109 protein-coding genes and 1 pseudogene (2 of these 110 running past the window's edge) are annotated in these 112,443 nt (G+C 65.3%); 33 read left to right on the forward strand and 77 right to left on the reverse strand.

Going from position 1 to position 112,443, the window contains the following annotated elements; translation table 11 throughout:
- The 4 genes from HWY37_RS19860 to HWY37_RS19875 form a co-directional block, all read right to left on the reverse strand.
- A protein-coding gene (locus HWY37_RS19860; protein ID WP_008642602.1) for an acyl-CoA dehydrogenase crosses the window boundary here: on the reverse strand, positions 1-354 show its start. It extends 1,431 nt beyond the left edge of the window; the window shows 354 of its 1,785 coding nt (coding positions 1-354); the start codon lies at positions 352-354; its stop codon lies beyond the left edge, outside the window.
- A gap of 24 nt (positions 355-378) precedes the next feature.
- Entirely contained in the window at positions 379-1,746 is a 1,368-nt protein-coding gene (locus HWY37_RS19865; protein ID WP_176089705.1) for an MFS transporter, read from the reverse strand.
- 399 nt (positions 1,747-2,145) lie between these two features.
- Complete coding sequence (locus tag HWY37_RS19870; RefSeq protein WP_021025934.1) at positions 2,146-3,195, reverse strand: MBL fold metallo-hydrolase; 1,050 nt, start codon at positions 3,193-3,195, stop codon at positions 2,146-2,148.
- A gap of 305 nt (positions 3,196-3,500) precedes the next feature.
- Positions 3,501-4,541 carry an AraC family transcriptional regulator gene (locus HWY37_RS19875; protein WP_008642592.1) on the reverse strand — a complete coding sequence of 347 codons (1,041 nt, stop codon included), beginning with the start codon at positions 4,539-4,541 and terminating at the stop codon, positions 3,501-3,503.
- A 193-nt stretch (positions 4,542-4,734) separates the two neighbouring features.
- Here HWY37_RS19875 and HWY37_RS19880 point away from each other — a divergent pair, with 193 nt between their 5' ends.
- Genes HWY37_RS19880 through HWY37_RS19910 form a run of 7 tightly spaced genes read left to right on the forward strand, consistent with a single transcriptional unit; the run spans position 4,735 to position 12,268 of the window.
- A complete protein-coding gene (locus tag HWY37_RS19880; protein ID WP_008642589.1) occupies positions 4,735-5,880 on the forward strand; it encodes an acyl-CoA dehydrogenase family protein in 1,146 nt (381 codons plus the stop codon).
- 2 nt (positions 5,881-5,882) lie between these two features.
- Entirely contained in the window at positions 5,883-6,941 is a 1,059-nt protein-coding gene (locus tag HWY37_RS19885) for a CaiB/BaiF CoA transferase family protein (RefSeq protein WP_008642587.1), read from the forward strand.
- Positions 6,942-6,952: 11 nt separating this feature from the next.
- A complete protein-coding gene (locus HWY37_RS19890; protein ID WP_008642585.1) occupies positions 6,953-8,629 on the forward strand; it encodes a long-chain-fatty-acid--CoA ligase in 1,677 nt (558 codons plus the stop codon).
- A 27-nt stretch (positions 8,630-8,656) separates the two neighbouring features.
- Positions 8,657-9,838 (forward strand): thiolase family protein, encoded by a 1,182-nt coding sequence (locus HWY37_RS19895; RefSeq protein WP_008642583.1) that lies wholly within the window; start codon positions 8,657-8,659, stop codon positions 9,836-9,838.
- Positions 9,835-10,635 carry an enoyl-CoA hydratase/isomerase family protein gene (locus tag HWY37_RS19900; protein WP_008642581.1) on the forward strand — a complete coding sequence of 267 codons (801 nt, stop codon included), beginning with the start codon at positions 9,835-9,837 and terminating at the stop codon, positions 10,633-10,635. The genes HWY37_RS19895 and HWY37_RS19900 overlap by 4 nt, the downstream gene beginning before the upstream one ends.
- Before the next feature lie 30 nt (positions 10,636-10,665).
- The gene (locus tag HWY37_RS19905; RefSeq protein WP_008642580.1) at positions 10,666-11,448 is read left to right on the forward strand and encodes an SDR family oxidoreductase; all 783 of its coding nucleotides are present in this window, start codon (positions 10,666-10,668) and stop codon (positions 11,446-11,448) included.
- A 31-nt stretch (positions 11,449-11,479) separates the two neighbouring features.
- Complete coding sequence (locus HWY37_RS19910; RefSeq protein WP_008642579.1) at positions 11,480-12,268, forward strand: enoyl-CoA hydratase/isomerase family protein; 789 nt, start codon at positions 11,480-11,482, stop codon at positions 12,266-12,268.
- Between the two features lie 46 nt (positions 12,269-12,314).
- Here HWY37_RS19910 and HWY37_RS19915 read toward each other — a convergent pair whose 3' ends face one another.
- The 9 genes from HWY37_RS19915 to HWY37_RS19955 form a co-directional block, all read right to left on the reverse strand.
- On the reverse strand, positions 12,315-14,282 hold the full coding sequence (locus HWY37_RS19915) for a relaxase/mobilization nuclease domain-containing protein (protein ID WP_008642578.1): 1,968 nt from the start codon (positions 14,280-14,282) through the stop codon (positions 12,315-12,317).
- A 448-nt stretch (positions 14,283-14,730) separates the two neighbouring features.
- Positions 14,731-15,318, reverse strand: a complete 588-nt coding sequence (locus tag HWY37_RS19920) for a S26 family signal peptidase (protein WP_061072754.1) — start codon at positions 15,316-15,318, stop codon at positions 14,731-14,733.
- Complete coding sequence (locus tag HWY37_RS19925; protein ID WP_017234566.1) at positions 15,315-15,860, reverse strand: DUF2840 domain-containing protein; 546 nt, start codon at positions 15,858-15,860, stop codon at positions 15,315-15,317. The genes HWY37_RS19920 and HWY37_RS19925 overlap by 4 nt, the downstream gene beginning before the upstream one ends.
- Positions 15,857-16,141: a hypothetical protein gene (locus tag HWY37_RS19930; protein ID WP_039830464.1), complete on the reverse strand. Its 285-nt coding sequence runs from the start codon at positions 16,139-16,141 to the stop codon at positions 15,857-15,859. The genes HWY37_RS19925 and HWY37_RS19930 overlap by 4 nt, the downstream gene beginning before the upstream one ends.
- A complete protein-coding gene (gene parA, locus HWY37_RS19935) occupies positions 16,138-16,776 on the reverse strand; it encodes a ParA family partition ATPase (protein ID WP_061072753.1) in 639 nt (212 codons plus the stop codon). Before parA ends, HWY37_RS19930 begins: the two co-directional genes overlap by 4 nt.
- Positions 16,777-17,029: 253 nt before the next feature.
- Positions 17,030-17,887 (reverse strand): replication initiator protein A, encoded by an 858-nt coding sequence (locus HWY37_RS19940; RefSeq protein ID WP_017231425.1) that lies wholly within the window; start codon positions 17,885-17,887, stop codon positions 17,030-17,032.
- Between the two features lie 26 nt (positions 17,888-17,913).
- Positions 17,914-18,204: a helix-turn-helix transcriptional regulator gene (locus tag HWY37_RS19945; protein ID WP_021027215.1), complete on the reverse strand. Its 291-nt coding sequence runs from the start codon at positions 18,202-18,204 to the stop codon at positions 17,914-17,916.
- 83 nt (positions 18,205-18,287) lie between these two features.
- Complete coding sequence (locus HWY37_RS19950; RefSeq protein ID WP_017231427.1) at positions 18,288-19,043, reverse strand: DUF2285 domain-containing protein; 756 nt, start codon at positions 19,041-19,043, stop codon at positions 18,288-18,290.
- Between the two features lie 325 nt (positions 19,044-19,368).
- A complete protein-coding gene (locus tag HWY37_RS19955) occupies positions 19,369-19,719 on the reverse strand; it encodes a DUF2958 domain-containing protein (protein ID WP_017231428.1) in 351 nt (116 codons plus the stop codon).
- A 258-nt stretch (positions 19,720-19,977) separates the two neighbouring features.
- On the opposite strand from HWY37_RS19955, the gene HWY37_RS19960 reads away from it, so the two are divergent.
- Both HWY37_RS19960 and HWY37_RS19965 read left to right on the forward strand, forming a co-directional pair.
- Positions 19,978-20,268: a helix-turn-helix domain-containing protein gene (locus HWY37_RS19960; RefSeq protein ID WP_021027213.1), complete on the forward strand. Its 291-nt coding sequence runs from the start codon at positions 19,978-19,980 to the stop codon at positions 20,266-20,268.
- Between the two features lie 34 nt (positions 20,269-20,302).
- Complete coding sequence (locus HWY37_RS19965; RefSeq protein ID WP_021027212.1) at positions 20,303-21,439, forward strand: HNH endonuclease; 1,137 nt, start codon at positions 20,303-20,305, stop codon at positions 21,437-21,439.
- 280 nt (positions 21,440-21,719) lie between these two features.
- Here HWY37_RS19965 and HWY37_RS19970 read toward each other — a convergent pair whose 3' ends face one another.
- Positions 21,720-22,034 (reverse strand): DUF736 domain-containing protein, encoded by a 315-nt coding sequence (locus HWY37_RS19970; RefSeq protein ID WP_017231974.1) that lies wholly within the window; start codon positions 22,032-22,034, stop codon positions 21,720-21,722.
- A gap of 855 nt (positions 22,035-22,889) precedes the next feature.
- Between HWY37_RS19970 and HWY37_RS34555 the strand changes: the two genes are divergently transcribed.
- Positions 22,890-23,702 (forward strand): PD-(D/E)XK nuclease domain-containing protein, encoded by an 813-nt coding sequence (locus HWY37_RS34555; protein ID WP_021027211.1) that lies wholly within the window; start codon positions 22,890-22,892, stop codon positions 23,700-23,702.
- A 92-nt stretch (positions 23,703-23,794) separates the two neighbouring features.
- Here the strand turns inward: HWY37_RS34555 and HWY37_RS19980 are convergent, their stop codons facing one another.
- The 3 genes from HWY37_RS19980 to HWY37_RS19990 all read right to left on the reverse strand — a co-directional run bounded on the left by HWY37_RS19980 (position 23,795) and on the right by HWY37_RS19990 (position 27,041).
- Positions 23,795-24,004, reverse strand: a complete 210-nt coding sequence (locus HWY37_RS19980) for a hypothetical protein (protein ID WP_017232044.1) — start codon at positions 24,002-24,004, stop codon at positions 23,795-23,797.
- Positions 24,005-24,066: 62 nt separating this feature from the next.
- Complete coding sequence (locus HWY37_RS19985) at positions 24,067-26,151, reverse strand: ParB/RepB/Spo0J family partition protein (RefSeq protein ID WP_017232043.1); 2,085 nt, start codon at positions 26,149-26,151, stop codon at positions 24,067-24,069.
- 65 nt (positions 26,152-26,216) lie between these two features.
- Entirely contained in the window at positions 26,217-27,041 is an 825-nt protein-coding gene (locus HWY37_RS19990; protein ID WP_017232042.1) for a DUF932 domain-containing protein, read from the reverse strand.
- A gap of 658 nt (positions 27,042-27,699) precedes the next feature.
- Here HWY37_RS19990 and HWY37_RS19995 point away from each other — a divergent pair.
- Entirely contained in the window at positions 27,700-28,830 is a 1,131-nt protein-coding gene (locus HWY37_RS19995; RefSeq protein ID WP_076472149.1) for a nucleoid-associated protein, read from the forward strand.
- Positions 28,796-30,478: a hypothetical protein gene (locus HWY37_RS20000; RefSeq protein ID WP_076472153.1), complete on the forward strand. Its 1,683-nt coding sequence runs from the start codon at positions 28,796-28,798 to the stop codon at positions 30,476-30,478. Before HWY37_RS19995 ends, HWY37_RS20000 begins: the two co-directional genes overlap by 35 nt.
- A 90-nt stretch (positions 30,479-30,568) precedes the next feature.
- On the opposite strand, the pseudogene HWY37_RS34910 reads toward HWY37_RS20000, so the two are convergent.
- The 7 genes and pseudogenes from HWY37_RS34910 to HWY37_RS20035 form a co-directional block, all read right to left on the reverse strand.
- Positions 30,569-30,643: pseudogene (locus HWY37_RS34910) on the reverse strand (JAB domain-containing protein); the annotation flags it as partial.
- A gap of 228 nt (positions 30,644-30,871) precedes the next feature.
- The gene (locus HWY37_RS20010) at positions 30,872-32,155 is read right to left on the reverse strand and encodes a hypothetical protein (RefSeq protein ID WP_017232040.1); all 1,284 of its coding nucleotides are present in this window, start codon (positions 32,153-32,155) and stop codon (positions 30,872-30,874) included.
- A 25-nt stretch (positions 32,156-32,180) separates the two neighbouring features.
- The gene (locus HWY37_RS20015; protein WP_012479502.1) at positions 32,181-32,486 is read right to left on the reverse strand and encodes a helix-turn-helix domain-containing protein; all 306 of its coding nucleotides are present in this window, start codon (positions 32,484-32,486) and stop codon (positions 32,181-32,183) included.
- A complete protein-coding gene (locus tag HWY37_RS20020; protein WP_017232039.1) occupies positions 32,467-32,850 on the reverse strand; it encodes a type II toxin-antitoxin system RelE/ParE family toxin in 384 nt (127 codons plus the stop codon). Before HWY37_RS20020 ends, HWY37_RS20015 begins: the two co-directional genes overlap by 20 nt.
- A 139-nt stretch (positions 32,851-32,989) precedes the next feature.
- Entirely contained in the window at positions 32,990-34,195 is a 1,206-nt protein-coding gene (locus tag HWY37_RS20025) for a tyrosine-type recombinase/integrase (protein ID WP_017232038.1), read from the reverse strand.
- Between the two features lie 462 nt (positions 34,196-34,657).
- Positions 34,658-35,179: a single-stranded DNA-binding protein gene (ssb, locus tag HWY37_RS20030; protein ID WP_176089706.1), complete on the reverse strand. Its 522-nt coding sequence runs from the start codon at positions 35,177-35,179 to the stop codon at positions 34,658-34,660.
- Positions 35,180-35,457: 278 nt separating this feature from the next.
- Positions 35,458-36,675 (reverse strand): MFS transporter, encoded by a 1,218-nt coding sequence (locus HWY37_RS20035; RefSeq protein ID WP_175205478.1) that lies wholly within the window; start codon positions 36,673-36,675, stop codon positions 35,458-35,460.
- A 184-nt stretch (positions 36,676-36,859) separates the two neighbouring features.
- On the opposite strand from HWY37_RS20035, the gene uvrA reads away from it, so the two are divergent.
- A complete protein-coding gene (gene uvrA, locus HWY37_RS20040; RefSeq protein WP_420872207.1) occupies positions 36,860-39,703 on the forward strand; it encodes an excinuclease ABC subunit UvrA in 2,844 nt (947 codons plus the stop codon).
- Positions 39,704-39,751: 48 nt separating this feature from the next.
- Positions 39,752-40,414 carry a glutathione S-transferase family protein gene (locus HWY37_RS20045; RefSeq protein ID WP_175205477.1) on the forward strand — a complete coding sequence of 221 codons (663 nt, stop codon included), beginning with the start codon at positions 39,752-39,754 and terminating at the stop codon, positions 40,412-40,414.
- Positions 40,415-40,447: 33 nt separating this feature from the next.
- Here HWY37_RS20045 and HWY37_RS20050 read toward each other — a convergent pair whose 3' ends face one another.
- On the reverse strand, positions 40,448-41,350 hold the full coding sequence (locus tag HWY37_RS20050; protein WP_176089707.1) for a LysR family transcriptional regulator: 903 nt from the start codon (positions 41,348-41,350) through the stop codon (positions 40,448-40,450).
- Between the two features lie 129 nt (positions 41,351-41,479).
- Here HWY37_RS20050 and HWY37_RS20055 point away from each other — a divergent pair, with 129 nt between their 5' ends.
- The gene (locus tag HWY37_RS20055) at positions 41,480-42,481 is read left to right on the forward strand and encodes a tripartite tricarboxylate transporter substrate binding protein (protein ID WP_176089800.1); all 1,002 of its coding nucleotides are present in this window, start codon (positions 41,480-41,482) and stop codon (positions 42,479-42,481) included.
- A 23-nt stretch (positions 42,482-42,504) separates the two neighbouring features.
- Positions 42,505-43,698 (forward strand): M20 aminoacylase family protein, encoded by a 1,194-nt coding sequence (locus HWY37_RS20060; protein ID WP_175205475.1) that lies wholly within the window; start codon positions 42,505-42,507, stop codon positions 43,696-43,698.
- A 45-nt stretch (positions 43,699-43,743) separates the two neighbouring features.
- Here the strand turns inward: HWY37_RS20060 and HWY37_RS20065 are convergent, their stop codons facing one another.
- Genes HWY37_RS20065 through HWY37_RS20075 form a run of 3 tightly spaced genes read right to left on the reverse strand, consistent with a single transcriptional unit; the run spans position 43,744 to position 46,609 of the window.
- Positions 43,744-44,871, reverse strand: a complete 1,128-nt coding sequence (locus HWY37_RS20065; RefSeq protein ID WP_246302362.1) for a deoxyguanosinetriphosphate triphosphohydrolase — start codon at positions 44,869-44,871, stop codon at positions 43,744-43,746.
- 23 nt (positions 44,872-44,894) lie between these two features.
- Complete coding sequence (gene aroB / locus HWY37_RS20070) at positions 44,895-45,971, reverse strand: 3-dehydroquinate synthase (RefSeq protein ID WP_175205474.1); 1,077 nt, start codon at positions 45,969-45,971, stop codon at positions 44,895-44,897.
- The gene (locus tag HWY37_RS20075) at positions 45,968-46,609 is read right to left on the reverse strand and encodes a shikimate kinase (protein ID WP_175205473.1); all 642 of its coding nucleotides are present in this window, start codon (positions 46,607-46,609) and stop codon (positions 45,968-45,970) included. The genes aroB and HWY37_RS20075 overlap by 4 nt, the downstream gene beginning before the upstream one ends.
- A 114-nt stretch (positions 46,610-46,723) precedes the next feature.
- Here HWY37_RS20075 and HWY37_RS20080 point away from each other — a divergent pair, with 114 nt between their 5' ends.
- Positions 46,724-49,171, forward strand: coding sequence for a penicillin-binding protein 1A (locus HWY37_RS20080; RefSeq protein ID WP_175205472.1), 2,448 nt, complete (start codon positions 46,724-46,726; stop codon positions 49,169-49,171).
- 60 nt (positions 49,172-49,231) lie between these two features.
- Here the strand turns inward: HWY37_RS20080 and cyaY are convergent, their stop codons facing one another.
- Entirely contained in the window at positions 49,232-49,561 is a 330-nt protein-coding gene (gene cyaY / locus HWY37_RS20085) for an iron donor protein CyaY (RefSeq protein ID WP_175205471.1), read from the reverse strand.
- A gap of 93 nt (positions 49,562-49,654) precedes the next feature.
- On the opposite strand from cyaY, the gene lptM reads away from it, so the two are divergent.
- Both lptM and lysA read left to right on the forward strand, forming a co-directional pair.
- The gene (lptM, locus tag HWY37_RS20090) at positions 49,655-49,783 is read left to right on the forward strand and encodes an LPS translocon maturation chaperone LptM (protein ID WP_246302363.1); all 129 of its coding nucleotides are present in this window, start codon (positions 49,655-49,657) and stop codon (positions 49,781-49,783) included.
- Positions 49,780-51,072 (forward strand): diaminopimelate decarboxylase, encoded by a 1,293-nt coding sequence (gene lysA / locus HWY37_RS20095; protein WP_176089708.1) that lies wholly within the window; start codon positions 49,780-49,782, stop codon positions 51,070-51,072. The genes lptM and lysA overlap by 4 nt, the downstream gene beginning before the upstream one ends.
- Positions 51,073-51,123: 51 nt before the next feature.
- Here the strand turns inward: lysA and HWY37_RS20100 are convergent, their stop codons facing one another.
- Genes HWY37_RS20100 through tssJ form a run of 6 tightly spaced genes read right to left on the reverse strand, consistent with a single transcriptional unit; the run spans position 51,124 to position 60,210 of the window.
- Positions 51,124-52,602 (reverse strand): serine/threonine-protein kinase, encoded by a 1,479-nt coding sequence (locus tag HWY37_RS20100; protein ID WP_176089709.1) that lies wholly within the window; start codon positions 52,600-52,602, stop codon positions 51,124-51,126.
- A gap of 19 nt (positions 52,603-52,621) precedes the next feature.
- A complete protein-coding gene (gene tagF / locus HWY37_RS20105; protein ID WP_176089710.1) occupies positions 52,622-53,356 on the reverse strand; it encodes a type VI secretion system-associated protein TagF in 735 nt (244 codons plus the stop codon).
- A gap of 13 nt (positions 53,357-53,369) precedes the next feature.
- Entirely contained in the window at positions 53,370-56,993 is a 3,624-nt protein-coding gene (gene tssM / locus HWY37_RS20110) for a type VI secretion system membrane subunit TssM (RefSeq protein ID WP_176089711.1), read from the reverse strand.
- Positions 56,990-58,276, reverse strand: a complete 1,287-nt coding sequence (locus HWY37_RS20115; protein ID WP_175205465.1) for a DotU family type VI secretion system protein — start codon at positions 58,274-58,276, stop codon at positions 56,990-56,992. Before HWY37_RS20115 ends, tssM begins: the two co-directional genes overlap by 4 nt.
- A 27-nt stretch (positions 58,277-58,303) precedes the next feature.
- Positions 58,304-59,638, reverse strand: coding sequence for a type VI secretion system baseplate subunit TssK (gene tssK, locus HWY37_RS20120; RefSeq protein ID WP_176089712.1), 1,335 nt, complete (start codon positions 59,636-59,638; stop codon positions 58,304-58,306).
- Positions 59,639-59,655: 17 nt separating this feature from the next.
- Positions 59,656-60,210 carry a type VI secretion system lipoprotein TssJ gene (gene tssJ / locus HWY37_RS20125; RefSeq protein WP_176089713.1) on the reverse strand — a complete coding sequence of 185 codons (555 nt, stop codon included), beginning with the start codon at positions 60,208-60,210 and terminating at the stop codon, positions 59,656-59,658.
- Between the two features lie 139 nt (positions 60,211-60,349).
- On the opposite strand from tssJ, the gene HWY37_RS20130 reads away from it, so the two are divergent.
- Both HWY37_RS20130 and HWY37_RS20135 read left to right on the forward strand, forming a co-directional pair.
- On the forward strand, positions 60,350-60,721 hold the full coding sequence (locus HWY37_RS20130; RefSeq protein WP_175205463.1) for a TssQ family T6SS-associated lipoprotein: 372 nt from the start codon (positions 60,350-60,352) through the stop codon (positions 60,719-60,721).
- A 27-nt stretch (positions 60,722-60,748) separates the two neighbouring features.
- Positions 60,749-61,528 carry an FHA domain-containing protein gene (locus HWY37_RS20135; protein WP_176089714.1) on the forward strand — a complete coding sequence of 260 codons (780 nt, stop codon included), beginning with the start codon at positions 60,749-60,751 and terminating at the stop codon, positions 61,526-61,528.
- A 4-nt stretch (positions 61,529-61,532) separates the two neighbouring features.
- Here the strand turns inward: HWY37_RS20135 and tssH are convergent, their stop codons facing one another.
- The 10 genes from tssH to tssA all read right to left on the reverse strand — a co-directional run bounded on the left by tssH (position 61,533) and on the right by tssA (position 72,937).
- Entirely contained in the window at positions 61,533-64,145 is a 2,613-nt protein-coding gene (gene tssH, locus HWY37_RS20140) for a type VI secretion system ATPase TssH (RefSeq protein WP_176089715.1), read from the reverse strand.
- A 14-nt stretch (positions 64,146-64,159) separates the two neighbouring features.
- The gene (gene tssG, locus HWY37_RS20145; RefSeq protein WP_373418154.1) at positions 64,160-65,272 is read right to left on the reverse strand and encodes a type VI secretion system baseplate subunit TssG; all 1,113 of its coding nucleotides are present in this window, start codon (positions 65,270-65,272) and stop codon (positions 64,160-64,162) included.
- Between the two features lie 4 nt (positions 65,273-65,276).
- The gene (locus HWY37_RS20150) at positions 65,277-65,909 is read right to left on the reverse strand and encodes a DUF3540 domain-containing protein (protein ID WP_176089716.1); all 633 of its coding nucleotides are present in this window, start codon (positions 65,907-65,909) and stop codon (positions 65,277-65,279) included.
- 31 nt (positions 65,910-65,940) lie between these two features.
- Entirely contained in the window at positions 65,941-67,845 is a 1,905-nt protein-coding gene (tssF, locus tag HWY37_RS20155; RefSeq protein ID WP_176089717.1) for a type VI secretion system baseplate subunit TssF, read from the reverse strand.
- The gene (gene tssE / locus HWY37_RS20160; protein ID WP_175205459.1) at positions 67,845-68,396 is read right to left on the reverse strand and encodes a type VI secretion system baseplate subunit TssE; all 552 of its coding nucleotides are present in this window, start codon (positions 68,394-68,396) and stop codon (positions 67,845-67,847) included. The genes tssF and tssE overlap by 1 nt, the downstream gene beginning before the upstream one ends.
- Entirely contained in the window at positions 68,396-69,211 is an 816-nt protein-coding gene (locus tag HWY37_RS20165; RefSeq protein WP_176089718.1) for a type VI secretion system accessory protein TagJ, read from the reverse strand. Before HWY37_RS20165 ends, tssE begins: the two co-directional genes overlap by 1 nt.
- Positions 69,212-69,223: 12 nt before the next feature.
- On the reverse strand, positions 69,224-69,691 hold the full coding sequence (locus HWY37_RS20170; RefSeq protein WP_088607795.1) for an Hcp family type VI secretion system effector: 468 nt from the start codon (positions 69,689-69,691) through the stop codon (positions 69,224-69,226).
- 71 nt (positions 69,692-69,762) lie between these two features.
- Entirely contained in the window at positions 69,763-71,265 is a 1,503-nt protein-coding gene (gene tssC, locus HWY37_RS20175) for a type VI secretion system contractile sheath large subunit (RefSeq protein WP_176089719.1), read from the reverse strand.
- A 31-nt stretch (positions 71,266-71,296) separates the two neighbouring features.
- Positions 71,297-71,848 (reverse strand): type VI secretion system contractile sheath small subunit, encoded by a 552-nt coding sequence (gene tssB / locus HWY37_RS20180; protein WP_175205456.1) that lies wholly within the window; start codon positions 71,846-71,848, stop codon positions 71,297-71,299.
- Between the two features lie 39 nt (positions 71,849-71,887).
- A complete protein-coding gene (gene tssA, locus HWY37_RS20185) occupies positions 71,888-72,937 on the reverse strand; it encodes a type VI secretion system protein TssA (protein ID WP_175205487.1) in 1,050 nt (349 codons plus the stop codon).
- Between the two features lie 522 nt (positions 72,938-73,459).
- Between tssA and HWY37_RS20190 the strand changes: the two genes are divergently transcribed.
- From HWY37_RS20190 to HWY37_RS20210, 5 genes are read left to right on the forward strand one after another with little or no spacing between them, the layout of a single operon-like run.
- Complete coding sequence (locus HWY37_RS20190; protein WP_175205455.1) at positions 73,460-75,847, forward strand: type VI secretion system Vgr family protein; 2,388 nt, start codon at positions 73,460-73,462, stop codon at positions 75,845-75,847.
- 7 nt (positions 75,848-75,854) lie between these two features.
- Complete coding sequence (locus HWY37_RS20195; protein WP_175205454.1) at positions 75,855-76,259, forward strand: hypothetical protein; 405 nt, start codon at positions 75,855-75,857, stop codon at positions 76,257-76,259.
- A 2-nt stretch (positions 76,260-76,261) separates the two neighbouring features.
- The gene (locus HWY37_RS20200) at positions 76,262-78,889 is read left to right on the forward strand and encodes a DUF2169 family type VI secretion system accessory protein (RefSeq protein WP_176089720.1); all 2,628 of its coding nucleotides are present in this window, start codon (positions 76,262-76,264) and stop codon (positions 78,887-78,889) included.
- Positions 78,886-79,944: a pentapeptide repeat-containing protein gene (locus HWY37_RS20205; protein ID WP_176089721.1), complete on the forward strand. Its 1,059-nt coding sequence runs from the start codon at positions 78,886-78,888 to the stop codon at positions 79,942-79,944. Before HWY37_RS20200 ends, HWY37_RS20205 begins: the two co-directional genes overlap by 4 nt.
- Positions 79,945-79,988: 44 nt before the next feature.
- A complete protein-coding gene (locus HWY37_RS20210) occupies positions 79,989-80,372 on the forward strand; it encodes a DUF4150 domain-containing protein (protein WP_175205451.1) in 384 nt (127 codons plus the stop codon).
- 21 nt (positions 80,373-80,393) lie between these two features.
- Here the strand turns inward: HWY37_RS20210 and ccsB are convergent, their stop codons facing one another.
- The 3 genes from ccsB to HWY37_RS20225 form a co-directional block, all read right to left on the reverse strand.
- Positions 80,394-81,761, reverse strand: coding sequence for a c-type cytochrome biogenesis protein CcsB (gene ccsB / locus HWY37_RS20215; RefSeq protein WP_175205450.1), 1,368 nt, complete (start codon positions 81,759-81,761; stop codon positions 80,394-80,396).
- A gap of 8 nt (positions 81,762-81,769) precedes the next feature.
- Positions 81,770-83,848, reverse strand: coding sequence for a cytochrome c biogenesis protein ResB (locus tag HWY37_RS20220; RefSeq protein WP_175205449.1), 2,079 nt, complete (start codon positions 83,846-83,848; stop codon positions 81,770-81,772).
- Between the two features lie 118 nt (positions 83,849-83,966).
- Positions 83,967-84,668: a c-type cytochrome gene (locus HWY37_RS20225; RefSeq protein WP_042797483.1), complete on the reverse strand. Its 702-nt coding sequence runs from the start codon at positions 84,666-84,668 to the stop codon at positions 83,967-83,969.
- Between HWY37_RS20225 and HWY37_RS34795 the strand changes: the two genes are divergently transcribed.
- The 3 genes from HWY37_RS34795 (at position 84,667) to hemB (ending at position 86,546) form a co-directional block, all read left to right on the forward strand.
- Positions 84,667-84,795 carry a hypothetical protein gene (locus HWY37_RS34795; RefSeq protein WP_255509206.1) on the forward strand — a complete coding sequence of 43 codons (129 nt, stop codon included), beginning with the start codon at positions 84,667-84,669 and terminating at the stop codon, positions 84,793-84,795. The genes HWY37_RS20225 and HWY37_RS34795 overlap by 2 nt on opposite strands.
- Before the next feature lie 114 nt (positions 84,796-84,909).
- On the forward strand, positions 84,910-85,533 hold the full coding sequence (yihA, locus tag HWY37_RS20230) for a ribosome biogenesis GTP-binding protein YihA/YsxC (protein WP_175205448.1): 624 nt from the start codon (positions 84,910-84,912) through the stop codon (positions 85,531-85,533).
- A complete protein-coding gene (hemB, locus tag HWY37_RS20235) occupies positions 85,530-86,546 on the forward strand; it encodes a porphobilinogen synthase (RefSeq protein ID WP_175205447.1) in 1,017 nt (338 codons plus the stop codon). The genes yihA and hemB overlap by 4 nt, the downstream gene beginning before the upstream one ends.
- Positions 86,547-86,586: 40 nt before the next feature.
- Here the strand turns inward: hemB and HWY37_RS20240 are convergent, their stop codons facing one another.
- The 7 genes from HWY37_RS20240 to HWY37_RS20270 all read right to left on the reverse strand — a co-directional run bounded on the left by HWY37_RS20240 (position 86,587) and on the right by HWY37_RS20270 (position 94,988).
- Complete coding sequence (locus tag HWY37_RS20240; RefSeq protein ID WP_176089802.1) at positions 86,587-87,471, reverse strand: DMT family transporter; 885 nt, start codon at positions 87,469-87,471, stop codon at positions 86,587-86,589.
- A 138-nt stretch (positions 87,472-87,609) separates the two neighbouring features.
- On the reverse strand, positions 87,610-88,320 hold the full coding sequence (locus HWY37_RS20245; protein ID WP_175205446.1) for an ABC transporter ATP-binding protein: 711 nt from the start codon (positions 88,318-88,320) through the stop codon (positions 87,610-87,612).
- A gap of 37 nt (positions 88,321-88,357) precedes the next feature.
- Positions 88,358-90,127, reverse strand: a complete 1,770-nt coding sequence (locus HWY37_RS20250) for a branched-chain amino acid ABC transporter ATP-binding protein/permease (RefSeq protein WP_175205445.1) — start codon at positions 90,125-90,127, stop codon at positions 88,358-88,360.
- Entirely contained in the window at positions 90,124-91,047 is a 924-nt protein-coding gene (locus tag HWY37_RS20255; protein WP_173144823.1) for a branched-chain amino acid ABC transporter permease, read from the reverse strand. Before HWY37_RS20255 ends, HWY37_RS20250 begins: the two co-directional genes overlap by 4 nt.
- 32 nt (positions 91,048-91,079) lie before the next feature.
- Positions 91,080-92,261 carry an ABC transporter substrate-binding protein gene (locus HWY37_RS20260; protein ID WP_175205443.1) on the reverse strand — a complete coding sequence of 394 codons (1,182 nt, stop codon included), beginning with the start codon at positions 92,259-92,261 and terminating at the stop codon, positions 91,080-91,082.
- A gap of 76 nt (positions 92,262-92,337) precedes the next feature.
- Positions 92,338-93,105: an SDR family NAD(P)-dependent oxidoreductase gene (locus tag HWY37_RS20265; protein WP_175205442.1), complete on the reverse strand. Its 768-nt coding sequence runs from the start codon at positions 93,103-93,105 to the stop codon at positions 92,338-92,340.
- The gene (locus HWY37_RS20270; RefSeq protein WP_281372243.1) at positions 93,102-94,988 is read right to left on the reverse strand and encodes an FAD-dependent oxidoreductase; all 1,887 of its coding nucleotides are present in this window, start codon (positions 94,986-94,988) and stop codon (positions 93,102-93,104) included. The genes HWY37_RS20265 and HWY37_RS20270 overlap by 4 nt, the downstream gene beginning before the upstream one ends.
- A gap of 153 nt (positions 94,989-95,141) precedes the next feature.
- Between HWY37_RS20270 and HWY37_RS20275 the strand changes: the two genes are divergently transcribed.
- On the forward strand, positions 95,142-95,993 hold the full coding sequence (locus HWY37_RS20275) for an IclR family transcriptional regulator (protein WP_175205441.1): 852 nt from the start codon (positions 95,142-95,144) through the stop codon (positions 95,991-95,993).
- Positions 95,994-96,138: 145 nt separating this feature from the next.
- Here HWY37_RS20275 and dsbD read toward each other — a convergent pair whose 3' ends face one another.
- Together dsbD and cutA are read right to left on the reverse strand one after the other, a co-directional pair.
- A complete protein-coding gene (gene dsbD, locus HWY37_RS20280; RefSeq protein ID WP_175205440.1) occupies positions 96,139-98,043 on the reverse strand; it encodes a protein-disulfide reductase DsbD in 1,905 nt (634 codons plus the stop codon).
- Complete coding sequence (gene cutA, locus HWY37_RS20285; RefSeq protein ID WP_054457254.1) at positions 98,043-98,390, reverse strand: divalent-cation tolerance protein CutA; 348 nt, start codon at positions 98,388-98,390, stop codon at positions 98,043-98,045. The genes dsbD and cutA overlap by 1 nt, the downstream gene beginning before the upstream one ends.
- A gap of 122 nt (positions 98,391-98,512) precedes the next feature.
- On the opposite strand from cutA, the gene HWY37_RS20290 reads away from it, so the two are divergent.
- Entirely contained in the window at positions 98,513-98,950 is a 438-nt protein-coding gene (locus tag HWY37_RS20290) for an HIT family protein (protein ID WP_175205439.1), read from the forward strand.
- Between the two features lie 72 nt (positions 98,951-99,022).
- On the opposite strand, the gene rplQ is transcribed toward HWY37_RS20290, so the two are convergent.
- The 19 genes from rplQ to HWY37_RS20385 form a co-directional block, all read right to left on the reverse strand.
- Positions 99,023-99,415 (reverse strand): 50S ribosomal protein L17, encoded by a 393-nt coding sequence (gene rplQ / locus HWY37_RS20295; protein ID WP_006389635.1) that lies wholly within the window; start codon positions 99,413-99,415, stop codon positions 99,023-99,025.
- Between the two features lie 184 nt (positions 99,416-99,599).
- Complete coding sequence (locus HWY37_RS20300) at positions 99,600-100,586, reverse strand: DNA-directed RNA polymerase subunit alpha (RefSeq protein WP_006216514.1); 987 nt, start codon at positions 100,584-100,586, stop codon at positions 99,600-99,602.
- 215 nt (positions 100,587-100,801) lie between these two features.
- A complete protein-coding gene (rpsD, locus tag HWY37_RS20305; RefSeq protein ID WP_013397000.1) occupies positions 100,802-101,425 on the reverse strand; it encodes a 30S ribosomal protein S4 in 624 nt (207 codons plus the stop codon).
- 11 nt (positions 101,426-101,436) lie between these two features.
- A complete protein-coding gene (rpsK, locus tag HWY37_RS20310; RefSeq protein WP_006216516.1) occupies positions 101,437-101,838 on the reverse strand; it encodes a 30S ribosomal protein S11 in 402 nt (133 codons plus the stop codon).
- Positions 101,839-101,853: 15 nt separating this feature from the next.
- Positions 101,854-102,219, reverse strand: a complete 366-nt coding sequence (gene rpsM, locus HWY37_RS20315) for a 30S ribosomal protein S13 (protein WP_008168996.1) — start codon at positions 102,217-102,219, stop codon at positions 101,854-101,856.
- Positions 102,220-102,262: 43 nt separating this feature from the next.
- The gene (gene rpmJ, locus HWY37_RS20320; protein WP_003806928.1) at positions 102,263-102,376 is read right to left on the reverse strand and encodes a 50S ribosomal protein L36; all 114 of its coding nucleotides are present in this window, start codon (positions 102,374-102,376) and stop codon (positions 102,263-102,265) included.
- A 34-nt stretch (positions 102,377-102,410) separates the two neighbouring features.
- On the reverse strand, positions 102,411-102,629 hold the full coding sequence (infA, locus tag HWY37_RS20325) for a translation initiation factor IF-1 (protein ID WP_003806927.1): 219 nt from the start codon (positions 102,627-102,629) through the stop codon (positions 102,411-102,413).
- A gap of 8 nt (positions 102,630-102,637) precedes the next feature.
- The gene (gene secY / locus HWY37_RS20330) at positions 102,638-103,963 is read right to left on the reverse strand and encodes a preprotein translocase subunit SecY (RefSeq protein ID WP_175205438.1); all 1,326 of its coding nucleotides are present in this window, start codon (positions 103,961-103,963) and stop codon (positions 102,638-102,640) included.
- A 14-nt stretch (positions 103,964-103,977) separates the two neighbouring features.
- The gene (gene rplO / locus HWY37_RS20335; RefSeq protein ID WP_175205437.1) at positions 103,978-104,418 is read right to left on the reverse strand and encodes a 50S ribosomal protein L15; all 441 of its coding nucleotides are present in this window, start codon (positions 104,416-104,418) and stop codon (positions 103,978-103,980) included.
- Positions 104,419-104,427: 9 nt separating this feature from the next.
- The gene (gene rpmD / locus HWY37_RS20340) at positions 104,428-104,613 is read right to left on the reverse strand and encodes a 50S ribosomal protein L30 (RefSeq protein ID WP_006216520.1); all 186 of its coding nucleotides are present in this window, start codon (positions 104,611-104,613) and stop codon (positions 104,428-104,430) included.
- Positions 104,614-104,616: 3 nt separating this feature from the next.
- Positions 104,617-105,138 (reverse strand): 30S ribosomal protein S5, encoded by a 522-nt coding sequence (rpsE, locus tag HWY37_RS20345; RefSeq protein WP_013397003.1) that lies wholly within the window; start codon positions 105,136-105,138, stop codon positions 104,617-104,619.
- Between the two features lie 15 nt (positions 105,139-105,153).
- Positions 105,154-105,519, reverse strand: a complete 366-nt coding sequence (rplR, locus tag HWY37_RS20350; protein WP_013397004.1) for a 50S ribosomal protein L18 — start codon at positions 105,517-105,519, stop codon at positions 105,154-105,156.
- A gap of 21 nt (positions 105,520-105,540) precedes the next feature.
- Positions 105,541-106,074 carry a 50S ribosomal protein L6 gene (gene rplF / locus HWY37_RS20355; protein WP_175205436.1) on the reverse strand — a complete coding sequence of 178 codons (534 nt, stop codon included), beginning with the start codon at positions 106,072-106,074 and terminating at the stop codon, positions 105,541-105,543.
- Positions 106,075-106,086: 12 nt separating this feature from the next.
- Positions 106,087-106,482, reverse strand: coding sequence for a 30S ribosomal protein S8 (rpsH, locus tag HWY37_RS20360; protein ID WP_006216525.1), 396 nt, complete (start codon positions 106,480-106,482; stop codon positions 106,087-106,089).
- A gap of 10 nt (positions 106,483-106,492) precedes the next feature.
- Positions 106,493-106,798, reverse strand: coding sequence for a 30S ribosomal protein S14 (rpsN, locus tag HWY37_RS20365; protein ID WP_006216527.1), 306 nt, complete (start codon positions 106,796-106,798; stop codon positions 106,493-106,495).
- A 12-nt stretch (positions 106,799-106,810) separates the two neighbouring features.
- Positions 106,811-107,350, reverse strand: a complete 540-nt coding sequence (gene rplE / locus HWY37_RS20370; protein ID WP_054457265.1) for a 50S ribosomal protein L5 — start codon at positions 107,348-107,350, stop codon at positions 106,811-106,813.
- A gap of 12 nt (positions 107,351-107,362) precedes the next feature.
- Positions 107,363-107,683 (reverse strand): 50S ribosomal protein L24, encoded by a 321-nt coding sequence (gene rplX / locus HWY37_RS20375; RefSeq protein ID WP_006389623.1) that lies wholly within the window; start codon positions 107,681-107,683, stop codon positions 107,363-107,365.
- A gap of 11 nt (positions 107,684-107,694) precedes the next feature.
- A complete protein-coding gene (gene rplN / locus HWY37_RS20380; RefSeq protein ID WP_006216531.1) occupies positions 107,695-108,063 on the reverse strand; it encodes a 50S ribosomal protein L14 in 369 nt (122 codons plus the stop codon).
- Positions 108,064-108,416: 353 nt separating this feature from the next.
- The gene (locus HWY37_RS20385) at positions 108,417-109,214 is read right to left on the reverse strand and encodes an aspartyl/asparaginyl beta-hydroxylase domain-containing protein (RefSeq protein WP_175205435.1); all 798 of its coding nucleotides are present in this window, start codon (positions 109,212-109,214) and stop codon (positions 108,417-108,419) included.
- Between the two features lie 148 nt (positions 109,215-109,362).
- On the opposite strand from HWY37_RS20385, the gene HWY37_RS20390 reads away from it, so the two are divergent.
- Complete coding sequence (locus HWY37_RS20390) at positions 109,363-110,790, forward strand: NAD-dependent succinate-semialdehyde dehydrogenase (RefSeq protein WP_175205434.1); 1,428 nt, start codon at positions 109,363-109,365, stop codon at positions 110,788-110,790.
- Positions 110,791-110,889: 99 nt separating this feature from the next.
- On the opposite strand, the gene HWY37_RS20395 is transcribed toward HWY37_RS20390, so the two are convergent.
- Positions 110,890-111,849 (reverse strand): AraC-like ligand-binding domain-containing protein, encoded by a 960-nt coding sequence (locus HWY37_RS20395; protein WP_175205433.1) that lies wholly within the window; start codon positions 111,847-111,849, stop codon positions 110,890-110,892.
- A gap of 168 nt (positions 111,850-112,017) precedes the next feature.
- Here HWY37_RS20395 and HWY37_RS20400 point away from each other — a divergent pair, with 168 nt between their 5' ends.
- Positions 112,018-112,443 carry the start of an alpha/beta fold hydrolase gene (locus tag HWY37_RS20400; RefSeq protein WP_176089722.1) on the forward strand. It continues 471 nt past the right edge of the window, so only the first 426 of its 897 coding nucleotides appear in the window; it begins with the start codon at positions 112,018-112,020; the stop codon falls past the right edge of the window.

A 112,443-nucleotide genomic window follows, 5' to 3' on the forward strand; every position in this document is an offset into this window, starting at 1 on the left:
CGATTTCCACATCTCCAGCACGGCGGTGGACACCAGCGTGGGCAGTCCTTGACCGCCCCACTCTGTGGAGGCCGGCATTCCAATCCAGCCGTTCTCGCAGAAGCTGGACCAGGCCTCGCGAAAGCCATCGGCGGGCGTGACCTCGCCATCGTGCCAGCGCGCGCCCTGCACATCGCCCGTACGGTTGAGTGAATCCAGCACGCCGGCGGCATAGTGGGCTGCCTCCTGCAGGATGGCCTCGACCAGGTCGGGTGTGGTCTCTTCATGGCCGGGCTGGGCGCAGATCGCTTCCAGGCCTCCGACTTCCTTCATCGTGAACAGCATGTCGCGCAAGGGCGCGGTATAGACAGACATGGCGGACTCCTTTGATGGTAGCGATCAAGCGTTTTGCGGTGTCGGCTGCAACGGGCGCAGTTCTGGCACGGCCTTTTGCGGAGTCGCCGACGTCGGGCCGCCGTACTTGATAAACGCCAGGGCGATTGCGCCGAGGACTCCGAAACCGCCGATCACCAGGAAGTTCTGTTCCAGCGGTAGTTCCAGTGCGACGATCTGGCCGATCAGCAGAGGCGCCGCAATAGCACCCAGGCGCCCTACGCCGGAGGCCATGCCGATACCGGTCGAGCGGATGGACATCGGGTAGAACTGCCCGCAGAAGGCATAGGCCACCAGTTGCGCACCAGTGGTGCAGGCGCCGACCGCGCCAATGATCAGATAGCGCACCTCGGTCAAGGTCTGGAACGTCATCAGGTACAGCAGCACGCCGCCCAGCGCATACATCGCCACCAGCACCCACTTGATGTTGAACTTGTCGGCGAGCCACCCGCCGCACACGGCACCGATGATCGCGCCAACATTCAGCGCGATCACGAAGCTGAGGGCAGACCCCAGGCTGTAGCCAGCCATCGCCATCAGCTTGGTCAGCCAGCTACTGAGCGCATAGACCATGAACAGACCCGAGAAGAAGGCGACCCAGAACAGCGCCGTGCTCAGGCCCCGCCCGTCCTGGAAAAGGCGGGTAACCGGTGCACCTGCCATGCGGTCAGCTGCCGGCACGAAGAACTGGGCGTCCGCCGGGTGCTTGCCGCCCGGCTGGAGATGGCGTGCCACTTCGGCTAGCTCACCATTGCGACGCTGAGCGATCAGGTAGGTCATGGACTCCGGCACCAACTTCAGGATGAACGGAACTAGCAGCACGGGCACCCCCGCCGCGATGAACACGGCCTGCCAGCCATACTCGCCGATCAGTTGCTTGCCCAGCACCGCAGCCAGGATGCCGCCCAGTGCGTAGCCCGAAGTCATCAGTGCCGTCATCAGGCTGCGGATCTTCTTGGGCGAATACTCGACCATCTGTGCCACGATGACCGGGAGCACGCCACCAATCCCCAAGCCAGCAATGAAGCGCACCACGCTGAAGCTGATGGGGTCCTTGGTGAATCCGGCGGCCGCAGTGAACACACTGAACAGCATGACACCAATGGAGAGGGCCCAGCGACGACCAATCCGGTCGGACAGCGTGCCCAGAACCATAGCACCGAACATCATGCCAAACAGCGCCGAACTGGCCATGAAACCGGCAGTCGATGCGTTCACGCCCATCTGCTGCATGATGGACGGCAGGGCGATGCCCACCACGGCGATGTCATAGCCGTCAATGATGAGAATCAACAGGCACCATAGAAGCACCTTGGCATGAAAGCGGTTGAAGCGAGCGTCGTCGGCGAGCTTCTGCATGTCGATTTGGCACACGTGTTTGTCTCCTTTGAACTTGGCTCCGGATCGTGGGGACGGCGGTCATCGCCGCACCGCTACATATCGTCCAGCGCACGCAAGGAATCGTAGGTGCCGGTGCAGCAATCCGCGATGACGAAGCGCCCCGATCGAATGACAAACGGCCCCTTTCTGAGGGCCCCGTCAAGTGCGCCAAGAGGTCAAGCGTCAAGCAAAATTGAGATGAACCCTGTCGAGCATCTGTGAAAGGTGCCACTTCAAGACCAGTTCGCAAACAAGGTGTTCAAAGGACCGAAGGCCATACACGGCGCGCTGGTGCAAATACCCATTGCTCTCGAAACACCCCCCCACAAAGAACCCAGTCAATGACTGGGCTTGATTGGGTTGCTTCTACATCCTTGAGGGCAAATTAGCGCATCAGGCGAGCCGATAGCGCATGGCGCCGTCTTCATCCTCTGCAGACACGATTTCCCCACGCTGGTCGAGATAGTTCAGGTGGGCGAGTGTCTCTCCGGTCGCGAGGTTGAGGTGCATTTGCTCCGCAACAGTGGACGAACGGTACAAGACGCGAACTAGGTCGATGACCCTTAAAGGCTGCGCAAGTTGTTGCCTGACACGGTCTGTGCCTTTCACGGCGCTCGCACGTAGTTGCTCCAACCGTAGGTGCAGGCCATAGAAAGGTTCGTTGTGGGCAGGCAGAACCAAGACGCTCCCAGGTACGCGTTGCAGCAATCGGTCGATGGAGTCGAGCCAGCCCTGCAAAGGATTAGCATGCGGCTCGGTGGCGTACACGGAGGTATTGGAACTGATCCTGGGAAGAACCTGATCTCCCGATATCAGCAAATCCAGTTCGCGCGAGTAAAAGCACGCGTGCTCGGGAGAATGTCCTGTGCCAACAATGACCTCCCATTCCTGATTCCCGATCCGCAACATCTGACCATCCGTGAGCCGTACAAAGCTGTCAGGCAAAGGATGAATCATTTTGCCGAAGTCACCAAACCGAGTGCGATACTCATCGACCTCGGTGTCGCTCCATCCGGCTCTCCGGTAGAAGCGAACACCATCGACTGGCGCTTCCCGCCCTGAATCGGCAAGCATCACCCGACAGCTTAAATACTCGTCTCGTGTCATCCACAGCGCGCATTCGAAGCGACGTGTCAACCATCCCGCCATGCCCACGTGATCCGGGTGCATGTGCGTCGCCATTACACGGGAGACAGGACGGCCTGCTAGCGGCCCCTGAGGAGCGAACAAGGCGAACCATGCGTTCATTACGTCCACGCTACGAATTCCGGTGTCCACGACCGCCCAACCAGAACCATCGCTCAATACCCAGAGGTTGATGTGATCCAGGGAAAACGGCAGCGGCATGCGTAGCCACAGCACACCTGGCTTGATTTCAATGGCTTGACCAGGCAGCGGGAGATGAGAGAACGGATACGAGAGTGCCGGGGCTGCGTCGGTCATGATGCTTGGTTTACATTCTGGCAATGCCGCTTCAATGGTGCACAGCCATCACTCTTATGCTGTGCGAGTTCATTTTTAGCTTAAGGTCAGCACTGACAAGTGACAATGACGAATGACCTCGATAGGCTGACGGAAAACGTCTGCGTCCTGGCGCAGCCAGTCACTGCGCTGCCGTCGGTGCAACCCCCAACGGCGGTCAACAGTCTCTTGAGCGCACAAGAGCCTCGCCCGAAGCAGGCCACGGCCCCGGTAGCCATGAAGGCGCCGATCTCCTCGGCGGCCAAGCTGAAATTGGTCGGATACCTCTATGTAAGGTACTGCTTGGTGCGCGAGCGGGCACGGTAGGCTCCCGGCGCGCTGCCGGTCCAGACCTTGAAGGCGCGTTGGAAGGCGGTGCTGTCGGTGAAGCCCAGGTCAGCGGCGATGGCGGCGAGCGAGGCTTCGCTGCTGGTCAGGCGTACGATCGCCATGTCGCGCCGCAGTTGGTCCTTTAGCGCCTGGAAAGAAGTGCCCTCGGAGGCCAAGTGCCTCTGCAACGCACTCACCGACATGTGCAGGCGCTGCGCAGTGACGGCCAGATCAGGCCATTCGGGACTGGCCCGCTGCAGCACCATGCGGACCCGCGCGCTGGCGCTGCGCTCGTTCAGGTACGGCCCCACCACGTTGCCTGGCGTGGCGCGCAGGAAGGACTGCAGCGCGTCCCGATCGCGCCGCACCGGCTGTTTGAAGGCATCGGCGTCGAACCAGGCGGCCGTGCGCGGCTGCCCAAAGCACAACGTGCCGGAAAAGATGCGTTGGTAGTTCTGCGCGTGAGGTGGCGGCGCAAAGTTGAAGTCGAAGCGCTGCGGCACCAGTCGGCCGCCGTGCAGCCATACCAGCAGTCGCCAGAACACGCGCAGCAGATGTGCGTGCAGGAAGTCGGCATGCGCGCCCGGGCCGCCACGCATATCGAGCGCGACACCCGTCAGCCTGCCCTCAGTCACGGGGACTAGCGCCACATCGTCCTGCAGCAAAGCAAAGGATTCACCCAGGCGGCGCAGGGCGAACGACAATGAGTGGGCAGTGAACGCACTGCGCACCATCAGTGCGAAGCTGCCCGGGCGCATCGGCCGCCCATGCAGGTAGCCCAGGCACTCGTCGTTCAGGCTGTCCTTGACGGCGATGAACAGCGCGTTGAACTGCTCCACGGTCACGCGCGACTCCTCCAACTCCAGCAGCGATTCACTGATGCCCGCGCGCCCCAGCACACCTACCAGCCATTCTGGCGTGGCCAGCCCCTTGCCGCGCGCACCGTCCAGCAGGCCATGCACGGCAAAGATGGGAGCGGTTAAGACGGGTTCCAGCATGGCGTGTGATCTAAGGGGCCAACGCCGGTCGCATAGGCCGAAAGAAGTTAATTGTCAGTTGATTGAGGTAATCCGCCATCGCCCTTGCAAGGGCCAATTACTACGATTGTGTCATCCCCAAAACATTTCGGCAGTGGCACTGCGCGGAACGTCCGATGCGGGGACAGAAGCCAACATATAAGGAGACGCTCTCATGTTGCCACAGCTTTATCGCCACGCCTGGATGGACGGCGAGATCGACGCATTTCGCGAGCAGGTGCGCCGCTACGTTGCCGCCGAATTCACGCCCCGGCTCGATGAATGGCGCCGTCAGGGCTACATCCCGCGCGAGGTCTGGCGTCCATTCGGCGAGATGAGCTTTCTGCTGCCCGAGATGCCCGAGACCTATGGAGGCGCCGGCGCCAGCCTTGCCTACCAGTTGGTGGTGCAGGACGAGCTAGCCAAGGCCGAGATGCCAGTCAATATCGCGGTGCACACCATCGCTTCGCACTACATCCTGGACTTCGGCACGGAAGCGCAAAAGCAGCGCTGGCTGCCCAAGGTGACGAACGGCGAGATGCTGGCCGCCATCGCGATGACCGAGCCGGGTTGCGGCTCGGATCTAAAGGCCATTTCCACCCGGGCCCGCCGTGACGGAGACCACTACGTGATCGACGGCGCCAAAACCTTCATCACCAACGGCTTCACTGGCAACCTGCTGATCGTCGCGGCGCGCACCAGCGGCGCGGGCAGCAAGGGGGTGTCGCTGTTTGTGCTGGAAACCGAGAATCTGCCCGGCTTTCGCGTTGGCCGACTACTGGAGAAGATCGGCATGCAGGCATCGGACACGGCGGAGTTGTTCTTCGACGGCGTGCGCGTGCCAGCCGACCAACTGCTGGGCGAGGTCGAAGGCAAGGGCTTCGGGCAGTTGATGGGCGCGTTGCCCTACGAGCGCATGCTCATTGCCGTGCCGGCGGCCGCCACTATCGAGCAGGCACTGGCCGTCACGGTGGAGTACACGAAGCAGCGCAAGGCCTTCGGTGCGCCCCTCTTCGATATGCAGCTCACGCGCCAGAAACTGGCTGAGGTGGCCACTACCGCGCATGTGGTGCGCAGCTTCGTCAACGACTGCACCCAGCGCCTGTTGGACGGCACGCTGGATAACGAGGCCGCCTATATGGCCAAGTGGTGGTGCACCGAGCAGCAGTGCCGCGTGGTGGACGAATGCCTCCAATTGTTCGGCGGCTACGGCTACATGGCCGAGTACCCGATCGCGCGGATGTATGCCGCTTCGCGAGTGCAGAAGATCTATGGCGGCGCCAACGAGGTCCTGAAAGACCTGGTTTCGAGGAAGCTGTGAACATGTCGCACACGTTGCATACGCTGCAGATGCCGCTGCACGGCGTCCGCGTGGTGGAGTTCGAGGGCATAGGGCCAGGCCCGCTGGCCGCCAGGATGCTAGCTGACATGGGCGCCGAGGTGATTACGCTGACACGCGCCGAGCAGGCCGCTGCGGCGCGGCGGCTGGGCGGGGCGGTGGAGAACCCGCTGCGCCGCGGCAAGACGGTCGAGGTCATCGACCTGAAGTCGCCCGAAGGCAAGGCGCGTGCCCTGGACCTGATCGCTCAGGCAGACGCCTTGATCGAAGGCTTTCGCCCCGGTGTGATGGAACGGTTGGGCTTCGGCCCCGCCGAGTGTGCGGCGCGCAACCCCAGGCTGGTCTACGGCCGCATGACGGGCTGGGGCCAGGACGGCCCGCTCGCCCAGGCCGCCGGACACGACATGAACTACGTCGCGCTGACCGGCCTGCTGTCGCTGTCGGCACACAAAGGGCAAGCGCCCATCGTTCCGCCCACGGTACTCGGGGACGCGGCCGGGGCGCTGGGCATGGCTTTCGGCGTCGCCTGCGCGCTGGTCGATGCGCGCGCCACCGGCCGCGGCCGGGTCGTGGACGCCGCCATCGTTGACATCGTGGCAATGCTGGGCACCCTGGTGCACTGGATTCGCGCCAATGGGCAGATCGATGGCGCGCAGCCGAGTCCGTTTCACGATTCGCCGTTTTATGACGTGTACGCCTGCGCCGACGGCGGCTTCATCAGCCTCGGCGCGATCGAGCCGCCTTTCTACGCCTTGCTGCTGTCGAAGCTGGGCCTGGCGGACGTGGAGCCTGCCGACCAGTACGACACGGCAACGTGGCCGGCGCTGAAAGAGCGCATCGCAGCCCTCATCCGCAGCCAGCCCCGAGCGCACTGGTGCGCGCTGCTCGAAGGCAGCGACGCTTGCTTTGCACCCGTGCTCAGCCTCGCCGAGTCGGTGCAGCATCCGCATAACGCGGCACGGGGCATCTACCAGATCACCCCCTCCGGCGCCATCGAAGCGGCCCCGGCCCCACGGTTCCAGGCACTCGACACAACTACCTAGGAGACAAGCACATGACCGAAACCGTCCAGCCCACCAAGCCTGTCCGCGGCTGCCCGTCCACCACGGGCAACGAGCGCCAACTGAACACCACGACGCTGATCCGCCACGCTGCACGCACCCATGGGGATCAGGAGATCGTGTATCGCACACCCGGCGGCGGCTGGGACCGCTACACCTATGCCGACTGCTACGCACGCGTCTGCCGCAGCGCCAATGCGCTGCGCGCGCTCGGCGTCGAGCCGGGCGACCGGGTCGGCGTCCTGGACTGGAACAGCCGGCGCCACTTCGAGCTGTACTGGTCCATCCCCGGCCTGGGCGCGGTCATGCTGCAGATGAACCTGCGCCTGGGCCCCGAGGACCTGGGCTACGTTGTCGGCCATAGCGACGTGTCCTACGTTTGCGTGGACGAATCATTGCTGCCTATTGCCGAATCCGTCGCAGCGAACTCGCCCCAGATCAAGGGCTGGATCGTTATGACCGAAAAGCCGCTGGACCAGGTCAAGACCACGCTGGCGCCGCTGCTGCACTACGAAGACCTGCTGGCCGCCGCCGACGCCAAGATCGACTGGCCCGAGATCGACGAAACCTCGGCTTACAGCGCCTGCTACACCACCGGCACCACGGGCAAGCCCAAGGGCGTGTACTACTCGCACCGCGGCATCTACCTGCATTCCACGGGCATGGCCACCAACATGGGCATGACGCTGGACGACTGCGTCATGCTCATCACGCCCATGTTCCACGGGCAGTGCTGGGGCCTGCCGCAGGCGGCCACGCTGCTGGGCGACAAGATCGTGCTGCCGGGCCGCTACGCCGCCGAGGACACCAAGCCATTGGTCGACACCATGATCGCCGAGGGCGTGACCATCACCAACGGCGCACCGGCCATCTTCCAGCCTATGCTGCAGTACATCGAGACGTTGCCGGTCAAGCCGGACTTCAGCCGCATGCGCATGCTGTCCGGCGCCACCGAGCCACCTCTGTCGATGATGATCGGCTTTTACGAACTGACGGGTGCCGAGGTGGTGCACGGCTACGGCGCCACCGAAGCCACGACGCTGGTGGCGGTCAACCGCCTCAAGTCCACGCTCAAGAAGCGCCTGACCCAGGACGAGCAGTGGAACCTCAAGCGCAAGCAGGGCCTGATCCTTACCGGGGTGGACATCCGCATTCTCGATGCAGACGACCAGGACCTCCCGCACGACGGACAGTCGGCTGGCGAGATCTGCCTGCGCGGCCCCTGGATCACGACCAGCTATCACGACATGCCGGATTCAGGCGACCGCTTCCTGGAGGGCGGCTGGTGGCGCTCGGGCGATGTCGGCACGGTGGACGAGAACGGCTACCTCAAGGTTACCGACCGCATCAAGGACGTGATCAAGAGCGGCGGTGAATGGATCTCATCCATTGACATGGAGAACCTGCTCATGGGCCATCCGGCTGTGCGTGACGCCGCAGTGGTCGGCATTCCGCATGCTAAGTGGCAGGAACGGCCGCTGGCCCTGGTGGTGCTGAAGCCCGGTCAGCAGGCGACCCAGGAACAACTGCAGGAACACCTGAGCAGCGCGTTCGCCAAGTGGCAGTTGCCGGACCAGGTTCTGTTCGTCGAAGCCATCCCCAAGACCAGCGTCGGCAAGCTCGACAAGAAGCGCATACGCGTTGAGCATGCGGACCGCTACGCCGAGTGAGCCAACCTTTTGCTACAGGAAAACAACATGAATGACCATGAACCCGTCATCGTCGGTGCGCTGCGCACCCCCGTGGGCAAGCGCGGCGGGCGCTTGCAGAAATGGCACCCCGTTGATCTGCTGGGTGAGACGCTGCGTCAGCTGGTCGAGCGCTCCGGCATCAACCCCGCCGATCTGGACGATGTGATCGTCGGTTGCGTGCTGCAGTGGGACCAGCAGCACGGCAATCTGGGCCGGCATGCCGTGCTGGCGGCGGGGCTGCCAGAATCCGTCCCGGCGGTGACGGTCGACCGGCAATGCGGCTCCGGCCAGCAGGCGGTGAGCTTTGTCGTGCACGGTATTCAAGCGGGCGCCTACCAACTGGCCATCGGCGCCGGGGTAGAGTCGATGTCGCAGGCGCCCATGCCGCCGTCATTCAAGCCCGGCGCGCCGCTCGGCGCGCAATACAGCCCGCGTGAGCTGGCGCGCTACCAGGGCAACCCGCTGATACCGCAAGGCGCTTCGTCGGAGTTGATGAACAAGCGCTTCGGCCTCACGCGCGAGGCGCTGGACGCCTTCGCCGTGCGCAGCCATCGGCGCGCCATTGAGGCTTCGCGGGCTGGTCGTGTCCAAGACCAACTCGTGCGGCTGCATGAGGATCCGACCGACCCAGACAGCCCGCTCGTCACCGCCGACGAGGGCATGCGCGCCGACCCCAACCCCGAGAAGATGGCTACGCTTAAGCCCGTGTTTGCCGCAGACGGCGCTACAACGGCTGCTAACTCCTCGCAGATCAGCGACGGCGCCGCCGCGCTGCTGATCGCCAGCCGCGCCTACGCCCAGCAGCACGGCCTGAAGCCGCGTGCGCGCTTCGTCAGCACCGCAGTGGCGGCAGCCGACCCTGTCATCCAGTTCACTGCTGTGCTCGATGCCACCCGCAAGGCGTTGAAGGAATCGGGGCTGACCCCGGCCGACATCGACCTGTTTGAAGTCAATGAGGCATTCGGCGGCGTGCCGCTGATGTTCCAGCAGGAATTCGGCATTCCGGACGACCGCCTCAACGTCAATGGCGGCTCGGTGGCCATCGGCCATCCGCTGGGCTCCACTGGCGCGCGCATGCTCACCGACCTGCTGTGCGAGCTGGAGCGCCGAGGCGGCCGCTATGGCTTGCAGACCATCTGCGAGGCTTCGGGCACGGCCAACACCACCATCATCGAGCGCCTGGCATGAACGAGGCCACCATGAGCGAAGCCAGCGAAGTGCTCGTCAGCCGCGAAGGCGCCATCGTCACCTTGATCATCAACCGCCCGCGCGCGAAGAACAGCTTGAACCGCGCAGTATTCGATGGCCTGCGTGCACAGCTCGTGCAACTGCGCGACGACGATGCCGTACGCGCGGTCATCATCACCGGCGCCGAGGGCGTGTTTTGTGCAGGGGCCGACATCACGGCCTTCGACTCTCTGCGCGCCGAACCGCTGCTGGGCGACCGTGCGGCGGCAGGTGGCCACTTCTGGGCGGAACTGGAGCGCTTCCCTAAGCCCGTCATCGCAGCCGTGGAAAAGCTCGCGCTGGGCGGCGGCACGGAACTGGCGTTGGCCTGTGACATTGCTATCGCTGGCGAGTCCACCAAGTTCGGCGTGCCTGAAGTCAAGCTGGGCGCCATTCCCGGGGCCGGGGGCACCCAGCGTCTGATCCATGCCATCGGCAAGTCCAAGGCTATGGCCCTGCTGCTGACCGGCGATTTCATCGACGCCCGCAAAGCCTGCGATGCGGGCATGGTCGCCGAGGTGACGGCTGACGGCCAGGCCCTGCCGACGGCGTTGGCGATGGCCAACCGGATTGCATCCAATTCGCCGCTGGCCGTGGCACTGGCGAAAGATGCGGCACTGGCCAGCTTTGAAACTCCGCTCGCGCAAGGCCTGGAGCATGAGAAGCGTAATTTCCTCGTCGCTTTGCATTCGGCCGACAACCTGGAGGGGCAAGCCGCATTCCTCGGCAAGCGCCTCCCCCACTTCACGGGCCAATAGCGCCTGTCTCTCATCCATCGAGCAAAAATCATGCAACTCAATTCCGACATCTCCGCCGTCATCACCGGGGGCGCTTCCGGCCTAGGAGCTGCCACGGCCAGGCGCTTGGCCAGCCATGGTGTCAAAGTCGCCATCTTTGACATGAACGAAGCCATCGGCCAGGCGTTGGCCAGCGAACTTGACGGTGTTTACTGCAACGTGGACGTGACGTCCGAGGAGCAAGTGGACGCCGCCTTCGCCAAGGCCCGCGCGGCCATTGGACAGGAACGCATTCTGGTCAACTGCGCCGGTACTGCCGATGCCGTCAAGACGGTCAGCCGCGACAAGAAAACCGGCGAAATCCGCCCATGCCCAACAGATCGTTTCAATCGCATCATTCAGATCAACCTAGTGGGCACCTTCCGCTGCATCGCCAAGTCAGCCGCGGGCATGTTGACGCTCGCGCCGCTGGCCGATGGCGACCGCGGCGCCATCGTCAACACTGCGTCGGCCGCCGCACAGGATGGCCAGGTTGGCCAGGCCAGCTATGCTGCCAGTAAGGCTGCCATCGTGGGCATGGCCTTGCCGATTGCGCGCGACATGATGGACGAAGGGATCCGGGTCAACACCATCATGCCGGGGATCTTCGGAACACCATTGCTGCTGGGCCTGCCGGACAACGTCAAGCAGGCGCTGGCGGCCAGCGTGCCCTTTCCCAAGCGTTTGGGCGATCCCGATGAATTCGCGCAGGCCGTCGAGTTTCTCGTCACCTGCGGCTACATGAACGCCGAGTCCATTCGGGTGGATGGCGCTATTCGCATGGCGCCGCGCTGACGCCTGAAATCTTGGCCCATCAGGAAGCGTCATGTCCGAAAATTCTGTCATTCTCGAAAAGCATGGTGCTGTTGCGACCATCACACTCAATGCGCCTCAGAAAAAGAATGCGCTGAGCACGTCTGTCGTCAACGTGCTAGCTGGCGTCATTGCAGACGTCGAACGTGACGGCTCGATTCGCGCTTTGCTGCTGCGCGGCGAGGGCCGGATGTTCAGTTGCGGCGGCGACATCGACGAAATGGCGGCAGCAGGCGAAGCGTTGTCTACCTTGGTCGATGACGAATTGAGGGTGGTCGAACGCATGATTCCTCAATTCGCCAGCCTGCCATTCCCGGTGGTCTGCGCCGTACAAGGCGCGGTCGCTGGAGGCGGCCTCGGACTAGCATTGGCCTCTGACTACCTGATTGCCGCAAGTGGGACGAAATTCGTGGCGGCCCACACCGGCCTTGGATACGCGGGGGATTTCGGCATCAGCTGGCTCCTGCCGCGCGCAGTGGGCGGACGACGCGCACGCGACATGATCCTGACCAACCGCGTGGTCGGTTCGGATGAAGCCTTGGCCTGGGGATTGGTCGAGAAAGTAGTTCCGGGCGAGAGCCTGCTGGACGAAGCGCAGCGCATGACGGTGCAATTCTCGACCGGTCCTACGCATGGTTATGCGGGCGCCAAGCGCCTGCAACTTGCTGCCTTCGAGAGCGGTCTGGTGACCTCATTGAGGTTAGAGGCGGCCGAAATGAATCGGGCCTCGAAAACCACGGATTCGCTGGAAGCGGTCCACGCGTTCGTCGCAAAGCGAGTGCCTCAGTTTACCGGACGCTGAACGGTTGTAGACGCATCCAGTTGGTGGAGTTCAATTGCCGTTGGCGTCAGGTAATGGATAAACCCAACTGGCGTCGGATTTGCCAGGATACAGTGCCACCATGTATCTGTGCAGAAATCAGCATGCCGAGTCGTTGTTCGATGACCGGCTTCCACGGCACCAGGCTGAACCCCATACCGTCATCCAGCATCGCGTAGCGCCCGCTGGCCAGCATGAGGCTGCGGCGGTAGATACCCGCCACGCGCTGCCCCTCAGCTACCGGACGATGCTCCAAGCCCGTATCAGCGGCAATGTCCTTCGCGGCCTGCGCCACTTCCCGATTGCGCAACGCGCCCAGCAGATTGCGCGCCAGGATCACGCGCTGGCCGCGCCGCTCGGCCAGTCCCTGTTCGGCCAGGAAATCGGCGCGCTGCTGTAGCGCCTGCTTGGCCTCGCCGCCAAAGCCCAGGTCACCCAGACCGGAGCCGCCGCCGATCAACTGCTGATCCAGCCAGGTGGCACCGATCACGCGGGCCTGCCGCTCGATGGGCAGGTGCGATTTCAGCTCCACGGCCACGCCGCCCAGGCGCTGCGCGTCGTACTGGCGGCCACGCTCAGGCAAGTCACCGGGCACCTTCCATAGTCCCTCAGCGACGCGCTCCACGATGCCCGCTCGGCGCAGGGCTTCAAGGCGGCGGACATGGGCCGCAACCACTTCATGCGGGTCGCGGCCATCCTTGGCCTGGCCTTGTGCAATGGCCAAGTGATGGTCGGTGCGGTACAGCCCATTGGTCGCCAGCGCGGTGATGGTCTTGTCCGCTGCGCGCACCTCGGCGGAGCCTTTCACCTCGACCACTGCGCTCATGGGGTACTGCTCCAGTTCCGTCCTGGGCGGCAGCGCCACATAGTGGGCCTTGCCGTCGATGCCATCGACCACCAGATAGCCCCGGTCGTACAGTTCGTCGGCCAGTCCTTTGCCCGCCACGCGGCCGATGATGGAGTGTCCATCCTCGCCCGGTTGGAACACGGCCAGGTCACGCTGCTTGCCGCCCATCGCGCGCTGCATGGTGCGGATGATGTCGCCACGTTCTCCCATGGCCCGCAAGGTTTTCTCGGCATCGGCATGCACGGCCCAAGTGCCGGGCTGGGTCTGCGTGGCAAGCCCCATGCGTTGAAGCCGCTGCAAGCGCCCGACCAGCAGCAGACGCTGGCGTTGCAGTTTGGGTTCGTTGAAGCGCTCGACCTTCACCAGGCCGTCCACCGCCTCGCGCTGGAGGGTGCGATCCAGGCTCGTCCACCGCTCCTGTTCCACTTCGCGGGCTAGGGTGCGCTGGATCTCCAGCTCGGTGCGCGGCCCCAGCCATTCGGTGGCCAGTTCCATCGCCCGCTCGCGCATGCCGCGGGTGATGTACTCCTGCGAAATGATGAGATCCTTGCCAGTGTCGTCCTTGCCGCACAGCACGACATGGGTGTGCGGGTTGTCGGTATTCCAGTGATCGACCGCCACCCAATCCAGGCGGGTGCCCAGGTCGGCCTCCATGCGCTGCATCAGGTGCCGGGTGTAGGTGCGCAGGTCTTCGAGCTGCTCCGCATCCTCGGGCGAGACGATGAAGCGGAACTGGTGGCGGTCGCCCTTGCCACGCTCCTCGAAGGCGGCCGTGTCCGCCTCGTCGGTGATGGCGCCATAGGCACGGCCCTGTCCACCCTGGCGGTCCACGCCTTCGCGCTCGATGTAGCGCAGGTGCTGCACGGTGGAGCGGCCGCTGGCCTGCTGCAAATACACCAGCCGCACCTTGACCGTGGCCCGGCGAGAAAGCGCCGTCAACGACTGGCCCGTGAAGCGGGCTGCGACATGACCGCGCCCCAGGCGCGAACCGGGGGGCTTGCCGGTGGTCTTGCGCCCCCGGCCAGAGACGCCAGCGGCCTTGCTCGTCTGGCGCAGCACCTGGGCAATGAAGGTGTCGCCGCGCTGCCTGGGCTTGCTGGGCCGCACGCGAAAACGGTCATCGTCACCGGGATTTCCGCGCTGGCTCATGATGCAGTCCCCACCAAGCCCATCGCGCCCGAGCGCATGCGGCACACGGTATTCCCAATGCCCGCAAGGCCTTGGGGCTGCTGGCGGCACGAAGCCACCTTGTGGCGAGTGCCGCCCCCAACCCACGTGCAGACTGGCTTTGCGCGCGCCGTGGTGCCGCGCCCTTCAATCTTGCCTTCCGCCTTTGCCCCTCGCTGACGCTCCGGGCAGCGGCGGCCCGGCGGCGCTGCTGCACGAGCAGCCAGCGCGCCGGCGAACGCAAACACGGCCACTGGCCGGGCGCGTTCGAGGCAAGACGCCTGCACGTTGGATGGCTGCGCCGAAGGCAGCGCGAAGTGCGGCGCGGATGCGCTCGCACTGCACGCGCAACGACACAGCGACGGCCAGCAGCACGACACGCCCGATGGCACGATGAGATGCACGGCAGCGTGCAGCGAATCGGCGGCCATCATGGGCGCGACTCCAGCCAGACCGGACGCGCAACGCCGATCACGGCAGCTGCGCTGACCGGCCCGAAGTAGCGGCTGTCGAACGACGCCGGATTGGTGACGCTGAGCAGGAACAGCTCGCCGGGCCGAAGGCGGCGGCACTGCTGCCAGGATGGCAGCGGCCGGCCCCAGCGATCCGCAGACAGCACGGCGGCCGAAGGCACGCCGTCGATGCGAACGCTGCCGCCGACGATGCACACCTCTTGCGGCGCCACTGCGCCCACTCGCTTGAGCAGGGGAATGCGTGTCGGCAGGTAGCCGCGCTGCGCAGCGAGCGCGGCAGCCTCGGCCGGCAGCGGAACCAGCACGATGGTGCCCACGGATAACCGACGTGACAGCGGGCTAGCGCGATGGTCAAGCGGATCGACGCGATACCAGCCGACTGCCACGCTGTCGGACGGGTTGTAGGTCAGGCGCGGCAGTGGATGCACGAAGGACGCCCAGGCCAGCGCAGCGAGGCCGCAGGCGGACAGGCCCGCCAGCACGATGCGAGCGCGCAGGCGCAAGCGAGGACGCGGTGCGGTGCCGGTAGTCGAAACGGCGGTCATGGCAGCGCCCTCCCGATGAGCCAGGCGGAGTGCCGCTCGGCGGTGTATTCGGGCAGCGGCAGGCGCGCAGCGAGCCGGTTGGCGAGCGTGCGCCAGTACGCGGGCGAAACGGCAGCGGGCGCGATGCCCAGCGCCTCGATGGCGTCGATACGCTCCAGCACGGCGCGCACCGATTGCTCACCTTCGGCGTGCAACAGCAAGCGCGCGCCCGGCTGCACGCCGGGGATGCGCTGCTCCTCATCTAGCGGCGTGCAAGCCTGCATCACCATGAGCTGCCAGCGCACGGTGCCGTAGTCGTTGGCCTGCCAGCGAATGCGGCAGAAAACGGCGTTCGGCAGGAACACGGCGAGACTGCGCCAGCGGTCGAACCGGTGCGTGCGCGCGGGTTCGCCGAAGCGCAGATAGAGCTTGAAACGGTGCTCCAGGAAGGCCAGCGAAACGCGCGTTAGCGGCGTTGAAATAGGCCGCGCCGCGTGTGCTGGGAATGGTGGCGCTGGTACAGCCGTGGCCGCACCAGCGGCAGGCAAAGCGGATGCGATCATGGTGTGTTCTCCCTGCGGTGTTCTGGAAACTCGCGCTCCAGCAGGCCGCGCAGCAGTTCGGCCACCGTCACGCCTTGCGTGAAGGCCGATACCTTGATGCGCGCCCGCATGGCGGGCGTGATGTCGAGGGTCAGACGAGCCGTGTAGAGGTCGCCTTTGCCCAGCGCATCGACGTCACCTTGGCGAATCCACGCTTCGGCGTGCGGATTCGTGGGCGGGCGCGCGCCAATGCCCACGCGCTTGGCTGCGCGTTTGCTGCCGAGTGACGGCTTTGTGGTCATGATGGCCACCGCAGCAGTTCGTCCACCAGCGCGGTGATTTCGCGGGCGGCGGCGCTGTCGGGCGCCAGCTCGCGGGCAAGCCGGCCGGCGGCCACGCTGTCTGCGAAGACGATGCGCTGGCGTACTTCCGAGCGCAGCGCGGGCAGCGGCTGCTCGGCCAGAGCGCCGCGCGCTTCGCGTCCGATCACCGTGGTGCTGACGCGCCGGTTGATGACGAATGCCGCGCGCAGCGCAGGCCGGAACACCTGCGCCTCGCGGATCAGCGCCACCATCTCGGCGCTGGCCCACAGGTCGTAGGGGCTGGGCTGCACGGGGATCAGCACGCGCTCGGCCGCCAGCAGCGCGGAGCGCGCCAAGGCGGCGATGCGCGGCGGGCCGTCGATGACGACGTGATCGGCCCGCCTGGCGAGTTCTGGCGCCTCCTGATGCAATGTTTCGCGAGCGAGGCCCACGGCGCTGAACAGCCGTGGCAAACCTTGCTGGCTGCGGCGCTGCGTCCAGTCCAGCGCGGAGCCTTGCGGGTCGGCGTCCAGCAGTACGACGTGCTGGCCGCGCATCGCCAGCTCACCGGCGATGTGGGTGGCGAGCGTGGTCTTGCCCACGCCGCCTTTCTGGTTGAGCAGCGCGACGATCATGGCCTGACCCTCCACGTTGGAAAGCCCGGCTGTTGCTGCTGTGCGTGGTGCCGCTCGGCGGTTTTCCACCGGCGTGCGGCGCTTCTACTATCAGTTAGATGATTTAAGTTAGGGAAGTTAGAGGGGCCGCAAACCCGCACCGTTATTGGGTTTGCTGGCGATTCGTACTCCTGATAGCACGATAGCCGTACTCCCGATAGCACGATACGCCGTACTCCTGATAGCACGAGCCCATCCACAAGCTGCGCACCGTTTATCCCCGTGCCGTGAACGGCACGGGCCGGAAGGTCAGCAGCTCGGCGCCGTTGTCCGGCATTCGCTCGATGCCCAGGACGTAGCCGGGCATCGACTGCCGAGCGACTAGCGCGCGCAGGTCGTAGGCGAAGTCCGAGAAGCGCGTGGCGCTGCCCGATTTCCGATACAGGTGCCGAAAATCGAATTGCCAGCCGCCCGGTTGGCGCCCGCCGTGCTTGCGCACCAGCCGGTACAGCCATCGCTCGATCCCGCCCGTGAGCCGGAAATACGCCGGGTCGATGGTCAGTACCAGGGCGGCATCCATGACGCCCGCGTAAAACCAGTCCGGCAGGATCAGCTCCAGCCCCAAGGGCGTGCCCTTGGCATCGGCCAGTTCCTTCCATTCGTTGATCCACGAGAAGCGGTGCAGCCGTCTTCCCGTGGTCTCCCGGATGGACGTGGCCACCGTGGTGGATTGCAGGCGATCCAAGGCCGCTTTGAGACGTTGGTAGTCGCGCAGCGACGTACCGCGCCCGATGAAGCGCAGGATCTCGTAAGGCGTGGCCTGCATCAGCCGCGACGGGCGCAAGCCCGCATCGCGCGCTTCCACGATCTGACTGGCCGCCCAGATCAGGATGTCCGCATCCCAAATCGTGGCGATGCCGTGCTCCTGCGTGCCCTCCACGCGGATCGTGATGCCGCTGGCCCGGAAGTCGATCGGCGCGACGCGCCGCGACTTCGCCAGCGAGAAGAACGGAAAGGCCATCAAGTCCTGGCTGTCGCGCGGCGCCATGTCGCCCGGCAAGGCGCGAAACAGATCGAGCTGTTCGCGCTCTGGCACGGGCCGCTGCCGGGACGGCAGCGCAGTGCTGGACATGGCGATGGCCTGCCGCGTGCCGCCGATCAGCGCGCACGGCTGTCGGCCGAGTGGTGCTCGGCGTATTCGGGATCGGAAGTCGTCTCGAAGCTGCGGTCGGCGGCCCAGGCGTCGAGGTCGGCCACGGCGTACATGACGCGCCGGCCGAACTTGCGAAAACGCGGGCCACCGCCGAGTACGCGCTGTTTTTCCAGCGTGCGCGGCGACAGCCGCAGGTAGTCGGCGGCCTCGTCGTTGGTCAGATAACGCTGCGGCTGCGCAGCAGTGGTCGGGGCAGTGGCGGGTGCGGCAGAAGGCCGCAAGGGAGCGGGACGCATAGTGAGAACCTCCGTAGCTTTCAAAGCTCCGGCCGCACAGCGCAACCGGATGGAGGCAGTCTCAGAAAACGAAGCCCTCTTGCTCAGGGTCGTTTTGCGTGGCCATCAAAACGACCCTTCTCAAGCGGCGCAAGCTGTGCTAGGCGGCGATAGCCGCCGCGCATCAGCGCATCGCCGCGCCGCACCAGGCGGCGTACCTTGGAGCGCAGGCCGCCGTCGCTGTACCAACCGGCCGTGGCGTCTACGCCGAACAATCCTTCGGCCACGTCGCGCAAGGACGCGCCCGCCAGGGTCGCGTCGAGCGCCTGCAGGGTGTGCAGCTCCAGTAACGCAGCAGGCGTCGGCCTGGGCCTGGTTCGCGCGGCGCTGGGCGCGTGATCGAGCACAGGCGCGGCAGCGTCGCCGCGATGGGCATAGGCGACAGCCATGCCGTCTTCCAGGCCAAAGGCCAGCGCGTAACGCTGGCAATGGCCGGGGCTGCGCGCGATCAATGCCAGCCGCTTGCCATCGTGGAGCAGGTGCTTGTGGCCGGGAATGTTCCAGAAGTCGAATCTGGCCGCGTCAGGCGGCGGATCAGCATCGGGATAGAGTTGCACCACGGCCGCATGGCCGGGCAGCCAGGCCGGATGCGCGTCACGCGCATCCAGCGCCGGGTCTTCCAGCAGGCGCAGGCCCCAGCGATACGCAGCATCGGGGCGGCGCGCACGGCGCACCCAGTCAAGCCGGTAATCAGGATGCCTACGCAAGTACTCCCAGGCCAGCGCCAGCGCATCCAGCCACAAGATGTAGAGGTAAGCCGCCGTGGGATACCAGTGAGCGACGTGATGAGGATTGACCATGACCGTAGCTCCTGTCGAACAGCAGGAACGTCGCCACGGCGTCAGACATGCAGGAGCCTTAAATCAAGGTAGAAATCCGGTTAAGCTGTATCTGTTGGTGTCAAGGCTAATTGGCTCCGGCGTATTGCGAAATCCGTCCGAATGCGACGGCCGCCCGACTTAGAAATGTCATGCGGCACGGAATACCGTGCCGCAACTCCCGCAAAGGATCGTGGCTGTTTTTCGCATGAGGGCACTGCTTCGGTGCAAGAGTGCGGATTCAGACTTTGCGGGTCTGGAGCAAGACCGAAATAGCCTTAATACGCCCGGCTTGGGTGCGAATGGCTCAATCGACGACAGAGCGGTTTTCCTGCGCCAGCCGCAGGTATTCCGACAGCGGGCGCACCGCCTGGAAGTACAAATCCCGCGCTACGGGCTGCTTGTTCGGGCCGACGATGGAGGCCAGGTCGGACAGCTTGATGTGACCCAGCTCGGGCATACCGATGCCCACGTCCATGACGCCCCAAGCTGTATCGCCGTCGGCAGGATCGAGCGATGCCAGCAGCCAGATCGCGTGGGCGTCGGGAGTGAATAGCCGCACGACCGGCAACGGGTCGTATGGTTCACCGGCGGCGACCCGCCGCCCGTTCTCCAGCAGCGCGGCGCGCTGCTCCTCGGTGACGAGGGGAGCCTTCATCGAGGTGCTCCTGTTCCAACATGGCATGTCGGTTTTGCGTTTCCACGCGAAAGCGTGGATGCGTATTCCACGAAAGCCGTGGAAACACGAAAGCGCAAAAGCTCAATTGTAGAAATCTGCAAAGGCACGTTGGCGGTTTCCCGGTTTCACCGGAATCCGCAGAAGCGGATTTCCGTAAAAGAACGAAAAAGGGCCAAAAGCATGAATGAGTTAAAGATAACGTGGTTTTAATTGTGCTGCGAATTGACGCTTCTGTCCATGCAGAAGCGACCCATTCAGCGTGGCCGACCAGCCGGCGCCACCACCTTCGACGCCGAGTTGGCGCAAGCCTTCGGCGCGGCGGTGCGCGCGTTGCGGACGGAGCGCGGCATCGCGCAGGAGTCGCTGGCGAACCTCGCCGGCATCGAGCGTTCGCACATGGGCAAGGTCGAGCGTGGCGAGCACATGCCCACGCTGGCGATCATCTTCAAGATCGCCAGTGCGCTCGAATGCAGCACGGCAGTGCTGATGAGCAGGACAGAAGAGCTACTGGCAGTAGCCAGGTCGTAGTCGCCGAAGCGCTGCGTTTCGGTCGGGAGGATTCATGAAAACATGTTGGCTTTGCCCCAATCCCTTGGAGGGCGATCACCGAACGGGTGAGCACATCATTCCCAGCTCAATAGGTGGGCGCAAGGAAGTCCACGACTTCATCTGCAGGAGCTGCAATAGCACGCGGGGCGTTGCATGGGAGGCGGAACTCGCAAAGCAGTTCCTCTGGTTTTCGAGTGCAGCCGGAGTCAAACGCGGGCGAGGCGGCACGCATCCAGACTTCAAAGTGCAAACTGCGTCAGGAGAAAAGCTACGGCTTCGGGCTGACTCTGTATTGGTGCTTGATGGGCATGATATATCGACCCAAGAGTCAGACAACAGGATAGAAGTCGCCATTCGAGCAAATGATTCAAGAACTATAAAGAACTTGCTCAAAAAGATTGCTGTCGATCACCCGGAATTCGATTTCAAGAACGCCACCACCCGCTCGGAGCAAGTAGACAATTACTTGGACGAACCGCTCTGCATGAATTTCCGCTATGGCGGCCCGGCAGCCGGAAGGTCTATGGTCAAGTCGTGCCTGGCCCTCTTGTCGGAGGTTGATCATATTGAAAAAAGCAACTGCGCTCGGGCACTGGCTTACCTCTTAGACCCGAGCCCTGAGGCTCCAAACCCCTTTTACTTTTTCTTCGATGCGGATCTGATTGAGAACCGACCGCAGGATCACCTTTTCCACTGTGTTTCCGTGGTTGCTCAGCCACAGGAAGGTCGAATCCTCGGATATGTAGAACTCTTCAATTTTGCAAGGCTCCTTATCCTTATCAGCGATGAGTACAGCGGCCCGGCTTTTCAAGAGACCTATGCCATTGATCCCGTCGAGGGGAAAACGCTGGATTTATCCGTTGATTTCAGCCTCGTAGGCCGCTTGGATGACTTGCCAAAAATAGCGAGCGAGGCACCAAAGATGTACCTTGAGGCTTTTCAGCACACCGGGAAGATCGTTCAGGCTCTTAACGATGATCGAGTCAGAACGCTGGCCATATCGAGGGCCAGTGAGGGTGCGTTAAAAACACTGGGCTTAGCCCCGTCGGCGGAAGAGGTACCCCCCGAATTGAAAGACGAATGGATTCGCCTATTCATGCTGAATCTCAAGCCATACATCGAATCAACAATTAAAAGGGCAGCGCCATAACGCAGCTCGCTCCCCCGGGAGCAAGCGAAGCGCGCAGCGCCGCAGGCGCGAAGGCGTGAGGGATTGAAGCCGAATGGCCGTGACGGCAACGACGGCGCGGGGCGTAGCCCGTAAAGCCCGGCGGCGCATCGCGCCGACACGCCATGCCCTGGCCGTAACCGCAGACACTGCTCCCAGTCTGGAAGACGTAACCTGCAATGGACGCTGCCTGCCGCTGCCTCGTTCGGGACGAACGAACAGCGCAGCGCCCCGCCATGTGACGGGGCGCAGTGGGCGGCTGTCAGGCCGCCTGGGGCTTGCTGCGCGACCAGATCAGGTCGTGCGTGCCGTCCTCGCCTTCGATTAGGCGGGCGTAGACCGTGGCCGGGAACGAAGGATCGTCGAGGGTCACGGAGATGTACTCCCGCCCGGCCTCGCTGGTCTTCTTCCACGCCGCGCCGATGTCATGGCTGGCTGCCTGCAGGCGGAAGTCCGGGGCCTTCTCGTTGTCCCCCTTGTCGTTGGGCACCAGCTTGACCTTGACGTTGAGCGTCAGGGTGCGAAGCGTGCCGGTGAAGCCGTCTTTGTCTGCGGTGAAGCTGCCGATGTTGGCCATGATGAAACTCCTTTTGGTGGAACAAGGTTCGCGCCCATCGCGTCCTTGTTGTGATCCGGCCGGCGGGGGACGGGCGGGCCGCACCGCTTGCGGTCGAAACGCAGTGGAGAGCCGGAAGGCGAAAAGAATTTGGCCCGCGAGGAATCTGCGCAGCAGAGGGGAAATTGTTTTCGCTGGACGGTTGCAGCCATGAAGCCCGAGGCGCAGCCGCGCCACCGCCAGGATTCACAACAACACAAGGACGCCTTGGGCCGAACCACCCCCAATTCGAAGGGAGACAGGGCCGACTCGGCATCCCCGCCCGAAGGCTGTTCCGGCTCGCCCTCTGACGCGGGCCAGGTCAACACCCCAACGACAGGCGAGAACGCCCCTGCCGCACCTTGCGGCGCCGCTCTTGAGGCGTGGCGTGGAAGCTCCATGGCGATGTCGGGCGGGATGCCCGTGAACCGTCCTTCGTGACGTGATGGGCGAGAACCGCCAGCGTTGAGGACGGCACGCATCTGCACAACCTGCCGCAGCAAGCATCAGCGTGTTCGCCAACGCACCGTCCATTGCGAAGAGGCGCTGATCGTGCCGATCCGGCGCAGCCGGTTCGGCAGCATCGAGGGGCGCCAAGCTGCGCGCGGCGGGGATAGCCCGTAGGGCTTTCCCCTAGAGGCAAGCGCAGCGCGCAGCACCGCAGGCGCGAAGGCGTGAGGGATTGAAGCCGAATGGCCGTGACGGCGAAGTCGGCACGGGGCGCAGCCCGAAAGCCCGGTGGCGCATCGCGCCTACACGCACAGGCCCATATCACCTACTTCCCACTATAAACAAGCTACGCTCTACCCTGCTTACACCTCTCAGAACCAGATTCATATGACCCAAGATGAGTTCATCGACACATTGGAGCGGTATTCAGCCGCCCTGAGCGCAATGCTTGGGCGATTTACCAAGTCTCACAGTGGCATCTATATGGCCCAAGGAGATGAAGGCAGGTATAGGGAAATCGGGGTCGAACTCATCGACCTTTTTCGGGATGAAGTCGTTGACGGATTGCATCATGCGAAGATCGTCGCAGACTACTTCAACGACAGCACCAATACCTATATCGGCACGCCGTCATACCGGGGCGTGGAAAATGTCAGAGGAGTAGTCAACGCCATGCTTGCACGGGTAAGGAGAAGTCCTGCCTGCCTTAGAAGCGCCCAACTTTCTCCGGGGAAAGTCACAGCACCCGAAAGGGTCGAAGCGCTCTATCGGATAGGAGAGCGCTTTCATCAGGTCGCAAAGCAACTACGTGTTCGGCGTCAAGACCGACCGACTCTGGACATCGGTGATGAATACGACGTGCAGGATCTGTTCCACGCGCTCTTGAGAATCCCCTTCGACGATGTGCGACCGGAAGAATGGACGCCCAGCTACGCTGGCGGCGCGTCCAGAATGGACTTCTTGCTTCCCGAGATTGAAGCCGTGGTGGAGATTAAGAAATCACGGCCAGGACTCGGTGCCAGAGAGTTGGGCGAGCAACTCATCGTAGATATTGCGAAATACAAGAGGCACCCAAACTGCCGCACGCTTTTCTGCTTCGTATATGACCCGGATGGCCGAATCCATAACCCGCGCGGAATCGAAAACGACCTGAATGCAGAGCAGGACGAACTCAAGGTCAGAGTCTTGATCGCGCCATGAAGCATCCTCACCGGGCGCGGCCACTGCCGCGCCCGGATTTTGCGTTTCACCGCGCCCAGGACGGAACGACCTGGGCGCGGTGCTGAACGCGGTTATTCCTTCGTCTCGATGATCCACCACACGGCGCGCGCCAAAGCGCGGCCCGTGATGGGATGAATGTCGGTGAGGTCTGCGCGGGCCGTCCAGCCCGAGGGCGGGCGGTAGCCGCGCACATCGCCCTCGCCGTGCCAGCTGCGGGCGCGCACCGTGCTGGGGGCGTAGATCGCCGCCATGCGCGGGCGGCTGGTGGTGGTACGGGTCATAGGGAGTCTCCTTCCAGCAATGCGCCCCGGTCGGAACCGGGGCGCTTACCTGTGATGCAGGGTCAAGCGGCCAGCGCCTCGGCGGGCTCATCCGCCATTGACTCGGCATCCTCCGGCGCGTCCTGCTCCGGTCCTGCCTCCTGCGCGCTTTCCTTCACTGCCTGCTGCGGGCCTTCGGCCTTGAAGATGGCGGGCATCCAGCCCGTACCGTTCACCAGCCGCTCGGCCTCGCTGGCAATGTCAGCCTTCTTGAGCTTCGCCAGCCGGGTTACGTGCTGCGGCGCGTACTCGCCCACCGCATCCAGAGTCATGGCCTTGGAAACGTGCTTGAAGTAGCCCTCTGCGGTCGGCTGCCACCATGCGGCCATGTCGAGGCCCGCGGCCTGCGCCAGTTCCTCGCCGGGCTGGTGCGGCACGGCGCGAGGCGTCACCACGTCCACCGTGGAAGCCACGCACACGGCTAGCAGCCGTACCAGTTCGTCTTGCGGCTTCGCCAGCAGCGCAGCGAACAGTTCGGCGCTGTCCTCCGGCAAGGCTTCGCCCGCCGCCTGTTGCAGTTCGCGCAGCGCCACAGCGGCGAGCGATTCCGGCCAGTCCGGGGCCATGCCTTCCAGCCGATCTTGCACTTTCAGGCCCACGCCCAGCGGCAGAGAATCACGGCTGCGACCGTAGCGGCTTTCCTGCAAGACGGTCTGCACCATGCCATGCACCACAGCGGCCAGCGCCACCTGCGGATGCCGGGCTACCTCGATTTGCAGCGCAGCGGTGCGGTGAGCGCTCAGGCGCTGGGCCAGCCGGTCGGAAATCGCTGCGGCCTTGGGCTGCTCGTCTTCCTCGCCTTCGTCATCGTTCGCGGTGTCCGGGTCGCTGAAGCCTTGGCGCAGCTTCTCCAGCGTGCGCAGCGCCTTTGCTTCGGCCTCGCGCAGCAGCCCTCGATGAATCACGGCCTCGCCGTTGCGGTCGATGGTCACGATGGCACCGGCTGCGGCCTTCACGTTCGCGCCGTAGTCCTGCAAACCATCTTCCAACGCCTGCAACTGCTCGCCCAGGGTTTCGCCTTCCTCCTGCAAGGCATCGGCCTTTTCCTCGTCGTCGGCGTCCATCGCGGCGTCCACGGCTTCACCGATGGCCCGCATTTTCTCTTGCAGCTTTTCGATGCGCTGCGCTTCGCGCTTGTTCGGCTCGCGCCGTTCCCTCGGCGCACGCTGGAAGGCGTGCAGGTCGGCATGGGTCACGCCCGGCGTGGCATCCACCCACGCCCAACCCTCGGCGCGGATAGCGGCGGCAATACCTGCCAGCTTGTCTTGCGCCAGCCGTTCCAGCAGCGCGGCATCGTTGAGGTACACGCCCGCATCGCCTTCCGCGAACAGGTCACGGCGGATGCCACCGCCTGCGGCTTCGTAGGTGTCCAGTCCGACGAAGCGCACCAGCGGATGCCGGTAAGCGTCGATTTCCCTTTCGGTCAGGCGTTCGCGCAAGTGCGAGGGATGCCGCTGCCACTGTGGGGCATCGTAGAACGCGGCTTCCTGCATGGTGTGGTCGTCGGTGATGGCAAGGGCCATCAACTGGTCAAGGCTCACGGCATCGGCGCGATAGTCGGCCATGAGGCGGGGCGAGACGTTCGCCAGCTTCAAGCGGCGCTGCACCACCAGCGGCGTAACGGAGAAATCCGCCGCAATGTCCTCGATGGGTCGGCCTTCGGCCACCAGCGCGGCGAATGCCTCGAACTGGTCTGCCGGGTGCATGGCTTCGCGCTGCACGTTCTCGGTCAGGCTGGCCGTGCGGGCCGTGCCATCGGCCACCTGCAAGCAAGGCACGTCCCAATCCTTGGCGATGCGGTGCTTTTTTGCCAGCAGCTTCAACGCGGCGAGGCGACGGCCACCGGCCACGACTTCGTAATGCTCGCCATCGGCGGATGCAATCACGATGAGGTTTTGCAGCAGGCCCACGCGCTGGATGCTCGCGGCCAGTTCAGGGATGGACATGCGCGGGGTCTTGCGCACGTTGCGGCCCGTGGGGCGCAGCACCAGCCGCGACAGCGGCACCAGGATCATGTGCTTGCTCGGGTCGGCGGCTTGCAGCACGTTCGCGGCGCTGCTGGCTGCGGTGTTGACGGCGTGGGCTTCGGTGTAGGTGATAGCGTTCATGATGTATCTCCAATCGAGTGAAACAAGGGAATGGAGGGGAAACGGCCCCTCCGGGGGGGGAACGGTCAAGCCTTGAGAGCGCGCATGCCATCGGCCAGCAGCCACAGGGCGCGGTTCAGGCGAATGTCGGAATCAATGCCCTGCACGGGGCGGGTACTCTGGCGGCGTCCATTGCTGCTGCGGCCATGCAATCCGCCCTTGGTCAAGTTCTCCTGCGTGCGGTTGAACACGCTCCACAGGTCAGGGCGGCGGTCATCGAACCGGCGCGGCATCAGGATTTGCGATTCGGTGATGGGCGCGGGCTTGTCCGGGTCGTCGTACTTCAACGCCAGCGCAGCACGGGCGAACACGTCGGATTCGCCATCGTCCAACGTGATGCTGCGCATCAGGTCGCGCGATTCCTTCACGCGCTCGAAACCGCTCAACACCTCGAAAGCGCCTTCGATGACGGAACCGGCCACGTCGCCTTTGTGGGGTACGCGCACGTCCGCCACGGTGTCGCCGCAGACAAGGCCATTGCTGCAAACGAAACGGAACATCCCGGCCAGCATCTGATAGCTGCTGGTGCCGTCGTGCGAGTTCAGCAGCACGATTTCGTTCGCCTCCGCGCCGTTGATCTGGCTGGCGTGGCGCAGGCGCAGCATGTGTTTCGTGTGCTCGCGCTTGCCTTCATCGCGCACGCGGGTCTGCGTCACCATGAAGGGTTGAAACCCCTCCTTGCGAAGCTCGGTCAGTACGGCGGCCGTGGGGATATAGGCGTACCGCTCGGAACGGCTTTGGTGCGGGGCATCCGCGAAGATGGACGGGGCCACCCTGCGAATCTGGTCATCGGACAGCGGGTAGTCGCTGCGCAGTGCTGGGGAGTGGGAGGCAAAACGGGTTGCAAGCATGTCGTTCTCCTGAACAAAAAGGCTGTTGAAGAAAACCGCACACCGGATTCCTAGATTCGGAGCCCAGCCTTTCGGCTGTTCGGTGCGGTCGGCACGAGGAACCCGGTTGGCCCTGTTGCCACCGTCTTTCCTGAGTTCATCGCCCGCGACGAAAGGGAGCCCGTGGACGGGGGCCGTCAAGGAGACAAGCGCAGGGTTGGTGCGGCCCGCAGGCGCAGCCGAGGACACGGCCCTGCGCGCCTTGACGGCACACGGACGCGGGCTACAGTCGCGGACAAGGTGATGGAGTCAGGAAAGACGGCTGGACATGGCAACGGCCCTCCCTCTGTGCCGAACCGCACGGCAAGCGCAAGCGCGCAGGCCCGAAGCTGGAAGCCGGGCCGGAGGCGTCAGGGATGCGGAAGGCTGGCGAATGCCAGTCCCGTTAGGGATGAGCGAACAGCGAACCTGAAGCAGCGTGGTCCGCGAAGCGGAGACGCAAGGATGTCTCCAAATGTTAAGAATTTCTGATAAATTGCATGTTTGGTATGGGTAGATGACCAAAAATCATCTGGTTTACCTTGACGCAAAATATTGCTAATACACAAAAGTAGTGTGAGGAAAAATTAAAATCCACACATCATTTAACTCTAAATTTAAAAATTAAGACGGGGTGTCGATGAGCATTCTTAGTGAAAAAGAAGCAGAAGGTCTCACCATTGAGCGAATGATCTTCCACGTTGTCGATCCTGCGTCGGAATCCCCCGTTTTTTTAGCAGAAGTTAAACCACCGCAATGCGTGGATTTCTTCGTTGAGCGAGTTAAAGAGACTCTTCGTGGAGCCGCCTATGAGTTTCTTCCTGGCGCAGGAATTCCAAGCCTCCTTTATCGAGCTTTGCCTAGCCAAAAAGCAAAAGATGGATTTATAAAAGCCTCGCACGATCTGGCAGCTAGATTCAAAGAGAAAGTAAAGCAGGACAAACGACTTGCGCCCGGCGTTCTGATGCTCTTTGTCCTCAAAACGGAAGGGGATACTCGATTTGTTGCCGTCATCAAATACGAGCATCAGCAGGTCGTATCTTATTCCTACATTAAAGATGCAGAAGGTAATCTGATCTTAGATGGGGATGGAAACCCTGTTCCTGATTTGCAGACGCTTGTCGAAACATTTACGAAGGATCGTAAGGCCATGCAAAAATCTGCCGTCATACGATTTCATAAAAATGAAAATATCGAATCAGGCGGGGACTTTCAATCATCAATCGTGGTAATTGACCATTCGTCCGGGCGCTATCGCGATGCCACTCAGCATTTTGCCAATTTCCTGGATATACGCCGTGCGCTTGAGCCGGTCGAGCTGACCAAGCGCCTCGAAGATGCGGCAGTCGAGTCAATCAAGGCGCACAAAAGTGAGGTTCCTCCCGAAGTTGCGAAAGCGCCTAAGCGGTTCGTACGTGCAGCCATGTCAAGGCTTGAAGGTTTTGACTTTGAAAAGCCAGAGGAGTTTCTTGGTGCCGTATTGCAAGGTGTGGCTCCAGAGGCTGCAATTTTAAAAACCTTCAAGAGCAAACTCGCCAATAAGAACATAAGCACAGAAGCATTCAAATTTGAGGGGGCTACTCCACCACCAGCTGAGTACCGGCGGGTTGTCACAAATGAAGGGATAACTCTCTTATTTAGCGCCGGGCACGAAGAAAACAAGAATGTAGAGATAAAAACAGAGGGAAATGGAGGCGTTGAAATAACCATACGATCCACCGGCTTGGAACGGAACGATGAACTCGAAAAAATGCCTCGCATCCCTGATTGATGCTTTAGGAGAGCATGTCAACATCCGCGAAACCATCGATCAAATCGACATTTCCGGGCATGTCTCTTCTGAAAAATCGGGCGATTTCAAGCGAGCCTTCGATGATTTCTCAGGAAAGAAATCGGAAGCTTGGTCGATTTCCATCCGTGATGGCGAGTTTTCCGAGATCTCAATAGATGCTGTTGCAAATGAGGATGTCACCCTTGTAATCAAGAAGCCAGTAGGCGGAAGGGTTTTCTTTGCGTCGCAAGCAGGATTTTCAGCGGCCTTGGAGGACAAGGCATTGACCTTAGCCAGCGAGCTATTGGTACTAAATTTTTTTACTGGATTCAAGACCAAGGGGTTTTCTGTCCTTTCTTGGGATGGCGAGCCATTACCTGGCTTGCCACCCTTGGAACCCAATTCAGATGCAATCGACCCCAGAAAAGGTGTAGTGCGCGATTTGACCGGCGCCACTGTTCCGGCAGACCCTTATCGCTGGATATTAATAGGCGATGATGGCAGTGGTGAACCGTGGAATATATGGAAGGCGCTGGCAGCTAAAAATCTGGCAACGCTACTTGTTTCAGATGTGTGGAAAGAAGATACAATAAAGGTATCTCTCAATGGCGCAAGAAAACGTACTTTCTATCTTGGGGAAAAGTGCCAGGATGACAACGCCTATGCAAAAATATGCCAGGCAGCCGACTGGATACTCGTAAAGCAGGACACAGAAGCCCGGCATGAAGTTCTTGTGCGGCGTCTTTCTGCGATTGTCAGGGACTCTCAATCCAATGGGAACTTGGAGTGGCTAACCGTATTACCCGAATCTCTGCAGGAAGCGCTTGATGGGGCTCGGCTTGATCATCGCGCCTATGTGAGATCAAAGTCAGCAGAAACAGTAAAAGCTATGGCCGACCTTAGGAAGGCGGTTGGAGAAGATGTTTCGCGTATCGTGGATCGTGTTCATCGACTTTCTACGGGTTTTGTGATAGGTCTCGCAGCATTGGCAACGGGGCTAGGCGTGCGCCTGACATTGCTGTCCTCTCAGAAAAACACCTGGGCAGTTGCCGGGATAATATTCTGCTTTGTTTTATTGGCCATTACATGGGCTAGCATAATTATTCAACGTCATGTTAGCTCTAAGTCATTGGTAAATGAGCTGCTCAACATGAGACGTTGGCATAAGAATATTCATATAGCGCTAACCCGCTCAGACTATCGAGAGCTGGCATTGCATCCAGTTTTGGATGCCATTCGTTTGTACAAGAAAACAGCAAAAATCACCATTAAGGGAATGATTGCTGCCTCATTTATTTTTATCGCTCTGTTTGTTGTTGCTCCATTTTTTCACCCAGGCAATAAATCTGTTGGAGTTGGCGATGAAAATGAAAGTGCGCAACCATCATCTGCCGCCATTGTTGATCAATCGATTTTAAAATCTAGCCCCCTGCCGAAAGATGGCGTAACTGTTGAAATTGCTCCATCCAAAAAGCAAGAATCAAATCCTAAAAATGACAAAACCGTACAAGATACGAGTCCTCTTAATGATGTGAAGAACAACTCTTCGCAGCAGGAGCTTGAGGTTGGAGAAAAGCAGTCGAAGCCAGCTCACAGCAAGCCTCGTTCGGCAAACGACACAGTTGCTGCCCCAGCCACGAAGATGTGATCCAGTGCTGTGCGAACGCCAACTGTCGGGCGCTTTCTTGATTCGCTGGTTCAGCAATATGTCGGCACTGTCCAACTCAGGATTCCTGCTCAGGTGGTTGTGCGCTTGAATGACCGCCGCCGCATTGAGCCGCAGCACCTCCTTGACCACTTCACGCGGATACACCCATGCTCGATGGCATGACGTAGGCTTCCTGAATCTGGTCAGCCGTCGCGCCGACAGTTCTGGCCTTGGGAATCGGGCTCTATCAGTGCAGCACCGAACGATGAAAAGGACGGTTGCGTCATGGTCGTGCTCCGGTTATTCGGGCGGAATTGCCCAGAACCGTGGCCAGTACGGCGCAGCGTAAGCAATCAGCTATTCGGCTACCTGATGATTTTTGGCATCGCGTGGTTACGACTCTGCGGCCGACGTTTCATGATCGCGGCGTAAATCGGACACCACTGCGATCAGCCGGTTGATCGGCTCGGCCAATCGCTTGGGCAGCACACGGTGTTGGGTATGGATACCCTGCTCGGCAATCCAGCGATGGGCGATCCAGACATCCTCCTCTGGATCGTTGTTGTTCACGCCGTTGCAATACTTGTAGCCGACAAGTGCATCGGCATGGGAAAGCAGCAGTCGCGCCATCGTCATATGAAAACGATGGGCCTGAAGATCCGCAGTGTTTCGAGGGCGAGGAAGAGTCAAACGCAGGCACCGCTGGCTATTGAAGTCCTTCCAATCAGGCCCGGCAACTTCCCCTGCGCGCTCCAGCATCTTGCGTGATTGTTCACTTTTTCCGTTGACCAACGCGACCGCAACAGCTCCCTTCGGGTATTCCAGCCTTTCCGCCAGCAAGTTCATCCAGTGCGCCAGCTTTTGCAAGGTTGCATCATCTGCGAACACTAGGAACTGGTGACGTTGCTCGTCATCGAGGAATGCTGGCAACTGGGCGTAGAGGGGGTACAGCAGGTCATGGAGATAGATGTACGTTTGCCGGCGCCCTTGTTCGTGGCTGCGCGTGGTGGCGGTCAATGCCTGCTGCGCCCATTCTGGCGTCAACTCGTCGATCGACATTTCCGTGATGTCGATGGAGATGAGCGGGAACCCCAGCGACTTACCGATCAGTGCCTTACGTCCGTCGAAGGCATGGCCAAGCTCGATTTCCACGCCACCCAAAACCATTGGCTCCGCTTGGACAGGCGGCCCAAGCACCGCAACATCGAGCCGGAATCGGCTGCCGAAGGGTGTATCCAATGGATGCTCGGTCGCTACACGATCAGCGCCGAGCAATAGGTTACCTTCCAGCGGGTAGTCTGATGCATCCGCATCCTTGAACCACCACGGCATGGCAAGCCGGGCATCCAGACGCCGACCAAGCTCTGCCGCGATCAACTCTTTTGCGCGCCGATGCTCTTGGCTTTCCTGTACGGCCCGCTGCCGGTTGGTTTCTTCGTCATCAAAGTGCGCCCTGAGGTCGTAGATGCGATCAACGGGCAATTGCCGGAAATGGGAGCGCCGACGCAGCTTTCCATCTTCAAAGATAGGGCTGACCCACGTCACCATTTGCCGCAAAGCATCGGGAGACACCAACGGCCATAACTTGCGCGCATGTTCCCGGCTGCGAACATCGCGCGCCACAATCCGGGTCTGAAACAGGCCCTTGCGGGAGAAAACGACTACGGCTTCATCCATGCGTGGCAGTCACCAGTGCGGGGCACTAGATGATGGCTTGCAAGCCCTTGTCGGCGATGATGTTCAGCAGTTTGAGCGCCGGGCCGGCCGGGTGGGTATCGCCTTGCTCCCATTTGCGCACCGTCGAAGCTGTCGTGTGCAGATGCAGCGCAAACACCGGCTGGCTGAACTTCAGTTCTTCGCGCAGGTGTTTGATGTCGGCAGCACTGAACTCCCGCACTGGCGGCGGGCAGATGGCATCGAACTCGCGCATCGTTACCTTGCCGATTGCGCCAGCGTCATGCAGCGCAGCCAAGTCGCCGCGCAGGGATTCAATGAGCTTGCTCGTCACAACACACCTCCAGTAGAACGCCGGACTCCAGCGCTTTCGCCAAGTTCTCTGCCGACAGTTCCAGAAACACCTTGCCAGCGAACTGCAACGCCTTCCTTTCGTCCTGAGTGATATTCGCCTTGTTGCTCTTGGGGAACCCATGCAGGAACACATAGCTGCTGCCGATCCGTGCCGACAGCAGCGTCCGATAGCCGCCGCTTTTGCCGCCACCAGGGCGCGCTACCCGCTTCTTGTAGAGAAAGCCGCCCAGGTCAGCATCAACCAGACCGGCCTCCATCTCCTGGACTGCTTTGCACAAAGCGGCGTCAGGTAGCCTTTCGCTGGCCTGCCACCGTGCAAAGTCCCTGCGTTTGAAGACGGTCATATTTGGCACTCCCGAAAACTATACCCGAAACGGGCATGGTTTGCCAGTTCAACTTTCGGCTTTCTCGGCGTTGGGGAGGATTCGCCAGACAATGTCTGGCGGATTGGCTTGTCGTCCATATACAGAAGCATTTCGCTGTTCATGCTGCGGCCTCCTGCGACTGGCGCTGCCCTGCGCCGGTGATGGCCTGACGCCGGCTGGCCACCAGTTCGGCCGCCTCGCGTACTGGCTTGTCTTCTGTGTGGACGTAGTGCATGAACATCGCTACGGTCTTGTGTCCTGTCAGTCTCATCCCTACCTTGGTCGGCACGCCCGAATTGGCAATGTCGGTGGTCGAACGGTGGCGAATACCATGCGTGCCGACGTGCGGCACGCCGGCGGCCTTGAGCGCCCGGCACCAGCCGCCGTAGTGCTCGCCAAAGGTCAGGTGCTTGTCCGGGTCGTTTGGCGACGGCAGGACATACGGGCAGCCTTCCCGGCGCGGCGCCGTCGAGAGCAGCCGATAGGCTTCCGCGCTCATGGGCTTGGACATGCCGCCAGTCTTGCTGTCGGGCCAAACCACACGGCGGTTCTCGAAGTCCAGCCAAGCCCATTCGAGTGGGCAGATTTCGGAGCGCCGGGCGGCAAACTCGAATTGCAGCCGGATCGCCAGGGGGATGACGTAGTTCTCCAGCCCTTCGGCCTCCAACTTGTCCAGGTGGCGGTAGATCAGCGCCAATTCGCCATCCACGATGAGCCGGGTTTCCTTGCCCGGCGGGAACATCGGGACATGCCGGCACGGGTTCGTGCCGTCCGGGCGGTAGCCCCACACTTCGGCCAGATTGAACATCTTGCGCAGTACGCCGAATGCCTTATTTGCCTCGGTCGGCTTGTACGAGAGCTTTTCCATCAGCCCGGCAATGTCGGGGCGCTTCACATCAAGCACCTTCTTGCGGCCCAGCAATGGGATGATGCAGCGGTCGATGACGCCCTGATAGCCTTCCTGCGTGCTGGGCTTGTTGCGCTTCTTGGAGTAGTCCTCCATGAACTTCTTGCACAACTCCGCGATGGTGGGGGCCTTGCGCGCCTCGGTTTTGGCGCCGCCGGGATCGCCGCCTCGGCGAACCTCGGCCAGCCAGTCCTGCGCCATGACGCGGGCCTGCTCGACGGTCAGTTCTCCGAACAGACCCAAGGCGGGCTTGCGGCGCTCGCCCGCGTTCGTGCGGTACTGGAGCATGAACACCCGGCGACCCGCCGGGGTGATCTTGCACAGGAAGCCGGGCACCACGGTGTCCCGCAGTTCGACGGCCTGCGCCTGGGGTTGTGCCGCCTCTACGGCGGTCTTGGTGAGCTTGATCTTGGCCATGATGACTCCTTGGAACGACCCGATTCCAAGAGCCACATAGGAGCGGCGCGAGGGTAAGCCGGGTCAGGTTTCAGAAAGCACCGGCATATGATGGACGCGCGTAAGTTATTGATAAACCTGCTGTATCCAGCTTCAGCGCAGTCCAGCGAAGTGCCGGGCTGGAGTCATCGTGAAATAAAAAAGCGGTCCTACTGTATTTCTGGTTTCGACGTCGGCGGGGGTTTGGTTTGCTGCGTCGATGGATGAATCTTATCTACTACTAGGTAGATAGCGCAAGGGCTTTTTATGAAACAAGATGATTCCAACAACAGCCCACTGCCGCTCCGAGCCCGCCGGAATCCCCCCAGGCCTGCATGAATGTCCTCCCGGATACCTGACAACACGCTGCCCACGGACAATAAAAAAACCCGGTAAATCAATGATCTACCGGGTTCGTGCGCAGGCCTCTTGCAGACTGGCGGTTTAGAACGGAATGTCGTCGTCCATATCCGCCAGGTTGGCGCCGCTGCTGGCCGGAGCCGCTGCGGGAGCCGGACGCTGCTGGGGCGCCGGGCGCTGGGCCGGGGCGCGCTGCTGCGGCGCGCGCGCGGGCGCGTCGTCGTAGCCGCCGCCACCGCCGTAGCTTGCGCCACCGCCGCCGCCGTCTTCGCGGCCGCCCAGCATCTGCATCTGGTCGGCAACGATTTCGGTGCTGTAGCGGTCAGCGCCGGTGTCCTTGTCTTGCCACTTGCGCGTCTTCAGGCGGCCTTCGATGTAGACCGAGCGGCCCTTCTTCAGGTATTCGCCGGCGATTTCAGCCAGGCGGTTGTACATGACGACGCGGTGCCATTCCGTTTCTTCGCGGCGTTCGCCCGAAGCCTTGTCTTTCCAGGTGGAGGTGGTGGCAATGGACATATTGCAGATTGCCGCCCCTTCGGGGCTGTAGCGGACTTCCGGGTCGCGTCCCAGATTGCCCACGAGTATGACTTTGTTAACCGATGCCATGCCGTTGTCCCTCTGTTGTTGACAGCCTGCGTGTGCGTTGCCGCGGACGCGCCGGCAACAACATAAAAGCGATGTTGAAGACCGGCTTCATGAAACACGCCGGTCACCGCAACGATGACCGGCGACGCCGGGTGGAACCCTGAGTGAAGCCCTGATTTGATGCGTATTATCGACGAAAAGCGCCCGCCGCGCCAAACCAGGATGTGACAAAGCCAGCCACCCTGGCGCGGCGATTTTGGCCGCTGTTGGACGCTTTTCGGGGCGGGATCCCCACCGTTTCAGCCTGCGCGGGCCGAAGCCCGGCCCTCCGGCGCCGGCAGCGGCCGCAGCGCCCAGGTCACGGCCAGCCAGATGGCCGACAGCGCTGCGGCGGCCATGAAAACGGCGCTGGAACCGGAATGCGCGGCCAGCCAGCCGCCCAGCGCGCCGCCGGTGAACAGGCCGGCGGCCTGGGCGGTGTTGTAGAAGCCCAGCGCCAGGCCCTTGTAGGCCTGGGGCGCCACCCGCGACACCAGCGAAGGCTGCAAGGCTTCCAGCACGTTGAAGGCGACGAAGAATCCCGTCAGCGCGGCGGCCAGGGTGTAGAAGCCGTGGCTGGCCGCGGGCAGCAAGGCACACACCAGCACCAGGCCGGCGACGGCGGCGCGCAAGGCGCCGCGATGGGCGCGGCGCTTTTCCGCCACGAACACCACCGGCACCATCAGCACGAAGGACACCAGGATGACCGGCAGGTAGACCTTCCAGAGCTCGCGCGCGTCCAGCCCGCCCACCTTGGCCAGCAGCGCCGGCACCACCACGAACAGCGCCACCTGGATCAGGTGCAGCACGAACACGCCGAAATTCAGCCGCAGCAGGTCGGTATGGGTCAGGACTTCGCGCGGCCGGGCGGCCTGCATGGTGCGGGCATGGGTCAGCGGCACCACGGGCACGACCCAGCGCGCCACGGCCAGGCAGACCACGCCCAGGCAGGCGATGGTCCAGAACAGGCCCGACAGGCCCCACCAGCCCACCAGCACGGGCGACAGCACCAAAGAAACGGCGAAGGACAGGCCGATCGACCCGCCCACCATGGCCATGGCGCGGGTGCGGACCTCGTCGCGGGTGGAATCGGCCAGCCAGGCGGTGACCGCCGCGGAAATGGCGCCGGCGCCCTGGATGGCGCGGCCGATGGTGATCCAGTAGACGTCCGACGCCTGCGCGCAGACGATGCTGCCCGCCACGAACAGCAGCAGGCCGAACAGCACCACGGGGCGGCGGCCCCAGCGGTCGGACGCCAGGCCGAAGGGGATCTGCATGAATGCCTGGGTCAGGCCGTACATGCCCAGCGCCAGGCCGACGCGGGCGGGATCGTCCCCGCCCGGCATGCCGGCCGCGGCCACGGCGAACACGGGCAGCAACAGGAACAGCCCCAGCATCCGCGCGGCGAACAGGCCGGCCAGCGCCACGCTGGCGCGGCGTTCCGACGGGGTCAATTTCAGTTTGGTATCTGCCTGCATGCGGAAAATTCAACGATGACTAGGGCTGCTCGCGCGCGTGCTGTCACACGCTCACGGTCTGATCTGGCGGTGCGGCGCCGCCCCCGGGACTATCCAGGCTGAACTACTGCCCCGAACGCGGGGGGATTCGGCGCGCTATAGTACCAAGTTGGCCTTTGAAACCGCTTAAAAGAGCCCGATAGACGTGACCATACGCATTCGGGGTGCGCGCACCCACAATCTCAAGAACGTCTCGCTGGACCTGCCGCGCCATAAGCTGGTGGTGGTCACCGGCCTGTCCGGCTCGGGCAAATCCTCGCTGGCGTTCGACACGCTGTACGCGGAGGGCCAGCGCCGCTACGTGGAAAGCCTGTCCGCCTACGCCCGCCAGTTCCTGCAGCTGATGGACAAGCCGGACGTGGACCTGATCGAGGGCCTGTCCCCGGCGATTTCCATCGAGCAGAAGGCGGCGGGCCACAACCCCCGCTCCACCGTCGGCACCATCACCGAAATCCACGACTACCTGCGCCTTTTGTACGCGCGGGTCGGCACGCCCTACTGCCCGGACCACGGCCTGCCGCTACAGGCGCAAAGCGTGAGCCAGATGGTGGACGCGGTGCTGTCCTGGACGCCCGAGACCCGCCTGGCGGTGCTGGCGCCGATCGCCCGCGGCAAGAAAGGCAGCTTCGAGGACGAATGCGCCAGCCTGCAGGCGCAGGGCTACGTGCGCCTGCGCGTGGACGGCCAGCTGACCGAAATCGACGGCATGACGCCGCTGAAGAAGACCGAGAAGCACGACATCGACGTGGTCATCGACCGGCTGCGCATCAAGCCCGAAAGCAAGCAGCGCCTGGCGGAAAGCTTCGAAACCGCGCTGCAGCTGGCCGAAGGCCGCGCCCTGGCGCTGGACATGGACAGCGGGCGCGAACAGGTCTTCTCCAGCCGCTACGCCTGCCCGGTGTGCAGCCACAGCCTGCCCGAGCTGGAACCGCGCCTGTTCAGCTTCAACAACCCCATGGGCGCCTGCCCCAGTTGCGACGGCATCGGCCAGGTCGGCTTCTTCGACCCCAAGCGGGTGGTCGCCTTCCCCGAACTCAGCCTGGCGGCCGGCGCCATCCGCGGCTGGGACCGCCGCAACGCCTTCACCCATTCGCTGTTGACCAGCCTGGCGGCGCACTACGAATTCGATATCGAGGCGCCCTTCGAGGACCTGCCCGAAGCGCTGCGCGACAAGGTGCTGTACGGCTCCGGCGAAGAAGAGATCTCGTTCCTCTACCTGAACGAGAAGGGCCGCAGCACGGTCAAGCGCCATACCTTCGAAGGCGTGATCCCGAACCTGGAGCGCCGCTGGCGCGAGACCGATTCGGCCACCGTGCGCGAAGAGCTCGGCAAGTACCGCAACATCAAGACCTGCCCGGACTGCGGCGGCTCGCGCCTGCGGCCCGAGGCGCGCAACGTGCTGATCGGCCACGATCCGCGCGGCGGCGAACGCCATGGCCAGGCCATCTACGAGGTCGAGGCCATGCCGCTGTCGACCTGCCTGGCCTGGTTCCGCGACCTGAACCTGACCGGCGCCAAACAGGAGATCGCGCAGCGCATCGTGCGCGAGATCGAGGCGCGCCTGAGCTTCCTGAACAACGTCGGCCTGAACTACCTGTCGCTGGACCGCAGCGCCGATACGATTTCCGGCGGCGAGGCGCAGCGCATCCGCCTGGCCAGCCAGATCGGCTCGGGCCTGACCGGTGTGATGTACGTGCTGGACGAGCCCTCGATCGGCCTGCACCAGCGCGACAACGACAGGCTGATCGGCACCCTGCAGCACCTGCGCGATCTCGGCAACAGCGTCATCGTGGTCGAGCACGACGAAGACATGATCCGCATGGCCGACTGGGTCGTGGACATGGGACCGGGCGCGGGCGAGCATGGCGGCGAGGTCGTGGCGCAAGGCGATCCCGAAACCGTGCAGCGCGATCCCCATTCGCTGACCGGCCAGTACCTCAGCGGCGCGCGCGCCATCGCCATTCCGCAGCGCCGCCCCGTCACGGACGAACTGGCCTGGCTCACCCTGACGGGCGCCAGCGGCAATAACCTGAAGGACGTGGACCTGCGCATCCCGGCGGGCCGCCTGGTGTGCGTGACCGGGGTGTCCGGATCGGGCAAGTCCACGCTGGTCAACGACACGCTGGCGGTCGCCGTGTCGCGCCAGCTGCACCACGCGCAGAGCGAACCCGCCCCCTACGTGTCGATGCAGGGGCTGGAGAACTTCGACAAGATCATCAGCGTGGACCAGAGCCCCATCGGCCGCACGCCGCGCAGCAACCCCGCGACCTACACGGGCCTGTTCACGCCCATCCGCGAGCTGTTCGCGGGCGTACCGGAAGCGCGCACCCGCGGCTACGATCCGGGGCGCTTCAGCTTCAACGTCAAGGGCGGACGCTGCGAAGCCTGCCAAGGCGACGGCGTGGTCAAGGTCGAAATGCACTTCCTGCCCGACATGTACGTGCCTTGCGACGTCTGCCACGGCAAGCGCTACAACCGCGAAACACTGGAAATCCGCTATCGCGGCCGCAACATCAGCGAAGTGCTGGACCTGACGGTGGAGCAGGCGCTGGAATACTTCGAGTCCGTGCCGGCCATCGCGCGCAAGCTGCACACGCTGATCGACGTGGGCCTGTCGTACATCCGCCTGGGCCAGAGCGCGACCACCCTGTCGGGCGGCGAAGCGCAGCGCGTGAAGCTGTCGCAGGAACTGTCGCGGCGCAGCACCGGCCGCACGCTCTACATCCTGGACGAGCCCACCACGGGCCTGCACTTCCGCGACATCGAACTGCTGCTGCAAGTGTTGAACCAGCTGGTCGACAGTGGCAATACGGTGCTGATCATCGAGCACAACCTGGACGTCATCAAGACCGCGGACTGGGTGGTCGACATGGGCCCCGAAGGCGGCGACGGCGGCGGCCGCGTGGTGGCGCAGGGCACGCCGGAAGACGTGGCCGGCACGGCCGCCAGCCACACCGGACAATACCTGGGCAAGCTGCTGCGCCGCTGAACCAGCACCTGAATCATCGTCAGATCAACGACTAGAAAGGATCGCCGCATGTACACCCTGATCATCGGCAACAAGAACTACTCGTCCTGGTCCCTGCGTCCATGGATCGCCTTGCGCGCGGCGGGCATACCCTTCACCGAACAGAAGCTCGGCTTCTTCACCGAGGAATTCTCGCGTCGCGTGGGCGCGGTGTCGCCCGCGGGCCTGGTGCCCGTGCTGCTGGACGGCGAATTCGCGATCTGGGACACGCTGGCGATCTGCGAGTACCTGGCCGAACGCCATCCCGAAGCCCGCCTGTGGCCGCAGGATGTGCGCGCCCGCGCCCGCGCACGCTCGCTCGCCGCGCAGATGCACAGCGGCTTCGGCGCGATGCGCCAGGCGCTGCCCATGAACGTCGAAGCGCGCCTGCCCGACATCGACGTCCCCGCGGCCGCGCAACAGGACATCGCGCGCCTGCAAGCCCTCTGGCGCGACACGCGCGCGGAATTCGGCCAGGGCGGACCGTTCCTGTTCGGCCAGTTCTCGATCGCCGACGCCTTCTTCGCGCCGGTGGTCTCGCGCTTCACCACCTATGGCATCGAAGCCACCGGCCCGGTGCGCGACTACATGGACGCGGTGCTGGCGCTGCCCGCCATGCAGGAATGGATCCGCGACGCGCTGGCGGAAGCCACCTTCGTGCCCGAGGACGAGCCCTACCGCAAGCACCGCTGAAGCGCGTGCAGGCGATGCGTTCAATCTGCGCGTTCAATCGCGCAGGCGCTGCGCCACGAAGTCGCGCACCAGCGTCATCGCCGGCGCCTCGGTGCGGCCCGTCAGCGTCACCATCGCGAATAGCGCGTGGCTGCGCAGCGGCGGGTCGGTAGGCAGTTCCGTGAGCTCGCCCGCGGCGATGCCGACCCGCGCCGCGCCCACGATGCCCAGAAACACCGCATCCGACACTCGCACCGCTTCCAGCACGCTGCCGATTTCATCGCAGCGCAGACGCATCCAGGTCTGCGGGTCGGCCTCCACGCCGAAATGGTCGACCACGATGCGCACGGTGTCGGCGGCCAGGAACGTGGATGCCAGGGGATAGGCCGCGACGTCCGCGAAGCGCGCCGGCCGCCCTGTCTGGGCCAGTGGGTGCCCCCGGCGGCAGATGAAGCCGGCGCGCATTTCCGATATGGGTTCGATGCGCAGGTCGGCCGCGGGCACGATGCCCCGCGTATCGACCACCAGCGCATCCAGGCGGCGCTGGCGCAACAACGCCAGGTGCGCCTCGGGCGAGCCGCGCATCACGTCCAGCCGCAATTGCGGATAGTGCTGCGCCACGTGCGCCAGCAGCGGCGTCATGAGCATGACGCCCGGCCCCGACCCCAGACCGATGCTGATGCTGCCACGGTCGCCCTGGGTCAGCAGTTCCGCGCTGCGGCGCAACTCGCCCGATTCGAACAGGATGCGCCGCGCGCGGTTGGCGACGGTCAGGCCCAGCGGCGTCAGTTCGGTGCGCTTGCCCATGCGGTCCAGCAGCCGCGCCCCCAGGTCATCCTCCAGCAAGCGGATGCTGCGGCTGAGCGCCGACTGGGTCAGGTGCAGGTGTTCGGCCGCGCGGCTGAAGGATCCTGCCTCGGCCACCGCCAGCAGATGTTCGAGCTGCTTCAGATTCATGCCCGGGTCCCCGTTTAACTATGAGTTTTTTTTCTAGCTTCCAGAATAACAATTCGTTAGACAACTAGCGAGGCCTGTCCCTAGCATGCGGATCACGCCTATATCCATTCCAAGGGGAATTTCGTGAGCATGCTTTCCAATGGCCTGCGCCTGGCCGGTTGTGCCTTGGCGCTGGGCGCGGCATTGCTGGGTCAGAGCGCCCGGGCCGCAGACTATCCCGACCGGCCCGTCATGATGATGGTGCCCTACCCCGCCGGCGGCGCGTCCGACTCCATCGCCCGCGTGGTGGCCTCGCCCGTGTCCAAGCAGCTGGGCCAGCCCGTGCTTGTGGAAAACCTGGGCGGCGTCAGCGGCGCGCTGGGCGCGCAGAAGGTGCTGTCGGCCAAGGCCGACGGCTATTACCTGTTCCAGGGCTCGCCCAACGAACTGATTCTTTCGCCCATCGCCAACCCCGCGGTCAAGCTCAAGAGCGAGGATTTCCGCCTGGTGCAGATGATAGGTATGGCGCCCCTGGTGATCGTGGCGCGCGCCGACCTGCCCGCCAACAACGCCGACGAACTGGTCGCGCTGGCGCGCTCGCGCTCGGCCACGCAGCCGCTGACCTTCGGCAGCGTGGGCGTGGGCTCGCTCTACCACGTGCTGGGCGAACATCTGGCGCGCACCATCGGCGCCAACATGATGCACGTGCCGTACAAGGGCGGCGCTCCGCTGATGCAGGACATCGGCGGCGGCCAGGTGGACCTGGCCATCCTGCCGCTATCGCAGCAGCAAGTGGCGCTGGCCGAGCAAGGCCGCATCAAGCTGCTGGCCAACCTGGATCCGCAGCGCAGCCAGCTGCCCTCGCTCAAGGCCGTGCCGTCGGTCAACGAAGGCAAGCTGCTCAAGGGCTTCAACTTCACCACCTGGACCGGCTACTTCGTCAAGCGCGACACGCCGCAGGACGTGGTGTCGCGCCTGAACGCCGCGCTCAATGCCTCGATGCAGGATCCCGCGGTGAAGGACAGCCTGGCCTACCAGAACATCGAGGTCTCCGCCCCCATGAGCGCGGAACAGGCCGACGCCATGTACCGCGCCGAAACCGAGCGTTTCCGCGAAATTTCCAGCCATGTGAAATTGGCCGGCAACCAGTGACCCGACTCCAGGACCTACCCGACATGCATCCCGTTCTGCAGGCCATGACCGCCCAGGCCGATGAATTCGTCTCGATTCGCCGCGACATCCACCGCCACCCCGAACTCGGCTTCCAGGAATTCCGCACCAGCGACCTGGTGGCGCAATGCCTGACGCAATGGGGCTATGAAGTGGAACGCGGACTGGGCGGCACCGGCGTGGTCGGGCAATTGCGCCGCGGCAGCGGCGGCAAGCGCCTGGGCCTGCGCGCCGACATGGACGCCCTACCCATCCAGGAAGCCACGGGCCTGGATCACGCCAGCTGCAACGAAGGCATCATGCACGCCTGCGGCCACGACGGCCACACCGCCATGCTGCTGGCGGCCGCGCATCACCTGGCCAGACATGGCGGCTTCGACGGCACGCTCAACCTGATCTTCCAGCCCGCCGAAGAAGGCCTGGGCGGCGCCAAGCGCATGATGGAGGACGGGCTGTTCAGCAAGTATCCCTGCGACGCCATCTTCGCCATGCACAACATGCCGGGCCATCCGCAAGGCCGCCTGCTGCTGCGCGACGGCGCCGCCATGGCCTCGTCCGACAACGTCACCATCGTGCTGGAGGGCGTGGGCGGACACGGCGCCATGCCGCATTGCGCCGCCGATCCGGTCGTCGCCGGCGCGGCCATCGTGCTGGGCCTGCAAAGCATCGTCGCCCGCAACATCGATCCCCTGCACATGGCGGTGATCACGGTCGGCGCATTCAATGCGGGCCGCGCCAACAACGTCATCCCCCAGACCGCGACGCTGAAGCTCAGCGTGCGCGCGCTGGACCGCGGCGTGCGCGACACGCTGCAGGCGCGCATCACCGAACTGGTCCACAGCCAGGCGGCCAGCTACCAGGTGCGCGCGACCATCGACTACGGCCGCGGCTATCCCGTGCTGGTGAACACCAGGGAAGAAACCGATTTCGCGCGCCAGGTGGCGGTGGAACTGGTGGGCGCCGAGCAGGTGGAACTCCAGACCCGGGCGCTGACCGGCAGCGAGGACTTCGCTTTCATGCTGGAGGAAGTGCCCGGCTCCTACCTGCTGGTGGGCAATGGCGACGGTTCGGCGGAAGGCTTCAACAGCGGGCATGGCGCCTGCATGGTGCACAACCCGGGCTATGACTTCAACGACCACAGCCTGCCCGTGGGCTCGGCCTACTGGGTGCTGCTGACGCAGCGTTATCTGGCCGGCTGAGACTGAGCGGTGGTTACGCGCCCGCGCTGTCGCGGGCGCAGCGCCTCAAGCCATCTCGAACAGGCGCTTGTGCTCGCGGATGGCGTAGCGGTCGGTCATGCCCGCGATGTAGTCGGCGATGGCGCGGGCCTGCTCGTTGAAGGCCGGCCGGCGGTAATCAGGCGGCAGCAGGCGCGGATCGTCCAGGAAGGCGGCGAACAGCTCGCGCACGATGCGTCGCGCCTTGGTGGTCATGCGCAGCACGCGGTAGTGGCGGTACAGGTTGTCGAACAGGAATTTCTTCAGTTCGTCGGCCTCGCGCCGGATGTCGGGCGAAAACGTCGCCAGCGGCGGCGCGCGCCGCACGTCGTCGGCGGTGGCGGGCGCGAACTCGCGGATGCGCGCCAGCGAAGTCGTCGTCAAGTCGACGATCAGCGTGTTGATCATGCGGCGTATGGTCTCGGCCACGGCGCGGCGCGGAGCCAGCCCGGGATATTTTTCCAGCACGTAGGCGTGGTGCCGCTCGAAGATCGAGACTTCCTTCAGCTGTTCCAGCGTGATCAGGCCCGAGCGCAGTCCGTCGTCGATGTCGTGGTTGTTGTAGGCGACTTCGTCCGCCAGGTTGGCCAGCTGCGCTTCCAATGAAGGCTGGGTGCGGTCCAGGAAACGCTGGCCGACGTCGCCCAGCTGGCGCGCATGCGCGGCCGAGCAATGCTTGAGGATGCCCTCGCGCGTTTCGAAGCACAGGTTCAGGCCGTTGAAGTCCGCGTAGCGTTCTTCCAGTTCGTCCACCACCCGCAGGCTCTGCAGATTGTGCTCGAAGCCGCCGGCCTCGGGCGCCAGTTCCCGCATGCAGGCGTTGAGCTCGTCCTGGCCGGCATGGCCGAAGGGCGTGTGGCCCAGGTCATGCGCCAGCGAAATGGCTTCGGTCAGGTCCTCGGACAGGCCCAGGCTGCGCGCCAGCGTGCGCGCGATCTGGGCCACTTCCAGGCTGTGGGTCAGGCGGGTGCGGAACAGGTCGCCTTCGTGGTTCACGAAGACCTGGGTCTTGTATTCCAGGCGCCGGAACGCGCCGGAATGGACGATGCGATCCCGGTCGCGTTGGAACTCCGTCCGATTCTCCGGCGGCGGCTCGGCGTAGGCCCGCCCGCGCGATTGAGACGGGTGGGATGCATAGGAAGCCAGTTCTTTCATCTGCAACACCGTCTCCAGCGGGTCTATTGGGTGGTGCGGGCCAGGACGGCGCGCACGGCGTCGTCGGGGGCTGCCCGGGTCATGGCCTCGCCGATGCGGGGCATGAGCACGTAGCGGATCGAGCCGCCTTCCGTCTTCTTGTCCACCTGCATCAGGTCCAGCCAGCGGTCGGCGCCGAGGTCGGGGGCCACCACGGGGCAGCCGATGGCGGCCACCAGGGCGCGCACGCGCGCCACGTCGGCGCGGTCGAAGCCGGCGACGTCGGCGGATAGTTCTGCGGCCTGCACCATGCCGCAGCCCACGGCTTCGCCGTGCAGCCAGGCGCCATAGCCCAGGCCGGACTCGATGGCGTGGCCGAAGGTGTGGCCCAGGTTGAGAATGGCGCGCAGGCCGGACTCGCGTTCGTCCTTGCCCACCACCTGCGCCTTCAGCTCGCAGGAGCGGCGGATGGCGTAGGCGACCGCGGCGGGCTCCAGTTCACGCAGCTTCTGCGCGTTTTCCTCGCACCAGGACCAGAAGGCCGGGTCCAGGATCAGGCCGTACTTGATCACTTCCGCCAGGCCCGCGGACACTTCGCGCGCCGGCAACGTATTCAGCACGTCGGTATCGATCTCGACGGCGACCGGCTGGTAGAACGCGCCGATCATGTTCTTGCCCAGCGGGTGGTTGACGGCGGTCTTGCCGCCCACCGACGAATCGACCTGCGACAGCAGGGTGGTGGGCACCTGCAGGAAGCGCACGCCGCGCATGTAGACCGCGGCCGCGAAGCCGGTCATGTCGCCGATGACGCCGCCGCCCAGCGCCACCAGCACGCAGCGGCGGTCCAGCCGGTTGCCCAGCAGCGCGTCGAAGATCAGGTTCAGCGACTGCCAGTCCTTGTAGGCCTCGCCATCGGGCAGTTCGATCCGCAGCACGCGCTTGCCGGTCCGGGCCAGCGCGGCTTCGGCGCGTTCGCCGTACAGGGCGGCGACGGTCGGGTTGGTGACCACGGCGATCGCGGTGGCGTCGGCCGGAATGCTCTGGTCCAGGACGTCCAGGCGGCCGGGGCCGATATGGATCGGGTAGCTTCCGCCCGGGGTGTCCACGTGTACTACGTTCATATGCGCTTCTCGAAGGCTTGCAGTTGCGGCAGCAGCGCCTTGACCAGGGTGTGGATGGGCATGGCGCCCGTTTCCACCACCAGGTCGGCCACTTCCTTATAGAGGGGTTCCCGCAGGGTCATGAGGTCGCGCAGCGTGCCGCGCGGATCGGCGGTGGCCAGCAGGGGACGGTTGCGGTCCCGGCAAGTGCGGCGGAACAATTCGTCCACGCTGGCCCGCAGGTAGACCACGATGCCGCGTTCGCGCAGGCGCTGGCGGTTTTCCGGGGCCAGGATGGCGCCGCCCCCGGTGGCAAGAATTATGTTGCGCCGTTGGGTACACTCTTCCAAGGCGGCAGATTCCCGGCGACGAAAACCGGCTTCGCCCTCGATTTCGAAGATTACCGGCACCCGCACGCCGCAACGCGCCTCGAGCTCATGATCCAAGTCCATAAACTCGCGCCCCAGCGCACGCGCCAGGCCACGCCCTATGGTCGTCTTGCCCGCGCCCATCATCCCGACCAGGAAGACAGGCAGGTCATGCGGCAGGGTCACGGTCTTGCCTGTGCACTCGATCGCGCAAGGCAGGTTTTCGGGCGTCTCGCCGGAGGACGCCGGGTCCGGGTCAGCCTCCGGACATGAGATAGCGGAAAAGTTCATGACGGCATTATCACATCAGCCGCCAGTTGCCCGCCTACCACACTGAACGATTTTGTTACAGAAACCGGTACCCCGTGCTGAGACGGGACCGGAGATACCCGTAAAATCGCCGCGATGAGCAAGCCCCAGAATTCCTCCAAGAAAGACAAGCCCGCCAAGAGCGGATCCCCGATACTGCGATTCTTCGTCAAGGCCGGCATTTTCTGCTTCGGCCTGTTCCTGTGCGGCGTGCTGCTGGCTGGAATGGCGCTGGCGCTGGCCTGGCCCAACCTGCCGGACCTGAACGCCATGACGGACTACCGCCCGCGGGTGCCGCTGCGCGTCTACACGGCGGACCGCGTCCTGATCGGCGAGTTCGGCGAGGAACGCCGCAACGTGCTGCGCTTCAACGAAATCCCGGACGTCATGAAGTCCGCGGTGCTGGCGGCCGAGGACGACCGCTTCTACCAGCACGGCGGGATCGACTGGATGGGCGTGGCGCGCGCGGGCCTGACCAACCTGATCAGCATGTCGAAGTCGCAGGGCGCCAGCACGATCACCATGCAGGTGGCGCGCAACTTCTACCTGTCGTCGGAAAAGACCTATTCGCGCAAGTTCTACGAACTGCTGCTGACCTTCAAGATCGAATCCGAGCTCACCAAGGACCAGATCCTGGAGCTCTACATGAACCAGATCTACCTGGGTCATCGCGCCTATGGCTTTGCCGCCGCTTCGCGCACCTATTTCGGCAAGCCCCTGTCCGAGGTCACGCCCGCCGAAGCCGCCATGCTGGCCGGCATCCCCAAGGCCCCCTCGCGCTTCAACCCGATCGCCAACCGCCCCCGCGCCGAACTGCGCCAGCGCTACGTGCTGGGCCGCATGCACTCGCTGGGCTACCTGACCGAACCTGAATACCAGCAGGCGCTGGCCCAGCCCATCGTCATGAAGTCGGCGGAAGGCACGCCGGCCGGCGGCTATTCCATCCATGGCGAATACGTGGCGGAACTGGCGCGCCAGCTGCTGTTCAACGTGTACCAGGACAACGTCTACTCGCGCGGCATCAATATCTACACCACCGTGCAGTCCAAGGACCAGGAAGCGGCCTACCGCGCCGTGCGCGAAGGCGTGCTGGAATACACGCGCCGCGCTCCCTACCCCGGCCCCGAGGAACAGCTCGACCTGCCGCCGGGCACCGAAAACAACCCGCAGGCGCTCGACGAATTCCTGGACGGCGTGTTCGACAAGTTCAGCGACAGCGGCGACCTGCTCACCGCGCTGGTGCTGTCGGCCAGCCCCACCGAAGTGAAGCTGGCGCGCAGCTCGCGCGAAATCATCACCGTCACCGACAAGAAGGTGCTGGGCGTCGTGGCGCGCGCGCTCAACGACAAGGCCAAGCCCGAGCAGCGCATCAAGCGCGGCTCGGTGGTCTACATCCGCAAGTTCGGCGACAACTGGGAAATCATCAACCTGCCTTCGGTGCAGGCGGCGTTCGTGGCGCTGTCGCCGCAGGACGGCGCCATCCGCGCCATGGTCGGCGGCTTCGATTTCTACCGCGGCAACTTCAACCGCGTGACCCAGGCCTGGCGCCAGCCGGGCTCGAACATCAAGCCCTTCATCTACGCCGCCTCGCTGGAACGCGGCCTGACGCCGGCCACGCAGATCTCGGACCTGCCGTTTGAACTGACGGCCGCGCAGACCGGTTCGAAGGCCTGGAACCCGAAGAACTACGGCAACCAGTACGAACCGATGCTGACCCTGCGCCAGGGCCTGTACAAGTCCAAGAACATGGTGTCGATCCGTATCCTGCAGGCCATCGGCCCGCAGTACGCGCAGGACTACCTGACCCGCTTCGGCTTCGACAAGGCCCGCCAGCCGGCCGTGCTGCCGCTGGCCCTGGGCGCGGGTTCTGTCACGCCGCTGCAGCTGGCAGGCGCCTTCTCGGTGTTCGCCAACGGCGGCTACCGCGTCACGCCCTACCTGATCGACCGCGTCACCGACAGCAACGGCAAGGTCATCATGCAGTCCAAGCCGGTCGTGGCGGGCGACGCCGCGGCCCGCGCCATCGATCCGCGCACCGCCTGGGTCATGGACGACATCCTGCGCGGCGTGGCCACCTACGGCACCGCGGCGCGCGCCCGCGTCCTGCTCAAGCGCAATGACATCGCCGGCAAGACGGGTACCACCAACGAATCCGTGGACGCCTGGTTCTCCGGCTACACCCCCTCGCTGGTCGCCACCGCGTGGCTGGGCTTCGACCAGCCCAAATCGCTGGGCTCGCGCGAAACCGGCGGCGGCGTGGCCATGCCGATCTGGGTCGATTACATGCAATCGGTGCTCAAGGGCGTGCCCGAAGAGAAGCCGCGCCCCCGTCCCGACGGCCTGATCGTGGAGAACGGCGAGTTCTACTTCTCGGAATTCCCGCCGGGTCAGGCGGTCGCCCGCCTGGGCCTGCCCGAAGCCGACACGCTGGGTGAATTCCTCAACGGTCTGAACGGCAGCACCAGCGAGGAAACCCGGATCAAGGTGGCGCCGGGCGTCGGCACGCAGAGCAACGCGCCCTGGTCGCAGAAGATCCCGTTCTAAGGCACAAATGACAAGGCCGGCCCAATGGGCCGGCCTTTTTTTGCCGCGGCCTTGCCGCGGTTACAGGCGTATCGTGACAGGAACGCCGGCAGCCGCCGAACAGATCTGGGACAAGGCGTCCGGCAATTGCGGGCCGCCTCGGGTATCGTTCCAATGCTGGCCGTCGTAGCGGTAGTGGAAACCGCCGCTGCGCGCCGCGACCCACAGCTCCTGCATGGCGGCCTGGCTGTTCACCACCACGTGGGTATTGTCTTCGAAGACCATCGTCAGCACGTTGCCGCTGCGGCTGGTTTCGACGTCGACGTCGAGCGAAGCCGCCCAGTCATCGGCCTGGCTTTCGATGCTGTTCAGCACCTGGTCGATCAACGCAAGAAATTCGGATTCGGTCATAATCGAGCCTGCAAGAATTAGGAGTTCCCAGTGTTCCACTTGGCATTCAGCCGCATGGTCCTTCGCATTGTAGCCACGCTGGCGGCGACCGGCATGGTTGCGGCGTGCGGGTACAAAGGCCCCCTGTACATGCCCACGCCCGACGGCAAGCCGCCGTCGCCCGCGCAGCAACAGCAACAACAGCAACGGATGCCGATACCGCCGGCGCCCACGCTTCCATGACTTCCCGATTCCCCGCGCAGCCTGAACTGGCCGGACATCCGTACTTCCAGTTCCGCAACAATGTCCTGTACGCCGAGGACGTGCCGCTGGATCACCTGGCCGACAAGCTGGGCACGCCGCTGTACGTTTACTCGCGCGCCGCGCTCAAGGCCGCCTGGGAATCCTACCGCAACGCCGTCGGCCAGCATCCGGTGCTGGTCTGCTACGGCATGAAGGCCAATTCCAACCTGGCCGTCCTGAAGGAATTCGCGCGCCTGGGCGCCGGCTTCGACATCGTTTCCGGCGGCGAGCTCAAGCGCGCCCTGGCGGCGGGCGCGGACCCGTCGCGGATCGTGTTTTCCGGCGTGGGCAAACAGGCCTGGGAAATGCGCGCCGCGCTCGCGGCGCGGGTCAAATGCTTCAACGTCGAATCCGAAGCGGAATTGCGCCAGCTGTCGGAAATCGCCCAGGACATGGGCCTGCGCGCGCCCGTCTCGCTGCGGGTGAATCCCGACGTCGACGCGCAGACGCACCCCTACATTTCCACCGGCCTGAAGGAAAACAAGTTCGGCATCGCCATCGAGTCGGCGCTGGACGTCTACCGCAGCGCCCAGTCGCTGCCGGGCCTGGAAATCATGGGCGTGGACTGCCATATCGGTTCACAGCTCACCGACATCAGTCCCTACTTCGACGCGCTGGAAAAACTGCTCGACCTGATCGAAAAGCTGGACCAGGCCGGCATCAAGATCGCCCATCTGGACTTGGGCGGCGGCCTGGGTATCCGCTATACGGATGAAACCCCGCCCTCGCCCCAGGCCTTGCTCGACCGCGTGTTTGAACGCCTGAACGCGCGCGGCTTCGGCCATCTGCACCTGGTGCTGGAACCGGGCCGCTCGCTGGTGGGCAACGCCGGCGTGCTGCTCACGCGGGTCCAGTACCTGAAGCATGCCGAGGCGCGCAACTTCGCCATCGTCGACGCCGCCATGAACGACCTGCTGCGCCCCGCGTTGTACGAGGCCTTCCACGGCGTGCGCCCGGTGCGTCCGCGCGCGGGCGATGAAACCGTCTACGACATCGTCGGTCCGGTCTGCGAAAGCGCCGACTGGCTGGCGAAGCAACGCAAGCTCGCCATCGAGCAAGGCGACCTGCTGGCGGTGGAATCAGCGGGCGCCTACAGCATGGCCATGGCCAGCAACTACAACGCGCGCCCGCGCGCGGCGGAAGCCATGGTCGACGGCGACAAGTACTACGTGGTGCGCCAGCGCGAAACGCTGGACGACCTGCTCAAGGGCGAATCCACCCTGCCCTGACGGGCTTGCCCCATGGCCGCCGCGCCGCGCCAGCGCCGCAGGCAATCTTCTTCACTTGAACTCGTGCACGATCGAGGCCGGCCGGCCCGCCGTCACCGTCAGCGTCATGCGATGGTCTCCCGCCGACGCATTGCGCAGCGTGACCTGGTAGCGGCCCGGCGCCAGGGATAGCTCCCGCAACGGCGGGCTCACTCCGCGCGAACGGCCATTGATCAGCACTTCTCCCCAAGGACGCACGGCCACGCTCACGGTTACGGGTGGGGCTGGCGGCGGTGGCGTCTGGGCGACGGGCTCGGACGCGCCGGGCGCAACCCCAGGCGCCAGTTCCGATGCCACACGCGGCCCGGGTTCGGCGGAAGCCGCCGCGGCTGCGGGCGCGGGTGTGGGTGTCGTTGTCGGCTCGGGTGTGGATGCAGGCACGGACTCGGGAGCGATAGAGGACTCAGGCGCGGAAGTCGATGCTGGTGCCGACGCGGGCGTAGGTTCCTGCGCGGCCGTCGGCCCTGGCGCCGGCTTGTCCGCGGCGGCGGGCGCGGCAGGCGTGGCCGTAGCGGGCGCAGGAGATGACGTCGGCGCGGGCTGAGCCTGCGGCGCACCAGCCAGTTGCACGTTCGGCTGCGCCGACCGGAACCACGCATACCCGCCCGCCGCGCCCAGCAGGACCAGCGCCAGCGCGAACGGCAGGACGCGCCGCCCCCGCGCGGAATGCTCCGAGCGCATCGCGGTCAGGCGGTCGCCTGCGGGCGGCGGCTCGGCGAGTTCGTCCGCGGCCGCTGCGGCCATCAGGGAGGGCGTGGACAGATCCGGGACCAAGTCCAAGTCCGAGTCCAGATCCAGGTTCGGCAGCGTCAGCGGCAGTGGCGGTGGCGCCGATGCAGGTACTGACGTCGGCACAGCAGGCGCTGAATTCGACACAGGCGCTGAAGCCTGCACAGGTGCAGGCGCGGGCTGCGCAGGCACAGGCGGCGCCAGCGCCCCCATCGCCTCCGCCAGCGCCATCGCCGTGCGCGGCCGCGCATGCGCCGGCTGCGCCAGGCCGCCATCGACAGCGGCGCAGAACGCCGCGCCATAGGCGCCCGGTTGCCATTCCTCCAAGGGCAGGTAGTCGTCGCGCACGCGGCGCGCCAGAGCGTCCGGCGGGGCCTCTCCCGTCGCCAGGAAGCGCGCCAGCGCCGCCAGGCCGTACACGTCGGTCCAGGGGCCGCAGGGATAGGCAGGATCGTCCGTGTACTGTTCGAATGCCGCGTAGCCGGCGTGCCGGACGGCGTCTTCATCGTCCGGCATCGCGGCGGGAGCTTGCGCCAGGATGGCGCCGCCCGTCCCGTCGTCGGCCACGGCGCCGGGGCTGATGTCGCCGCGCGCGCGGCCCGTCTCGTGCAGGCTGGCCAGGGCGGCGGACAAGCCGGCCACGAGGCGCAGGATTTCCCGTTCTCGCCGCGGCCCGGGCGGCAGGCGGAGCACATCGTCCAGGCGCGCGGACGCGGCGCCGGCCACGCCCGGCCCCTGCGGCATAGCGAAAGATTGAAGCATGCGCGGTCCTCCGACAGGTTCAGGGATGCCAGGTAGGCAGGGACGAGAACAATCTCGCGAACAGCGTGGCGTTCAGCGCGCCGCCATGCACATAGGTCTGCAACGCCGCGCCGTCCGCCTGGTTGGTCCACCAATAGCTGGTGTGGGAACTGGGGTTGAAGCAGAACGGCAGATCGGGCCAGGCGCCCAGCGCGCGACGCGCCAGGGGCGCGGAATCCGGCTCGCGGCCCGCGCTCAGGATGTCCATGATGTCGTTGCCGCCCGGCGGCGCGGACGCGCTCGGCGGCGCGGACGCGCTCGGCGCCGCGGCCGGCGTGCGCACCTGCTGCAGGCTGCGGTCGAACTGTTCCGCCGGGCAGCCATGGCGCACCGCCGCCAGCATGCTGGCGCCGACCTGCCGGTAGTAGTCGCCGGCGCCGTCCAGGATGCTGCTGTGGTACTGCGCGGGCGGCAAAGCCATGACGACGCACAGGGGATAGCCGCGGCCCACGCGGTCGCGGCTGGGCGTGATGCAGCCCAGCTGCGCCACGCCCGCGCCCGGCCCGGCGGGGATCGCGAAATTCCAGATGGGCGCCGACGCGAAGCCGCGCGCGGCATTGGCATCCGGCGCCTGCTTGAGCGCCGCCAGCCCGAACTGCAGCCAGCGATCCCACCAGGTAATCAGCTCACGCGGCAGGCGCCGGTGCACGAAGTCGCCCGCCGCCGGAATCTTGCCGTACCAGCCTACACGCCCACGTTCCACTCCTAGCTCCATGTCCATGTCCTGTTCACGACGCGCCCGGGCAGGCGAAGGCCTGCATCTCGGCCAGATGGAAAGGGCTCTTGACGCTGCTGGCGGTAATCTCCAGCACCACCTTGCGCCCGCCCAGATCGAATGTGGCCAGCGTGACCTCCGGCGTCGCGCCGCGCCGCAACTGGGCGCGATCCAGCATGCGGTTCAGCGCCCAGGGACCGGACGTGGTCATGCCCGCCGCCCCTTCCTGCGGCGTAAGCTCGATGCGCACCTGGTTGCTGCCGCGCGGCCCGGGCCACTGCACCGTGGTCGCCACCTGCGGGCCATGCGCGTAGCGCACCGCCTGGCCGTCCACGTCCATCACGAACTGGGTAATGCCCGCGTCCATCTCCACGGGCCGGATGGCCACGCGGAACGACGGCATGGGATTGCCCGCCATGAAGTACACGTCGCGGATGACCCCCGCGCGCTGGAATGCGTCCAGCGTGGCGGAGTTCTCTCCCGACTTGCCGTCGATGCCGGGCTTGAAGCGCCAGCGCTGGCCGGACACGTCGATCTGGTTCGCCAGGTTCTTCTGGAAGAAGTCATCCATCAGGCCGCTGGGCCCGAACAGCCGGGCCATGTCGTTGGGCGCCACGTCGCGCGCCGAACGGCTGGAAAACGGATAGCGTCCCGCCACGGACTGGCCGCAGAACATGCCGATGGTGGCCGACACGGTCTCGCCCATGCGTGCGCGGGCCACGTCCGACACTTCGCCGGACGCGTTCACGGACAGGTCGTTGAGCACGCCGCGCAAGGGTCCGGGCAAGCGTCCGGCCTCGGCGCGCAGCTTCGTCACCGAGTCCGAACTGGGCGCGGGGCTGCCGCTGCGCAAGGCCGCGTCCGCCGCGGTCAGGTAGGTATAGAGCTCATTGATGAGACCCGTCGTAGCGGCTATCGGCGAGCTCGTGCCCGCCGCGCCCTCGCCCTGCGCCAGGCGCCGGTAGGGCTCGAAATGCTGGTCCACGATGCGCTCCAGCTTCTCGTCCGAGGCATCGGCCCGCATGGCCGCGCCCGGGCCGGTGGGGCCAAACATCTGCTCCAGCGCCTCGCGCGTGCTGCTGACCCGGTCGCGCGCCTGATCGACCAGCGAGCGGTCGTCCTTGCCGGTATCGCGCAGCAGGGAAGTTTCGCGCGCGACGCCGCGCACCAGCTGCACCAGTGGCGACTCCGGCGCCGACAAGGTGCGCGCCATCTGGATGTTCTGCAATAGCGACTTGCTGGGCGCCAGCTGCAGATCGTTCAGGTAGCCGTCCCACTGCGCCACGTAGTCGTTCATGTACAGCCGCTTGATGTCGGCCACCAGCTGCCGCTGCGCCGCCTGGTCCAGCTGGCCGCGCAGCGGAATGTTCAGGATCCACGCATCGTCTGACCGCAGGACCTCGGCCACGCCGGTGACGCGCTTGTTGAAAACGTCCCAGTAACCGCGGTAGCTGTAGAGCGCGGGAATGCCCTGGCTTAGCGGCTTGCCGCTCTTGCGCACGAATACCGCGCTGGCCTGGGCGCCGCCCAGCGTCACCACGGTGTTCTCCGGCGTGGCGTCGGCATTGGCCAGCGTGCGGCGCAAGCGGCTGTAGGCCCGTTGCGCCAGCGTGTAGCGCGCCAGCTTCTCGCGCGCCTGCGCCACCAGCGCATCGTCCTTCGGAAACGGCGAGGCCAGCACGTGGCTCTGCGTAAGGTTGCGCAGGTGCAGCGACAGCTGCTCGTACTGGCGCCGCGTATAACCTTCGGGCAGCGTGGCCTGCATGTCCGACAAGAGCCAGGCGTGCATGAATTCCGCGTCGTAGCGGTCGGCCTCGTACAGCATCAGATAGGCCCGCAGCGCCTCGTAGGAATACTCCAGGTCGCTGGCCGAGGCGTCGCGCAGCGCGGTCTCCACGCGCCGCGCCACTTGCGGCAGCAGCACCTGGTCCAGCGTATTGCCGTACACGCCCTGCGCCGCCGCCTGCAGCTTCTGACCCTGGTAGAGGCCATAGCGATAGCTGAGCGGCGGCCGGTCGATGTCGAAGCCTTCGTGCTGCGGCAGGTACCAGAGGCTGTCCAGGAACGGCATCAGGCCCAGCAGGTCGCCCGTGCGCGTGATCTTGATCTCGCGCGTCAGCTTCTCCACCGCGGGCACGCGCCGCGCCACCTCTTCCACGTAGTCCGAGTTGTTGCGGTAGCTGATCGCCCAGCCCCCGATCAAGGCCAGGAACGCCGCCGTCACCAGCCCGTACCCGGCCCAGTGCAGCTGCCGGTAGCGGCGCTCCCAGCGCAGGTTGCGGCTCGCCAAACCCGCTTCGCGGAAGATGACGTCCTGCAGCAGGTTCTTCAGGAAGTAGCTGCGGCCCTCGGCCTCGCCGGGCACGCTGGCCGCCGGCGCCGCGCCGCCGTCGATGCGCAGGTAGCGCTTCAGGTGGCCCGTCACCTGGTCGAAGGTCTCGCCGCCCTGCGTGCCGCTGGTGAAATAGACGCCGCGCGGAATGACGCGCGCCTCGAACTTCGAGGTCGCGAAGACATCGCTCAGGAAATGGCCCAGGATGGCCTGCAGGCCCGCGAACTGCTGCGGCAGCATGTAGGCGAGCGCGCGCCGCGCCGGATCGCTCTCGGCCGCCACCACTTCAGGCAGGGCATCGTCCAGGCGCCGCTGCAACAAGGCGTACTCGGCATGAAACGCCTCGTACAGATCGAAGTCCGGTTCCTGTGCGCGCGCATAGGGCAGCGTGAAGCCCCAGATCTGCGCCAGCTCTTCGCGGCTGAAAGACGCGAAGTACTCCTCGAAGCCCGACAACAGATCGGTCTTGGTCACCAGGACGTAGACCGGGAACGCAATGCCCAGCTGCTCGCGCAGTTCCTGCAGCCGCCGCCGCAGCACCGCCGCATGCTGCGCCCTTTCGGCGTCCGACGCCGACAGCAGGTCCTCGACGCTGACCGTGAGCATCGCGCCATTGATGGGCTGGCGGCCGCGGTACTTGCTCAGCAGGCGCAGAAAACCACGCCACTCTTCCTCGTCCCCGGTAGGGTCGCTTTCGTGCGTGGTGTAGCGGCCCGCCGTGTCCAGCAGCACGGCATCGTCGGTGAACCACCAGTCGCAATTGCGGGTGCCGCCCACGCCGCGCAGCGCCACCTTGCCATAACGCTCGGCCAGCGGGAAATTGAGCCCCGAGTTCACCAGCGCGGTGGTCTTGCCCGCGCCCGGCGCGCCGATGATCACGTACCAGGGAAGCTGATACAGGTACTGCTTGGAAAACCTGTCCAGCGCGCCGCGCCTGCCGCGGTTTTCGAAGCGCGTCTTGCGCAGCAGTTCGACCGCCTCGTGAAAGCGCGCCTCCAGCTGGCGTATCTCGTCAGTCTCCGTGTTCTGCTCGGCCGGTTTTTCCTTGGGCCGCGGCCGCCGCAACTGGCTCAGCAGCTGCGCGTTCAAGCGCCCTTCGCGCCACTTGCGCCACAACAGCCGCAGCAGCCAGATCGCGAACATCGCCACGATGACGATGATGCGCACCGTCTCGCTTTCCAGCGGACGCACCGTGCCGATCGCGATGAGCGGCCCCGCGATCCAGATCAGCACCGCCAGGGCCACCAGCCCCAGGAAGTTCCACACGCGGCGGCTGAAGAACCATCCAAACAACCGGTAGATCATTCCTGGCCTCCTTGTCCGCCCTGCTCCTGCGTCACCGGCGGCACCAGCACCGTGATCTCCACCCGCCGGTTCAAGGCGCGGCCGGCGGCCGTGTCATTGGGCGCGACGGGATCCGCGTCGCCGCGGCCCTCCGCCCGCACCCGCGCGGTCTGTCCCAGGCGCTGCTCCAGCATGTCCTTGACTGCGTCCGCGCGAGCCTGGGACAAATGCCAGTTGGAGGGAAAGCGCGCGCTGCGCATCGGCGTGTTGTCGGAATAGCCGCGCACCAGGATGCTGCCCTGCGTTTCGCGCAGGGCGTCGGCCACGCGGGACAGCACTGGCAGGTATTGGTCGCGCACCGAACTGGCGCCCGACTCGAACACGCCGTCGCCGCGCAGCACCACCACGCTGCGATCCACTTCGTCGCGCACGCTCACCAGCTGATCGCGGATCTCCGGGGCCAGGAATACCGCCAGCCGCGGCGCAGGCGCGGGCCGCTTCACCGCCGTCGGCGCGATCTGCACGGTGGGCGGACGAAGCTTGGCGATGGACGCGAACACCAGATCCGATTGGCTGCCCAGCCGCCAGCCCAGGCCCCAATACAGCGCCAGCGCCAGGACGGCGGCCAGCGCGCCGAACACCCACAGCGGCACCGGCAGACGGCGCAGAGGCGTCTGCGCGGGCTCGTCGCGCCAATGCGGCGACAGCGCCAGCGGGTAGTCGCCGCGCGCGCCCCGCAGGATCCGCAGCAGCCGCTGGCGCAAGGTCTCCAGCTGCGAACGGCCGTTGTCGATCACGCGGTAGCGGCCTTCGAAGCCCAGCAGCAGGCAGTAGTAGAGCAACTCCAGCAGATCCAGGTGCTGCGCCGGGTTCTGCGACAGCTTGGCCAGCAGCTGGAAGAATTTTTCGCCGCCCCAGGTTTCGTTGTGGAAGGTGACCAGCAGGCTGTGCGCCGACCACACGCCGCCTCCGCCCCACGGCGTCAGCGCCGCGGCCTCGTCCAGTGCGGTGCACAGGCAATAACGCGCGCCCAGGATGGTCTCGTTGGGGATGCCCGCCTGCTGCGCGCGCAGCTCGAACTGCCGCACCTCGTCCAGCAGATGCTCGCGCAACATCGCGGGCGAAGGATGGGCCGCCGTCGCGCGGATCTGCGGGATCAGGTCCAGCAGCGGGTTGGCCGCCGCCACCAGTGGATTGGCGCCGCTGATGACGTAATCGTGAGGCCGCAGCCGGCCTGCCGAGGCGGCCGCGCCATCGCCCATGCCGCCGGGAGGGCCGGACAGGGTGTGATCCGAAGCATGCATAGTTGTCTCCGCCTGGTTCGGCCGCGCTCAATCGCGCAGCGCCCAGAACTCCATCGTCAGCCCGGGAAAGTCGCCCGCCAGATGCAGCGCGAGCGCGCCGGTGCGCTCCAGCTGTTTCCAGAATTCGCCGCTCTTGTCCAATTCGAAGTAAACGTGTCCCGCGCTGTACGGGATCTGCCTCGGCGCCACCGGCAACGCGCGCACGGCCACACCCGGCAGCTGCAGGTGCACCAGGTCGCGAATGCGCTCCACCGGGCCGATCTTGACCTGGGCCGGAAAACGCGAGCGCACGGTCTCCACGCCCAGGTCCGCATGCACCGCCAACACGAAGCCGGCCGACTGCAACAGCTCGGCATCCTGGATCTGCGCCACGCGCACGCCCTGCCCCCGGTCCTGCAGCGGAATCTGCAGGGCGCGCTGCTCCAGCACGGCCGACAGCGAGCGGCGCAGCTCGTTCATCAAGGGCGTGAAGCTGCCCTGCAGGTCATCGTGCGCATAGCCAGGCAACACGCCCGGCCGCCGCGTGGCGGAGGTGAAGGTGGCCAGGTCGCAGGCCAGCATCAGCCAATCGTGGAACAGCCGCTCCGGATGCTGTGCGGGATGCTGGCGCGCATGCCAGAGGGCCCCCAGGTATCGGTTGACCGTCTCCAGCAACATGAAATCGGACACCTCGGACACGCCGCCGCGCCCCGGCTGCGACAGGCGCGAGGCCAGCGCCTCGCTGCGCGCGTCGAGCAGGCCCTGCAACTCGTCGACAAAGCCGCGCAGGACAGGGTGCTCGCCCGCCGCCAGCCACGGCGCCACGTAGCCCTCGTCCAGCACCACCCGGTTGTCCGAACGGCGCTCCACCACCCGCGCAATGCCCAGGCCCAGCCAGTCGTCGGTGAGATCGTCCTCCAGCATCAGGCGCAGCCGCAGCCGGCCCAGCTGCATCAACACAGGCTCCAGCGCGACCGAGCCGCTGTCTTCCACCTCGGCCTCGTGCACCAGGTAACGCGCCAGCGTGTCCTCTTCGCCTTCGTAGATGACGTCGCTGGCGCCGGGACGCATGCGCGGCAGCGCCAGCACGACGCGCGCGCCATGGGTCTGCGCCGGCACCTCGAACGCCGCGGGCGCCGCGTCGGGATGCGAGAAATCGAAAGGCGTGCCGTCCGGCATGACGCCTTGCGCCCGCGTCAACGCCACCTTGCCGACCGCCAGGGCGTCGCGGTCCAACGTCAGCTGGCTGAACCCCCAGAAGAAGCCCTGGACCGCCGCCGCGCGCTGTTGCGCGGCATGCATCATGTAGCGCTCGAACTGCTGGAAATGCTGGGGCCGCAGGAACATGCCCTCCGACCAGATCACCTTGTCTCTGCTCACCATGTCCGGTTCTCTATGTTTTAAAAAGGCCACCACGAACGGCTGCGGTCCACTTCCTCCAGTCCGTCGCGCTTGACCGCGACCTTCACCGTCTCCTCGTTCGGTGAAAACTGCCAGACCTTATAGATGTTGGTGTTCTGCGCCTCCGGCAGGGCCACCAGCAGCCGCCACTTGCTCTGCTCCAGTTCCCGGTAGGCCGCGACCACGCCCACCACGCGCGCCTCGGCATTGCCGGGGTACTGCACCACCTTGGTCTCGCCCGGCTTCAGGATCACCTGGTCAACGTTCAGCAGCTCCGCGCCCAGCGCCGCGTGGGCATCGCCCTGCAAGGTGAAGAAATCGCGCGATTCGAAGATGCTGGCCGACTTCAACTCGTAAATCGTCACCTGCACCGGCGACGGCCTGCCGCTGGCGTTCTGGTTCACTTTCGGGTCCGCCCGCAGCTCGATCGCATAGGGCACCGGCACGCGCTTGGCCGTCGACGAACATGCGGCAAGCAGCGCGGCCAGGGCCACGCCCGCCGCGGCCGCGGCCACGCGCCGCAACGGCCTGCCGCGACGTTCCAGCGGGATCATTCTCTGGCAGGGACCTCTCATAAGACCTCGGAAATAAAAGTACACACGTCTGTTACGCCGCGACGCATACCTTGCACGGCGGGCCGCTATCATCGGCGGAATGACCAGGCCTACTCACCCCGACCGACATGCCCGCGCCATGAAACTGCCTTTCCGCATCAGCTTGATATCCGGCCTCGCGCTGCTTGCAGCCTGTGCCACCACGCCGTCGCCACAGGCGGTCGAAGCCCTGCAGCAGGTCCGCGACGAATATGCCGCCAGCCGCTTCGGCGCCGTCATCCGTACCGTGGCGACTTCCGACGCGCTGGCCTCCGCGCCCACCCCCATGCGCGTCGAAGCGTTCAAGCTCCAGGCGTTCAGCTACTGCGTGACCAACTATCGCCAGCTGTGCGAAGACAGCTTCGCGCGCATCCTGCAATTGCAGCCCTCGTTCCAGCTCGCGCCGAACGAGGCCGGCCATCCCCTGTGGGGCCCGGCCTTCCAGGCGGCGCAGGCCTCCCAGAACCGCTAACGCGCCGACGGCGCCCAGGAGACTGGCGTGAAGCTCACCGTGTTCCAGCGTGCCGGCGACCCGGCCTTCGAACCCATCCATGCCGTGTTCACCGCGCCCGGCGGCACGGTGGGTCGCAGCCCCGAGAATCTCCTGGCCCTGCCCGATCCCGCGCGCGCCATCTGCCGTGTCCAGGCCGCGATCCGCGTCAACGACGCGGACGCCGCCTTCATCGAGAACCTGAGCGACATGAGCCGCGTCAGCGTCAACGGACAGCCGCTGGCCCGCGACCAGGAAGTGCCGCTGAATCCGGGCGACGAACTGCAGATCGGCGACTACCGGCTGCGCAGCGTGGCGGACGAGCCCGGCGCTGAAACCGCCGAAGGCATCGCAGCCGGCGTCGCGGCCGCGGCGGTGGACGACGACATCTTCAGCGATCTGATTGGCCCCGGCACCTTGCCCGTCGGCAGCGCGCCCGACGTTTCCACCCATCCCTTCGACCTGGATTCCGCGCAGGCGCGCAACCCCGAGGATCCCTTGCGGCAGTTGCCGCCCGGCGACGGCGTGGTCTCGCGCCCGCCCACCGATCCCCTGGCGCTGTTCGACGCGCCAGGCGACGGCACGCCCAGCATCTTCTCGGACGGCACGCCGTCCACCCTGCCCGCCCACGATCCGCTGGCCGAGCATCGCGCCCACCCGGTGGACCGCGCCCTGGGCGGCTCGCGGGAATCCGCCGACGGCCGCAGCGCGCCCGATCACCTGCAGGAGATCGGCGGCTTCATGCGGCCCGCGCCCGTCAAGCCCAAGCCCGGCGACAAAGACCGTTGAACGCTCAGGCATAGTCATAACGGAACTCCCCGTCCGCGGCTGACAGGCCCACCCTGCTCAGCCTGCGGTCCTGCATCGACGCGCCCAGCAGCTCGCGGCTGATCCGCGGCAGCACCGTGTTGGTCAGCACCGCATCCACCATGCGCGCGCCCGACTCCACTTCCGCGCAGCGCGCCACCACCAGCGCCGTGGCGTCCGGCGTCACTTCCAGCACGATGCCGTGATGCTCCAGCAGGCGGCGGCGCACGCGATCGAATTGCAGGTCCACGATGCGCGCCAGCATGGCATCCGGCAGGGGCAGGTATGGCACCGCCACCAGCCGGCCCAGCAAGGCCGCCGGAAAGGCCTGCAATAGCGGCTCGCGCAGCGCGGCCGCCAGCGCCGGCCCGTCGGGCATGAGCGCCGGGTCGCTGCACAGGGCCGCGATCCGGTCCGCGCCCACGTTGGAGGTCAGGATGATGATCGCGTTGCGGAAGTCGATGTAGCGCCCTTCTCCGTCCTCCATCCAGCCCTTGTCGAAGACCTGGAAGAAGATCTCGTGCACGTCCGCGTGCGCCTTCTCCACCTCGTCCAGCAGCACCACGCTGTAGGGCCGCCGGCGCACCGCCTCGGTCAGCACGCCGCCCTCGCCATAGCCCACGTAGCCGGGCGGCGCGCCCTTGAGCGTGGAGACGGTGTGGGACTCCTGGAACTCGCTCATGTTGATGGTGATGAGGTTCTGCTCGCCGCCATAGAGCGCCTCGGCCAGGGCCAGCGCGGTCTCCGTCTTGCCGACGCCGCTGGGGCCGCACAGCAGGAACACGCCCACCGGCTTGTCCGGATCGGTCAACCTGGCGCGCGAGGTCTGGATGCGCCGCGCCACCGTCTCCAGGCCCTCGCGCTGGCCGATCACGCGCTTTTCCAGCGTGTCGGCCAGGGCCAGCACCGCCTGCGCCTCGTCGCGCAGCATGCGGCCCACGGGAATGCCGGTCCAGTCGGCCACCACGGCCGCGACCGCGGCCGCATCGACCGCGCAATGCACCATCGCCGCCTCGCCCTGGCTGGCCGCCAGCGCTTCGCGCGCCTGCGCCAATGCGTGGCGCTGGTCCTCCTGTTCGTCCGAGGACGCCAGCTCCAGCGTCTCGCGCAGCGTCAGCACATGCCCGGCCAGCGCTCGTTCCGACTCCCAGCGCGCCGCCAGCGCCTGCTCGCTATCGGCGGCGCCGGCCTGTTCGGCCGCCAGGCGCTCCACCCGTTGCGCATCGCCTTCGCCCAGGCGCAGTTCACGCTCGGCGATGCGCCGGGCCAGCGCCAGCGCCTGCACGCGCCTGCGCGCATCCTCCAGGCTGGCCGGCACGGCATGCTGGCTGACCGCGACGCGCGCGCAGGCCGTGTCCAGCAGCGCCACGGCCTTGTCCGGCAACTGGCGCGCCGGGATGTAGCGGTGCGACAGGCTCACCGCCGCTTCGATCGCTTCGTCCAGCAGCAGCACGCCATGATGAGCCTGCAGGGTTTCGGCCAGCCCGCGCAGCATGCCGAAGGCGCGCGCCTCGTCGGGCTCGTGCACCTGTATGACCTGGAAACGGCGGCTCAGCGCCGGGTCCTTCTCGATGTACTTCTTGTATTCCGACCAGGTGGTCGCGCCTATGGTGCGCAACTGGCCGCGCGCCAGCGCCGGCTTCAGCAGGTTGGCCGCGTCGCCCGTGCCCGCGGCGCCCCCGGCGCCCACCAGCGTATGGATCTCGTCGATGAACAGCACGATGGGTCTCGGGCTTGCCTGCACCTCGTCGATGACCCCGCGCAACCGCTGCTCGAACTCTCCCTTCACGCCGGCCCCGGCCTGCAGCAGGCCGATGTCCAGCAGGTACAGCGCCACATCGCGCAACTGCGGTGGCACTTCGCCCGCAGCCAGGCGCAGCGCCAGGCCCTCGACCACGGCGGTCTTGCCGACCCCCGCTTCGCCGGCCAGCAACGGGTTGTTCTGGCGGCGCCGCATCAGCACGTCGATGAGCTGGCGGATTTCCTCGTCGCGCCCGGACACCGGATCGATCGCGCCTTCGCGCGCCCGCGCGGTCAGGTCGACGGCGAAGCGCGCCAGCGCGGAACCGCCTTCGCCCGGCGCCCCTGCCTCGGCGGGAGCGGACGCCGTCTGCGCCGCGTCTTCCGGCGATCCCTGCACGATCTCTTCCAGCTGCTCCAGCAACTGCTCGGGCGCGATGCGCGAGAACTGCGCCGACATGCCCAACAGCACGTGGCGCAAGGCATAGGTCCTGGCCAGGCCGGCCAGCAGATGGGCGCTGCGGATGCGCGCCGCGCCATAGCGCAGCGATCCCAGCGCCCAGGCTCTTTCAACCGCGTGATCGATGTGTTCGGACAGGTCGGAGACCGAACCCGCTCCCGCCGGCAAACGGTCCAGCTCGGCCGTCAGGTCGGCCTGCAAGGCCGCCATGTCCAGTTCGAAGCGGCGCGCAATGCGGTGCAGGTCGCTGTCCTGGGCGTGCAGGATCTGATGCAGCCAGTGCACCAGTTCGACATAGGGATTGCCGCGCAGCTTGCAGAACGCGGTGGCGCCTTCCAGCGTCTGGTAGAGCAGCGGGTTGAGCTTTCCGAAGAGATCGATGCGGCCGATATCCGACATGGCGTGGTGGCGCGTCAAGCGCGCGTGGGAGTTGAGGTTGGGGCCGGCGGCCGGCCACGTTGCGGGACGCGCCCGCGGCTTTCATAGTCCAGCACGAGGTCGCAAGCCTCGCCCTGCTCCGGCCGGCGCTTGCCCAGCCAAGAAGACAGGCCCAGGGGCCGCTGAGCGCCCAGGGTCAATCCGCGCGCGTCCTCTGCCCGCAGCACCGGCCGCAGGTCCCAGGCCAGCTCCATGCCGATGTAATGCCGGACCCAATGCGTCAGCTGGCGCGCGCGCGTCCCGCCCGGCAGAAAACTCAGGTAGTCCTCCAGCGCCAGCGGACCGATCTCGATCCGGAACTTGTGCTGGGCATCGCGCACCGCCACTCCCAGCACGGTGTCGCGCCCCAGCCCCGCGAAGCCGCCCAGACCCAAGCGCTGTTCGGGCTCCAGGCGGATCCATTGCGGCACGAATTCGCGGATATGCACCGGCATGCTGAAAAACGATTGCAGGATGTGCTTGAGCCCTTCCGGATTGCGGGTCTGGCGCGTCAGATGGCCCGCCATGTAGTACTTGGCGTGATCCAGCACGGCGTCGCGGCGCCGCATCGACGGCTCGCCCATGTGCAGCAGGCTGGCGACGTAGCGCGTGAAGCGCTCGTCCTTGCGATCCAGGCTGACCGTGCTCTGCGCGTCGGCCCAGGCGCGGTAGAACAGCAGGATGAGCCGGTGATGGAACACGTCGGCGAAGGCGGACAGGGTGCGGTCGCCGTGGTGCGCAACGCGCTCGTGGGCATGTTCCGTCAGGTGCAGGGGCAAGGGACCGTTCGGGCCGAACAGCCCGAAGCTGTAGATCGAAAGCTCCGCGGGCCGCCCGCCCTCGGCGGGCCGCGCGCGCGCGACCGTGGACGGTGCGAACGCCAGCGACGGTTCCTGCCGCAGCCGCACCGGCTCGTAGCGCGCCACCGTATCGCGTCCCAGCGGCTTGCGCCCGCCCGCCAGCGCGTCTATCCAGCGCAGGGCGTGAAACAGGTCGTGGGCATGGGGCTCACGCTCGACCGTGAGCCACCATTGCGCCAGCGCGCCGGAAGCGGCAGCGGAAGCTGCGGGCGCGCGGATCGGATCGGAGGCGGGCTGGGCGTTGTCCACCGTCCTACCCCATGTGGATCTGCTTGGCGTCCACCTTGACCAGGTCGCCGCCGGTCACCACGGTATAGGCCGCGTGCAATCTCGCGCTCTGCTCGGCCTGGAAGTCGATCGCGCCGGCGCGAACCTGGTCCATTTCGCTGACGCTGCGCAACGACAGCCGCGCCATCAGGGTCATGCGGTCCAGCACCGCCTCGTAGCTCTTGCCCACCAGCCGAAACTCGCCCACGGTGGCGTGCAGCTGTTTGGCCACCATGCGCATGCGCCCGCAGGTATGGCGTTCGTCCTCGGCCTCCACCGCGTACTCGGACGCCCGCACGCGCACCGCGCCGGCGCTCTGCAGCAGCACATCGCCCGTCCGCGAACGAAGAGTCAGCTCGCCTTCGGTTTGCAGCGTGGCGCGCGCGGGGTCGGCCTGCACCGTCACCGCGATCAGGTAGACGCGCGCCGGATCGGGGCCGCTGATCAGCACCTCGTCGCCGGGCTGCGGTTCCAGCAGGCAACTGGCGGCGCGCTGCGCGTTCCAGACGCGGCCATCGCAGGCCACGGCATAACTGCCGTCGGCTTCACGGCGCAGCAGCTCGCCCAGCAAATGGACGGGATCGTAAGCCATGCGGCTCAGGTGTGCGGCGGACTTCATCATGCGCTCCTGTACGTGGAGGAATGCCGGCCTAGACCACGGGCCGGCGTCCCATGCGGGGCTTGTAGCGGGCGATTTCGCCACGCTGCAGGGTCGACAGGACCAGCTCCGACATCAGGTTGATCGATACGTGGCGCGCGAAGAATTGCTCCAGCACGGCGCCAAACAGATAAGGGCTGATGCCCGAGAACGCGGTCTCGTCCACCTGCAGCGCAATGCGCACGCCGCGTCCATGGACGATGGGACCGGGCACGGGCAGGCGATGGTGCACGGGGATGGCGCTGACGTGTCGCAGGCCGGAGATGTGGCGGCGCACGGCGGGCTCGGCCAGGTTGCCGTAGACATGCAGCATCTCGCGCAGGGTCTGGGCGCCCTGCTCCGCATCCAGGTCGGTCAGGCTCAGGTAATTCAGGCCCAGGTGGCTGATCAGATGCCATGTCGCCGCATTCTCGGCCAGCGCCGCGCGCGGCCGCGTGGGGCCGTGCAGCACCTTCACCGCGCGCACGGGCGCCGACACGCGCAAGGTCATGTCGGTCTCGGACCCCAGGGGCAGCAGCAGCGCCAGATCGCGGTTGGTGCACAGGGTTTCCAGCGTCAGGTGGCGCAGGTCGCCGGAGAACGGCGCCTCCTGCCGGTCCACCAGCGACAGGAACACTTCGCTGCCGATATAGCCGCTACGGGTGCCGTTGCGCTGCGCGATGTCGGACACCAGCCGCGGCTCGCGGCGCACGGAAAAATACGCGCCATAGTCGTCGGGATCGCTGCCCAGCGAACCGTAGAACGGCCGGAACTCCTGCTCCTGGCGCTGCGCCGACGCATGGCCGGCAACCCGGGTCACGCCATAGACCTCGTAATCCAGCGGCCGGCTGCGGTCGATGACCACGTGGTACTCGGAGGTCCTGGGCGTCACCGCCACGCGGTCCGCCCGCTTGGGAAAGAGGTTGATCACCGGCACGCAATGCAGGGCCAGGTTGGCGGCCGATATGGCGCCCTCCAGCTCCGGTGCCGCCATCGAGAACAGCAGGGTCAGGTCGAAGGCGCGGGTCTCGCGCTGCGCGCCCTGCGGCGGCGCGGGCGTGCGCAGCCCCTGCTTCAGTCCGTTGATGCTGAAGAAGAGATAACGCTGGGCGAACGCGAAATACTCCTGCAGCAGGCGGTAGCCCTGGAACACCCGGGCATCGGCCGGCAACAGCGCCTGCTCATCGGCAAAGCCTTCATGGCGCACGGCATCGGCCGGCAACCGGTTGATCCAGGCCACCGGACGCGCCGTATCGTGGCCCAGCACCGCCACCGTGTGCCCCATCAGCACTTCCAGCAGGCGCTGCATCTGCAGGTCCTGGCCGTTCAGGTGAAAGACCAGCTGATCCAGGTCCAGGTCTTCCAGCCGCTGCCCGCCGCCGACTTCTATCCGGATGCGCAGCGCGCTCAATACGCGCGCGGCGCGGCCCGCCAGGCCCAGGCGCGCCAGCGGCAGGTCCTGCGGCGCCGCTGTGAACTCCGCCTGCGTCACCTGCAAGGGCCACAGGCGCAGGGCGTGGCCGGTAGTGAAATCGCAGGGCGTCTGCTCGCCGCGCGCCACGCGGCCGCGCAACAGGGTGCCGCGTGGCAGCTCAAAGCCTCCCGCCAGGGTGCCTTCATTCATGCTGGGCGAGAACTGCACGATCGCCATCGCCGGGGTGGGCGCCAGATAGCCGGGGTACACCACTTCCAGCAAGCGTTGGGAAAAGCGCGGAAATTCCGCATCCATTTTCATGTGGATGCGGGCGGTCAGAAAGCTGAAGCCCTCCAGCAGGCGTTCGACGTAGGGATCCGCCACCTCGGTGGCGTGCATGCCCAGCCGCCCAGCCACCTTGGGGTGAGCCTGAGCGAATTCCGCGCCCAGCTCGCGCAGATAGACCAGTTCCCGGTTGTAGTAATCCAGCAGTCGGTCGTCCATCAGACACCGCCCAGATCGCGCAGATCCATGTGGCCGCTCTCCAGGTCGATGTCCGTGCGGAACAGGAACTCAAGCGGCTGCGGCACGCACCACAGCATGCCGCGTATTTCCAGGCTCAGGACGTTGTGGTGCTCCAGCGTGCCGGCATCCGACACGCAACGCACTTCCACCGAGGAATCCAGGATGCGCGGCTCGAATGCCGCAATCGCGTCGCGGATCGACTCCTCGACGTCGATCCAGTCGATCTCCGACATGCGCTTTCCCGCCATGGCGCGCACGCCGAAATTCAGCGTGGAGGCGGCCACTGGCCGATGCGCCGACAGATCCTGCGTCGTCTGCAGGTTCACCGTGTTGAGCAGCCAGCGCAAATCCCGCAGCACGGCCGCGCGCAACGCCTCATGCGTCAGCATGGCGTGTTCGCGCGGCTCTTCGCGCTTGGCGGGATCGTTGTCCATCAGGCGGTCCAGCAGCGAAGGCTGCAGGCGGTCGCGCACCGCGCGCTGGCTGCGCGACAAAGGCTCCCAATCGCCCGGACGGTCGGCGTGGCCCATCACGCCAGCTCCAGGCTGCGCACGTCGAGCAGGCCGAACTCCGCGGCATCGGTCAGCCACAGCTTCTGTCCCACGCCGGCATAGGTTTCACCATGCAGCGCGCGCCAGTCCGTCATCCGGCCCAGCTTGGCCACGTCGGACAATTCGGCCATGCGCTCGCCAGGCGCCGCCGGATAGCGGGCCGGCACCAGCCCCTGCTGCACTCGGCCATCGTCCAGCTCGATCTCGGCCTGCGCCCAGACCAGGTCGCACAAGCCCTCGGGTCCGAGCAGGCGCACTCGCTTGATGGCGGCGAAAGGCAACCAGACGTACCGTCCTCCCGCCAGGAACTCGAAGACCGGACCCAGCCGGCTGTCGCCGTCGCAGATCCACTGGAACGCTTCGGCAGCGTCCTGTCCGGCCAGCGCCAGGAATCCCGGACGCGCGGGGGCGTCCTGCAACGCCTGGGCGCGCAGGTCGGCCGCCTGGGCGGGCGAGGCGCCGTCCAGGCGCAGCGCCGAAATCAGGGCCCGCAGCCAGTCGTCGGGGTGGTTCAACAAAGCCGGCTCGCCTTGTCCGGCCAGCACGGCTTCGCGCTCGCGCTCGGCGGCGATGGCGCTGGCGTACAGCACCTGCATCGGACGCGCCTGCGCGTCGAGGTGGCCGCACACATTGAGCTGTTCGGCCGCGCGGGCCCAATCGCCCTGCGCCGCCAACAGCTGGAACAGCTGCGTGCGCAGGTCCGCGTCGGCAGGACGCCGACGCACCTGCGCCTGCAGCTCGTCCAACTGGCCGGCCAGGCTGATTGCGCCGAAAGGAACTGCGGCAATGGACATGGGCGCTCCGTCCTAGCCCACTTCCTTGTTCTGCTTGATGTCCCAGGCCACCAGGCTTTCCGCGCCCTTGCCGCCCTTGTCGGTCTGCTCCCAGTACTGCTGTTTGACCTTGGCCGCCTGGAAGGCGAAGTTCACCACCACGCCCTCGGCGCTGCGGTCGCCGGAAATCTGCACCGACGACACCAGCACGTCTTCCAGCGTGATCTTCGAATACTCGATCTGCTCGCCGCCCGCCTTGCACATGGACAGCTCGATCTTGCTGAGGTGCTTGCCGCTGGCGCAGTGCTTCATCACGGCCGGCGCGGCCTTGTCGATGCGGGCCACCACGTGCAGGTCGTTGAAGCTGGCCTTGCCCGCGCCTAGCCCGCCGCCGCTGGCGAGGTTGCCTGGCTGGGTGGCGCCCCAGGAAAAGGACACGATGTCGGTCCAGTCCTTGTGGTTGGCGTCCTTGGACTCGCCGTTGGCGCCATCGATCTTCATGAACATATCCACTGCCACATCAGTCTCCTGGAGTTAAGGGGCGCGGTTGCGCCCCGATTCGTCAGCGCCATTCAACCTTCGTTCTGTTTGAGCGAAGGCAGCTTGGATACCAGCCGCAGCGACACCGTCAGCCCTTCCAGCTGATAGTGCGGCCGCAAGAAAAACTTGGCGGAGTAATAGCCTGGGTTGTCCTCGATTTCCTGCACCTGCACCTCGGCGGCGGCCAGGGGCTTGCGCGCCTTGGTCTCCTGCGAGGAGTTCACGGGATCGCCATCCACGTAGTTCATGATCCAGTCGTTCAGCCAACGCTCCATGTCGTCGCGCTCGCGGAAGGAGCCGATCTTGTCGCGCACGATGCACTTCAGGTAGTGCGCGAAGCGGCAGCACGCGAACAGGTAGGGCAGGCGCGCGGCCAGCTTGGCGTTGGCGGAAGCGTCCGCCTCGTAGTAGTCGTGCGGCTTTTGCAGCGACTGCGCGCCGATGAAGGCGGCAAAGTCGGAGTTCTTTCTGTGCACCAGCGGCATGAAGCCGTTCTTGGCCAATTCCGCCTCGCGCCGATCGCTGATCGCGATCTCGGTCGGGCACTTCAGGTCCACCCCGCCGTCATCGGTGGGAAAGCTGTGGCAAGGCAGGTTCTCCACCGCGCCGCCGGATTCCACGCCGCGGATCGAGGTGCACCAGCCGTACAGCTTGAACGAGCGGTTCACGTTGGCCGCCATCGCATAGGCGGAATTGGTCCAGGTGTAGCGGTCGTGGTTGGCGCCGTCGGTGTCTTCCTCGAAGTCGAACTCGTCCACCGGATTGGTGCGCGCGCCGTAGGGCAGCCGCGCCAGGAAGCGCGGCATGGCCAGTCCGATGTAGCGCGAGTCCTCGGACTCGCGCAGACTGCGCCAGGCGGCGTATTCGGTGTTGGTGAAGATCTTGGTCAGGTCGCGCGGGTTGGCCAGCTCCTGCCAGGAATCCATCTGCATCACATTGGGCGAGGCGCCCGCGATGAAGGGGCAATGCGCGGCGGACGAAATCTTGGCGATTTCACCCAGCAGTTCCACGTCGGGCGGACTGTGGTCGAAGTAGTAGTCGCCGACCAGGCAGCCTATGGGTTCGCCGCCGAACTGGCCGTACTCTTCCTCGTACACGCGCTTGAAGATCGGGCTCTGGTCCCAGCCCACGCCCTTGTGGCGCTTGAGCGTGCGGCCCAGTTCCGACTTCGACATGCACATCACGCGGATCTTCAGCAGCTCGTCGGTCTCGGTGTTGGTGACCAGGTAATGCAGGCCGCGCCACGCGCCCTCCAGCTGCTGAAAGTCGGGATGGTGCATCACGCGGTTGATCTGTTCCGACATCTTGCGGTCGATCTCGGCGATGATCGCCTGGATGGTGCGGTAGGCGTCCGAGGACAAGCCGACGCCGCTGTTCTCCAGCGCCTGGTGCGCCAGCGTGCGCACGGCATGCTCCACCGCTTCCTGCGCCTGCTCGGTCTTGGGCTTGAATTCCTTCTTCAGCAGGGCGGACAGATCATCCGCCTGCAGGGTCTCGACAGCGCGCGCGTCGGCGCGTTTGGCCACTGCGGTCATGGCATTCTCCGAAAATCGATTCGAGCGGAAACTACGCGGCGGGATCCGGGGCCGGCGCATCGGATGCGCCCGCCTCTTCCTGCGGCTTCGGCGCGGCCGCCAAGGCGTTCATCAGCGCCGGATTCTTGAGCACGTTGCCGATCAGCTCCTCGGCGCCGGTCTTGCCGTCCATGTACGTCAGCAGGTTCGCCAGCTGCGTGCGCGCGCTCAGCAATTCGTTCAGCGCGCCGACCTTGCGCGCGACCGTGGCCGGCGAGAAATCGTCGATGCTCTCGAACGTGACGTCCACGTTCAGATTGCCTTCGCCGGTCAGCGTGTTGGGCACCTGGAACGCCACGCGCGGCTGGACGGAACGCATGCGCTCATCGAAGTTGTCGATGTCGATGTCCAGGAACTTGCGCTCGCCGACTTCCGGCTGAGGCGTCTCGGACTTGCCGGCCAGATCCGCCAGCACGCCCATCACGAAAGGCAGCTGGATCTTGCGCTCCGCGCCGTAGATCTCCACGTCGTACTCGATCTGCACCCGCGGCGCGCGGTTTCTTGCAATGAACTTCTGGCCGCTTCCCTTCAGGCTCGTCGCCATGGTGTCGTCTCCTCTTGTTGCTGCGGCGGTTGCCCCGCCTCAGGGGTCCTGCCGGTTGTCCTCTGTGCGCGGCAGCCAAGCCTCGAATTGCTCCAGGCCCTGGGGCGCCAGGTTCCTGATGATGTCGTGAAAACTCATCGGGATGAGCTGCTGCGCGCGGCGGATGAGATAGGGCGCGGGATGGCCGGGCTCGTTGGCTTCGAAGTAGGCGCAGACCTTGGCCAGCATCGCCACGGCCTCGTCGCGCGACCGGATCGTCGCGTCCTGCCAGCATGCGGCGTGATCCGCCGCGCTCGCGACCTGCTGCGTGGCGGGAGCCTCCGTCGCGGCCCGCGCCTCTTCAGGCGGTGCCGCGCCCGGTCGCAAGGATTGCGGATCGCGCGCCGCGTCCAGCACCAGGTCCAGCGTGCGCAGGATGGCCGCATAGTCGGGCGCCCAGGCGGCGCCCAATTTGTCGGTCACGAGTTTCTGGATGCGCCGCAACGCATCGGCGGCGGACGCCAGCGCCTGCACGTCGGCATCGCCCTGCGTCCAGGCCTGGCGCAAGCGCTCGACCAGGCGCGGACGCCCGCCGGGATAGCCGTCCGCATCCTGGCGGCTGCCGTCCAGCAACGCTTCGGTATCGCGCACCGTGAGTTGCCCGTGCACGCCGCTGATCAGGCTGGCCGAACGCAGGCTGCGCGCACAGCCCTGCATGTCGCCAAAGGCCGCCAGCGCATTCATGCGCGGCATGGGGTCGTCTTCGCCCACGCAGTCCAGACGCGGATGCAGCGGCTCCCAATAACGTTCAAGGGTATCGACGGCCAGCGCCAGGCCATCGCCATAGCCGGGCAAGCCGCGGATTTCGGTCCAGGCGGAGGTCAGCAGGCCGATGATGCGCAGGTCGCGCGTGCGCTCCAGCAGCGCGCGGGCCAGGCGTTCGACCTCGTGCCAGTCAGGCGGCTGCGCGGCAATGATGGTCGAGCCGAACTGCTGTTCGTCACGGCCCGCCGCGGCTTGCTGCAGCTGCAGGAAGTCGGCGTCGTATTCGAGGTCTTCCCCGCAGGGCAGACGTGAATCGAGTGTATTGAGGATGTCGGCGAATTCCATAGTCATCACTTAAATGCCTGCTGGGATGCTGCCTTGATACAACCACTACGCTCCGCGCTGCTTCACGGAAGGGTGAATTCTAGGCATCTCTTTCCGCATGCAACGGCAACCTAACAACTCCAGATTTTTCTTACAGATGGCTAACACCGACGTAAACAATTGAATACGGACTCTCCTGCTGTGCTGATTTTTTGACACACACCTTACGGAATCCGCAGCGTCGCCGATGGGTTGTTACCGAAGCGTAAAAAACACAAAAGCATGTGAGACCGCTACTCATGCGCTTTGGGCGCTGCCTACAATCGGCGCTCACGCTGGCGGCAGACCGGCGCGCTTTACGATTCAGAGACAGATTTCCCCGGCGCCGGCCCTCTTCTTTCGCCGTGCCCACTCTTGCAAGCGGCCCCATCGCGTGGCCGGCCTTCCCATTGCAGTCATCGCGGCGCGCCCACGCGTGTCCGCGAAAAATCCAGAGCAGCAGTACACGCAGCAACAGGCGAATTCTCATAAGGAGACGGTGAGATGGACCGCAACGTGCCCAGCGAACGTGTCGTCAAGGCGCATACGCCCCTGCCGCCGGAACAGCTGAAGTTCCGCGCCATGAATGGGGCCGAGAGCCTTTCACAGCTGTTCGAACTGGAGGTCGAGCTGATCTCGGAGTCCTATACGCTGGACATGAAATCGCTGCTAGGCAAGCCGCTGACGCTGGAGATCGAGACCGGATCGGCCACGCCGCGCTATCTCAGCGGACACGTCACGCGCTGCGTGCTGGTGGGCCGCGAGAACAACACCTCGCGCTACACCATCTATCGCGCCACGGTGCGGCCCTGGCTCTGGTACCTGACGCAGACCTCGGACAACAAGATCTTCCAGAACAAGAGCGTGCCCGACGTGATCCGCGAGGTGCTGAAGGATTACGACTATCCCGTCGAGTTCAAGCTGGTGGACAGCTACCGCAGCTGGGAATATTGCGTCCAGTACCAAGAGACCGACTACGCCTTCATCAGCCGCCTGATGGAGCATGAGGGCATCTACTTCTGGTTCAAGCACGACAAGGGCAAGCACACGCTGGTCCTCACCGACGACATCACGCAGCACGACGCCGTTGCGGACTACGAGCAGATCCCCTACTACGGCCCCGACCGCATCACGATTCCGCGCGAGGATCATGTCTATAAGTGGGAAGTGGCCGAACAGATCACCCCCGGCGCCTTCGCCACCACGGACTACCATCCGCTCACGCCCGCCGCCAGCCTGGAGGCGCGGCGCAACAATCCCGGCGCCCACGACCACGGCGACCTGGAGATGTTTGAGTGGCAGGGCGGCTACACCAATCCCGACGACGCCGAGCACTACACGCGCGTCAGGCTGGAAGACCTGCAGTGCAGGAAGGAACAGAGCACCGGCGGTTGCAACGCCCGGGGGCTGGCCACCGGCCGCCTCTTCACGCTGCGCAATCATCCGCGCCAGGCCGAGAACCGCGAGTACCTCGTCGTCAGCACCTACTACCGGATCCGCGAGACCGGCTATGCCAGCGGCCAACCCGAGCCCGGCAACTTCGATCTGGAGTTCGTCGTGCTGCCTACCAGCACGCAATTCCGCGCGCCGCGCGTCACGCCCGTGCCGCGCACCCACGGGCCGCAGACGGCCACGGTGGTCGGCAAGGAAGGCGAGGAGATCTGGACGGACAAGATGGGCCGCGTCAAGGTGCAGTTCCACTGGGACCGCTACGGCAAGAAGGACGAGAACAGCTCGTGCTGGGTGCGCGTGTCCAGCCCCTGGGCTGGCGGCGGCTTTGGCGGCATCCAGCTGCCGCGCGTGCGCGACGAAGTGATCGTGGACTTCATCGGCGGCCAGCCCGACCGCCCCATCGTGATCGGCCGCGTCTTCAACGCCAACAACCTGCCGCCCTGGGACCTGCCGGACAACGCCACGCAAAGCGGCTTCCTGAGCCGCTCCAAGAGCGGCACGCCGGCGACGGCGAACGCGCTCATGTTCGAGGACAAGAGCGGCAGCGAACGCATCTGGCTGCATGCCGAACGCGAACTCTGCACCGAAGTGGAGGCCAACGAATTCCATTCGACGGACAAGACCCGCACCACCACCATCGGCGACAACGACACCACCCGGATCGGCGGCAACCGCGACATCAAGGTCACTGGCACCGACAATCTGCGGGTCGAGAAAAAGCGCGACGTGTTCGTCAAGGGACATGAGGAATACACCGTCAAGGCCTCGCGCACGGTCAACGTGAAAGATGGCCTGATGGAAGAGAAGTTCGACAACGGCCTGAAGACCACCGTCGCGGCCAAGGGCGAGGAACGCGAGATCACCGGCCTCTTCAAGGAAACGTTGAAAAATGGCGAGCAGGTGTACGTGAACGAAGGCGACTCGCTGCATCATGTGAAGACCGGCGCCCTCACCGAAAAGGCCAAGGGCAAGGTCGAGCTGCTGTCCACCGACGCGAACATGGACGTGAAAGCCAAGACCGCGATGCTGGTGCAGTCCGAGACCGCCACCATGGACCTCAAGGCCAAGGGCAAGATAGACATGGAGTCGGAAGGCTCGACCGTGCTGGTCAAGGCCGACGGCAACATCACGCTGAAGACCCCTGCGGAAGTCATCATGGACGCGTCCCACGTCAAGGACCTTTCCAAGAAGAGCTGGCTGCAGGCCACGCCGTTCTCCATCGGCCTGGCGGTGGCAAAGGCCGAATTCGGCATGCACCGTGTCGCGCTCTTCCGCTCCACGGTCATGCTGAACATTTCCTTCACCAACTACGCCATGGTCAGCAGCATCGGCCAGCTGGTGTCCTACCGGACCACGGGGTCCAGTTATCAGTTCGACGCCGTCGCCGCGGAAAAGGTGGGCCTGGGCGCGTCGATGGTCGGTCTCTGGAGCATTATCTGAGGCCGCCATGTCCGACTTCCTGAACGCCTGGCCCAGCTGGGCCAAGTGGGTGTTTCTGGGCCTGCTGCTGTCCCTGGCGCAAGCAGCGTTCATGCTGTGGCGCGAGCGCCAGCGCCGCGCGGCGGGACGCCGGGACGTGCAGCGGCTGGATGCCGTGCGCGCCAGCGGCCTGGCCAGCACGGCGCTGGTGACCGCCGCGCGCGACACGCGCCGCCGCATTGGCGACACGCTGTACTTCATCATCGAACTGGATCTGGAAGTCGCTGCCACCCGCGATACGCCTGCCATGTCGCGCACCCTCAGCGTGCCGCTGTCGCCGCTGCATCTGGCCGATTTCGGCGCCGGCAAGACCATACAGGTACGGATCGATCCGTCGACCCGTGAAGTCGCCGTGGACCAGGCCACCGGATAGCCATGAAGACCATCAAGCCATTACGCCTGGGCCTGCTGACCCGGCCCTACCGTTGGCAGCGCCGCGATGTGCTGGGTGTGTCGGTGTTCGCGCTGGTCGACATCGCGCAAACGCCCACGCTGCTGACGGACCAGGAATTGTGGAAGCTGGCGGGCGCCGAGGCCGGCGGCCTGCTGGACCTGGCCACGCCCAAGCTGCATCCGGAGGTCCTGGTCGCGGGCCACGCCTATCCGCACGGCAATGGCAGCCCCGGTGCCTGCGCCGTGCGCCTGAAGGTGGGCGCAATCGACAAGTCATTGCTGGTGTTCGGCGACCGCTACTGGCTGGACGGCAAGGCGACGCCGCCCCAGCCTTTCGAGCGCATGCGGCTGGACTGGAGCCACGCCTACGGCGGCCCCGGCCACGCCGAGAACCCGCTCGGCATCGGCGCTCAGGACGAAGAGATCAACGGCGTGCGCGTGCGCCGGCTGCCCAATATCGAACACCCGCAGCAACGCATCACGTCACCCGCCCAGCGCGCGGCGCCGGCCGGCTTCACGGCCCTGGCCATGGACTGGCCGCAGCGCGCGGCGCACCTGGGCCGGCAATACGGCCAGCAATGGCTGGAACATGACTTCCCGGGTTTCGCGTCCGACATGGATTGGCGCTTCTTCAATGCCGCGCCGCCCGATCAATGGGGTCCCGCCAATTCGGCGCTTGCCGGCGGCACGGAATACGAGCTGTGGAACATGCACCCTGAACACGAGGTGCTGCGCGGCCGCCTGCCCGACTGGCGCGCCCGCTGCTTCGTCAGCCGCCAGGCCGACGGCAGCGCGCTGGAAGAAGTCGGACTGCGCCTGACCACGGCCTGGTTCTTCCCCGACCGCACGCAGCTGGCGTTGATCTGGCATGGCGCGCTGCCGGTACGCGAGGATGATGCGGCCGATATCCTGCACATCATGCCCGCGCTGGAACATGCTGGCCAGGCGCGCGACATGGCGCATTATCAGACGGTGGTGAAGCAGCGCCTCGATACCGAGCTTGGCGCCGTCTATGCCCTGCTGGACGCCCAGCTCGTGCCGGAAGACATCTGTGGTGAACTGCCTCAGGCGGCCATGGAGGCCACGGCGCAGCGACCGTCCAACCGCAACCTCCACGCCGGCGCGGCGCGGCGGCATGCCCGCGAGCGCGAATCGCTGCTCGCCCAGGGCCTGGATCCCGACCTGTACATGGTTCCGCTGGAGCCGCCGCCCAAGGCGCCGAACCTGTCCGACCTGCCGCAGACCATCCTGCGCATGCAGCAGGAGCTGGAAGAGGCCAAACGCCTGTCCAGCGGACCCGCCGCGCGCGCGCTGGCCGATCCCAACCTGCCGTCCATGACCGCGGTCTCGGGGGTCGACATGGACGCGCTGCGCAAGCTGGAGGATGACGGCAAGCTTCCCGCCGGCTTCGACCCGCGCAAGGTTAGGCGGCACATCGCCGACTTCGATGCCAACCCGCACACGCAGGCCGAACGCGGCGCGCCGGACGCCCCAGGCTCGCCGCCCCCGCTCAGCCAGACCCTGGGTCCACAGGTGCACCAGGCCTATCAGCAGTCGGCGCATCAGTTCGCGCCGCCCCCGCCCATGCCGCCATTGCGCGCGCGGCGCACGCGCTCGAAGCTGGAAGCGCGCCTGAAAGGCAATCGCGATTGCCGGGACATGAATCTGACCGGCGCGGACCTGAGCGGCATGGACCTTTCCGGCGTCGACTTCCAGCGCGCCATACTGACCGGCGCCAAGCTCGCCGACGCGCGGCTGGACGGCAGCAACCTGACCGACGCCGTGCTGGCCGGCGCCGATCTGACGCGCGCCAGCATGCGCGGAACCGACATGTCGCGCGCGAACCTGGGCCGCACGCTTTGCGTCCAGACGGACTTCGCCGACAGCCGCATCAAGGAAACCATCTGGGACCATGCCAGCTGCGAGGATTGCAGCTTTGCCGGCAGCGTCTGGCTGCTGGGACGCCTGCATCAGGCCCGCTTGCGCGGCTGCGACCTGAGCGGCGCGTCATTCGAGCAATGGGCCGCGATGAGCGCCGCCTTCGAGGATTGCCGCTTTCACGCAGCGCGCCTGAATCAATGCGTGTTCATGCAGGGGACGATGGCGAACGCCGATTTTTCCAGCGCGGACCTGCTGCGCGTCAGCTTCATGGACGTGGAGTTTTCCGGCCGCTACAGCCTGGAGAACGCCACGCTCGATGGCTGCGCCTACGCCGGCCGCGTGGAGCTGGCCGGCGCGTGCCTGCGCGGCATGCAGTTCAAGGTGGGCAGCATGCGCGGCGCCACGCTCGACCGCGCCGACCTGCGCGGCGCGCAGCTTGCCGCCAGCGACTTCTCGAACTGCGGCCTGCGGGAGGCGGACCTCAGCGGCATCGCCGCCCCCGACACCCACTTCGTGCGCGCCGATTTCACGGGCGCCCGCCTGCGCAACGCCAACCTGATCAACAGCCTGCTCGGCAAGGCCATCCTGCTGCGCGCCGACCTGACGGGCGCCAACCTCTTTCGCGCGGATGTCGCGCAGGCGCGGATGGACGGCAGCACCGGGCTGGACCACGCCCATACCCAGGGCGCCAAGCTGTGGCCCGCGCGGCAGCCGGAGAACGCCGCATGAACCTGGATCAGTTGCTGGACCAGGTGCGCCACGGCGAGCCGATAGCGCACCTCAGCCTGGCGGGCCGGGACCTGCGCGGCCTGGACCTCGCAGGCGCGTTCTTCGACCAGGTGGATTTGAGCGGCGCCAAAATGAGCGGTTGCCAGTTGCAGGACAGCCAATTCCTCAACTGCGTGCTTGCGGGCGTTGACGCCGCGGACGCCAATCTGGATACGGCACGACTGTTCCGCTGCCAGGCCCGCGGCGCGGTGCTGGACCGCTGCCACGCCCACGGCCTCAGTTTCACGGAATGCGATCTGGATCAGGCCAGCCTGGAACAGGCCGAGCTGCGGGAGGCGGCTTTCAACTCCACCTCGCTCGAGGCGGCCTCCTTCCGGTCCGCCCGGCTGGAGCGCTCGGTATTCTCGCGCGGCACGCTGACGCGCGCCGACCTGTCGCAGGCCCGGATGAGCTTCACCCTGTTCCACCAGCTGGACCTGCGCAGCATCGTGCTGGCGGGCGCCAGCGCGGAAAGCACCATGTTCATCGAATGCGATCTGACGGCGCAGGACTTCGCCGCGCAAGCCTACCCGCTCTGCCATTTCACCGACAGCCAGCTGGATGGCGCGGACTTCCGCAATGCCGACCTGCGCCAGGCCGGCTTCAAGGGCGCATCGCTGCGCGGCGCGCGCTTCACTGGCGCGTCGGCCCTCCAGGGTTTGTTCCCTCAGGCGGACCTGAGCGGCGCCGACCTGCAAGGCGGCCGTTTCGACGGCGCCATCTGGGCCGAGGCGACGCTGGATGGCGCCTCCTTGCGCGGCGCCAGCCTGTCCTTGTGCGTCTTCCAGCGAGCGCGCTGCGCCAACACCGATTTCCGCGGCGCCAACCTGACCGACGCCGATTTCTCGCTGGCCGACCTGGACCAGGCCGACCTGCGCGACGCCACCTTCCTGCGCACCCGCATGCATCGCGCCCTGACCCAGGGCGCGCGCTGGACGGAGCGCCGCGGCATCATCGAAAACGACGCGCCCCTGCTGCAAGCCGAACTCTGGTCGGCCGGACGCGCCGCCCCCTGACCCCGCGCGGCATCGCCGCCCCCTCGCCGCACAAGGAGATCGATATGCTCGCCGTCTGCCAATTGCCCAGCCTGGCCGTGGGCGTACCCGACGTCTGCAAGACCCCCGTGCCGCCGGTGCCGCATATCGACACGGCGACGTCGTCCATGGGTATCCCCGTGGTCTGGAACGTATGGTTGATGGCCGCGCCGGTGCACAACATGGCGACGCCGATACCCGTCACGCTGGGCGATACCGCCGGCGTGGGCGGCGGCCTGATCTCGCAGACCTTCATGGGCCAGTCACGCTACATGACGGGCGCGTTCACCATGCTGGTGCGCGGCGCGCCCATCGTGCGCATGACCAGCCTGACCCTGCAGAACACCATCAACGCACCCGGCTTCAAGGTGTATTCGCCGCAGCCCGTGATGGTCGTGCTGACGGCCTGAACAGGCCGCGCACGGCTACGGCTACAGTTCGCCGTAGGAGTGCAGGCCCGACAGGAACATGTTCACGCCCAGGAAGGCGAAGCCGGTGATCAGCAGGCCCATCAGCGCCCAGTAGGCCGCCATGGTGCCGCGCAGGCCCTTGATCAGGCGCATGTGCAGCCAGGCCGCGTAGTTGAGCCAGACGATCAGCGCCCAGGTTTCCTTCGGATCCCACTGCCAGTACGCGCCCCAGGCGTCGGCCGCCCACAACGCGCCCAGGATGGTGGCGACCGTGAAGAACGCGAAGCCGATCGCGATGGCGCGATACATGATGTCGTCCAGCACCTCCAGCGAGGGCAGCGCCGCGGCGATGCGGCGGCGTCCCAGCAGGATGGCGCCGATGATCACCGCGCCCACGCCGAAATACAGCATCCAGGTGGCCGACAAGCCGTCGGTGCGGAACACCATGGGCTCGGCGCACAGCAGCACGCCCAGCACGAACAGCGGCGCCAGCTTGGCCCAGGACGTGGTCTGGCCGTGCTGCTTGACCAGGTAGGCGAAGCCCACCATGGCGGCCAGCGAGAAGGTGCCGTAGCCGATGAAGTTGGCCGGTACGTGCAGCTTCATCCACCAGCTCTTGAGCGCCGGCACCAGCGGCTGGATCTGCCCGGCATCGCGGGTGAACGAATACCACAGCAGGAACACCACGGCCGACGTCACCACCATCAGCACGAAGCCGCCCAGCGCGCGCGTGGCGTACTTGCGTTCGTAGTAGAGGTAGAAGAGCGCCGTGATCAGCGCAAACAGCACGAACACTTCGTACAGGTTGCTGACCGGGATGTGGCCCAGGTCCGGGCCCATCAGGTGCCCTTCGCGCCAGCGCACCAGAAGGCCCGTGACGCCGGCGAACACCGCGCCCCAGGTCAGGGCCGTGCCCAGCCAGGCGGCGGTGGGACTGAAGAAGCCGATCCAGTAGCAGACCATGCCCAGCGCGAACAGCGCGCACATCCAGAGAATCGCGGACTGGGAGGAGAACAGGTACTTCAGGAAGAACACCTGCTCGGCCCGCGCCAGGTCGTTGCCGTACAGCATCAGGGCCAGTCCGGCGGCAATCGCACAGGCGATCATCAGGTGGCGCAGCGGACGCCACAGCCAGCCCATCCAGGCCAGCACCGGCACGGTGCCGCACAGGATGATCTTCTCGTAGTAGTCCATCGCGTTGCTGTAGCGGGTCAGCGCGAAGCCCGCGCCCACCGACAGCAACAGGAAGAAGACGACGTCGGTCCAGTCGGGCCTGCCACGCTGCGCGCGGCTGTCGCCGGTTTCGGACAGGGCGTTCTGCCAGAGCTGCTCAGGCGAGCCGGCCAGCGCTTGCGGCGACGAGGGGTGCGTGGTGGTCGTAGTGGACATAGGAAACCTTAGGACCTTTTCTGGCGCAGCAGCGCCTGCTTGAAGCGTTCAAACTCCTGGTTGAAGTCGAGTGTACGCTTCTGGGACGTCATGGCCGCCAGGACGCTGCTGCCGCTGTCTTGCGGCTTGATCCAGATCCAGATGCGGCGGTCTCGAATATAGAACATCGAGAACACGCCCAGGACCAGCAGCAGGCTGCCCAGGTAGACGGTGTTCTTGCCGGGCGTGCGGCTGACCTGGAACACGCTGGCCTGCACGTGCTTGAAGTCCGCCAGCGACAGGAATACCGGCGCCGGGTAGACGGTCAGGTCCGACAGCGCCGCGACGGACAGGCGCGACCACACGGCGGCGCGCTCCGCTTCCGGGCCCTCGGCGGCCAGGGGAGGCAAACCGGCGCGCTCGCGCTCGATGGCGCGCAGTTCGTTCATGCTGGCGCCGATCAGGCGGATCACCACGTCGGCCGCCCGCTCCAGGTCCTGCGGCGGCGTATTGGCCTGCAGGAACGCCGCCACGGCTTGCAGGCCGCCCGACGCGAAGGTTTCCAGGGCGCGCTCGGCGGCCGTCTGCAGGGGCTGGCGATCCGTCCCCGCGGGACTGTTGCGTTCCGCGAAGCGGCGCGCGGCTTCCTGGCGCGCCGCCGGGTCGGCCAGGGTCGCGCGCAGGCGCATGAATTCGGCGATCGAACTGTCCTCGTCCGCCGGGATGCGCAGGTAGCGGAAGGGTTCGGAGGCGTTGTTGCGCACTCCGGCCAGGAACACGGCGGCGCCGTCGAGTTCGACGGGCAGCATGTAATTCTGGAATTCGTGGGCCTGGCCGGCGTCGTCGATCAGCTTGTATTCGACGCTGGGGCCGACGTTGCGCAGGTTTTCGTTCTTCTTGCCGGCGGCGCTGCCGGACACCGAGGCGACGTGCTCGGCAAAGCTCTGGTTGCCGCCCTTGGGCTCGCCGCGGGTCAGGTCTTCGACGTTGATGGGCCGCAGGGCCGTGATTTCGACGCCCATGCTGCGCGCGCCACGCGCAGTGTGAGCGGTTACTTCGCTGGTCTTGCCCACCGTGCCGTCAACGGCAAAAGTGGCGGCCTCGGATCCTACCAGCGGGTAGCCTTTCAGCGTCACCGTGCTGCCGCCGTCGTCGAAGCTGGACTGGTAGACCGTCATGCCCTTGAAGCGCAGCGGCTCGTTGACCTCGATGGTGGAATCGAAGCTCTTGCCGGTATCGGGGTCGGTGACCTCGACCTCGCTGGCGAAACGGCTGGGCATGCCGGTGGAGTAATAGTCGACCACGAACTTCTTGAGCTTCAGCGTGAAGGGCATGGGCTGCACCAGGGCGCCGTCGCCCACCATCACGACCGCCGTGCTGGCCTGGCCGCCCTCGGGCACCAGGACGCTGGCGCGGAAGCTGGGGTTGTCCACGGACAGGCGCCCGCTCTCCGGCACTTCCGAGATCAGCATGTTTTCGACGATGGGTTTCTTGCCGCCGAACATGACCTGCAGGCGCACCGGCAATTCGCTGTCCAGCAAGCCGCCGATGCAGATGATGACCATGGCCGCGTGCGCGAACACATAGCCCAGGCGGTTGGCGCTGCCCTTCTTGGCGGCCAGCAGCACCCCGTCCGCATCCTGGCGCTCGCGCACGGCGTAGCCCAGCCGGCCCAGCAGGGCCTTCAGGCCTGCGGCGGTCTGCGGCACGTCGGTGGGCTCCTGGGTTTCCACGCGGTGCGGGAAGGCGCGCAGGCTGCTGGCGCGCACGTGCTCGCGGAACGAGCGGGCGTCGCGCAGCATCTTGGGTGCGTTGCGGATCAGGCAGACCGAGGTCGACACGACCAGGAAGCCCATGATCAGCAGGAACCACCAGCTGTTGTAGACGTGCCAGATGGAGAACTTGTCGAACACCTCGAACCAGAACGGCCCGAACTGGTCGATGTAGTTGTTCGACGAGCGGTTCTGCTGCAGCACCGTCCCCACCAGGCTGGCCACGCAGATGAACATCAGCAGGCTGACGGCGAAACGCATCGAGCCCAGCAATTCGAAGAAATCGCCGGGCAGGCTGCGCAGGGAGGGACGGGAGTGTGTACGTGTCGAATTCATGAAAAAAGGGGGGCCGCGCTATCGGCTACCCCCCTCATAGACAACGCGCGGCGGAACGAGGTTCCGCTGCGCTGAGTTTGCAGAACGCGGACCAGCCGCGCGCGTGGCGGGCTGGCGCCTACCGCAGGCCGGCGGCGTAGTCCGACACCGCCTTGATGTCGGCGTCGGACATGCGGTCCGCGATGGCGAACATGACGTCGTTCTTGCGGTCGCCGCTGCGGAACAGCTTCAGCTGCTCTTCGATGTACATGGGGAACTGGCCCGACAGCCGCGGATACTGGCTGGGAATGCCTGCGCCATTGGCAGAATGGCACGAGGCGCACGCGGGAACCTTGCGATCCGGCAAACCGCCGCGCCAGATCTTTTGACCCAGATCAACCAGCTTCTCCTGGCCGGCCGTGGCGGGCTCCTTGAGCGGCTGCTGCGCCAGGTACAGCGCAATGTTCTGCATGTCGGCCGGCGTCAGGTTCTGCGCCATGGCCGTCATCGGGGTGGGATTGCCGCCAGCGCCATTGCGCACCGGCAGCTTGGCGCCAGGCTTGACCTGGAAGTCCGCCAATTGCTTGGCCAGGTACTCGTGGGACTGCGCGGCCAGATTGGGGTTCACCGGTATGGTGCTATTGCCCGCCGCGCCATGACAGGACGCACAGGCGATGATGCCCCTGGCCGCATCGCCCTGGTCAAACAGCTGTCCGCCCTTGGCGGCATCTGGTTTTACCGGGCCCGCGGCGCCTTCGGCGGCGAAACTCGTAGTAGATAAGGCGGAGGCGCCGAGCAACAGCCCGCTCGCAACCAACATCCGGGACAGCACACGCTTCATGAAGACCTCGACGATCGCATCGATCAAGGCGCAAAAAGGCGCCCACGCCTGCCCGCACACCCTGGAATACCGTATCGAACCTGTTTTGCCTTCCTGCCTGCGATGTTGCTGCGAACTTGCCGGATAAAGCGATCAGCAAGCGAAACAGTAAGCAAAAAAGACGGCTCCGCGCACGGGGACCACTGTTGCAAACGCCGGATTATACAATAGGGCTCGAAACCAACCGTATCCAAAGCCACCCGTGTCCCTCCTACATCGCGCCTCCTTCCTCACGTCCGCGGCTCGCCTCGACCAGTTGCCGGCCGCCGGCGCTCCCGAGGTCTGCTTTGTCGGCCGCTCCAACGCCGGCAAATCCACGGCCATCAATGTGCTGTGCAACCAGCGCCGTCTCGCCTTTTCCAGCAAGACGCCGGGCCGCACGCGCCTGATCAATATGTTCGGCCTGCCCGATCCGCTGGATCCGGAAGGCCACATCGGCTTTCTCGTCGACCTGCCCGGCTACGGCTATGCGTCCGTGGCCCGCGACGAAAAGGAAAAATGGGCCGACATCCTGGGCGGCTACCTGCGCGACCGCGAATCGCTGGTCGGCATCGTGCTGCTCATCGACATCCGCCGCGGCGTCACCGAACTGGACCGCCGCCTTGCCAATTTCATCGCCCCCACCGGACGCCCGGTGCTGGCATTGCTGACCAAGGCCGACAAGCTGCCCTACGGCCAGCGCGTGCGCACGGTGTTCTCGGTGCGCAAGGACCTGGCCGACATCGGCGCCTTGCACACCATCCCCTTCTCGGCGCCCGAGCGCATCGGCCTGGAAGAAGCGGGCGCGCACATAGAAAACTGGATTTCACCCAAGGTCGTACCATGAACCCGCAGATCATCTCCCCTGAATTCCCGGTATCCCGCCCGCGCCGCCTGCGCCGCGACGACTTCACCCGCCGCCTGGTGCGCGAGAACGCCCTGACGGTCAACGATCTGATCTACCCGGTGTTCGTGGCCGAAGGCAGCGGCCTGCAGCAGGCCGTGCCGTCACTGCCTGGCGTGGTCCGCTATTCGCTGGACACGCTGCTGCCCGTGGCCCGGGAATGCGTGGAGCTGGGCATACCGGTGCTGGCGCTGTTCCCCGCCATCGACCCCGCGCTCAAGACGCCCGACGGCATCGAAGCCACCAACCCCGATGGCCTGATCCCGCGCGTGGTGCGCGAACTGAAGAAGCAGGTCCCCGAGCTCGGCATCCTGTGTGACGTGGCGCTGGACCCGTACACTAGCCACGGCCAAGACGGCGTCATCGACGACAACGGCTACGTCATCAACGAAGCCACGGTCGAAATCCTGGTCAAGCAGGCGCTCACGCAAGCCGAGGCCGGCGTCGACATGGTCGCCCCCAGCGACATGATGGACGGCCGCATCGGCGCCGTGCGCCGCGCGCTGGAAGCCAACGGCCACATCCACACGCAGATCATGGCCTACTCCGCCAAGTACGCCAGCGCCTTCTACGGCCCGTTCCGCGACGCCGTGGGCTCGGCCAGCAACCTGGGCAAGTCCAACAAGATGGCTTACCAGATGGATCCGGGCAACCTGGACGAAGCCCTGCGCGAAGTCGCGGCCGACCTGCAGGAAGGCGCCGACATGGTCATGGTCAAGCCCGGCATGCCCTACCTGGACGTGCTGCGTCGGGTCAAGGACGCCTTCCGCGTGCCGACCTTCGCCTACCAGGTCAGCGGCGAATACGCCATGATCAAGGCCGCCGCCGCCAATGGCTGGCTGGACCACGACAAGGTCATGATGGAAGCGCTGCTGGCATTCAAGCGCGCCGGCGCCGACGGCATCCTGACGTACTTCGCGATCGAAGCCGCGAAGCTGCTGAAGAGCCAGCGCTAAGCCACAACGCGGGCGGGTCCTATACGGGCCGCCCGCGGACTCAGGTCTTGGCGGCCGCCTTGCGGCCCGCCAGGAGCGGCCCCCGGCGCAATCCCAGCCAGGTCCCCGCCAGCACGCAAGCCAGCCCCGCCACGTGCGTGGGGGTGACGTGCTCCTCCAGGAACAGGGCCGCGAACAGCAGGCCGAAGATCGGCAGCCAATTCACGAACAAGGCCGCGCGGCTGATGCCCAGGCGCGCGATGCCCGCATTCCAGACGATGTTGCTGACGCCCGAGGCGATCACCGCCGAGAACAGCAGCACCAGCCAAGGCCACCACGCCATCTGCCAGGTCTCGCCCTGATAGGTCGCCGGCGTCAGCGCCGCATGCACCACCAGCATCAGGCCCCCGGCCAGGTACATGTACCAGAGCATGCCCAGCGGATCCATGCTGCGCGACATGCGCTGGATCACCAGCCCGCCGCACACGAACACCAGCACCGCCACGAACACGATGGCATCGCCCCAGCCCGTCAGGCCGAATTGCGCGCCGCTGCCGGCCACCACCATGCCCACGCCCAACAGGCCCAGCAAGGCGCCGGCTATGCGCACCAGCGTCAGTTTCTCGCGATAGAAGATGGCCGCCAGCAACGCCGACAGCAAGGGGCTGGTGGCCATGATCAAGGTGCCATTCGCGGCCGAAAAGACCCGCAGGCCCGTCACCAGCGCAACCTGGTGCGCGTACACGACCAGGAAGCCCGCCAGCGCGACCCAGCCCAGCTCCGCGCCGCCCAGCTTGGGAATGCGGCCGCGGCGGGCCTTGATGATGAGGGTGACGGTGATGAACGCAATGACGATGCGCACGGCGGCCAAGGCCTGCACATCCATGTGCAGCGTCAGGTACTTGACCGAGACGATGTTCAGGCCCCAAGTGGCCATGACGAACATCAATTGAAGATAGATAAGACCGGTGCGGTCCTGGCTTGCATCAACTGTCGGGGACGTCACGGGCGCCGGCCTGGAGATAGGAGTGGACGCGCCGCCCACGCGGCGCCGTGGACATGGTATCGCGCCTGGGTCACGGACTCAATGCGCGCCTAGATACGCCGCCCGCACGTTGGGATCGCGCAGCAGTTCCGCGCCGGAGCCGCTCAACGTGATGCGACCGGTCTCCAGCACGTAGGCCCGGTCCGCCACGCCTAGCGCCTGGTTCGCCATCTGCTCCACCAGCACGATGGTCAGACCGTCGTCGCGCAGCTTGCGGATCGCGGTGAAGATGTCCTGCACGATCAGCGGCGCCAGGCCCAGCGACGGTTCGTCCAGGCACAGCAGGCGCGGCTCGCTCATCAGCGCGCGCGCCATTGCCAGCATCTGCTGCTCGCCGCCCGACAGCGTGCCCGCCAACTGGTCGCGCCGCTCGCGCAGCCGCGGGAACAACTGATAGCCGCGCTCCACGCCCTCGGCCACCATCGCGGGATTCCCGCGCCGCGTGTAGCCGCCCAGCACCAGGTTGTCGTAGACGGTCTGGTCGGCGAACACGCCCCGACCTTCCGGCGACAGCGCCAGGCCCAGCCCAACGCGCAGATGCGGCGGCACCTGCGTGATGTCGCGCCCGTCGAAGGTCACGCGGCCGCCCTGCAAGGGCTCCAGTCCCGCCACGCCCTTCAGCAAGGTGCTTTTGCCCGCGCCGTTGGCGCCGATGATGGTCACGATCTCGCCCGCGCGGATCTCCAGCGACACGTCGCGCACCGCCTGGATGGCGCCATACGAAATCTGCACGGATTCTAGTTTCAGCATCGTCTTGCGGCCTGTTGATACCCAAATGGCCCTGGCCTCAGGCCATGCCGGTTCCGAGATACGCCTCGATCACGCGCTTGTCCGCCTGCACCTGGGCCGGCTTGCCTTCGGCGATCTTGATGCCGTAGTCCAGCACGATCACATGGTCGGAAATCGCCATCACCAGGTCCATGTGGTGCTCCACCATCAGCAGCGTGATGCCGCAGGACGCGCCGATGCGCACCAGCAGCTCGCCCAGTTCCGCGGTCTCTTGCGGATTCAGGCCCGCCGCCGGCTCGTCCAGCAGCAGCAAGGTCGGCTCGGTCGCCAAGGCGCGCGCCAGCTCCACGCGCCGCTGCAGACCGTAGGGCAGGCTGCCCGCCGGCGTGTCGGCCAGATGCTCCAGGCCCACCATGCGCACCAGCCGGCAGGCCTGCTCGCGCGCGCGGCGCTCTTCGGCACGCGCGCCGGGCAGGCCCAATAGCGAGACCCAGAAGCCGTTCTTCATGCGGCTATGGCGGCCCAGCAGCACGTTGTCCAGCACCGACAGATCGCCGAACAGGCGCAGGTTCTGGAAGCTGCGGCCTATGCCCAGTTTGCAGATGACATGCGACCTTTCGCCCGCGATGTCGGTGCCCTGGAAGCGGATCACGCCCGCGTCCGGCAGCACCACGCCGCTGAGCATGTTGATGAGCGTGCTCTTGCCCGCGCCGTTGGGCCCGATCAGCGCGTGCACGTGGCCGCGCCGCAGGCAGAAGGAAATGTCCTGCGCCGGCTTCACGCCGCCATAGGCCTTGGATAGGCTCTCGACCACCAGCAACAGATCTTCCTGCGCCGCAGCGGCCGGCCTGGCCGTCGCGGGCTGCGCCGCGTCGCCGCCTTGCGGCCGCGCATCCGCGACGCGCCGCGCGCGGCGCGAGAACAGGCCCATCACCCCGCCCGGCATGAAGTACAGCGCGAACAGCAGCAGCGCGCCGTAGAAGAAGTGCTGCACCGAGGGCCAGCGCGCCAGCAGCGCGTCGATGATGGTCAGCGCGATCGCGCCGACCGCCGGTCCCGCCTTGGAGCCCGCGCCCCCGAACAGCACGAGCAGCAGGATGAAGATGGACAGGTTGAAGCTGATGAAATCCGAATTGATGTACTGGTTCTGCTGCGCCACCAGCGCGCCCGCAATGCCGCAAGTAACGGCTGCCACCACGAACGCGATGACCTTGGCGCGATACACCCGCACCCCGACGGAAGACGATGCGATCTCGTCGGCCTGCACCGACAGCAGCGCGCGGCCGAAGCGCCCGTCCAGCACGTTGCGCAACAGCAACTGCGTCGCCACGCACAGCACCAGCGCGAACCAGACCCACTGCTGATTGGTGAATGGATTCCCGCCCCAGGTCAGCGGCATGATGCCGAACAGGCCTGATGGCCCGCCGAACACGTCCACCCACTCGGTGACGATCTTCTCCATGACGATGCCGAAGGCCAACGTCACCATGGCCAGGTAGGGACCTTTCACGCGCAGCGACGGCAAGGCGATCAGCACGCCGAACACGCCGGCCACCACGGGCGCCGCCGCGAGGGCCAGCCAGGGATCGACCTGCCAGCGCGAGGTCAACAGGGCCGCGGTATAGGCGCCGGCGGCGAACAGGCCCGCCTGGCCCAGCGACTTCTGGCCCGCATACCCCACCAGCACGTTCACGCCCGCCGCGCACAGGTAGTACACGCAGGCCATGAATACGATGCGCAGGTAGTAGTCGTTGTCCACCAGGGCGGCGAATGCCGCGAGCGCCGCCGCCAGCGCCACGGTGATCAGGGACTGCCCGTGCCGCTTCATACCTTCTCCACCAGGCGCTTGCCGAACAGGCCGGTGGGCTTGACCGCCAGCACCAGGATCACCAGGCCGAAGATCGCCACTTCACGCCATTGCGACTGCCAGAGGTTCACATAGGATTCCAGCAGCCCCAGCACGAAGCCGCCCAGCACGCAGCCGCGCGGGTTCGACAGGCCGCCTATCATCGCGCCCGAAAAGCCCTTCAGGCCGATGGCCAGGCCCATGAATATCGAAGCCGAGGTGATCGGCGCGACCAGGAAGCCCGCCAGCCCGGCCAGCGCCGAACTGGCGAAGAAGGCCCCGGTCATCACCGCGTTCACATTGATGCCCATCAGGTTGGCGACGGCGGGATTGGCGGCCACGGCCCGCATCGCCTTGCCCAGCACCGTGCGGTTCATGACGCGGTCGAACAGCACCATCACCGCCACCGCCACCGCGAGCAGCAGCAATTCCTGGCTGCGCACGCCCGCGCCAAACACGCGGATGACCTCGTCGCCGAAAGGCGCGGGCACCGTGACGGGCGCCGGCCCCCAGACCGCGAACGCGGCGCTCTGCAGCAGGATGCCGAACCCCAGCGTGCTCATGACCCAGGCCATGCCCGGACGCGAGGCGAACGGCCGCACGCCGAACACGTACAGCAGCACGCCCAGCAGCCCCATCACCAGCACCGCGGCCAGGCCGGCCAGCAGGTATTCCCAGCCGCTCAACTCCAGGCCCGTGAAGGCCGCGGTGGTGACCGGCTTGCCGGCGAACAGGAACAAGGCGCCCACCCCGATGAACGCGCCCACGGACACGAATTCCCCATGCCCGAAGTTGAGCGTGCGGGTGGTGGTAAACGTGATGCTGAAGCCCAGCGCCACCAGCGCGTACGCGCCCCCTACGGCTAGCCCGCTGACGAGCGCCTGCAACAATGTCGCCAACATGATGGCCCCTTTTCCCCGTCGCCGGTCCGTGTCTACTTCGCGGCGGTCACGTCGTCCGCGTACGGGACCAGCTTGCCGTCCTGCCAGTGCGCCCACTTGTAGTCGCCCACCAGCAGCGCGTCGTGCACCGTGGCGGAGAACGGCTTGGTATAGGTCTTCATCGCGCCTTCGTAGGTGCCGTCCAGGTTCTCCAGCGCCAGACGCACCTTGTCGCCATCGGTGGAATTGGCCTGTTTGATCGCCATGCCCAGCAGGTTCATGCCGTCGTAGGCGTGCGCCAGGAAGCCGAACGCGGTGGGCGAAGTCATCTTGGCCGATACGCGGTCATACAGCTTCTGCTGCGCGGCCGTGCGGTTGTCGGTGATGGTGCGCAGGAAGAAGGGCTTTTCCGACAGCGTCTTGCCTGCCGTGTCGTAGAACGCGATGTTGTCGGCGGCCCACGAGGTCAGCGTCAGCGGGAACCAGTTGATCTTCTCCATGCTGCGGAACACGTGGGCGATGGGCGTGCTCTGCGCCCAGATAACCACGGTGTCCACGCCCGCCGCCTTCAGCTTGTTCAACTGCGAGGTCATGTCGGTATCGGCCACGCCGAACTTCTCCACCGCCACGGCCTTGAGGCCCTGCGCCGCGCCGACCTCCTCCAGGTCCTTGAGCGCGCTCTGGCCATAGCCGGTGGTCTCGATCATGAAGCCCACGTTCTTGACCTTGGGATTCTTCTTCAAGTAGCCGATCACGCCCTCCACCTGCTCGCGGTCCACCATGCCGACGCGGAACATGTAGTTGTCGGCGCCCGCGCGCATGGGCTTGGTGATGTCGGTGCCCGAACCGATGGCGCCCATGACGGGGATCTTCTTCTGGTTGGGAATGTGCTTCCACGCCAGCGCATTGCCCGAGTTGGTGGGACCGACGATGGCCACGACCTTCTCGTTGTCGATCAGGTCGGCCATGTTCTGGATGGACTTCGGCGGCTGCGACAGGTCATCGCGCACCACCAGCACCAGCTTGCGGCCGAGCAGGCCGCCATTGGCATTGATGTCGTCGATGGCCGTGCGCAGGCCCAGCACCGCGGCCTGCCCGCTTTGCGCGGACGGCGAGGCCGACAGATCGCCGTTGAAGCCGATCTTGATGTCCTGGGCATGGGCCTGCGCGCCAATGGCCAGCGCGCACAAGACGGCCGCCTTGGACAAGGTGGAAAAAATCCCCGTTGCTTTCATCGTTGTCTCCTGTGTTTTTCAGATGTGCTGCACGTCGATGATTCTTTGTCTGGTCTCTTGCGTGCGCGGCGCCCGGCTATACCGCCAGGTAGCCGCCATCCACCGGCAGCGACACGCCCGTCACGTACAGCGCCATCGGCGAAGCGAGGAACACGGCGGGTCCCACCAGATCTTCGGGCTGTCCCACCCGCCCCAGCGGTATGCGCTGCATGAAGTTCGCCAGGCGGGCAGGATCGTCGCGCGTGTACTGGGTCATCGGCGTTTCGATGACGCCCGGCGCAATGGCGTTGACCCGTATGCCGTCCGGCGCAAGATCGCGCGCCATGGCCTGCGTCATCATCTTCACGCCGCCCTTGGACGGCGAGTAGCCCAGCGTCGAGCCGACCCCGGCAAACGACGCGATCGAACCCACGTTGATGATGACGCCGCGCGTGGCGCGCAGCGCGCCCAGGAAGGCGTGGATCATGTTGAAGCTGCCATTCAGGTTCACATCCAGCACGCGCTTCCAGTTCTCGGCGGCGCGCGGGCTGTCTATGCCTTCGCGGATCAGGATGCCGGCGTTGTTGACCAGCACGTCGATCGGCCCCACCTCCAGCTGGACTTGCGCCGCAATCGCGGCGCACGCCTCGGGATCCGTCACGTCCAGCGCATGGCTCCAGGCTTCGCCGCCCGCCGCGATGATGGCGCTTGCCGTCTGCATCGCATTGGCGGCCTGCACGTCGGTCGCCACCACGCGCGCGCCCGCCGCGGCCAGGCCCAGCGCCAATGCCCGTCCGTTGCCCTGCCCCGCTCCCGTCACCAGGGCAAGCTTGCCCTCCAAGAGCCCCGCCGGCGCGGCGCTCATGCGGCCGCCTGCGCGGAGGCGTCTGTTGCCGGCATGTCTGAAGTCGGCTTGCCTGATGCGGACGCACCTGAGGCGAATGCACCTGATGCCGATGCGTCCGATGCCTGTACGCCCGATGCCGGTATGCCCGATGCCGGTACGCCCGATGCCGGTATGCCCGATGCCGATGTGCCTGCTGCGGCCTTGCCCGTGGCCGCGATGCTCTGGCCGGCGATGTAGCCGAAGGTCAGCGCCGGCCCCAGGGTGATGCCCGCGCCGGGATAGTTGCCGCCCATGATGCTGCAGGCATCGTTGCCCACGGCGTACAGGCCGGCGACGACCTGGCCCTCCTCGCTCAGGACGCGGCCCTCGCCGTCGACCTTCAGGCCGGCAAAGGTGCCGATGTCGCCGATCATTACCTTGATCGCGTAATACGGCCCCTTCACTATCGGCGCCACGCAGGGGTTCGGGCCGTGCAGCGCATCGCCCTGGTAGCGGTTGTAGGCCTTGCTGCCCTTGCCGAATTGCGGATCGCGTCCCAGCGCGGCCTCGCGGTTGTATGCCTCGACCGTCTGGCGCAGGCTGCCGGCGTCGATGCCGGTCTTCTGCGCCAGTTCGGCCACCGATGCGCCACGCGTCAGATAGCCCGTGTCCAGATAGCGTTTTATCGGCAGCGGGAACGGCGCGACGCTGCCCAGGCCGTATTTGCGCAAGGTCTTGTGGTCGCAGATCAGCCAGGCGCAGGTCTCGCCCTGGCCTTCGCACGCTCGCACCATCTCCTGCACGAAGTCGTGGTACGAGCTGCCTTCGTTGGTGAAGCGGCGGCCGTTGCGCGTCACGGCGATGACTCCCGGCTTGGCGCGGTCGATGAAGTGCGGCATGTAGCCCGGGCTGCCGTCCTTGCGCGTCACCACGGAAACCGGCACCCAGGCGGCCGCGTTGGGCAAGGCGGTATTGACCTGGCCGCCCGCGCTCTCGGCCAGGCGCAGTCCGTCGCCGGCGTTGCCCGTGGGCGACGGCGAGTAATGCTCGGTGCCGTTGGGCGCATGCGCGTACAGCTGCTTGCGGCGTTCGATGTCATAAGGGAAACCGCCGGAAGCCAGCACCACGGCGCGCGCGGCGCGCACGCGCACGGTCGCGCCATCGCGCTGCACCACCGCGCCGCGCACGGCGCCATCCTCGATGATGAGCGACTTGGCCGGCGCATTCAGCCACAAGGGCACGCCCAGCTTGAAGGCGGAGGCGGCCAGGCGGCCGGCCAATGCGTTGCCGTTGGTCAGCGTCATGCCGCGGCCATGCTTGGCCACGTCCAGGAAATGGCGCGTCAGGCGCTTGGCCACGTACCAGGCCGAGGCCAGCGAACGCGTGGCACGCATGAAGTGCACGATTTCCTTGCCCGAGCCCAGCATCATGCCGAACACGGTCAGCTCGGGCAGCGCGGGAGCCAAGTCGCGGACGTGCGAGCCGAGCTTGCGGCCATCGTAGGGCCGCGCCACCATCGAGCGGCCGCCCTGCTTTCCGCCTGGCGCTTCCGCGTGGTAGTCGGGGAACACCAGCGGCATGTCGAACTGCACTTCGGTGTTCGACGTGAAGAAGTCCACGGCGCGCGGGCCGTGTTCGAGAAACGCATCGACGCGTTCAGCGTTGTAGCTGTCGCCGGCTTCGTGCCGCAGATAGGCGCGCCCTTCGTCGGGCGTTTCATGGATGCCCTGGACCTTGGCCAGCGACGTGCCCGGAATCCATAACCAGCCGCCCGACCGCGCGGTGGAGCCACCAAAGCGCGGCTCTTTTTCAATGATCAACACCTTCAGGCCGGCGCTAGCCGCGGTGATTGCCGCAGCCATGCCCGACGCGCCCGACCCGACCACCAACACGTCGCAGTCGTATTGACGAGAATCTTCCACGTTGTCTCCATACCCTTAGGGCGACCTGCTCACGATCGCAGGATCGGGGCGGTCTTCTTATTCTTTCGACTGTAGATAAGGCATTTGATAATGTCAATATAGTTCGCGATTAGCGAAAGTACTAACATAGACAATCACATTCGATAAAAGAAAATGGCCACCACCAAGCCCAGCTCCGGCAAGCGCAATGCCGACTCCACGCCCGCCGCGCCCCCACGCAGGCGCGGCATCCAATCCATCGAAGTCGGCGGCAAGATCCTGCTGGCGCTGCTGGACCATTCGTCCTCGCTGCCGCTGGGCGCGCTGGCCAAGGCCGCCGGCATGTCGGGCGCCAACGCCCACGCCTATCTCGTCAGCTACGGCAACCTGGGCCTGGTCAGGCAGGATCCGAGTACCGGCGAGTACGAACTCGGACCGCTGGCGCTGCAACTGGGCCTGGCGGCGCTGCACCGGCTGGATCCGATCAAGATCGCCGTGCCGATGACGCGCGAGTTCGCGGAAAGAAGCGGGCAGACCGTCGCCATTGCGGTGCTGGGCAACCTGGGGCCGGTCATCGTGCATCTGCACGAATCCAACTACCCCATCCACGTCAACATGCGCACCGGCACGGTCATGTCGCTGACTAACACGGCGACGGGCAAGGTGTTCGCGGCGCTGCTGCCGCCGAAGAAGATCGAGAGCCTGCTGCACGAGGACTATCTGCGCCTGGGCGCGGTGCCCTCATTGGGCAAGACCGAAAAGTTCGAACGGACCTTGCGCGAGGTCCGGCAGCGCGGCGTCGCCAGGGCCGTCGGCGACCCCATCCCCGGCATCAACGGCCTGAGCGCGCCGGTGTTCGATTCCAACGGCAACGTGGTGCTGGTGATCACCGCCATCGGCGCCGCCGGCGTATTCGACGTGCGCTGGAGCAGCCCCCTGATCGACGACATCAAGCGCTGCGCCGATGCGATATCGGCCGAGCTGGGCTGGCAGAACCGCGACGTGCGCGCCACGCGCCAGGACTAGGCGCGACAGGCGGCAGGCCCGTGGCCGCCGGGCCGAAGAGGCTTCGCGCCGGCCAGCGCCAGACGACAAAAAAGCCGCAGCACGGATGCATCCGTGCTGCGGCCTGCGGTCTTTCGCACCGGCGTTGCGGCAACGCCCAGGTTCTTCAGCGCACCAGCACTTTGTCCAGCGATTCGGTGAAGCGCTTCGCGTCCTGGAAGCCCACCACGCGAGCGTCCGGCAGTTCCTTGCCGCCCGGCTCGAAGAACATGATGCCCGGCGGGCCGAACAGGCGGAAGCGCTTGAGCAACGCGCGGTCGTCGGCATTGTTCGCGGTCACGTCGGCCTGCACCAGCAGCATGCCCGCCATGCGCTGCGCGACGCCGGGATCGGTGAAAGTGAAGCGCTCCATCTCGCGGCACGACACGCACCAGTCGGCGTAGAAATCCAGCATCACCGGCTGGCGGCTCTGCGCCAGCAAGGCGTCCAGCTCGGCGTTGTTGCGCACGCGGGTGAAATGGACTTCGCCGCTGCTGGCCGCCGCGCCGGCGGGCGCGTCACCGCGCGCCGCCAGATGCGACAGGGGCTGCAGCACGTCGCGTCCGCCACTGGCCGCGCCGATGAGCCAGGCCGCGGCCGCCAGCGCCAGCAACAGGCCCACGCCCTTGCCGAACATGCGTGCCGAGCCAGCGCCTTCGGGCAGAGCGTCGAAGGCCCGCAGCATCACGGCGGCAACCACGGCCAGGAAAGCCCAGCCCGTCATCTGCACCCAGGTCGGCACCACGGGGATCAGCATCCACCAGGCGGTGGCCAGCAGCAACATGCCAAACAGACGCTTCACGCCGTCCATCCAGGGACCGGCCTTGGGCAGCAAGGCGCCCGAGGAAGCGCCCACAATCAGCAGCGGCACGCCCATGCCCCACGCCATGGCGAACAACGCCGATCCGCCCAGCACCACATCGCCGGTCTGCGAGATGTATAGCAGCGCACCTGCCAGCGGCGCAGCCACGCAGGGGCCGACGATCAGCGCCGACAAGGCGCCCATCACCAGCGCGCCCGTGTAGCGTCCGCCCGGGATGCGCGCCGAACGCTGCGACAGCCAGCCCTGGATGCCGGCCGGCATCTGGAACGTGAAGGCGTCGAACATAGCCAGCGCCAGCACAGCCAGCAGGATGGCGAACAGGGTCAGGATCCAAGGCGTCTGCAGCCACGCCGCCAGACCGGCGCCGCTCAGGCCAGCCGCCACGCCCAACGCGGTGTACACGACGGACATGCCAAGCACGTAGGTCGCCGCCAGCGCCAGGCCACGGCCGCGGGACGGCCTCGCCTGAGCGGCGCCGCCCAGCACGATGGACGACAGGATGGGAATCATCGGCAGCACGCAAGGCGTGAAGGCCAGCAGCAGGCCCAGCACCAGGAACACGCCGGCGGTCTTCACCCAGCCCAGCCCGCCCAGGGCGTCGGCCAGGCCGGTGTCGCCGGCATTGACCAGAGCGCCCAGGCCGCTCGAAGCGCTGGAGGCACCCGATGCGCCCGAGGCCGTCATGGGCCCGCCGGGTCCGGCCAAGGCATAGCCGCCCGCCACGGGCGTCAGCTTGACGCTGCTGTCCATCGGCGGATAGCACAGGCCCGCGTCGGCGCAACCCTGGCCGGTCAGCGTGAGCGTGAAGGGCTGTCCGCCCGCGGCCACCGGCACGCGGATCACCACGTCCTGGTGAAAGACCTCCATGTCCTTTTCGAAGGTCGGGTCGTACTTGACCTCGCCCTTGGGATAGACGGCTTCGCCCAGGGTGGCGGCGCCGATGGGACTGATGGTGATGCCGAAGCGCTCGCGGTACATGTAGTAGCCGGGCGCGACGCGGTAGCGTAGTTCCAGCGTGTCGGGCGCCGCCATCTGGGCGCTGAACACGAAGGCCTTCTCGGGCTCCAGGAACTCGGGTTCGGCGCGCGCGGCGGACTGCCAGCCCAGCAACAGCAGCATCATGGCCAGCAAGACCAGCCACTGCCTGAGGAAGGCGCGCGATGCGCGGGACTCGCGCCGGGGCGCGCCGATACCGGCTAGTTGCAACATCAGTCTCTCTTGTTCTGCGTGACGGCCGTCTGTTCACGCACCCAATCCAGATAGGGCGCGGCGCCGCCGATGACGGGCAGCACGATGATCTCGGGCACATCGTAGGGATGCATCTGCGCCAGGGCTTGCACTACAGCCTGGTGGCGCGCGTAGGTGGTCTTGATGTGGATGGGGATTTCTTCCGCCCCTTCGACCTCTCCTTTCCACATGTAGATGGACAGGCCCGGCGCGCCAAGGTTCACGCAGGCGGCCAATCCGTCTTCGACCAGGACATGCGCGATCCGCTTGGCCAGCAGCAGGTCGGGCGCATTGCTGATGACCAGCACAACGTCGTCATCTCGCAACATGGAGGCTCCTCGGAATACCCGTATGGGATGTAACTCGGGGTATTTTATCGGTATTGCGGCCGTCGCCCTGATCCGCCGGGCCTGAACACGCCGCCACGCAACCCGTTTTTGCCGAGGCAAGCATGTCTGATAACTGCCTGTTCTGCCGCATCGCCCGCCACGAGATTCCCGCGCACGTGGTCCACGAAGACGAGCGCCTGCTGGCCTTTCTCGACATCCATCCGGTGCGTCCCGGACACACGCTCATCATCCCCAAGCAGCACTACCCGTATTACGAGGACATGCCGGCCGACCTGGCGGGCAGCATCCTCAACCTGGGCCAGAAGCTGGGGCGCCACATGAAGCGGCTGTATAACGTTGAACGCGTGGGCTTCGCCTTTACAGGCATCCACGTGGCGCATGCGCATGCCCACGTCATCCCCATGCATCATCCGCAGGACGTCACGTCCACTCAGTACATCGAGCAGCAGGACCTGACGTTCAAGATGCCGGCCCAGCCCGCGGCCGAGGCTTTGGCCGCGACCGCCGCGCAACTGCGCGGCGAGCTGCACGCCTCGTAACGCGCGGCGGCAGCGCAAAAAAACAAGGGCGGGTCCGAAGACCCGCCCTTGTCGCTTATCGAGCTACCGAACTTATTCGGCGCTGTCCTCAGCGGCTTCATCGACTTCCGGACGGTCAACCAGTTCCATGAAAGCCATGGGAGCGTTGTCGCCTTGACGGAAGCCCATCTTCAGCACGCGGGTGTAGCCGCCGTTGCGGGCCGCGTAGCGCGGGCCGATTTCGGCGAACAGCTTCACCACCGCGTCGCGATCGCGCAGACGGGCAAAAGCCAGACGCTTGTTCGCGAGCGTGGGCTCCTTGCCCAGCGTGATCAGGGGTTCGATGACGCGGCGCAATTCTTTCGCCTTCGGCAGCGTGGTCTTGATCGCTTCGTGGGTGATCAACGAAACGGCCATGTTGCGGAACATGGCAAGACGGTGACTGCTGGTGCGGTTGAGCTTACGCAAGCCATTACCGTGACGCATGATAAGTTTCCTTTGAATCTAAAGATGGCGTTAGCCATCGGGTTGCCGGCTCTTCTATCAACCTGCAATCAGGCCGCGGTCCGGTAGAAAACGGTGCATTTTACGACGGTTTCGCAAACTGGCCGGCGCAAGGCCAGCTGCCTGCGGGAACCGCCCCCTTTTAGGAGCGGCACCCTTTCAAGACTTAGGGACGCTCCAGGCCCAGGGGGGGCCAGTTTTCGAGCTTCATGCCCAGCGTCAGGCCGCGTGCGGCCAGGACTTCCTTGATCTCGTTGAGCGACTTGCGACCCAGGTTCGGGGTCTTGAGCAGCTCGTTTTCGGTACGCTGGATCAGGTCGCCGATGTAGTAGATGTTTTCGGCCTTCAGGCAGTTGGCCGAACGCACGGTCAGTTCCAGGTCGTCGACCGGACGCAGCAGCACCGGGTCGATCTGCGGCGTGCCGCGGACCGGGGCTTCGTACGAATCGCCAGCGCCTTCCAGCGCGGCGAAGACCGAGATCTGGTCCATCAGGATGCGAGCCGACTGGCGCACCGCTTCCTCGGGCGAGATCACGCCGTTGGTTTCGATGTCCAGAACCAGCTTGTCCAGGTCGGTGCGCTGTTCCACGCGGGCGCTTTCAACGGCGTAGCTCACGCGGCGGACCGGGCTGAACGAGGCGTCCAGGACGATGCGGCCGATGGTGTGGGTGCGGTCTTCCGACAGCGCGCGCACGTTGCCCGGCACGTAGCCGCGGCCCTTCTCGACCTTGATCTGCATTTCCAGCTTGCCTGCGTCCGTCAGGTTGCAGATGGCATGGCCGGGGTTGATGATCTCGACGTCGTGCGGCAGCTCGATGTCGCTGGCCAGCACGGTGCCCGCGCCGGTCTTGCGCAGAACCAGGGTCACTTCGTCGCGGTTGTGCAGCTTGAAGACCACGCCCTTCAGGTTCAACAGGATGTCGACGACATCTTCGCGAACGCCCGGGATGGTCGAGTATTCATGCACCACGCCCGTCATCTGGACTTCGGTCGGCGCGTAGCCGGTCATCGAAGACAGCAGGATGCGGCGCAGGGCGTTGCCCAGCGTGTGACCGTAGCCACGCTCGAACGGCTCCATCACGATCTTGGCATGGTGCGTGCCGACCGGTTCGACTTCAATGGAGCGCGGCTTCAGGAAACCTTGAGTGGACATTTACTGTGTTCCTTTTCAATACCCTCGGCTCGTTACACCGATAAGGCTGATGGACAGGGTGAAACTTGAAACGCGGACGGCGCGAAAAACACCGGCCGATACTTACCGCAAAGCCCGCTCCGCCAAAAGGCGGAAAGCGGGCTGCTGCGGGACGTGCAAACGGGTCGCGAGACCAGCTCGCCGGCGCACTGCGAAGGTAGCGCCGGCAGGCCTGATTAACGCGAGTACAGTTCGACGACCATCGATTCGTTGATGTCGCGAGCGACGTCAGCGCGATCGGGGGCCGACTTGAACGTACCGGTCAACTTGGTCGTGTCGACTTCCACCCACTGGGGGATGCCGATGCTGGTGGCCAGGTCGAGCGATTCCTTGATGCGGCCTTGCTTCTTGGCCTTTTCGCGGATCGACACGACGTCGCCGGCCTTGACCAGCATCGAAGCGATGTCAGCCGTGTGGCCGTTCAGTTCGATGGCGCGGTGGCTCACCAGCTGGCGAGCTTCGGCGCGCGTCGAGCCGAAGCCCATGCGGTAGACGACGTTGTCCAGGCGCGATTCCAGCAGCTGGATCAGCGTTTCGCCGGTGTTGCCACGGCGACGCTCGGCTTCAGCGAAGTACTTGCGGAATTGCTTTTCCAGCACGCCGTACATGCGCTTCAGCTTTTGCTTTTCGCGCAGCTGCAGGCCGTAGTCGGAAGTGCGGGCACCCGAAGTGCGGCCGTGTTGGCCAGGCTTGGAATCCAGCTTGCACTTGGAATCCAGCGAGCGGCGGGCGCTCTTCAGGAACAGGTCAGTACCCTCGCGGCGCGAGAGCTTGCATTTGGGTCCAATATAACGTGCCATGTGGATTCCCTTTAGATACGACGACGCTTCGGCGGACGGCAGCCGTTGTGCGGAACGGGCGTGATGTCGGCGATGGACGAAATCTTGATGCCCAGCGCGTTCAGAGCGCGGACCGACGATTCGCGGCCGGGGCCGGGGCCCTTGATACGCACTTCCAGCGTCTTGATGCCGTACTCCAGCGCGACGCGGCCAGCCGTTTCAGCAGCGACCTGCGCGGCGAACGGGGTCGACTTGCGCGAGCCCTTGAAGCCAGCACCGCCCGACGTGGCCCACGACAGCGCGTTGCCCTGACGATCGGTGATGGTGATGATGGTGTTGTTGAACGAAGCGTGAACGTGCGCGATGCCGTCCGAGACGTTCTTCTTGACCTTTTTGCGCACGCGCGAAGCGCCGCTGGTGGAAGCTTTCGCCATAATCCAGTTCCTCGATTATTTCTTCAGGGACGCAGCAGCACGACGCGGGCCCTTACGGGTGCGGGCGTTGGTGCGAGTGCGCTGGCCGCGCACGGGCAAACCGCGCTTGTGACGCATACCGCGGTAGGTTCCCAGGTCGATCAAACGCTTGATCGAGAGCTGTACTTCACGACGCAGGTCGCCTTCAACCGTGAACAAACCAACATGTTCGCGGACGCGTTCCAATTCAGCGTCGCTCAGATCCTTGACCTTTTTGTCAAAGGGTACGTTTGCCGCTTCGCAAATCTTGCGAGCGCGCGTACGACCGATGCCAAAAATGGCGGTCAGGCCGATCTCGGCGTGCTGTTGCGGCGGAATGTTAATGCCAGCAATACGGGCCATGACTGTTCCTTGAATAAATCCGTTGCGTAGTCGCTAACCCGAGTTAGCCTTGACGCTGCTTGTGACGCGGGTCGGTGCAGATAACGCGCACCACGCCGTGACGTTTGATAACTTTGCAGTTGCGGCAGATCCGCTTAACCGATGCCATTACTTTCATGGTTGACTCCTAATTTTCCGTAATCCGGTTCCGCTCATTTCGAGCGGAAAACTATCCTGGCTCGCGTCAGATCATAGGGCGTGAGCTCCACTGTGACCTTGTCACCCGGCAGGATCCGGATGTAATGCATACGCATCTTGCCGGAAATATGGCCCAACACCACGTGGCCGTTTTCGAGCTTGACGCGAAATGTCGCGTTCGGGAGGTTCTCAAGAACCTCACCTTGCATCTGAATGACGTCGTCCTTGGACATTCTTTTGCTTACCGCATCGGCAAACCCGCGCCCTTGAAGTTAGCCTTCTTGAGCAACGAGTCGTACTGGTGAGACATCATGTAGGCCTGAACCTGCGCCATGAAATCCATCGTCACCACCACAATGATCAGCAGGGACGTACCACCGAAGTAGAAGGGAACGTTCCAGCGCATCACCAAGAATTCCGGCAACAGGCACACCAACGTGATGTAGATGGCACCCGCGAGCGTCAGACGCATCAGGATCTTGTCGATGTAGCGCGCTGTTTGTTCGCCCGGACGGATGCCCGGAACAAACGCACCACTCTTCTTCAGGTTGTCCGCCGTTTCGCGGCTGTTGAACACCAGAGCCGTGTAGAAAAAGCAGAAGAAAATAATCGCGACCGAGTACAGCGTGATGTAGAGCGGTTGACGAGGCGACAGGGCCGCAGCCAGGTCGCTAAGCCAGCGCATGTTCTCACTGCTGGAGAACCAGCTCGTGATCGTGGCCGGGAACAGAATGATCGACGATGCGAAGATCGGCGGAATCACCCCTGCCATGTTCAGCTTCAGCGGCAAATGCGAGCTTTGACCACCGTAGACCTTGTTGCCGACCTGACGCTTGGCGTAGTTCACCGTGATCTTGCGCTGTCCGCGTTCCACGAACACCACAAAAGCGGTAACCAGCACCACCAGAGCCACGATGAACAGTGCGGAAAGCACGGACATCGAGTTGGTGCGGACCAGGTCCAACAGTGCAGCCAGCGCCGCGGGCAGACCCGCAACGATACCTGCGAAGATCAGGATGGAAATCCCGTTGCCCAGACCACGTTCCGTGATTTGCTCACCCAGCCACATGACGAACATGGTGCCGGTGACCAAGGTCACGACGGTCGTGAAGCGGAACAGCATGCCCGGATCGATCACCAGTCCCGGCTGGGACTCCAACGCAACCGAAATGCCCACAGCCTGCACCAGCGCCAGCACGACCGTGCCGTAGCGGGTGTATTGGGTGATCTTCCGACGGCCGGCTTCGCCCTCTTTCTTGAGCGCTTCCAGCGACGGCACCACCACAGACATCAGCTGCATGATGATGGATGCCGAAATGTACGGCATGATCCCCAGGGCAAAAATCGAGAAGCGCGAGAGCGCCCCGCCCGAGAACATGTTGAACAGGCCCAGGATCCCGCCCTGGTTCTGACGGAACAAGTCCGCCAGCGCATCCGGGTTGATGCCCGGTACGGGGATGTGTGTACCCAAACGGTAAACCACCAGGGCGAGCACCAGGAACACGAGGCGGCGCTTCAGATCGCCGTACCGTGCTCCGGTTTTGCCCAATGCCTGCGCGTTAGCCACTCGTCACCTCGTGATCAAGCAAGCGAGCCGCCCGCGGCTTCGATGGCGGCGCGAGCGCCAGCCGTCGCGGTAATGCCCTTGAGCACGACCTTGCGCGAGAGTTCACCCGACTTGATGACCTTGGCGTAACGAACCGCCTGGCCAATCACGCCAGCGGCCTTCAGCACTTGCACGTCGACTTCATCGATGGGCAGGGCTTGCAGGTCCGACAGACGGACTTCGGCGAACAGGTGCTGGCCGAGCGGGGTGAAACCACGCTTGGGCAGACGACGCTGCAGCGGCATTTGACCGCCTTCGAAGCCAACCTTATGGAAACCGCCCGAGCGCGACTTCTGACCCTTGTGACCACGGCCGGCGGTCTTACCCAGACCCGAACCGATGCCACGGCCGACGCGGCGCTTGGCGTGCTTGCTGCCCTCAGCGGGCTTCAGCGAATTAAGTTGCATATCCGACATGGTGATTCCTTAGGCTTCCGAGACGGAAACGAGATAATCCACCTTACGGATCATCCCACGCACCTCGGGCGTATCGACCAACACGCGGCTGCTGTTGATGCGACCCAAGCCCAAACCGCGAACCGTATCACGGTGCGATTGCTTGGTACCGATCACCGAGCGCACGAGGGTCACTTTGATCTGCTTCTGAGCCATGATTTACCCCAGGATTTCTTCGACCGACTTGCCGCGCTTGGCAGCAACATCAGCCGGGGTCATGGAGGCGCGCAGGCCGTTCAACGTGGCGCGAACCATGTTGTAGGGGTTGCTCGAGCCCAGGCTCTTGGCAACCACGTTACGCACACCCATCACATCAAAAATAGCGCGCATCGGGCCGCCGGCGATAACGCCGGTACCTTCAGCAGCGGGCGAGATCAGCACGGTAGCGGCGCCATGCTTGCCAACCACGGTGTGGTGCAGCGTGCCGTTCTTCAGAGCGACCTTGAACATGCCGCGACGGGCCTGTTCCATAGCCTTCTGAACGGACACCGGCACTTCACGCGCCTTGCCCTTGCCCATGCCGATGCGACCATCGCCATCGCCAACCACGGTCAGCGCGGCAAAGCTCATGGTGCGACCACCCTTGACCACTTTGCTCACGCGGTTGACCGCGATCATCTTTTCGCGGAGGCCGTCATCGTTCTCTTTTTCCGCGGCGTTCTTGCCTTGTACTTTAGCCATTTGACAGATCCTCGCTTAGAACTTCAGGCCGGCTTCACGCGCGGCATCGGCCAGCGCTTTCACGCGGCCATGGTAACGAAAGCCCGAGCGATCGAAAGCGACCAGTTCGATACCGGCAGCCTTGGCCTTTTCGGCCACGCGCTTGCCAACCAGCGACGCAGCGGCTTTGTTGCCGCCCTGACCGGTTTGGCCGGCCAGTTGCGCGCGCACTTCGGCTTCGACAGTCGAGGCGCTGACCAGAACGCGATCGCCTTCCGGCGAAATGATGTTGGCGTAGATGTGCTGGTTCGAGCGGAAAATCGAGAGGCGATGAACGCGCAGCTCGTTGATCTTCCGGCGGGTCGGAACCGCACGACGCAAACGGGAAACTTTTTTGTCCATGATTCGTCCTTGCGTGCGCCGTTATTTCTTCTTGGTTTCTTTGATGACGACGCGTTCGTCCGAGTAACGCACGCCCTTGCCCTTGTAGGGTTCGGGTTCGCGGTACGCGCGGATTTCAGCGGCCATCTGACCGACGACTTGCTTGTTGGCGCCCTTGATGACGATTTCCGTCTGGGTCGGGCACTCGGCCTTGATGCCGGCCGGCAACTGGTGCAAAACGTCGTGCGAGAAACCGAGCTGCAGCTTAACGGCATCGCCTTGGATCGAGGCGCGGTAACCCACGCCAACCAGGGTCAGCTTGCGCTCGAAGCCCTTGCTCACGCCGGTGACCATGTTGGCCACCAGAGCGCGCACGGTACCCGACATGGCGTTGGCGTGACGGCTTTCGTTGGCGGCGGCAAACGTGAGCTTGCCATTGTCCAACGCAACCGTGACGTCGCCGGTCAGGGCTTGGGTCAAGGTGCCCAGCGGGCCCTTGACGGTGATCTGATCCTGCTTGATGTCAGCTTCGACACCCTTGGGCAGTTCGACCGGATACTTAGCGATACGTGACATTCGAATTTCTCCTTAGGCCACGTAGCACAGCACTTCGCCGCCGACGCCGTTGGCGCGAGCCTTACGGTCGGTCATGACGCCGCGCGAGGTCGAAACGATAGCCACGCCCAGGCCGTTCATGACCTGAGGAATGCTGGTACGGCCCTTGTAGATACGCAGACCGGGGCGCGAAACGCGTTCGATGCGCTCGATGACCGGACGGCCAGCGTAGTACTTCAGGGTGATCTCGAGCTCAGGCTTGGCCTGGGTGCCCTTGATTTCAAAGCTGTCGATGTAGCCTTCGTCCTTCAGCACAGCGGCAATGGCCGCCTTCAGCTTCGAGGAGGGCATGCTCACCGTAACTTTGTCCACTTGCTGCGCATTGCGAATGCGGGTCAGCATATCGGCGATGGGATCGCTCATGCTCATATTGTTTCTCCTACCAGCTGGCCTTGGTGATGCCGGGGATTTCACCCTTCATCGCCATTTCACGCAGTTTGTGGCGCGTCAGGCCGAACTTGCGGAACACGCCGCGCGGACGACCGGTGACCACGCAACGGTTACGTTGACGCGTCGGGTTGGCATTGCGCGGCAGCTGTTGCAGCTTGAGCCGAGCTTGGTAACGTTCTTCGTCGGTCTTCGACTGATCGTCGATGATCGCCTTCAACTCAGCGCGCTTGGCAGCGAACTTGTCAGCCAGCTTGGCGCGCTTGATGTCGCGATTGATGAGGGAAAGTTTAGCCACGTCATCAGCCCCTTAGTTACGGAACGGGAAGCTGAAGGCCGTCAACAGCGCCTTGGCTTCTTCGTCGGTCTTCGCGGTGGTGGTGATGCTGATGTTCAGCCCACGCAGCGCGTCGATCTTGTCGTACTCGATTTCGGGGAAAATGATCTGCTCTTTCACCCCGATGTTGTAGTTGCCGCGGCCGTCGAACGCACGACCCGAGATACCGCGGAAGTCGCGCACGCGAGGCAGCGCAACCGCCACCAGGCGATCCAGGAATTCGTACATGCGTTGACCACGCAGCGTGACCATGCAACCGATCGGGTAGTTTTCGCGGATCTTGAACCCGGCGATAGCCTTCTTGGTCTTCGTCACGACGGGCTTCTGGCCGGCGATCTTGGTCAGGTCGCCAACAGCGTGCTCGATAACCTTCTTGTCCGACACCGCTTCCGACACACCCATGTTCAGGGTGATCTTGGTGATGCGCGGCACTTCCATCGTGCTCTTGTAGCCAAACTTGGCTTGCAGGTCGGCAGCGACCTTGCTCTTGTAGAGATCTTGCAAACGAGACATGTCTATCGCCCCTTACGCCTTGGCGCCGACAACGGCACCATTGGAACGGAACACGCGAACCTTGCGGCCTTCGACTTCTTGCACGCCCACGCGATCGCCACGGCCGGTGGCCGGGTTGAACAGCGCGACGTTCGAGATGTGAATCGGCATGGTCTTTTCGACAATCCCACCCGGGTTGTTAGCCATCGGGTTGGCTTTCACGTGCTTCTTGACGACGTTGACGCCTTCGACCAGAACGTGGTCGGCATCGACGCGAGCCAGCACGGTACCGCGACGCTTCTTGTCGCGGCCGGTCAGGACGATGACTTCGTCGCCTTTACGAATGTTGTTCATCGTAGGGCTCCTTACAGCACTTCCGGGGCCAGCGACACGATCTTCATGAACTTCTCGGTACGCAGTTCACGCGTAACGGGTCCGAAGATGCGGGTGCCGATAGGCTCCAGCTTGGCGTTGAGCAACACGGCGGCATTGCCACCGAAACGAATCAGCGAACCGTCTTTACGGCGCACGCCCTTGGCGGTACGAACCACCACGGCATTGTAAATTTCGCCTTTCTTGACGCGTCCGCGCGGAGCCGCATCTTTGACGCTCACCTTGATGATGTCGCCGATACCGGCATAACGGCGCTTGGAGCCACCGAGCACCTTAATGCACATGACATGACGCGCACCAGTGTTATCGGCCACATCCAGCGTGGTCTGCATTTGGATCATGATTTTTCCTGTTCCAACTTAACTGGAAATACGGTTTTCCCAACAAGGGAACACTGCAATTCCTGCCAGTTTTGGTCCCGTCAGGTCTGCCGCCCTGCTTTTGTGTTGGCATGTCTCGAGCTTTAGCCCTACTCACGCAACTGGTTGGCAACGCAACGACCCTGGGTTGAAATCCTGCGGGTATTCCCCCAACACGTCGGGTTAACCTGCATAGGCGCGGGCCAACTCGATCGACAATCTGGGAAAGCTGATAATTCTAACGTGGTTAATTTTTGAGCGCAAGCACTTTGTGTGGATAACGCACAAAAGCCACGTTTCCCCCTGAAAGGGGGTAGACCGGAGCTATCCGCCCCTTATTTCTGGCGGTAGTAGCCCTTCTCCCAGGCGTCATGATTGGCCTTGCCGCGGCGGATTTCGTCCGTGAACGGGGCAGCCATGAGCACCAGGCGGTTCAGCCATTTTACCGGAGCGCTGCAGGGGCGCTCGAAGTCCACGAACAGCACGGCCCGCAGGCCGGCGGTGTCATTGTGGACCTGGTGGGGGTAGAGGTCATCGAACACCACGGCCCGCCCTTCGCGCCAGCTGTAGCGCTCGCCTCCGACCTCGATCCAGCATTGCTCGGCCGGCTGCGGCACCACCAGCCCCAGGTGCAGGCGCAGCACGCCGTTGTAGGGGCCGGTATGCAGCGGAATGCGCTTGCCTGCCTCCAGGATCGAGAAGAACGCCGTGCGGATACCCGGAATCCCTTGCAGCGCCCGGGCGGTGGCCGGACAACGCGCCAGGTTACGCTCGGAGCGCAGGCCGTAGCCCATGAACACGAAGGTCTTCCATTGGTCGTCCGACGTGATCTGGCCCACGTCGGGCGAGATTTCGTGGAAGGCAGGCAGGTGCTGGCGCTCGGAGAGCAAGCCCACCAGCTCGGCTCGGATGGCGGGCGCCTGGGCCTCGAGCGCGGCGACCCAGGGAAACTGGCCGTTGTCGAAAATCGGGCGGTCGCCGACCAGCGAGGCCCGGGCGATGCGGTTGCGCAACCAATCTATGAAGCGGAAAAAGGCGCGCGAGTAGAAGCTGGGCTTGCCGGGCGGACGCGCATCGACGGGTTGCACAATAGGTAGCCGGATGGACAGCCAAAGATGCATCATTTTGTCCATGCCGGGGCCGGCATGCAAGACTTGCCAGTTATATTGGCTCCAAGGGTCCGCCCGGCATTGGCCCTCCCCGCCGCCGCCCAGCTGGTTTAGACTGGCGTGGGCGACAGCGGTCGCTATCCACTCCTATATTTCGCAAGGGAAGACAGGCATGTATGAACAGTTGGCGCTGTATATCGACGGCGAATTCGTCGCCGGAGAGGGCAGGCGCACCCAGGACGTCATCAACCCGGCCACGCTGGAAGTGCTCGGCCAGCTGCCCCACGCCACCGAAGCGGATCTGGATCGCGCGCTAGCCGCCGCCCAGCGCGCGTTCGAATCCTGGAAGAAGTCCTCTCCCATGGATCGCTCGGCCATCCTGCGCAAGGTCGCGACCCTTTCGCGCGAGCGCGCCAAGGAAATCGGCCGCAACATGACGCTGGACCAGGGCAAGCCGCTGGCTGAAGCCGTGGGCGAAGTCACCTCCTGCGCCGAGCACGCCGACTGGCACGCCGAGGAATGCCGCCGCATCTACGGCCGCGTGGTCCCGCCGCGCAATCCCGACGTGCGCCAGATCGTGGTGCGCGAACCGATCGGCGTCTGCGCCGCGTTCACGCCCTGGAACTTCCCTTACAACCAGGCCATCCGCAAGATCGCCGCCGCCATCGGCGCCGGCTGCACGGTGGTGCTGAAGGGTCCCGAGGACTCGCCCAGCGCCGTCATGGCCATCGCCCGCATGTTCCACGACGCCGGCCTGCCCAAGGGCTGCCTGAACATCGTCTGGGGCGAACCCGCCAAGATCTCCGACTACCTGATCCGCTCGCCGATCGTGCGCAAGGTGTCGTTCACCGGTTCCGTGCCGGTCGGCAAGCAGCTGGCCGCGCTGGCCGGCGCCCACATGAAGCGCGTCACCATGGAACTGGGCGGCCACTCGCCCGTGCTGGTGTTCGACGACGCCGACATCGACCGCGCCGCCACCATGCTGGCCAAGTTCAAGGTCCGCAACGCCGGCCAGGTGTGCGTGTCGCCGACCCGCTTCTACGTCCAGAACGGCGCCTACGAACAGTTCCTCGCCCGCTTCTCCGAAGTGCTGAAGAACATCAAGGTCGGCGACGGCCTGGAAGACGGCACCGACATGGGCCCGCTGGCGCACGAGCGCCGCGTCCCCGCCATGAGCGCCTTCATCGACGACGCCAAGAAGCATGGCGGCAAGGTGGTGGTCGGCGGCGGCCCGCTGGACCGCAAGGGCTTCTTCTTCGCCCCCACGGTCGTGACCGACGTGCCCGACAACTCCATGCTGATGACCGAAGAGCCCTTCGGCCCGGTCGCGCCGGTGGTCCGCTTCACGGATACCGATGAAGTGCTGCGCCGCGCCAACAGCCTGCCCTTCGGCCTGTCGTCCTACGTGTTCACGAACTCGCTGCAGACGGCCACCAAGGTCTCCAACGGCCTGGAAGCCGGGATGGTCAACATCAACCACTTCGGCAGCGCCCTGGCCGAGACGCCCTTCGGCGGCATCAAGGACAGCGGCATCGGCAGCGAAGGTGGCCTGGAAACGTTCGACGGCTATCTGGTCACCAAGTTCATCACGCACATCTGACCTGGCTGCGACAAAAAAAGCCCCACAGGATTTCTGTGGGGCTTTTTTTTTGCCTCGCGCCAGCGCAACCGGGCGAGGCTGTCCGCGGCAAAGGGCCGCTCAGGAACTTGCCCGCAAATCGCGCGGCGTCATGCCGAAGCGGCGCTTGAACAGGCGACTGAAATGCGAGGGGTGCGAAAAACCCACCTGATACGCCAGCTCCGCGATGCTACGGTGGCTATGCTGCGGATTCAGCAGCAGCTCGCGGCACTTGTCGAGCCGCTGGTCGAATATGAAGGACTCCGCCGACAGGCCGCCAGCGCGCAGGATGCGGTGCAGGTAGGCCACCGACAGGCCGCAGCCCTGCGCCACGAGCTGCGGCGACAAGGCGGGATCCGCCAGATGCTGGCGAATGTAGGCCAGCGCGCGCTGGCGGTGCGCCAGCGTGACGCTGCTGTCGGATTCCGACGCGTGCCCCTGGCCTGACTGCACCAGGAACAGCACAATCAGGTCGATCAGCCGTTCGCCCAGCTCCGACGCTTCCACGTCCGACCAGTTGTCCACCCCCTTGAACAGGTGGTCCATGTAGCTGGCCAGCAAGGCGCCCCGCGGCGAACCATCATCAACGCGCAGCTTGTAGAAGGCGCCGATGCGGGAATCGCGCTGCGACAGCGCGCTGCGCGGAAACGACACGCTCAGGCTGCGGTAGCCCGCCACGCCCTGCGCCGTGGCCTGGTAAGGCAGGCTCTGGTTCATCAGGTAGACGCAGCCGGGCTCGACCTGGAACTCCCGCCCCCCCTGCTGCACGGCCAGGGGGCCCGCCAGCGGCAGGCCGAAGGTGTAGAACTCCTGGTCCAGGTGCGACACGTTGCCCGCCGTGCGTTCCAGCTTCTGTCCCTGGTAGTGCAGGTCGTTGAACTGCAGGCTGCCCCGGCGCGCGTAGCGCACATGTCCGGCAAAGTTGCCGGGCCGGCCGTGATGCACCTCGAACGGGCCGAACGCACTCGACAGCGCCGCGCGCCATGCGTCGCGCCGGTCGGCGCCGGCGCTGGCCGAAATGGCGAATTCCGTATCGGACATGGCTCGGTCTCCTTGGACGCGGGCGCCGCGGCTGGGCACTTGTGATCCTGCGTCTACATATTCTTGACTCACCCTGCACCGGGGCGTCCGGCGCCTTGAAGGCGCGCTTGGCGCAAGTCTATATTCAGCCCGATAAGCACACAACCTGGACTACCCGGGAGGAGACCCATGGCATCAGCGCCCGTAACGGCTGGCCGCCACGCGCCGGCTTCGCGCTATCTGCGCTGCGAAGGCCGCGAGCTGCATTACACCGAATGGGGCGCCCCGGACGCGCCGCCCGTCGTCATGTGGCACGGCCTGGCCCGCACCGGCCGCGACTTCGACGACCTGGCTCAAGCGCTGGCGGGCGACTACCGCATCATCTGCCCGGACGCGATCGGCCGCGGCCTGTCGCAATGGAGCGCCGACCCGGTCGCCGAATACCGGCTGGATTTCTACGCGGCGCTGGCCCGCGCCCTGGTCGACGGACTGTCGCTGCCCCGCGTGCGCTGGGTCGGCACCTCCATGGGCGGCGCCACCGGCATGCACGCCGCCGCCACCACCTTGCGCGACCGGATCTCGCACCTGGTCGTCAACGACATCGGCCCCGAGCTG

Origin of the sequence: Achromobacter anxifer, assembly GCF_903652925.1 — a bacterium.
Lineage (GTDB): Bacteria > Pseudomonadota > Gammaproteobacteria > Burkholderiales > Burkholderiaceae_B > Achromobacter > Achromobacter anxifer.

Bases quoted from the DNA above. Each gene is read 5' to 3' on its own strand.
- HWY37_RS19915 (WP_008642578.1), bottom strand. From the start codon at position 14,282: ATGAGCCAGCGCGGAAATCCCGGTGACGATGACCGTTTTCGCGTGCGG.
- HWY37_RS20195 (WP_175205454.1), top strand. From the start codon at position 75,855: ATGTCCGACTTCCTGAACGCCTGGCCCAGCTGGGCCAAGTGGGTGTTT.
- aroB (WP_175205474.1), bottom strand. From the start codon at position 45,971: ATGAACGTAGTACACGTGGACACCCCGGGCGGAAGCTACCCGATCCAT.
- HWY37_RS19900 (WP_008642581.1), top strand. From the start codon at position 9,835: ATGAACGAGGCCACCATGAGCGAAGCCAGCGAAGTGCTCGTCAGCCGC.
- cutA (WP_054457254.1), bottom strand. From the start codon at position 98,390: ATGTTGCGAGATGACGACGTTGTGCTGGTCATCAGCAATGCGCCCGAC.
- HWY37_RS20150 (WP_176089716.1), bottom strand. From the start codon at position 65,909: ATGAAGTCCGCCGCACACCTGAGCCGCATGGCTTACGATCCCGTCCAT.
- HWY37_RS20000 (WP_076472153.1), top strand. From the start codon at position 28,796: ATGAACTCGAAAAAATGCCTCGCATCCCTGATTGATGCTTTAGGAGAG.
- HWY37_RS19905 (WP_008642580.1), top strand. From the start codon at position 10,666: ATGCAACTCAATTCCGACATCTCCGCCGTCATCACCGGGGGCGCTTCC.
- tssF (WP_176089717.1), bottom strand. From the start codon at position 67,845: ATGGACGACCGACTGCTGGATTACTACAACCGGGAACTGGTCTATCTG.
- tssC (WP_176089719.1), bottom strand. From the start codon at position 71,265: ATGACCGCAGTGGCCAAACGCGCCGACGCGCGCGCTGTCGAGACCCTG.
- rpmJ (WP_003806928.1), bottom strand. From the start codon at position 102,376: ATGAAAGTAATGGCATCGGTTAAGCGGATCTGCCGCAACTGCAAAGTT.
- HWY37_RS19995 (WP_076472149.1), top strand. From the start codon at position 27,700: ATGAGCATTCTTAGTGAAAAAGAAGCAGAAGGTCTCACCATTGAGCGA.
- HWY37_RS20010 (WP_017232040.1), bottom strand. From the start codon at position 32,155: ATGGATGAAGCCGTAGTCGTTTTCTCCCGCAAGGGCCTGTTTCAGACC.
- HWY37_RS19985 (WP_017232043.1), bottom strand. From the start codon at position 26,151: ATGAACGCTATCACCTACACCGAAGCCCACGCCGTCAACACCGCAGCC.
- rpsD (WP_013397000.1), bottom strand. From the start codon at position 101,425: ATGGCACGTTATATTGGACCCAAATGCAAGCTCTCGCGCCGCGAGGGT.
- HWY37_RS20205 (WP_176089721.1), top strand. From the start codon at position 78,886: ATGAACCTGGATCAGTTGCTGGACCAGGTGCGCCACGGCGAGCCGATA.
- HWY37_RS20115 (WP_175205465.1), bottom strand. From the start codon at position 58,276: ATGCATGCTTCGGATCACACCCTGTCCGGCCCTCCCGGCGGCATGGGC.
- HWY37_RS20200 (WP_176089720.1), top strand. From the start codon at position 76,262: ATGAAGACCATCAAGCCATTACGCCTGGGCCTGCTGACCCGGCCCTAC.
- HWY37_RS20055 (WP_176089800.1), top strand. From the start codon at position 41,480: ATGCTTTCCAATGGCCTGCGCCTGGCCGGTTGTGCCTTGGCGCTGGGC.
- HWY37_RS20225 (WP_042797483.1), bottom strand. From the start codon at position 84,668: ATGAAGCGTGTGCTGTCCCGGATGTTGGTTGCGAGCGGGCTGTTGCTC.
- HWY37_RS19910 (WP_008642579.1), top strand. From the start codon at position 11,480: ATGTCCGAAAATTCTGTCATTCTCGAAAAGCATGGTGCTGTTGCGACC.
- HWY37_RS20050 (WP_176089707.1), bottom strand. From the start codon at position 41,350: ATGAATCTGAAGCAGCTCGAACATCTGCTGGCGGTGGCCGAGGCAGGA.
- rplX (WP_006389623.1), bottom strand. From the start codon at position 107,683: ATGAACAACATTCGTAAAGGCGACGAAGTCATCGTCCTGACCGGCCGC.
- rpmD (WP_006216520.1), bottom strand. From the start codon at position 104,613: ATGGCTCAGAAGCAGATCAAAGTGACCCTCGTGCGCTCGGTGATCGGT.
- HWY37_RS20385 (WP_175205435.1), bottom strand. From the start codon at position 109,214: ATGGACAAAATGATGCATCTTTGGCTGTCCATCCGGCTACCTATTGTG.
- rplQ (WP_006389635.1), bottom strand. From the start codon at position 99,415: ATGCGTCACGGTAATGGCTTGCGTAAGCTCAACCGCACCAGCAGTCAC.
- HWY37_RS19885 (WP_008642587.1), top strand. From the start codon at position 5,883: ATGTCGCACACGTTGCATACGCTGCAGATGCCGCTGCACGGCGTCCGC.
- HWY37_RS34795 (WP_255509206.1), top strand. From the start codon at position 84,667: ATGAAGACCTCGACGATCGCATCGATCAAGGCGCAAAAAGGCGCCCAC.
- HWY37_RS20390 (WP_175205434.1), top strand. From the start codon at position 109,363: ATGTATGAACAGTTGGCGCTGTATATCGACGGCGAATTCGTCGCCGGA.
- dsbD (WP_175205440.1), bottom strand. From the start codon at position 98,043: ATGTTGCAACTAGCCGGTATCGGCGCGCCCCGGCGCGAGTCCCGCGCA.
- HWY37_RS34555 (WP_021027211.1), top strand. From the start codon at position 22,890: ATGACCCAAGATGAGTTCATCGACACATTGGAGCGGTATTCAGCCGCC.
- HWY37_RS20130 (WP_175205463.1), top strand. From the start codon at position 60,350: ATGAAACTGCCTTTCCGCATCAGCTTGATATCCGGCCTCGCGCTGCTT.
- HWY37_RS19880 (WP_008642589.1), top strand. From the start codon at position 4,735: ATGTTGCCACAGCTTTATCGCCACGCCTGGATGGACGGCGAGATCGAC.
- HWY37_RS20035 (WP_175205478.1), bottom strand. From the start codon at position 36,675: ATGCAGGCAGATACCAAACTGAAATTGACCCCGTCGGAACGCCGCGCC.
- lysA (WP_176089708.1), top strand. From the start codon at position 49,780: ATGACTTCCCGATTCCCCGCGCAGCCTGAACTGGCCGGACATCCGTAC.
- parA (WP_061072753.1), bottom strand. From the start codon at position 16,776: ATGATCGTCGCGCTGCTCAACCAGAAAGGCGGCGTGGGCAAGACCACG.
- HWY37_RS19895 (WP_008642583.1), top strand. From the start codon at position 8,657: ATGAATGACCATGAACCCGTCATCGTCGGTGCGCTGCGCACCCCCGTG.
- tssB (WP_175205456.1), bottom strand. From the start codon at position 71,848: ATGGCGACGAGCCTGAAGGGAAGCGGCCAGAAGTTCATTGCAAGAAAC.
- HWY37_RS19955 (WP_017231428.1), bottom strand. From the start codon at position 19,719: ATGAAGGCTCCCCTCGTCACCGAGGAGCAGCGCGCCGCGCTGCTGGAG.
- ccsB (WP_175205450.1), bottom strand. From the start codon at position 81,761: ATGTCCACTACGACCACCACGCACCCCTCGTCGCCGCAAGCGCTGGCC.
- HWY37_RS19875 (WP_008642592.1), bottom strand. From the start codon at position 4,541: ATGCTGGAACCCGTCTTAACCGCTCCCATCTTTGCCGTGCATGGCCTG.
- HWY37_RS20255 (WP_173144823.1), bottom strand. From the start codon at position 91,047: ATGTTGGCGACATTGTTGCAGGCGCTCGTCAGCGGGCTAGCCGTAGGG.
- HWY37_RS20275 (WP_175205441.1), top strand. From the start codon at position 95,142: ATGGCCACCACCAAGCCCAGCTCCGGCAAGCGCAATGCCGACTCCACG.
- rpsM (WP_008168996.1), bottom strand. From the start codon at position 102,219: ATGGCCCGTATTGCTGGCATTAACATTCCGCCGCAACAGCACGCCGAG.
- HWY37_RS20045 (WP_175205477.1), top strand. From the start codon at position 39,752: ATGTACACCCTGATCATCGGCAACAAGAACTACTCGTCCTGGTCCCTG.
- HWY37_RS20240 (WP_176089802.1), bottom strand. From the start codon at position 87,471: ATGTTCGTCATGGCCACTTGGGGCCTGAACATCGTCTCGGTCAAGTAC.
- HWY37_RS19930 (WP_039830464.1), bottom strand. From the start codon at position 16,141: ATGACCACAAAGCCGTCACTCGGCAGCAAACGCGCAGCCAAGCGCGTG.
- HWY37_RS19890 (WP_008642585.1), top strand. From the start codon at position 6,953: ATGACCGAAACCGTCCAGCCCACCAAGCCTGTCCGCGGCTGCCCGTCC.
- hemB (WP_175205447.1), top strand. From the start codon at position 85,530: ATGAACCCGCAGATCATCTCCCCTGAATTCCCGGTATCCCGCCCGCGC.
- HWY37_RS19990 (WP_017232042.1), bottom strand. From the start codon at position 27,041: ATGCTTGCAACCCGTTTTGCCTCCCACTCCCCAGCACTGCGCAGCGAC.
- HWY37_RS19965 (WP_021027212.1), top strand. From the start codon at position 20,303: ATGAAAACATGTTGGCTTTGCCCCAATCCCTTGGAGGGCGATCACCGA.
- HWY37_RS19870 (WP_021025934.1), bottom strand. From the start codon at position 3,195: ATGACCGACGCAGCCCCGGCACTCTCGTATCCGTTCTCTCATCTCCCG.
- HWY37_RS20260 (WP_175205443.1), bottom strand. From the start codon at position 92,261: ATGAAAGCAACGGGGATTTTTTCCACCTTGTCCAAGGCGGCCGTCTTG.
- HWY37_RS20025 (WP_017232038.1), bottom strand. From the start codon at position 34,195: ATGGCCAAGATCAAGCTCACCAAGACCGCCGTAGAGGCGGCACAACCC.
- rpsK (WP_006216516.1), bottom strand. From the start codon at position 101,838: ATGGCGAAAGCTTCCACCAGCGGCGCTTCGCGCGTGCGCAAAAAGGTC.
- tssH (WP_176089715.1), bottom strand. From the start codon at position 64,145: ATGTCGGATATCGGCCGCATCGATCTCTTCGGAAAGCTCAACCCGCTG.
- HWY37_RS20165 (WP_176089718.1), bottom strand. From the start codon at position 69,211: ATGTCCATTGCCGCAGTTCCTTTCGGCGCAATCAGCCTGGCCGGCCAG.
- rplF (WP_175205436.1), bottom strand. From the start codon at position 106,074: ATGTCACGTATCGCTAAGTATCCGGTCGAACTGCCCAAGGGTGTCGAA.
- HWY37_RS20290 (WP_175205439.1), top strand. From the start codon at position 98,513: ATGTCTGATAACTGCCTGTTCTGCCGCATCGCCCGCCACGAGATTCCC.
- tssA (WP_175205487.1), bottom strand. From the start codon at position 72,937: ATGGAATTCGCCGACATCCTCAATACACTCGATTCACGTCTGCCCTGC.
- HWY37_RS20100 (WP_176089709.1), bottom strand. From the start codon at position 52,602: ATGCTTCAATCTTTCGCTATGCCGCAGGGGCCGGGCGTGGCCGGCGCC.
- HWY37_RS20170 (WP_088607795.1), bottom strand. From the start codon at position 69,691: ATGAAGATCGATGGCGCCAACGGCGAGTCCAAGGACGCCAACCACAAG.
- rplN (WP_006216531.1), bottom strand. From the start codon at position 108,063: ATGATCCAAATGCAGACCACGCTGGATGTGGCCGATAACACTGGTGCG.
- tssE (WP_175205459.1), bottom strand. From the start codon at position 68,396: ATGGGCCACGCCGACCGTCCGGGCGATTGGGAGCCTTTGTCGCGCAGC.
- HWY37_RS19945 (WP_021027215.1), bottom strand. From the start codon at position 18,204: ATGCGTCCCGCTCCCTTGCGGCCTTCTGCCGCACCCGCCACTGCCCCG.
- rplR (WP_013397004.1), bottom strand. From the start codon at position 105,519: ATGGACAAAAAAGTTTCCCGTTTGCGTCGTGCGGTTCCGACCCGCCGG.
- HWY37_RS19920 (WP_061072754.1), bottom strand. From the start codon at position 15,318: ATGACCGCCGTTTCGACTACCGGCACCGCACCGCGTCCTCGCTTGCGC.
- HWY37_RS19940 (WP_017231425.1), bottom strand. From the start codon at position 17,887: ATGTCCAGCACTGCGCTGCCGTCCCGGCAGCGGCCCGTGCCAGAGCGC.
- cyaY (WP_175205471.1), bottom strand. From the start codon at position 49,561: ATGACCGAATCCGAATTTCTTGCGTTGATCGACCAGGTGCTGAACAGC.
- tagF (WP_176089710.1), bottom strand. From the start codon at position 53,356: ATGGAGCTAGGAGTGGAACGTGGGCGTGTAGGCTGGTACGGCAAGATT.
- HWY37_RS20300 (WP_006216514.1), bottom strand. From the start codon at position 100,586: ATGTCCACTCAAGGTTTCCTGAAGCCGCGCTCCATTGAAGTCGAACCG.
- tssJ (WP_176089713.1), bottom strand. From the start codon at position 60,210: ATGATCCCGCTGGAACGTCGCGGCAGGCCGTTGCGGCGCGTGGCCGCG.
- ssb (WP_176089706.1), bottom strand. From the start codon at position 35,179: ATGGCATCGGTTAACAAAGTCATACTCGTGGGCAATCTGGGACGCGAC.
- HWY37_RS19980 (WP_017232044.1), bottom strand. From the start codon at position 24,004: ATGACCCGTACCACCACCAGCCGCCCGCGCATGGCGGCGATCTACGCC.
- HWY37_RS20065 (WP_246302362.1), bottom strand. From the start codon at position 44,871: ATGAAAGAACTGGCTTCCTATGCATCCCACCCGTCTCAATCGCGCGGG.
- infA (WP_003806927.1), bottom strand. From the start codon at position 102,629: ATGTCCAAGGACGACGTCATTCAGATGCAAGGTGAGGTTCTTGAGAAC.
- HWY37_RS20220 (WP_175205449.1), bottom strand. From the start codon at position 83,848: ATGAATTCGACACGTACACACTCCCGTCCCTCCCTGCGCAGCCTGCCC.
- rplO (WP_175205437.1), bottom strand. From the start codon at position 104,418: ATGTCGGATATGCAACTTAATTCGCTGAAGCCCGCTGAGGGCAGCAAG.
- rpsE (WP_013397003.1), bottom strand. From the start codon at position 105,138: ATGGCTAAAGTACAAGGCAAGAACGCCGCGGAAAAAGAGAACGATGAC.
- HWY37_RS20250 (WP_175205445.1), bottom strand. From the start codon at position 90,127: ATGAAGCGGCACGGGCAGTCCCTGATCACCGTGGCGCTGGCGGCGGCG.
- lptM (WP_246302363.1), top strand. From the start codon at position 49,655: ATGGTTGCGGCGTGCGGGTACAAAGGCCCCCTGTACATGCCCACGCCC.
- HWY37_RS20080 (WP_175205472.1), top strand. From the start codon at position 46,724: ATGAGCAAGCCCCAGAATTCCTCCAAGAAAGACAAGCCCGCCAAGAGC.
- tssM (WP_176089711.1), bottom strand. From the start codon at position 56,993: ATGATCTACCGGTTGTTTGGATGGTTCTTCAGCCGCCGCGTGTGGAAC.
- HWY37_RS20190 (WP_175205455.1), top strand. From the start codon at position 73,460: ATGGACCGCAACGTGCCCAGCGAACGTGTCGTCAAGGCGCATACGCCC.
- rplE (WP_054457265.1), bottom strand. From the start codon at position 107,350: ATGTCTCGTTTGCAAGATCTCTACAAGAGCAAGGTCGCTGCCGACCTG.
- HWY37_RS19950 (WP_017231427.1), bottom strand. From the start codon at position 19,043: ATGGTCAATCCTCATCACGTCGCTCACTGGTATCCCACGGCGGCTTAC.
- rpsH (WP_006216525.1), bottom strand. From the start codon at position 106,482: ATGAGCATGAGCGATCCCATCGCCGATATGCTGACCCGCATTCGCAAT.
- HWY37_RS19970 (WP_017231974.1), bottom strand. From the start codon at position 22,034: ATGGCCAACATCGGCAGCTTCACCGCAGACAAAGACGGCTTCACCGGC.
- HWY37_RS20060 (WP_175205475.1), top strand. From the start codon at position 42,505: ATGCATCCCGTTCTGCAGGCCATGACCGCCCAGGCCGATGAATTCGTC.
- HWY37_RS20395 (WP_175205433.1), bottom strand. From the start codon at position 111,849: ATGTCCGATACGGAATTCGCCATTTCGGCCAGCGCCGGCGCCGACCGG.
- HWY37_RS20020 (WP_017232039.1), bottom strand. From the start codon at position 32,850: ATGACCGTCTTCAAACGCAGGGACTTTGCACGGTGGCAGGCCAGCGAA.
- HWY37_RS20210 (WP_175205451.1), top strand. From the start codon at position 79,989: ATGCTCGCCGTCTGCCAATTGCCCAGCCTGGCCGTGGGCGTACCCGAC.
- HWY37_RS19925 (WP_017234566.1), bottom strand. From the start codon at position 15,860: ATGATCGCATCCGCTTTGCCTGCCGCTGGTGCGGCCACGGCTGTACCA.
- HWY37_RS19960 (WP_021027213.1), top strand. From the start codon at position 19,978: ATGCAGAAGCGACCCATTCAGCGTGGCCGACCAGCCGGCGCCACCACC.
- tssK (WP_176089712.1), bottom strand. From the start codon at position 59,638: ATGGTGAGCAGAGACAAGGTGATCTGGTCGGAGGGCATGTTCCTGCGG.
- HWY37_RS20245 (WP_175205446.1), bottom strand. From the start codon at position 88,320: ATGCTGAAACTAGAATCCGTGCAGATTTCGTATGGCGCCATCCAGGCG.
- HWY37_RS20265 (WP_175205442.1), bottom strand. From the start codon at position 93,105: ATGAGCGCCGCGCCGGCGGGGCTCTTGGAGGGCAAGCTTGCCCTGGTG.
- HWY37_RS20075 (WP_175205473.1), bottom strand. From the start codon at position 46,609: ATGAACTTTTCCGCTATCTCATGTCCGGAGGCTGACCCGGACCCGGCG.